This is a genomic window from Polyangium sp. y55x31, assembly GCF_029946505.1.
Taxonomy (GTDB): domain Bacteria; phylum Myxococcota_A; class Polyangia; order Polyangiales; family Polyangiaceae; genus Polyangium.
In genome coordinates, this window is sequence record NZ_JARZHG010000010.1 from 173015 (window position 1) to 288357 (window position 115343).

94 protein-coding genes (2 of these 94 running past the window's edge) are annotated in these 115343 nt (G+C 68.8%); 52 read left to right on the forward strand and 42 right to left on the reverse strand.

Translation table 11 applies throughout. The features are described from left to right. Positions 1–475 carry the 5' portion of a rhodanese-like domain-containing protein gene (locus tag QHF84_RS19895; protein ID WP_281314913.1) on the reverse strand. It extends 62 nt beyond the left edge of the window, so only the first 475 of its 537 coding nucleotides appear in the window; it begins with the start codon at positions 473–475; the stop codon falls past the left edge of the window. A gap of 141 nt (positions 476–616) precedes the next feature. Here QHF84_RS19895 and QHF84_RS19900 point away from each other — a divergent pair, with 141 nt between their 5' ends. Both QHF84_RS19900 and QHF84_RS19905 read left to right on the forward strand, forming a co-directional pair. Further along, positions 617–1882 (forward strand): PAAR domain-containing protein, encoded by a 1266-nt coding sequence (locus QHF84_RS19900; RefSeq protein WP_281314914.1) that lies wholly within the window; start codon positions 617–619, stop codon positions 1880–1882. After that, entirely contained in the window at positions 1879–2595 is a 717-nt protein-coding gene (locus QHF84_RS19905) for an ankyrin repeat domain-containing protein (protein WP_281314915.1), read from the forward strand. The genes QHF84_RS19900 and QHF84_RS19905 overlap by 4 nt, the downstream gene beginning before the upstream one ends. Here the strand turns inward: QHF84_RS19905 and QHF84_RS19910 are convergent. Further along, positions 2571–3629 (reverse strand): RNA ligase family protein, encoded by a 1059-nt coding sequence (locus QHF84_RS19910; protein WP_281314916.1) that lies wholly within the window; start codon positions 3627–3629, stop codon positions 2571–2573. The genes QHF84_RS19905 and QHF84_RS19910 overlap by 25 nt on opposite strands. A 7-nt stretch (positions 3630–3636) precedes the next feature. Further along, positions 3637–4095 carry a hypothetical protein gene (locus QHF84_RS19915; RefSeq protein ID WP_281314917.1) on the reverse strand — a complete coding sequence of 153 codons (459 nt, stop codon included), beginning with the start codon at positions 4093–4095 and terminating at the stop codon, positions 3637–3639. A gap of 226 nt (positions 4096–4321) precedes the next feature. Here QHF84_RS19915 and QHF84_RS19920 point away from each other — a divergent pair, with 226 nt between their 5' ends. Further along, entirely contained in the window at positions 4322–5122 is an 801-nt protein-coding gene (locus QHF84_RS19920) for a hypothetical protein (protein ID WP_281314918.1), read from the forward strand. A gap of 29 nt (positions 5123–5151) precedes the next feature. On the opposite strand, the gene QHF84_RS19925 is transcribed toward QHF84_RS19920, so the two are convergent. Continuing rightward, complete coding sequence (locus QHF84_RS19925) at positions 5152–6543, reverse strand: DUF2252 domain-containing protein (RefSeq protein ID WP_281314919.1); 1392 nt, start codon at positions 6541–6543, stop codon at positions 5152–5154. Positions 6544–6735: 192 nt separating this feature from the next. Then, a complete protein-coding gene (locus QHF84_RS19930) occupies positions 6736–7140 on the reverse strand; it encodes a hypothetical protein (protein ID WP_281314920.1) in 405 nt (134 codons plus the stop codon). Between the two features lie 128 nt (positions 7141–7268). On the opposite strand from QHF84_RS19930, the gene QHF84_RS19935 reads away from it, so the two are divergent. After that, positions 7269–8555: a PucR family transcriptional regulator gene (locus QHF84_RS19935; protein ID WP_281314921.1), complete on the forward strand. Its 1287-nt coding sequence runs from the start codon at positions 7269–7271 to the stop codon at positions 8553–8555. An 82-nt stretch (positions 8556–8637) separates the two neighbouring features. Here QHF84_RS19935 and QHF84_RS19940 read toward each other — a convergent pair whose 3' ends face one another. Next, on the reverse strand, positions 8638–9129 hold the full coding sequence (locus QHF84_RS19940) for a VOC family protein (protein WP_281314922.1): 492 nt from the start codon (positions 9127–9129) through the stop codon (positions 8638–8640). A gap of 205 nt (positions 9130–9334) precedes the next feature. Continuing rightward, entirely contained in the window at positions 9335–11029 is a 1695-nt protein-coding gene (locus QHF84_RS19945; RefSeq protein WP_281314923.1) for an AMP-binding protein, read from the reverse strand. Positions 11030–11311: 282 nt separating this feature from the next. Here QHF84_RS19945 and QHF84_RS19950 point away from each other — a divergent pair, with 282 nt between their 5' ends. From QHF84_RS19950 to QHF84_RS19975, 6 genes are all read left to right on the forward strand, one after another. Further along, positions 11312–12604 carry a PAS domain-containing protein gene (locus QHF84_RS19950; RefSeq protein ID WP_281314924.1) on the forward strand — a complete coding sequence of 431 codons (1293 nt, stop codon included), beginning with the start codon at positions 11312–11314 and terminating at the stop codon, positions 12602–12604. 104 nt (positions 12605–12708) lie between these two features. After that, positions 12709–13719: an alpha/beta hydrolase-fold protein gene (locus QHF84_RS19955; RefSeq protein ID WP_281314925.1), complete on the forward strand. Its 1011-nt coding sequence runs from the start codon at positions 12709–12711 to the stop codon at positions 13717–13719. 91 nt (positions 13720–13810) lie between these two features. Beyond that, positions 13811–14143, forward strand: a complete 333-nt coding sequence (locus QHF84_RS19960; RefSeq protein ID WP_281314926.1) for a GlsB/YeaQ/YmgE family stress response membrane protein — start codon at positions 13811–13813, stop codon at positions 14141–14143. A gap of 69 nt (positions 14144–14212) precedes the next feature. Then, a complete protein-coding gene (locus QHF84_RS19965; RefSeq protein WP_281314927.1) occupies positions 14213–14641 on the forward strand; it encodes a hypothetical protein in 429 nt (142 codons plus the stop codon). 61 nt (positions 14642–14702) lie between these two features. After that, positions 14703–15800: a serine/threonine-protein kinase gene (locus QHF84_RS19970; RefSeq protein ID WP_281314928.1), complete on the forward strand. Its 1098-nt coding sequence runs from the start codon at positions 14703–14705 to the stop codon at positions 15798–15800. A 167-nt stretch (positions 15801–15967) separates the two neighbouring features. Continuing rightward, entirely contained in the window at positions 15968–16942 is a 975-nt protein-coding gene (locus tag QHF84_RS19975; RefSeq protein ID WP_281314929.1) for a hypothetical protein, read from the forward strand. A 15-nt stretch (positions 16943–16957) separates the two neighbouring features. On the opposite strand, the gene QHF84_RS19980 is transcribed toward QHF84_RS19975, so the two are convergent. Beyond that, positions 16958–20125: a serine/threonine-protein kinase gene (locus tag QHF84_RS19980; RefSeq protein WP_281314930.1), complete on the reverse strand. Its 3168-nt coding sequence runs from the start codon at positions 20123–20125 to the stop codon at positions 16958–16960. 91 nt (positions 20126–20216) lie between these two features. On the opposite strand from QHF84_RS19980, the gene QHF84_RS19985 reads away from it, so the two are divergent. The 13 genes from QHF84_RS19985 (at position 20217) to QHF84_RS20045 (ending at position 36974) form a co-directional block, all read left to right on the forward strand. Then, positions 20217–20852 carry a hypothetical protein gene (locus QHF84_RS19985; protein ID WP_281314931.1) on the forward strand — a complete coding sequence of 212 codons (636 nt, stop codon included), beginning with the start codon at positions 20217–20219 and terminating at the stop codon, positions 20850–20852. Positions 20853–21003: 151 nt separating this feature from the next. Then, entirely contained in the window at positions 21004–21414 is a 411-nt protein-coding gene (locus QHF84_RS19990; protein ID WP_281314932.1) for a hypothetical protein, read from the forward strand. 185 nt (positions 21415–21599) lie between these two features. Then, positions 21600–22370 carry a LamG domain-containing protein gene (locus tag QHF84_RS19995; protein WP_281314933.1) on the forward strand — a complete coding sequence of 257 codons (771 nt, stop codon included), beginning with the start codon at positions 21600–21602 and terminating at the stop codon, positions 22368–22370. Positions 22371–22537: 167 nt separating this feature from the next. Next, complete coding sequence (locus QHF84_RS20000) at positions 22538–22939, forward strand: hypothetical protein (RefSeq protein ID WP_281314934.1); 402 nt, start codon at positions 22538–22540, stop codon at positions 22937–22939. 14 nt (positions 22940–22953) lie between these two features. Then, entirely contained in the window at positions 22954–23613 is a 660-nt protein-coding gene (locus tag QHF84_RS20005) for a hypothetical protein (protein ID WP_281314935.1), read from the forward strand. Positions 23614–23661: 48 nt separating this feature from the next. Then, positions 23662–24699 carry a hypothetical protein gene (locus QHF84_RS20010; RefSeq protein WP_281314936.1) on the forward strand — a complete coding sequence of 346 codons (1038 nt, stop codon included), beginning with the start codon at positions 23662–23664 and terminating at the stop codon, positions 24697–24699. A 2-nt stretch (positions 24700–24701) separates the two neighbouring features. Next, positions 24702–26063, forward strand: coding sequence for a hypothetical protein (locus QHF84_RS20015; protein WP_281314937.1), 1362 nt, complete (start codon positions 24702–24704; stop codon positions 26061–26063). Continuing rightward, positions 26060–26533, forward strand: coding sequence for a hypothetical protein (locus tag QHF84_RS20020; protein ID WP_281314938.1), 474 nt, complete (start codon positions 26060–26062; stop codon positions 26531–26533). The genes QHF84_RS20015 and QHF84_RS20020 overlap by 4 nt, the downstream gene beginning before the upstream one ends. Before the next feature lie 89 nt (positions 26534–26622). Then, on the forward strand, positions 26623–28077 hold the full coding sequence (locus QHF84_RS20025) for a S8 family serine peptidase (RefSeq protein WP_281314939.1): 1455 nt from the start codon (positions 26623–26625) through the stop codon (positions 28075–28077). Between the two features lie 26 nt (positions 28078–28103). Next, positions 28104–28331, forward strand: a complete 228-nt coding sequence (locus QHF84_RS20030) for a hypothetical protein (protein ID WP_281314940.1) — start codon at positions 28104–28106, stop codon at positions 28329–28331. Between the two features lie 86 nt (positions 28332–28417). Next, entirely contained in the window at positions 28418–30457 is a 2040-nt protein-coding gene (locus tag QHF84_RS20035; protein ID WP_281314941.1) for a CHAT domain-containing protein, read from the forward strand. Continuing rightward, the gene (locus tag QHF84_RS20040) at positions 30454–35619 is read left to right on the forward strand and encodes a peptidoglycan-binding protein (protein ID WP_281314942.1); all 5166 of its coding nucleotides are present in this window, start codon (positions 30454–30456) and stop codon (positions 35617–35619) included. The genes QHF84_RS20035 and QHF84_RS20040 overlap by 4 nt, the downstream gene beginning before the upstream one ends. Then, complete coding sequence (locus tag QHF84_RS20045) at positions 35616–36974, forward strand: hypothetical protein (RefSeq protein WP_281314943.1); 1359 nt, start codon at positions 35616–35618, stop codon at positions 36972–36974. The genes QHF84_RS20040 and QHF84_RS20045 overlap by 4 nt, the downstream gene beginning before the upstream one ends. 21 nt (positions 36975–36995) lie before the next feature. Here QHF84_RS20045 and QHF84_RS20050 read toward each other — a convergent pair whose 3' ends face one another. Beyond that, positions 36996–38600: a M15 family metallopeptidase gene (locus tag QHF84_RS20050; protein WP_281314944.1), complete on the reverse strand. Its 1605-nt coding sequence runs from the start codon at positions 38598–38600 to the stop codon at positions 36996–36998. A 264-nt stretch (positions 38601–38864) separates the two neighbouring features. On the opposite strand from QHF84_RS20050, the gene QHF84_RS20055 reads away from it, so the two are divergent. Further along, positions 38865–40358 (forward strand): peptidoglycan-binding protein, encoded by a 1494-nt coding sequence (locus tag QHF84_RS20055; RefSeq protein WP_281314945.1) that lies wholly within the window; start codon positions 38865–38867, stop codon positions 40356–40358. A 29-nt stretch (positions 40359–40387) separates the two neighbouring features. On the opposite strand, the gene QHF84_RS20060 is transcribed toward QHF84_RS20055, so the two are convergent. The 17 genes from QHF84_RS20060 to QHF84_RS20140 all read right to left on the reverse strand — a co-directional run bounded on the left by QHF84_RS20060 (position 40388) and on the right by QHF84_RS20140 (position 63813). Beyond that, positions 40388–40882 (reverse strand): hypothetical protein, encoded by a 495-nt coding sequence (locus QHF84_RS20060; RefSeq protein ID WP_281314946.1) that lies wholly within the window; start codon positions 40880–40882, stop codon positions 40388–40390. 11 nt (positions 40883–40893) lie between these two features. Then, complete coding sequence (locus QHF84_RS20065; protein ID WP_281314947.1) at positions 40894–44082, reverse strand: Rossmann-like fold-containing protein; 3189 nt, start codon at positions 44080–44082, stop codon at positions 40894–40896. A 36-nt stretch (positions 44083–44118) separates the two neighbouring features. Next, positions 44119–45477: an ATP-binding protein gene (locus QHF84_RS20070; RefSeq protein ID WP_281314948.1), complete on the reverse strand. Its 1359-nt coding sequence runs from the start codon at positions 45475–45477 to the stop codon at positions 44119–44121. Next, positions 45471–47798 (reverse strand): contractile injection system tape measure protein, encoded by a 2328-nt coding sequence (locus tag QHF84_RS20075; protein ID WP_281314949.1) that lies wholly within the window; start codon positions 47796–47798, stop codon positions 45471–45473. Before QHF84_RS20075 ends, QHF84_RS20070 begins: the two co-directional genes overlap by 7 nt. 3 nt (positions 47799–47801) lie before the next feature. Then, complete coding sequence (locus QHF84_RS20080) at positions 47802–50801, reverse strand: hypothetical protein (protein WP_281314950.1); 3000 nt, start codon at positions 50799–50801, stop codon at positions 47802–47804. Between the two features lie 55 nt (positions 50802–50856). Further along, positions 50857–53166: a hypothetical protein gene (locus QHF84_RS20085; protein WP_281314951.1), complete on the reverse strand. Its 2310-nt coding sequence runs from the start codon at positions 53164–53166 to the stop codon at positions 50857–50859. Positions 53167–53187: 21 nt separating this feature from the next. Next, positions 53188–56286 carry a baseplate J/gp47 family protein gene (locus QHF84_RS20090; protein ID WP_281314952.1) on the reverse strand — a complete coding sequence of 1033 codons (3099 nt, stop codon included), beginning with the start codon at positions 56284–56286 and terminating at the stop codon, positions 53188–53190. 24 nt (positions 56287–56310) lie between these two features. Beyond that, the gene (locus tag QHF84_RS20095) at positions 56311–56787 is read right to left on the reverse strand and encodes a GPW/gp25 family protein (RefSeq protein WP_281314953.1); all 477 of its coding nucleotides are present in this window, start codon (positions 56785–56787) and stop codon (positions 56311–56313) included. Between the two features lie 8 nt (positions 56788–56795). Next, on the reverse strand, positions 56796–58535 hold the full coding sequence (gene vgrG / locus QHF84_RS20100) for a type VI secretion system tip protein VgrG (protein ID WP_281314954.1): 1740 nt from the start codon (positions 58533–58535) through the stop codon (positions 56796–56798). Positions 58536–58588: 53 nt separating this feature from the next. Then, the gene (locus QHF84_RS20105) at positions 58589–59254 is read right to left on the reverse strand and encodes a hypothetical protein (RefSeq protein ID WP_281314955.1); all 666 of its coding nucleotides are present in this window, start codon (positions 59252–59254) and stop codon (positions 58589–58591) included. 3 nt (positions 59255–59257) lie between these two features. Further along, the gene (locus tag QHF84_RS20110) at positions 59258–59419 is read right to left on the reverse strand and encodes a DUF5908 family protein (RefSeq protein WP_281314956.1); all 162 of its coding nucleotides are present in this window, start codon (positions 59417–59419) and stop codon (positions 59258–59260) included. Between the two features lie 3 nt (positions 59420–59422). Beyond that, positions 59423–59869: a phage tail protein gene (locus tag QHF84_RS20115; protein WP_281314957.1), complete on the reverse strand. Its 447-nt coding sequence runs from the start codon at positions 59867–59869 to the stop codon at positions 59423–59425. After that, positions 59866–60303: a phage tail protein gene (locus QHF84_RS20120; RefSeq protein ID WP_281314958.1), complete on the reverse strand. Its 438-nt coding sequence runs from the start codon at positions 60301–60303 to the stop codon at positions 59866–59868. The genes QHF84_RS20115 and QHF84_RS20120 overlap by 4 nt, the downstream gene beginning before the upstream one ends. A 25-nt stretch (positions 60304–60328) precedes the next feature. Continuing rightward, positions 60329–61741 (reverse strand): phage tail sheath C-terminal domain-containing protein, encoded by a 1413-nt coding sequence (locus tag QHF84_RS20125; protein WP_281314959.1) that lies wholly within the window; start codon positions 61739–61741, stop codon positions 60329–60331. 11 nt (positions 61742–61752) lie between these two features. After that, positions 61753–62772, reverse strand: a complete 1020-nt coding sequence (locus QHF84_RS20130; protein ID WP_281314960.1) for a hypothetical protein — start codon at positions 62770–62772, stop codon at positions 61753–61755. Beyond that, positions 62769–63338 (reverse strand): DUF4255 domain-containing protein, encoded by a 570-nt coding sequence (locus tag QHF84_RS20135; protein ID WP_281314961.1) that lies wholly within the window; start codon positions 63336–63338, stop codon positions 62769–62771. The genes QHF84_RS20130 and QHF84_RS20135 overlap by 4 nt, the downstream gene beginning before the upstream one ends. An 88-nt stretch (positions 63339–63426) precedes the next feature. Beyond that, the gene (locus QHF84_RS20140) at positions 63427–63813 is read right to left on the reverse strand and encodes a DUF4280 domain-containing protein (protein ID WP_281314962.1); all 387 of its coding nucleotides are present in this window, start codon (positions 63811–63813) and stop codon (positions 63427–63429) included. Positions 63814–64083: 270 nt separating this feature from the next. Here QHF84_RS20140 and QHF84_RS20145 point away from each other — a divergent pair, with 270 nt between their 5' ends. Next, positions 64084–65007 carry a carbonic anhydrase family protein gene (locus QHF84_RS20145; RefSeq protein ID WP_281314963.1) on the forward strand — a complete coding sequence of 308 codons (924 nt, stop codon included), beginning with the start codon at positions 64084–64086 and terminating at the stop codon, positions 65005–65007. A gap of 283 nt (positions 65008–65290) precedes the next feature. Then, entirely contained in the window at positions 65291–67912 is a 2622-nt protein-coding gene (locus QHF84_RS20150) for a CHAT domain-containing tetratricopeptide repeat protein (RefSeq protein WP_281314964.1), read from the forward strand. A gap of 39 nt (positions 67913–67951) precedes the next feature. Here the strand turns inward: QHF84_RS20150 and QHF84_RS20155 are convergent, their stop codons facing one another. After that, on the reverse strand, positions 67952–68860 hold the full coding sequence (locus QHF84_RS20155; RefSeq protein ID WP_281314965.1) for a GAF domain-containing protein: 909 nt from the start codon (positions 68858–68860) through the stop codon (positions 67952–67954). Positions 68861–69053: 193 nt separating this feature from the next. Here QHF84_RS20155 and QHF84_RS20160 point away from each other — a divergent pair, with 193 nt between their 5' ends. The 5 genes from QHF84_RS20160 to QHF84_RS20180 all read left to right on the forward strand — a co-directional run bounded on the left by QHF84_RS20160 (position 69054) and on the right by QHF84_RS20180 (position 74559). Then, positions 69054–70958: a potassium transporter Kup gene (locus tag QHF84_RS20160; protein WP_281314966.1), complete on the forward strand. Its 1905-nt coding sequence runs from the start codon at positions 69054–69056 to the stop codon at positions 70956–70958. Between the two features lie 58 nt (positions 70959–71016). After that, a complete protein-coding gene (locus QHF84_RS20165) occupies positions 71017–71634 on the forward strand; it encodes an SIS domain-containing protein (RefSeq protein ID WP_281314967.1) in 618 nt (205 codons plus the stop codon). Beyond that, a complete protein-coding gene (locus QHF84_RS20170) occupies positions 71631–72269 on the forward strand; it encodes an HAD-IIIA family hydrolase (RefSeq protein ID WP_281314968.1) in 639 nt (212 codons plus the stop codon). The genes QHF84_RS20165 and QHF84_RS20170 overlap by 4 nt, the downstream gene beginning before the upstream one ends. Before the next feature lie 150 nt (positions 72270–72419). Then, a complete protein-coding gene (locus QHF84_RS20175) occupies positions 72420–73070 on the forward strand; it encodes a transaldolase family protein (RefSeq protein WP_281314969.1) in 651 nt (216 codons plus the stop codon). Positions 73071–73077: 7 nt separating this feature from the next. Beyond that, the gene (locus QHF84_RS20180) at positions 73078–74559 is read left to right on the forward strand and encodes a methyltransferase domain-containing protein (protein WP_281314970.1); all 1482 of its coding nucleotides are present in this window, start codon (positions 73078–73080) and stop codon (positions 74557–74559) included. A 370-nt stretch (positions 74560–74929) separates the two neighbouring features. On the opposite strand, the gene QHF84_RS20185 is transcribed toward QHF84_RS20180, so the two are convergent. From QHF84_RS20185 to QHF84_RS20205, 5 genes are all read right to left on the reverse strand, one after another. After that, positions 74930–76135, reverse strand: a complete 1206-nt coding sequence (locus tag QHF84_RS20185) for a serine/threonine-protein kinase (protein WP_281314971.1) — start codon at positions 76133–76135, stop codon at positions 74930–74932. A 127-nt stretch (positions 76136–76262) separates the two neighbouring features. Further along, the gene (locus QHF84_RS20190; RefSeq protein ID WP_281314972.1) at positions 76263–77354 is read right to left on the reverse strand and encodes a hypothetical protein; all 1092 of its coding nucleotides are present in this window, start codon (positions 77352–77354) and stop codon (positions 76263–76265) included. Between the two features lie 10 nt (positions 77355–77364). Further along, positions 77365–78744 carry a hypothetical protein gene (locus QHF84_RS20195; RefSeq protein ID WP_281314973.1) on the reverse strand — a complete coding sequence of 460 codons (1380 nt, stop codon included), beginning with the start codon at positions 78742–78744 and terminating at the stop codon, positions 77365–77367. Further along, a complete protein-coding gene (locus QHF84_RS20200; RefSeq protein ID WP_281314974.1) occupies positions 78744–80045 on the reverse strand; it encodes a hypothetical protein in 1302 nt (433 codons plus the stop codon). Before QHF84_RS20200 ends, QHF84_RS20195 begins: the two co-directional genes overlap by 1 nt. Positions 80046–80125: 80 nt before the next feature. Further along, a complete protein-coding gene (locus QHF84_RS20205; RefSeq protein ID WP_281314975.1) occupies positions 80126–81019 on the reverse strand; it encodes a hypothetical protein in 894 nt (297 codons plus the stop codon). Positions 81020–81105: 86 nt separating this feature from the next. Here QHF84_RS20205 and QHF84_RS20210 point away from each other — a divergent pair, with 86 nt between their 5' ends. The 3 genes from QHF84_RS20210 to tatC are packed head-to-tail and all read left to right on the forward strand — an operon-like array spanning position 81106 to position 83703. Beyond that, on the forward strand, positions 81106–82242 hold the full coding sequence (locus QHF84_RS20210) for a radical SAM protein (protein WP_281314976.1): 1137 nt from the start codon (positions 81106–81108) through the stop codon (positions 82240–82242). A gap of 58 nt (positions 82243–82300) precedes the next feature. After that, on the forward strand, positions 82301–82843 hold the full coding sequence (gene tatB / locus QHF84_RS20215) for a Sec-independent protein translocase protein TatB (protein ID WP_281314977.1): 543 nt from the start codon (positions 82301–82303) through the stop codon (positions 82841–82843). After that, positions 82840–83703, forward strand: a complete 864-nt coding sequence (gene tatC, locus QHF84_RS20220) for a twin-arginine translocase subunit TatC (protein WP_281314978.1) — start codon at positions 82840–82842, stop codon at positions 83701–83703. The genes tatB and tatC overlap by 4 nt, the downstream gene beginning before the upstream one ends. A 13-nt stretch (positions 83704–83716) precedes the next feature. Here the strand turns inward: tatC and QHF84_RS20225 are convergent, their stop codons facing one another. Genes QHF84_RS20225 through QHF84_RS20235 form a run of 3 tightly spaced genes read right to left on the reverse strand, consistent with a single transcriptional unit; the run spans position 83717 to position 86323 of the window. Continuing rightward, on the reverse strand, positions 83717–84154 hold the full coding sequence (locus QHF84_RS20225) for a 23S rRNA (pseudouridine(1915)-N(3))-methyltransferase RlmH (protein ID WP_281314979.1): 438 nt from the start codon (positions 84152–84154) through the stop codon (positions 83717–83719). An 11-nt stretch (positions 84155–84165) separates the two neighbouring features. Beyond that, positions 84166–85032 carry a ribosome silencing factor gene (gene rsfS / locus QHF84_RS20230; protein WP_281314980.1) on the reverse strand — a complete coding sequence of 289 codons (867 nt, stop codon included), beginning with the start codon at positions 85030–85032 and terminating at the stop codon, positions 84166–84168. Positions 85033–85051: 19 nt separating this feature from the next. After that, positions 85052–86323 carry a glutamate-5-semialdehyde dehydrogenase gene (locus QHF84_RS20235; RefSeq protein ID WP_281314981.1) on the reverse strand — a complete coding sequence of 424 codons (1272 nt, stop codon included), beginning with the start codon at positions 86321–86323 and terminating at the stop codon, positions 85052–85054. 58 nt (positions 86324–86381) lie between these two features. On the opposite strand from QHF84_RS20235, the gene QHF84_RS20240 reads away from it, so the two are divergent. Next, positions 86382–86729: a hypothetical protein gene (locus QHF84_RS20240; RefSeq protein WP_281314982.1), complete on the forward strand. Its 348-nt coding sequence runs from the start codon at positions 86382–86384 to the stop codon at positions 86727–86729. Next, positions 86726–86920, forward strand: coding sequence for a hypothetical protein (locus QHF84_RS20245; RefSeq protein WP_281314983.1), 195 nt, complete (start codon positions 86726–86728; stop codon positions 86918–86920). Before QHF84_RS20240 ends, QHF84_RS20245 begins: the two co-directional genes overlap by 4 nt. 347 nt (positions 86921–87267) lie before the next feature. Here the strand turns inward: QHF84_RS20245 and QHF84_RS20250 are convergent, their stop codons facing one another. Next, complete coding sequence (locus QHF84_RS20250; RefSeq protein ID WP_348652865.1) at positions 87268–88293, reverse strand: class II glutamine amidotransferase; 1026 nt, start codon at positions 88291–88293, stop codon at positions 87268–87270. On the opposite strand from QHF84_RS20250, the gene QHF84_RS20255 reads away from it, so the two are divergent. Continuing rightward, the gene (locus QHF84_RS20255) at positions 88177–88764 is read left to right on the forward strand and encodes a Uma2 family endonuclease (RefSeq protein WP_281314985.1); all 588 of its coding nucleotides are present in this window, start codon (positions 88177–88179) and stop codon (positions 88762–88764) included. The genes QHF84_RS20250 and QHF84_RS20255 overlap by 117 nt on opposite strands. A gap of 10 nt (positions 88765–88774) precedes the next feature. Here QHF84_RS20255 and QHF84_RS20260 read toward each other — a convergent pair whose 3' ends face one another. Beyond that, positions 88775–89542, reverse strand: a complete 768-nt coding sequence (locus tag QHF84_RS20260) for a glucose 1-dehydrogenase (RefSeq protein WP_281314986.1) — start codon at positions 89540–89542, stop codon at positions 88775–88777. Positions 89543–89617: 75 nt separating this feature from the next. Then, positions 89618–90508 (reverse strand): hypothetical protein, encoded by an 891-nt coding sequence (locus tag QHF84_RS20265; protein WP_281314987.1) that lies wholly within the window; start codon positions 90506–90508, stop codon positions 89618–89620. Positions 90509–90530: 22 nt separating this feature from the next. Between QHF84_RS20265 and QHF84_RS20270 the strand changes: the two genes are divergently transcribed. The 5 genes from QHF84_RS20270 to QHF84_RS20290 all read left to right on the forward strand — a co-directional run bounded on the left by QHF84_RS20270 (position 90531) and on the right by QHF84_RS20290 (position 95771). Continuing rightward, positions 90531–91022: a hypothetical protein gene (locus QHF84_RS20270; protein WP_281314988.1), complete on the forward strand. Its 492-nt coding sequence runs from the start codon at positions 90531–90533 to the stop codon at positions 91020–91022. 57 nt (positions 91023–91079) lie between these two features. After that, complete coding sequence (gene guaA / locus QHF84_RS20275; protein WP_281314989.1) at positions 91080–92636, forward strand: glutamine-hydrolyzing GMP synthase; 1557 nt, start codon at positions 91080–91082, stop codon at positions 92634–92636. Then, positions 92633–92953 (forward strand): PEGA domain-containing protein, encoded by a 321-nt coding sequence (locus tag QHF84_RS20280; RefSeq protein ID WP_281314990.1) that lies wholly within the window; start codon positions 92633–92635, stop codon positions 92951–92953. Before guaA ends, QHF84_RS20280 begins: the two co-directional genes overlap by 4 nt. 76 nt (positions 92954–93029) lie before the next feature. After that, a complete protein-coding gene (locus QHF84_RS20285; protein WP_272424098.1) occupies positions 93030–93200 on the forward strand; it encodes a hypothetical protein in 171 nt (56 codons plus the stop codon). A 207-nt stretch (positions 93201–93407) separates the two neighbouring features. Further along, a complete protein-coding gene (locus QHF84_RS20290) occupies positions 93408–95771 on the forward strand; it encodes a PAS domain S-box protein (protein WP_281314991.1) in 2364 nt (787 codons plus the stop codon). A 1-nt stretch (position 95772) separates the two neighbouring features. Here QHF84_RS20290 and QHF84_RS20295 read toward each other — a convergent pair whose 3' ends face one another. Continuing rightward, entirely contained in the window at positions 95773–96927 is a 1155-nt protein-coding gene (locus QHF84_RS20295) for a hypothetical protein (RefSeq protein WP_281314992.1), read from the reverse strand. 142 nt (positions 96928–97069) lie between these two features. On the opposite strand from QHF84_RS20295, the gene QHF84_RS20300 reads away from it, so the two are divergent. The 4 genes from QHF84_RS20300 (at position 97070) to QHF84_RS20315 (ending at position 101760) form a co-directional block, all read left to right on the forward strand. Further along, positions 97070–97726 (forward strand): hypothetical protein, encoded by a 657-nt coding sequence (locus QHF84_RS20300; protein WP_281314993.1) that lies wholly within the window; start codon positions 97070–97072, stop codon positions 97724–97726. A gap of 176 nt (positions 97727–97902) precedes the next feature. Continuing rightward, positions 97903–99537 carry a serine/threonine-protein kinase gene (locus tag QHF84_RS20305; RefSeq protein ID WP_281314994.1) on the forward strand — a complete coding sequence of 545 codons (1635 nt, stop codon included), beginning with the start codon at positions 97903–97905 and terminating at the stop codon, positions 99535–99537. Continuing rightward, on the forward strand, positions 99504–100538 hold the full coding sequence (locus QHF84_RS20310) for a hypothetical protein (protein ID WP_281314995.1): 1035 nt from the start codon (positions 99504–99506) through the stop codon (positions 100536–100538). The genes QHF84_RS20305 and QHF84_RS20310 overlap by 34 nt, the downstream gene beginning before the upstream one ends. A gap of 13 nt (positions 100539–100551) precedes the next feature. Further along, positions 100552–101760 carry a DHHA1 domain-containing protein gene (locus QHF84_RS20315; RefSeq protein WP_281314996.1) on the forward strand — a complete coding sequence of 403 codons (1209 nt, stop codon included), beginning with the start codon at positions 100552–100554 and terminating at the stop codon, positions 101758–101760. A gap of 12 nt (positions 101761–101772) precedes the next feature. Here QHF84_RS20315 and QHF84_RS20320 read toward each other — a convergent pair whose 3' ends face one another. Next, a complete protein-coding gene (locus QHF84_RS20320; RefSeq protein WP_281314997.1) occupies positions 101773–102888 on the reverse strand; it encodes a hypothetical protein in 1116 nt (371 codons plus the stop codon). 185 nt (positions 102889–103073) lie between these two features. On the opposite strand from QHF84_RS20320, the gene QHF84_RS20325 reads away from it, so the two are divergent. The 3 genes from QHF84_RS20325 (at position 103074) to QHF84_RS20335 (ending at position 108727) form a co-directional block, all read left to right on the forward strand. Then, positions 103074–104240, forward strand: a complete 1167-nt coding sequence (locus QHF84_RS20325) for a hypothetical protein (protein WP_281314998.1) — start codon at positions 103074–103076, stop codon at positions 104238–104240. A gap of 188 nt (positions 104241–104428) precedes the next feature. Then, complete coding sequence (gene gyrA / locus QHF84_RS20330) at positions 104429–107038, forward strand: DNA gyrase subunit A (protein ID WP_281314999.1); 2610 nt, start codon at positions 104429–104431, stop codon at positions 107036–107038. 318 nt (positions 107039–107356) lie between these two features. Next, on the forward strand, positions 107357–108727 hold the full coding sequence (locus QHF84_RS20335) for a TIGR03013 family XrtA/PEP-CTERM system glycosyltransferase (RefSeq protein WP_281315000.1): 1371 nt from the start codon (positions 107357–107359) through the stop codon (positions 108725–108727). A 374-nt stretch (positions 108728–109101) separates the two neighbouring features. Here QHF84_RS20335 and QHF84_RS20340 read toward each other — a convergent pair whose 3' ends face one another. Beyond that, complete coding sequence (locus tag QHF84_RS20340) at positions 109102–110487, reverse strand: hypothetical protein (protein WP_281315001.1); 1386 nt, start codon at positions 110485–110487, stop codon at positions 109102–109104. A 34-nt stretch (positions 110488–110521) separates the two neighbouring features. Further along, positions 110522–111598: a glycosyltransferase family 2 protein gene (locus tag QHF84_RS20345; protein WP_281315002.1), complete on the reverse strand. Its 1077-nt coding sequence runs from the start codon at positions 111596–111598 to the stop codon at positions 110522–110524. A gap of 193 nt (positions 111599–111791) precedes the next feature. On the opposite strand from QHF84_RS20345, the gene QHF84_RS20350 reads away from it, so the two are divergent. The 3 genes in view from QHF84_RS20350 to QHF84_RS20360 are tightly spaced (at most 39 nt apart) and all read left to right on the forward strand, a layout consistent with a single transcriptional unit that may run on beyond the window. Beyond that, a complete protein-coding gene (locus QHF84_RS20350; protein WP_281315003.1) occupies positions 111792–113036 on the forward strand; it encodes a glycosyltransferase family 4 protein in 1245 nt (414 codons plus the stop codon). Beyond that, positions 113033–114916, forward strand: coding sequence for a DUF4091 domain-containing protein (locus tag QHF84_RS20355; RefSeq protein WP_281315004.1), 1884 nt, complete (start codon positions 113033–113035; stop codon positions 114914–114916). Before QHF84_RS20350 ends, QHF84_RS20355 begins: the two co-directional genes overlap by 4 nt. A 39-nt stretch (positions 114917–114955) precedes the next feature. Beyond that, positions 114956–115343, forward strand: the 5' end (the start) of a protein-coding gene (locus QHF84_RS20360; protein ID WP_281315005.1) for an ABC transporter permease. Its footprint extends 431 nt past the window's final position; 388 of the gene's 819 nt are visible here — the first part of the coding sequence; the start codon lies at positions 114956–114958; the stop codon falls past the right edge of the window.

Below are 115343 nucleotides of genomic sequence, written 5' to 3' on the forward strand. Positions count from 1 at the left end.
CGAGCCCCTCCTGCTCCCAGGCCGAAAAGCCGCCGCGTAGCACGCGCACGTCCATCTTGAGCCCGCGACGACGCAGCGTCTCGGCCACCTCGTAGGCCGCTTCGGTCGACTCGCCGTAGACCACGATCGTCTGGGCGTGCCCGAGCTCCTTCATCGCCACCTCGGCGCCGCTCGCGGTCGCGTCGCATGGCAGGTGGATCGCGTCGGCCACGTGCCCGGCTGCGAAGCGCTCGGCCGTGCGTGTGTCGGCGAAGAGCGTGCCTGGCTGACCGCACAGGACCGAGGCCTCGCGTGGCGTCATCTCGATCACGGGTGTCTCGTCTGCGGCGGCTGCGGTGCACGCCGTGGGTGGCTCGAAGCCGACGAGCGCGACGCCTGCGGGCCGTGCTGCGTTGATGCCGAGGCCGAGCGCCGCGCTTCCGAGGAGCAGCGCTGCCGACCGCAGGACGAGGGGTCGATCGAGCCCGGACGACATCCTCCCGCGAAGCTAGCGCGGAAGCGGCGGGGAGGCGAGGTATGCCGCGGCGCGTGGGTGCGGGTTGCGTTCATTTCGCGCTTCCCATCCCCTCGCCTCCCGGGTGATCATGGCCGCGCTCGATCGACCCCGAGGACCCGGATGAGCGACCCCATCGCAGCACGCAAAGGCGATCATCACCTCTGTATGCAGCATGTCGGCAAGGACATCTTGCCTGCGTGCGCGACGACCATCCTCGTCGGCGGCGAGCCTGCGGCCCGCGTGACCGACCAGCTCGAGTGCCAGGGCTCGCCGCCCGACGTCATCGGCATCGGCGAGCCCACGGTCTTGCTCGAAGGCAAGATGGCGGCGCGCTTCGGCGACGGCACGCTGCACGGCGGGCTCATCGACGAGGGTTGCCCCACCGTGATCATCGGCAAGATGACCGCGGCGGACAAACGCATGCGCCTCATGGAGCGCCTGCGCCTCATCGACGCGGCCCGGCAGCGCGCGGCCTCGATGCCGAACGGGCCCGAGAAGGATCGCCTCTCGAACGCGGCCGAGCGTCTCGCTCGGAACAACCGCTCGGTCGAGGACGCGCGCCTCGTGAACGACGTCTACAGGACGAGCGGCTCGCCCGAGGGCTGGACGCGCCTCGGCCCGAACGATCTCCCGCCGGAGCTGCGCAACGCCGTCTTCCACGACGACAGCACCGGGTTTTACTCCGACCTCTACCGCTCCGACATCGACGGCAGTTACCGGCTGGTCATGCGCGGCACGGAGTTCGAGACCTGGAAGCAGTGGAACGGCAACGACTGGCTCTGGGGCAACCTCTCGCAGGGCGCGGGCCTCGAAGGGGCGCAGTACACGCAGGCCGTCGAGCTCTCGCGGCAGGTCGCCGCGGTCTACGGCAACAACGCGAGCATCGCCGGGCACTCCCTCGGCGGCGGCCTCGCCTCGGCCGGCTCCCTCGCCTCGGGCCTGCCGGCGAACACGTTCAACGCCTCGGGCATCCACGAGAACACGTACGAGCGGTACGGGCTCGATCCTTCACAGGCGAACGATCTCATCGATGCGTATCGCGTCGACGGCGAGATCCTGACCTGGGCGCAGGAGCAGTCGCCCATCGCCGGGCTGATGCCGGACGCGATCGGCCAGAAGTACGATCTGAACGCGGTGAACCAGAATCCGGATGGGAGCTTCACGGCGCGGACGTGGCCGCCGGAGCCGACGTTCCAGAAGCCGGATCACTGGACGGGGTGGCTCAATCCGTTCGGCATGGGCAAGCGCACCGGCGAGTGGGCGCGGGCGGAGGCGGAGCAGGAGCTCGCCATCTTCGGCGAGAGGACCGAGCGGCACAGCACGCACGAGGCGGGCATCGAGCAGCAAAAGAGCCAGGACATCGCGACCATTCAGGGGATGATGTGAAGGACGTCAAGCGATTCGCCGAAGGTCTCGAGGGGCTGCTGGGCGAGAGGCCCGCCATGCCGCCCGCGCAGGCGGTGTTCCCGAGCGAGCGGCTGCGCGAGGCCGCGGCCGCCGCCGAGCGCGGCGACGTGGCCACGCTGCGCGCGCTCGTCGCGCGAGGTGCGGATCTCGACGAGGTCGCCCCCTCGGACGTGACCCTGCTCATGTACGAGATCGTCGCGAAGAACGAGACCGCCGTGCGGGCCCTGCTCGCGGCGGGCGCGAATCCGAACGTGCTCACGAACATCGGTACGTCGCCGATGCTGGTGGCCGCGACGAGCCCCGATCCACGTTTCCTCGTCCTTCTGCTCGACAACGGCGGAGACCCGAACCTCGAAAACCAGAAGGGTGTTCCCCTCGCCCACCAGGCCCTCAACTTCGGGCAATGGCAAAACCTGGGCATTCTTTTCGATCATGGCGTCCCCGTGGACGTGAAGAACAAGATGGAGCAGACGCCCGCGCTGCGGCTCGCGTATCTCAATCGGTACGACGAGGTGCACAAGCTGCTCGATCGCGGCGCCGATGCGGACGCGAAGGATCAGGTCGGTTTGTCCGTGCGCAAGCTCGCGGAGAAGCCGATCCCGGCGGCGGATTCGCCGCTCGAAGGGTGGCGGCGCAAGGTCGCCGAGCGGCTCGGGATTCCGGTCGATCAGGGCGGCGCGGCGCCGAGGTAGAGCTCGATCAAGGCGCGGGCTTCGCTGTCGAGGTGGGCGGCGAGCGCGCGGGTCTCGGCCGGCGAGAGGGCACGCAGGGCTTCGCCGTGGCGCGCGCGTAGCTCCGTTTCGAGGTCCTCGCGGACGAGCGCGAGCACCTCGCCGAGCCGCGCCGTGTCCCCAGGTCGTGTCGGTCCGACCTTGGAGACGGCGGCGTTCAGGCGATTCTCGTTCACCAGGGACGAGGCCTCGTGCACGAGCCAATCGATGGGCGAGGCGGAAGGCGCGCGCGGGCCGGCCCATTTTTCCGCCTCGTGAAAACGCTCGTCCTCGGCAAACTCGGGGATCTTGCGCTTCACGACGGGCCGCACCACGCCGGCGCGCCGCGGCACGACGAGCGCCCGTGCGGGCTTCAGGACCACGCCTTCGGCCTTGTTCGAGGGCCCGAGCGAAGGCAGGCCGAGGCGCGCGGGGATCGTGGTCTCGAAGCCGAGGGGATGGGCGAACGCGTCCTCGTAACGGCCACGAAAGAGCGGCCGCGCGAACGGAATGCCGGCGTTTTCGCACGCCTCGCGGGCCTCGTCCTGATCGAGGTACACGCGCTCGGAGATACCTTCCCGGACGAACCCCACGTCGAACGCGCAGAACTCGATCCCCGGGGCATACCAGCAGCCGGTCTGCACGGGCTGCACGCCCGGGATCGGCGTGACGTCGGGGTGCGGATATCCGCCGCCGAAGAGCTCGCCGTACACGAAGACGAGCGAGGCCTTCGGCTCGCGAGCTTTTACGCGCGCGAAGACGTCACGTACGCCGCCTGCGAGTCGCCCGAGGACCGCGCCGTGGCCAAAAAAATCCTCGTCGTCCGCGAGGAACCCCTTTCGTTTGGCGCAGCGCACCTCCTCGCCGGCCGTGACGAAACAGAAGTTCGCGCCGTGGATCTTCTCGGTGACGATCCACTCGGCGCGGCTCGCGGCGCGGTGGGCGGCCTCGTCGTCGCCGAGCGCGGCCGCGAGGCTCTCGGCGATCTTTTCGTACGGGGAGAACGGAGCCGTCACCGGGACCTCATTGCGTGGGATTCCCCGTGCAGAGCCATTCGCAGCCGCAGACCTCGAGCTTGTGCCCCTTCTCGGCGCAGGCGTCCTGGAACGCGGCGCTCGCCGGGTCCGGCGTGCAATCGTCCTTCGCCGGGGCGCAGGCCTTGCCGTGGCCCTCGGCGTCGTAGTGGGGCTTCGCGCCGCCGCCGCCGGGATTGCCGGCGCAGAGCATTTCGCACCCGCACTGGATCATGCGGAAGCCGCCGAGGGAGCAGCGATCGGCGAGGTCGCGATCGGGCGAGACGGCAGGACAATCGGCACGCGGAGGCTCGCAGGCCTTCTCCTGCCCGCGCGTGTCGTACCCCTTGGCTGGCGCGACCGCGGCGCCCATCGTCTCGGGCGGATGCGGCGGGGGCGTCTGGCCACCGCAAGCAAAGAGGGAGACGGCGAGGACGAGGAAAAGCGGGCGCGGCGTGGAAAGGGTCATGGCGGGCGGGAGAGGAAACCACTCGCGGGGCGGGGCGTCAATGGGCGGGATGCGGCAAGCGGCGAGCGGAAGCCAGCCGCGGAGGCGCGCACGAGCGGACGAGCCGGCGCAGGCTCGCTCGTGCGGCAGCGCCGGTTTGGCAAGCGCGATGCAAGGCCCGCGGGGAGTCCCGTGAATGGTCCGCTACGTACCACTGGATGGGACGCGGCTTTGGGCAGGCACACCCATGCAGATCGACGTCGAACACCGGCTGAGCTGGGAGGCCGTGCTCGCGCTCACGAGCGCCATTCTCCTGCTCTCCAACGAGTTCGGGTATCGGTTCGGTCTTCGGCACTCCACGGAATCGATCGAGAGCAAAAAGGCGCAAGCGGGGGTAATCCAGGGCGCGCTCCTCGCGCTGCTCGGCCTACTCCTCGCCTTCAGCTTCCACATCGCGGAGTCGAGATTCAGCACTCGAAAGCTGCTCCTCCGTGAAGAAGCCAATGCGATCCGGACGGCCTACATGCGAGCCGAGATGCTCCCGGAGCCGGACAGAGATCGTGTCGAGCCGCTGCTGCGCGAATACGTGACGCTCCGGATCGCGCCCTCCACGCCCGAGGCGATCAGCCAGGCCATCGAGCGCTCCGAGGTGCTCCAGGGCGCTCTCTGGGACGAGGCCGTTCGGGTCGGTCGAGATCGTCCCGAATCGATGGTGATGCAGTTGTTCGTCGAATCGCTCGACGAGATCCTCGACCTGCACGAGTCCCGGGTCACCGTGGGCCTCTACCAGCGCTTGCCCAGGCCGATCCTGACGATGCTGTATACGCTGTCCATCCTGACGATCAGCTTGATCGGGTGGAGCTCCGGGCTCACCCGGCGGCGCGTCCTCACGCCGACCGTCGCGGTGATCCTGGCCATCAGCGCGGTCATCATGTTGATCATCGAGCTCGACCGCCCGACCGGCACGCTGTTCCACGTGAGCACGCGGGCCATGGAGGACGTGCAGCGGACGCTCATGCAGCACCAGGCGCCGGCCGCGAAGGATTGAGGAAAGCAGCGGGAACGGCGGCAGAAACGTCAGAGCGCGGTCTCGGCCTGGATGCGTCCGTTTTTCACCGCGGTCAAAAGCGCCTGGTGGTCGCGCTCCGTCTGGTCGGCGTAGGCGATCGCGAACGCGGCGATCGCCTCGTCGAAGGTGTCCGCTTTCCCGAGGTACGACGCGATCGCGATCCGATCGCCCGAGCGTGCGTGCGCGCGCGCGAGGGTCCAGCCGCAGAGACTGCCGTACGTCGTCAATACGACTTTGTCCAGCGCGGCGATGTCCACCGAGAACTTCCAGTCGCGTAGCTGGCGCACGTAAAAATCGCGCTCGATCCCGTCGACGCCCTTCACCCGCTGCCAGCCGAGGAAGATGTCGCTCGCGGCCTGCATCAGCCGCTGGCCCTCCACCACGCGCTGGCCGCTGTTGCGGTATTCACTCTTGCCGAGGAACGGCTCGAGGACCGAGGGTTGCGCCTCCTTCGCCTGGAGCAAGAGCGGGTCCTGGTCGTCACGGCCGAGAAACAACAGGATCCAGGCGCGCGCGCCGACACTCCCGACCCCGACGACCTTGTGGGCCATGTCCGTGAAATCGTACCCCTCCAGCAGGTGCCGCCGATCGGGCTGGAGGGTCGCGCGGTAGCCGCGCAGGATCTCGCGCACCTGCTGCTCGAGCTGCTCGCGGTCCGCGCCCTTCACGAACTCCTCCATCGGGACGATCAAGGGAGGATCGCTGATGATGCGCCGCCGGCCGCCAACCTTGTGGGTCAGGTCCTCGTAGGCGTGAATGCTGTCCTTCGTCCGAGCCTTCGCGATGTTGTGCTCGGTGACCTTCAGGCGCTTGTGACCCACCCGCGAGCCGAACTGTTCGAAGACATGCTCGATGTCGAGGCTCGCGTACCAGACGTCGAGGTTGCCGAGCGTCGCGAACTTCCGCATGGCCTCGCGATACTCGCGGACGGTCGAAAGGACGATGTCGGAGCGCGCCGATTTCGAGAAGCCATTGTCGCGCCCGGCGAGCTCCATGCTGGCCGCGAGCCGCTTCACGTCCCAGTCCCACGGCCCCGGGAGCGTCTCGTCGAAATCGTTGATGTCGAACATCATGCGTCGCTCGGGGGATCCGAACACCCCGAAATTCGAGAGGTGTGCGTCGCCGCAGAGCTGCACCCGCAGGCCCGAGCGCGTGGTGGCGGCCAGATCGGAGGCCATCACGTACGCGGCGCCCCGGTAAAACGTGAACGGCGAGACGAGCATCCGGCCATGACGGATGGGCACGAGTTCGGGCACGCGGGTCTTCGACTGTTCTTCGAGTAACGCGATCGGATCGGGCCGGTTGGGCCGCGCCTCCCAGTTCGCGTGGGCGGCGCGTGGAATCTCCGCGCGCTCCGCCTTGCCGCGAGCCGCGTGCTCCTCGGCGGAGAGATGCGGCATCACCCACTCCCGCGCCACCGTCGATGATCCGTCGGATGATCCGTCTATGATGGCCATCTCCATTTTCAGTCCCTCCCTCGGCGCCGATCATCCCACGGCCGGGCGGGACGCGCCGTAGGTCGAGATCGGCGGTCCATATCAGGGCGACCAAGGAGGCTCATGACGAGCGTCGCGACCCCTGCGAAGTTTGTCTCAATGTGAAACCGGGTCGGTCTCGCACGCCAACGTGTTGTCCACGCATGTCCCAGCGCAACATTTCCCCGCGCGAACGTCCGTCACTGGCGCGATTGGAAAGCAGTCGTTGATCTGCCCGTCCGGCGTCGTCCGATCGAAGTGCACGCAGACGGCGTGTCCGAGCGTGGCCACGTCCCGACACCATTCGGGGATCCAGGCGTCCCAATCGTCCGGGTCGCACCATGCGTCCCACGTGCACGGATTGCAGTCGTCGCAACCGTTCCAATAATACTCGCCCGAGCAGTCCTTGTCCCACGATTCACCGGGGTCGAACATCTCCCCGCGAAAGCCCTGCCCTTCCAGAGGCTCCTGCGAAGCGCAGCCGAATACGAAAAGGATCGCAAGAAGGAACATTCGCGACATGGCATTCCCGATGCTGATACCGGCCTGCGACGCGTGATGCACAGGCATCCCGGTGACCCGAACGTGGAGGACCAGGCCGCCTGCGGCAAGGTGCACAATGCACCATAGTTTGTTAAGGTTGGTGCAGCATGCACCAGCGTCATGAGAAGCACGGCACGTGGCCGTGGCCGCGCCCGTCGAAGCGTGTGCGCGAATTGATCCGGCGCGGCGCCGAGATGGCCCTGAACACGCCTCACGAGTGGCTCGAGGAGCTCGACAAGGCGACGTTATCCATCGAGACCATGAAGGTCATTGCCGAGGACCCGGTGCTCGCGGCGGCCACACGCAGAACGAGCCGCGCGTACTTCTTCCACTGGGCGGAGGCAAACCTTCATGACCCAGGAGCGCCGGTCGCGCCCCACCTCGGCGCCGAATCACTCGGCATGGCACGTGACCTCGTGCGCCGCGGGGTGACCGAGTCCGCGCTGCACGCCTATCGCACCGGGCAAAACGCGGCCTGGCTCCGGTGGATGTCGATCGGCTTCGAGCTGACCTCCGATCCGGACGAGCTGCGCGAGCTGCTCGACATCTCGGCCCGCTCCATTTCTTTCTTTCTGGACGCGACGATCGCAGGCATCTCCGCCCAGATGAATGCGGAGCGCGACGAGCTGACCCGCGGCACCCACGCCGAGCGCCGCGAGGTCGTCGCGCTCCTCCTGAATGGCGCGCCGATCAGCCCCCAAAACGCATCCCGGCGGCTCGGGTACGAGCTCGACCAGACCCACCGCGCTGCCGTCGTCTGGAGCGACGAAACCGAGTCCGACCTCGGCTCCCTCGAAAGCGCGGCCGACGCCCTGGCCCGCGCCGCCGGCGCGCAACGCCCCCTCATCGTCGTGGCGAGCGCGGCAACCCTGTGGGTCTGGGTGCCAGGAGAAGCCGAACCAGACTTCGAGCGATTGCGCACGGCGATGGTACCGCTGCAAGGCGTCCGCATCGCGCTCGGATCCAAGAGCCGCAAAATCGAGGGCTTTCGTCGTAGCCACCTCGACGCCCTCACCACCCAGCGCATGATCGCCCGCCTGGGCTCCGATCAGCGTGTCGTCAGCTTCGACATGGTCCGGCTCGTCTCCTTGGTCACCCAGGATCCCGAAGGCGCGGACCAGTTCGTCAAGCACACGCTCGGTGACCTGGAATCGGCGAGCCCCGAGCTCAGAAGCGCATTACGAGCTTTCCTCGACGAAGGGTGCAACGCCTCCCGCACGGCAGCCCGCCTCCACACCCATCGGAACACCCTGCTGCGCCGGCTCGCCCGCGCCGAAGAGCTGCTCCCGCGACCGCTCGAGCAAAACCGCGTGGAAGTCGCCGTCGCACTCGAGGTGCTCCGCTGGCAGACCACTCGTGGGGCGAGGCATCAATGGGCAGGAGAGCGGTGTTGACTCGTTTCTGGGCGCAGCCTGGTCTCGCGCGCGCACATGACGAACCGAGCTCACCGCAAGAGCTGACGGCAGGCCGCCGCCGCTACGAGCGATAGGCCGCTTCGAGCGCTGCGATGTCGAGCTTGACCATCTTCAGCATCGCGTCCGTCACCTTCTTCGACCGGGCCCGGTTCGTGTCGCGCATCATCTCGTCGAGCGCGGCGGGCACGATCTGCCACCGCAGGCCGAAGCGATCGATGAGCCAGCCGCAGGCCTGCGGCCGGCCGCCGCCTTCGAGCAGCGCGTTCCAGTAGCGGTCGAGCTCCGCCTGATCGTCGCAGGCCACGACCATGGAGACGGCGTCGTTGAACTCGTGGTGGGGCCCGGCGCTGATCGCCTGGAAACGTTGCCCGAAGAGCGTGAAGTCCACGACCTTGACGGATCCCGGCGGCCCGCTCGGGGATTCGCTCTGGAGCTCGGTGACGTGGTCGACCCGCGAATCCGGGAAGACCGCGGCGTAAAACCTCGCCGCCTCCTCCGCCTCCTTCGCGTACCAGAGATGCGTAAAAATCTTCGTGTTGTTCTTCGCGGCCATACCGTTCCTCCTTCGACCCTTGGACTCCCCGCCCGGCCCGGAGTCATCGGTCCTGTTGTGTTTTTTTTCGGAGGGAGGTGGGTCGGCCGGCGAACGGCGGGATGGCCCGTCGTGGCCACGATGGACTCCCGCGAGAGCAGGCCACGCTCGGGGCCCTTGAGAGCACGATCGAAGGGAGAAAGCGCCTGTCCCCCTCTTTACACGACTAGCCCCGGACCTCGCCGAAATCCTCGGTCGTCCACTCCAGCGCGCCGCGCTCGTTCCGCGCGCGGCGCGCGGCCTCGAGCTTGCGCAGCTCGACGCGGCGGATCTTGCCCGAAATGGTCTTCGGCAAATCGGTGAATTCGATCCGCCGCACGCGCTTGTACGGGGCGAGGCGCTCGCGCGCGAACTGCAAGATGGCCTGCGCGGTGTCGCGCGTGGGCGAAACGCCGGGCGAAAGCACCACGAATGCCTTGGGCACGCTCGTGCGCACCGGGTCGGGGCTCGGCACCACCGCGGCTTCCGCCACGGCCGGGTGCTCCAGGAGCGCGCTCTCGAGCTCGAAGGGGCTGATCCGGTAGTCCGAGCTCTTGAACACGTCGTCGCCGCGGCCGACGAAGGTGTAGAGCCCTGCCGCGTCACGCACGGCTTCGTCGCCCGTACGATAGTATCCGCCCGCGGTGACCTCTGCGGTGCGCGCCTCGTCGTCGAGGTAACCCGCCATGAGCCCCATCGGCCGCGGATCGAGCGCGAGCGCGATCTCGCCCTCGGAGCCTGTGCGGCCCTCGGCGTCGAGCAGCGCGACAGCGTATCCGGGCAGCGGCCGGCCCATCGTACCGGGCACCACGGTCATGCCGGGCGTGTTGCCGATTTGCGCCGTGGTCTCCGTCTGCCCGTAACCGTCGCGCACCGTGACGTTCCACGCGCGGCGCACCGCATCGATGATCTCGGGATTGAGCGGCTCGCCGGCGCTCACGGCCTCCCGCAGCGAGACCCGGTGCGCCGCGAGGTTTTCGAGGATGAGCATCCGCCACACCGTGGGCGGCGCGCACAACGTGTCCACCTTGCACCGCGAAAGCAGATCGAGCGTGGCGGCGGGCACGAAGCGCTTGTACGCGTGGACGAGCACCGTGGCGCCGGCGTTCCACGGCGCGAACACGCTCGACCAGGCGTGCTTGGCCCAGCCGGGCGAGCTGATGTTGAGGTGCGTGTCCCCCTCGCGCAGCCCCACCCAGTACATCGTCGACAGGTGCCCGACGGGATAACTCTGGTGCGTGTGCAGCACGAGCTTCGGTTTGGCCGTGGTGCCCGACGTGAAGTAGAGCAGCAGCGGGTCGGTCGCGCGTGTGGGCGCGGCGCTCGCAGGCAAGGCGGCGGGCGCCGCGTATGCGTCGTCGTAGCGTATCCAGCCCTCGATCGGCTCGCCCACGGCGATACGCACCACGCGCGGATCGGCAGCGCCGAAGCGGTCTGCGACCGCCGACTCGGCGATCACGCAGCGCACCTCGCCACGCGTGAGCCGATCGGCCACGTCCTCCGGGGTGAGCTGCGTCGTCGCCGGGATGATCACCGCGCCGATCTTCGCGGCGCCGAGCAGCACCTCCCACAGCGGCAGCACGTTGGGGAGCATGACCAGGATACGCGCGCCACGTTCGACGCCGAGCCCGTGGAGAAACCGCGCCACGCGCGTGGAGCGCTCGGACAGCTCGGCGAACGTGGCGGTCGTCTCGGCGCCCGACTCGTCGACGATCCAGAGCGCGCGGCGCATGTTGCCGCGGGCGTACACGTCGAACCAGTCGGTGGCCCAGTTGAAGTGCTCGAGCACGGGCCAGGAAAAGCCTGCGCACGCGCGGTCGTGGTCGTCGCGTGTCGCGAGCAGGTGGTCACGGGCGCGGAGGAAGAGGTCCGTGGCGTTCATGGCGGCGGCTCCTTGCCAGGAGTATACGACCCGCAAAACGCGCGCAAGAGCGAGTCCTTCTCGCCGCCTTCGAGGAGCTCAATGGCATCGTGCATGCGCCGGACATCTCATCCCCCAGGAGATCCACCATAGAAACGCGCGAACGAGAGACCGGAGGCTTCGCGCGTGATCGAATGTGCGCCGACGACCGCAGCGGAGATCGTCATATTTCTGGCGGTTCGTGAGAGAATGCACCGGTGCCGACGGTGATTCCAACGACGCCCGATCGTGGTAGGGTGTCCCATGGATCTCGAAACGACGGACAGCCATTCCGACGAGACGAGCGCGCTGCGGGAGCGGATCGCATCTCTCGAGGCGAGGATCGCCGAGCTCGAGCAGGAGCGGCACGAGCTTCGTATGAGCGTGGAGCAATCCCAGGCGCTGGTCGCGGCCGTGGCGAAGATGTCGTGGTCGACGAACGCGGACGGCTCGACCGGCCTCGCGTCGATGCAATGGTGCGAGTTCACAGGACAAACCGTCGACGAGCTCCAGGGCGTAGGCTGGGCCGAAGCCCTGCATCCCGAGGATCGCGCCCACGCGGCGATGGCCTGGCAAAACGCCGTCGCCACCCGCAGCGTATACAACGTCGAGTTTCGACTCCGGCGCCGCGACGGCGTCTATCATCAATTCTGGTCGGTCGGCGTTCCGCACGTGCTCGAAGACGGCAGCATTCGAAAGTGGATCGGTTGCTGCGTCGACGTCACCGAGCAGCGACACACGGAGCGCGCATTGCGCGTGAGCGAGGAGCGCTACCGCTCGATCACGATGCGCCTGCCCGTCGCGGTCTTCGAGACCGACGCCGAAGGCAAGACCAAGTTCGTCAACGACACCTGGACGACCGTCACCGGCGTGCCGGCGAGTCAGGCCGCGGGGGACGGATGGGTCCGTGGGCTCCACCGGGACGACGTGAACCGCGTCGTCGAGAGCTGGCTCGAGGTCGTGAAAACGGGGGAGCAAAAGCACCCGCTCGACTTCAGGTTCCACTTGCCCGACGGGACGATTCGCTGGGTCAGCGCGAGGGCCGAGGCGATGAGGCGCGCGGATGGCGCGATCGAGGGGTTCCTCGGCACGCTGACCGACATCAACGACCGCAAGCAAGCCGAGGAGCTCTTGCGCGAGACGATGGAGCAAAAAGAGATCATCGAGGCGCAACGCCAGCGGCTCGCGGATCTGTCCACGCCCCTCATCCCCATCACGGATCGGATCCTCACGATGCCGCTCGTCGGGGCGCTCGATCCCGAGCGAGCCGAGCAGGTCCTCACGACGCTGCTCGAAGGCGTGAGCCGCACGGGCGCGGCCGTGGCCATCCTCGACATCACCGGCGTCGCCGTGGTGGATACCCAGGTCGCGAGCGCCTTGCTCCGCGCCGCACAAGCCGTGCGGCTCCTCGGCGCCGAGGTCATTCTCAGCGGAATTCGCGCGGAGGTCGCGCAAACCCTCGTGGGCCTGGGCGCAGAGTTCGGAGGCCTCATCACGACGGGCAGCCTCAAGCTCGGTATCGATCGCGCAATGAAGGCCGTATCGCGCCGCGGGTGATCGGCGTCGAGCCCAAGGCGCCCTGTTCCCGGGACGCAAAGGAAGCAGCGGCGGCCCGCGAGGAACCTGTTTACACGCCCTGCCGACTCGCCGATAATCGGCGGATGGGTCACGCCAAAATTCAGGTCTTTTATCCCGTGACGCGGGGGCGCGTCGTGCTTCGGACGGAATTCGACTGGAATCGCTCCATCGAGCCCAGTTACGTCAGCGACGATCGCACGATCACGGAGTTCGCCATCGACTCCGACCAGAAGTACTTCTACTTCAAACCTTGCCTCGAAGGCGAAGGCACGGCCCTCACCTGGTCGCAGGGCGACAACTACCTCGCCACCACCAGCGACGCCACGATTCGCCGGTGTTATCCGCACTTCTTCTGCCCCGCGCAGGGCACGTTCTCCCCGATCGTCACCGTGCCCGAGGGCCAGGCCGAGGCGAACCACCTCGTCCGGGTCTACTTCCCCCCGGGCTACGACGAGAACACCTTGAAGCGTTATCCCGTGCTCTACATGCAAGACGGGACGAACCTCTTCTTCGGCGACGAGGCCTTCGGCGGCAACGAGTGGCGCGTCGACGAAAACGTCGAGCTGCTCCATTCGATGAACCTCATCGACAAGGTCATCGTCGTCGGCATTTACGCGAAAGACCGGATGTACGAGTACACGAAGCCCGGCTACGAGCGCTACGGCGATTGGATGGTCAACCAGCTCAAGCCGTTCATCGACGAGCGCCTGCGCACCCTGCCCGACGCGCAGAACACGGCCGTGATGGGCTCCTCGCTCGGCGGCGTGGTCTCGTTTTTCCTGGGCTGGCATTACCCGCACGTCTTCGGCAAGGCGGCCTGCCTGTCGAGCACGTTCGGCTACCAGGACGACCTCATGGATCGCGTGGCATCCGAGCCCAAGCGGAACGTGCGTTTCTACATCGACAGCGGCTGGCCGCGCGACAACTACGAGCGCACCACGGCCATGCGTGATCAGCTCCTCACGAAGGGCTACGAGTTCGGCAAGGACCTGCTCTATTTCGCCTTCCCCGGCGCCCTCCACAACGAGGACTCCTGGGCCGCGCGCAGCCACGTCCCCTTCCAGTATTTCTTCGGCAAAGCCGCGCGCGTCTGACACGCCCCGGCCCCGCTCGCTCGGTCCCGAGGGCTGACCGGCCTGCGTCTTGCTCCGGCGGATCCCCATGCCGTTCGGATTCCTATTCGTCATGTTGCTGATCGTCGCCGCGCTCGTCCTGGGCATCTGGGCGACGTTCAGCGTGCTCGGCGTGCTCGTCACCCTGGCCATTGCCGCGATCGTCGGCTGGATCGCCGATCGAATCGTGCCCGGCCGCCTGCCGTACGGCTGGGCCGGCGCGATGGTGGCAGGCCTGCTCGGGAGCTGGATCGGCTCCCTGCTCATCGGCCACGTGGGCCCCACGATCGCGCGAATCCCCATCATCCCGGCGATCCTCGGCGCAGTGATCGTGGCCTTCGCGGTGCAGCTCCTCGTGAAGCGTGGCATCGGCCCGCGCCCGCGAGGGCCGGAGACGCGCGTGTAGCCGAGCCGAGGCACAGGCGCGCTCGACGGGCGCGACATTTTTCCCGTCCGTGCCTATCGTTCCGCTCACATGATCGTCGAGCGCGCCCCCTACCCGCCTGTCGAGATGGGCCTTCACCGGGTGCAGCGTGAGGGGCCCCTCGTCCATGTCGCGATTCGTGGCAATACCTCCCTCCCCGAGATGCAGACGCTCGTCGGCGTCTACCAGGCGACCTTCGACGAGTTCGGTTACCTCCTGATCCTGCTCGACATGACGACCTCGGGGGACCTCACCACCCCGGCCCGCAAGCACGTCACCGAATTCGTCCAGGCGCACGCGATGCAGCTCGCCGCGGGCGTCTACGGCGCGTCGTTTTACCTCCGGATCACGCTCGAGCTCATCAGCCGCAGCGTCCGGGTCCTCTCCCGCCAAACCCCTTCTGTCTCCTTCCACGCCGAAGAAGCGAACGCCCGCCGCTGGCTCGCCGAGCAGGTCCCCCTCCTCCGCGCGAAGGGGTGAACGACGGAGAAACGCCGGAGCCGGTTGCCCGCACGCCGGGCGTGCGCCTATCCTTCCGGGGTTGATCGGCCGTAAGCTCCAGGAAAGGTTCGAGATCCTCCGCGCCATCGGCCACGGCGGCATGGGCACCGTCTACGAGGCGCGTTCGCTCTCCGGAGAGGAGCGGGTCGCGATCAAATGGATGCACGCGCGTCCTTTCGCCGCGAACGATCCGGATCTGCTTCGCTTCGTGCAGGAGGCGCGTATCGTGGGCGCGCTCGAATCGCCGCACGTGCCGCGCCTCTACGAGCTCGCGCAGGACCCGGACGTGCAGGTGCCCTACCAGGTGATGGAGCTCCTCGCCGGCGAGGACCTCGGCGCCCTGCTCGATCGGGTCGGCGCGTTGCGGCCCGACGCGGCGCTCCGCATCGCCGCGCAGGCGTGCAAGGGGCTCGCCGTGGCGCACGCCGCGGGCGTCGTGCATCGCGACGTCAAGCCGCAGAACCTCTTTCTGTCGCGGCAGGATGGAGGGGCGCTGGTGGTCAAGGTGCTCGATTTCGGGGTCGCCAAGATCCGCCGCGCGTCCCCGGGCGCGCCGAAGGGCCTCACGGCGCCGTCCACGTCGATGACGGACAGCGGCCAGGTCATGGGGACGCCGCTCTACATGGCGCCCGAACAGCTCGAAGGCGCCAAGCACGTCGACGCGCGGAGCGACGTGTATTCGCTGGGCGTGACGCTGTATGCATTGCTTTCGGGGAAACCGCCGCACGCGGACGCGAAGTCACTGCTCGAGCTTCTGAACCGGCTGGTCAGCGGGCCTCCGCCCTCCCTCGCGGACGCGGCGCCCTGGGTCGACGCTGCGATCCGCGCCGTCGTCGAGCGCGCGACGGCCGCGGACAAGGAGGCTCGTTATCGCGACGCCGGCGAGATGCTCCGCGCGCTCGAGCCGCTCCTGCCCGAGGGCGCGGATCTCACGGAGGAAAACCTCGTCCCGGTGGACGAGGCGTCGAAGCGAGAGGCGCTCGTGCAGCCGGCGCGGGCGCCGGACGCGGCGGGCCGAGGCCCCGCGACGGAGCTCGGTGCGCCCGGGGCGCAGCGGTGGCCGAAGGGACGAGGGATCGCCGTCGCCGTGCTCATCGCGGCGGTGATCGCCGGGATCTTGACGCTCCTCCGCAGGTGATGGCTGGCGCCTGCAGCGGTGCATGCCCGCGCCTGCAGGCCCGGGCCTGCACCTCCGAGGTCGGCTCCGGCGAGCGCGCTCGATTCGCGGGGATACGCGGTACTCGACGGGCATTTCGTGGTGGCACGGCCCCTGCTATCTCGATCGAGTCACCAAAGGAGCCTGCCATGAAAGACCCGACTTCGATCCTTCGAAACGCAGCCGGCCTCGTCCTCGTCGCGATGAGCATCTATGGAATGGGCTGCGCCGTGGAGGCGGGTGACGTCCATGCCGACCTCGACGAGGAGAACCTCGGCGAGGCCGTGCAGGGCGCGGCGGGTTATCCGGGGACGCTCAATCACCTCCGGTATCAGGTCCTCCACAACCACGGGGTCCAGCACACCACGCGGGCCCTCGGCGCCGCGGCGCTCGCCAATCAGAGCGGCCTCCTGACGTCCATGCCTTACATGCCGGCGCCGGACGCGACGGGGCCCATGGCCGGCGCCCGGGTCGAGTACCTGGAGATCCTCATCGGCTGCGCCTTGCCGGCGGGCACCAGCGTGCGGGACCCGGCCCATATCACCGGTTATCTGTACCTCTTTGGCACCTCCACTCCCCTGTACCGGGTTTACGCCGGCGAGATCGGCCTCGCCCCGGATTGGAGGACGCGAGGGCTCACCACGGTCGAGAAACAGCTCGTCACGGCCTGCGTGCTCCAGCGGACGAACCGGTTCGGCGAGGAGGTCGAGATCATGCTCGAAGGAAACCATCCTGCGATCACCCGGACGGAGGCCGACAAGCTCCTGTATCCGGGCATCGAATCGCGGGCGTGGGGCAACATGTTCGACTCGACGATCCCGCTCAGCACGACGAACTCCGAGCTCGATGCGACGGATGCCCCCTTCAACGCCTACATCTGCCACGAGACGGCGTCGTGCCCCACCGGGGTCCCCGGCATCCTCCGGCAATGCGACGCCATGGATGCATGCGGGTTCATCTACCTGGGCAATTGCACGGACCACATGAAATACTGCAACTATCGGTGGCTCCACAACCTCCCGGCCCCGCAGAGCTGTACGCAGTTCAACTACAACATCCTCGCCAGCTTGAAAGAGGCCGACACGGTCTGCCAGATCCCGCCCGGCCCCGATCCGAACCTCTGACCGCCCCCGCCCCCCTCACTCCATTCCCTTCGCCTCCTTCACCATCTCGCCTCGGGCCTGCGCGAGCCGTGGGTTTTCCCGCAATGCCTCGGCGAACGCCTCGCCCGCCGCGCGCGCCGCCGCCCGACGGTCCTCCCCGCGCGCGGCCCTGGCCCGCACGAGCAAGAGCTCCCCTTTCGTCGCGAGGGCCTTCGGATCACGCGGGTGGATCGCGAGGGCCTTCTCCACCATCCCGAGCCCCGCGCTCACCTCCGCCTCCGCGGTTTTTCCGTGCGCTTCGAGCCAGGCCGCTTTCCGGGCGTGAACATTGGAGAGCGTCTGGTAGGGCCGAGGGTCGTTCCGTACCTTTTCGACGAGGGGTCGAAGGAAGGCCGCCGCGGCCTCGAAATCCTGCTCCTCGGCCTTGCCCTGCGTGGCCTTCGCCAGCGCGCGGAAGAGATCCATCCTGGCCACGATGTCGTGGAGATCGATGTCCGAGGGGTCGGCCTCCGCGGCCTTGCGCACGGCGTCCCGGAGCGCCTGGAGATCCGGGGGCGGCCCGAGGCCCGTCGCGTGCAGATGCTCGGCCTCGACGAGCCGGAGCTCGGCGATCTCTTGCAGCAAAAACCCCGTCTCCGTGCCCGGCTTCGCGAATGCGTGGATCTTCTCCACGCCCGCGGCGATCGTGGCGCGTGGATCCCGGCCCAGCGAGAGCTCGTGCGCGGCCCGGAAACGCGACGCTCTCGCCGCGTAATAGGCGGGCAAGAACCCCCCGAGCTTTCGCTGCTCGGCGAGCGCCACGGCGCTTTCGAGGGAGCTCACGCTCTCCTGCGCGTCGAGCCCGTGCTCGGTCTCGTACTGGAGCCTCTGCAGGCTCGCGCGGATGTTGCCGAATACGGGCAACGTGAAGGCCGGATCCGCGGCGAGCGCCTGATCGAACCGTCGCGATGCGCTCGCGAGGAGCGGGCGAGGATCCTTGCCGTGGAGCCGATCGACCTCCGCCTGGATGAGATACACCTGCCCGAGCTCGTTCAGCGCCCACGTGAATCGGGGCTCGAGCCCGAGCACCGTCTCGTAGGCCCGCACCGCCTCCGCCACGTCCACGACCTCGCCGCGCGTCGATCGCACCGTCACCTGGAGGTATGCCGTCACCGCCCGCGCATACAGCGCGGCGACGTCGTGCGGTCGAAATCGAACCGCCTCCTCCACCGCTCGGAGCGCCTCCGCCTCCGCGGCCTCGACGCCGACGCCGCTCCGGATGGCCGCGAGGAACCGAAAATGCAAAAGGGCCGCCCGCTGCACCCGCGTATCCCCGTCCCGCGAGCTCGCAAGGACCGCCCGCGCGCACGCGGCCTCCGCCACGCCGACCTCCCGATCCGGCGGCTTTCCGACGGCGTCCATCGCGAGCGCCATCTTCTCCCACAGCTCGCACGCCGCGCGATGCATCTCCGGATCGCTCCGCGCGAGGTCCGCCGCCGCCGCATACGCCTGCGCCGCCGGCTCGAAATGACCTTTCATCTTCTCGTGATCGAACGCCGCGTCGTGCCGGTACTTGCTCCCCATCGCATACAGCGCGTCCGCTTCGAGCTTCTTCGCCTCGTACATCCAGGGCGCCTTCTCGAACGCCTCTTTCCCCTTCGCGAGCGCCTCCTCGAGTTTGCCCTCGTAGAGCGCGATGAGCCCCTCCGCGTACGCGGGCGCCTCCACCTTCGCGGCCACGGCCGCCCGGAGGTGCGCGAGCGCCGGATCCCGGAGCGCGCGCTCGATCTCGGCGACCTTTTGCTTTCGCTCCTCCTCGTTCGTGATCCGCCGCGTATCCGCGAGCGCCCGCCGATAAAGCTCCCCGAACGCCCGGCCGAGCGCATAACGCAGCTCCGCCGACGAATACCCCGCGCCCACAGCCCGCTCGAGGTGCGCCCGCGCCCCCTCCGCGTCCCCGAGCGCGAGCGCCCCGCGCCCGAGCGCGTAATGCCCCGGCCCCTCGCCCACCTCGCCCGCGGCCTTCATCCGCTCCCCGATCTCGTCGAGCCGCGCCCGCACCACGTCCCGCTCCCGCTCCACGTCGTGCAGCGGCATTCCGTAGGCGCTCCGCAAAAACAACTCCATCTCCTTCACGTCCTCGCCAAGCGTCTGCGCCAGCCGCTCCCGCTCCGCGGCGCGCCGCCCGGCCCGCACCCAGGCCCCGGACACCCCGAGCCCGCCGAGGAGCAAAATCGCCCCGAACGTCGCCAGGAGCTTGTGTTTCCGCGCCTTCTTCCAGGCCACGTAGCCGAACGACGCGCGCCTCGCCTGGATCGGATCGCCGTCGAGATATCGCTGCAAATCCTCGGAGAGCGCCCGCGCCGAGTCGTATCGACGCGCCGGATCCCGCTCGACGCATTTCATCACGATGGTCTCGAGATCCACGGGCACGCCCGTCGTCACCTTGCCGAGCGGCGGCGGATCCTCGAAGGCCACCATCATCAGGAGCTTCCACGGGTGCTCCGCGACGAACGGCGGCCGCCCCGCGACGATGTCGTACAGCGTCGCCCCCAGTGAATACACGTCCGCGCGCCGATCGAGCGCCCGCACGTCCCCTTTCGCCTGCTCCGGCGGCATGTACGCCGGCGTCCCCACCACGGCCCCCGTCTGCGTGTGTCCCTTCTCCTCGACCTCCCGCGCGAGGCCAAAATCCATGATGTAGGGCTTGAGCGACCCGTCCTCCCGCCGCTCCACGAGGATGTTCCCGGGCTTGATGTCCCGATGGACGAGCCCCTGCCGATGTGCCTCGTGCACCGCGGCGGAGACCTCGCGCATCACCTTCACCCGCTGCTCCAGCGAGATCGTCGGCGCCACGCTGGAGAGCGGCTCGCCGTCGATGAATTGCATCGCGATGTACGGCTCGCCGTCGACCTGACCAGCCTCGTACACACGGCAGACGTGCTCGTGCTGGATCCGCGCCTGCGAGCGCGCTTCGCCGATGAACCGGCGCCAGAGCTCCGGGTCGTCGCCTTTGAGGAGCTTCAGCGCGACCGCGCGTCCGAGCCGCGGATCCCGCGCTCGGTACACCGTGCCCATCCCGCCTTCCCCGACGAACGTGATGTCCTCGTATCGCTCCGCGAGCGAAGGCGGCACGCGCCGGCGCGGATGCGGCGCGGGGAGATCCACCGGGATCGTCGCGTCGAACGCGATGCCCCGCGGCGTGTCCCCAGGAGCCTCGTCCATAATGGAAGGATTGTCGCCCGGCTTCGCAGGCCGAGGCAAGTCATCTATCTGCCTTGCAGCACGCGCTCCGGGGCCGGTAACATCCATGCCCATGCAGGGAAACGCAGTCTCACGAATCGCCGCGCGCCTCGCGGGCCTCTCCGTTGCCGTCGTCCTCGCGCTCGCCGCGGGATGCAGCGCGACGAACGCGCCCGGCGTGCATGGCGAAGGAGGCGCGGCAGGCGGGACGACGGCGTCCACGGGCGGGGCCGGAGGCGGCGAAGACTTCGAGCCTTGGGTCGGCCCTCCCCGGGCGTTTTGCGGGTTCGAACAACCTTGCAAGGACGGGTATTTTTGCTCCTTCGGGCCCAGTTGCCAGGGCCCGGGCCATTGCATGAGCAAGACGACGTGCACGCCGATGCCCGGCGCCGTGTGCGGGTGCGATGGGAAGGTGTACGCAGACGACTGCGCAGCCCGCGCGGCCGGCGTCGACGTCACACGGGACGCCTGCGCCACCCCTCCGGGCACGTTTTCCTGCCAGCAACGATTCTGCAAAGCGGGCGAGGAGGCGTGTCTGGACGACATCTTCTTCAACGACGGCTGGTGCGCGCCGCTCCCGGAGGCGTGCAAGCTCGACCCGAACCCGACGGACTGCGCGTGTTTTGGGGTGAGTGCGCCTTGCAGCGACTGCAGCGTCGACGCGAACGGTCAATTCATCTTCACCTGTTACACCCTCGCCCCCCCCTGAGGCCGCGTCCGCTCGGCGCGCGGCCCGGCGCGCTCGCTCGTGCAGGCGCGTATCGTCCGGTCAGGACGAACGAAAAGCGTGCAGCGCGGTTTCTGTTTCCCTGGCACCGCCGTTGCTGACGTTTCGTCTGCGAGCGAAAGGAGATCGACTCATGATCCGACGCTACCTGGTTCACGCCGCGGCATTCGCTGCCTCCCTGCTGCTCTTCGGCTGCGCGGGTGAAGAAGGGGGCACGGCCGAGCGCGACACGGGTCATTTCACCGCGAAGTGGACGATCAGCAACCAGCGGGCCACGAACTACTGCGTGGCGTACAACGCGACGGGCGCGCTGATCGACATCCGCAACGAAAAGGAGGAGTTCGTCGCGAAGATCCGGGTGCCGTGCAACCAGTTCGAATCGAGCATCGAGCTGCCCGTGGACAACTACCACGCGTCGATCGTGCTCGTGAAGGAGAACGGGGACGCCGTCGGCAACAAGATCGACCTCGGCACGTTCAAGGTCGGCGCCGGCGACGACGTCACGCGCGAGGCGACCTTCGCGATGCCGCCGCCCTCGTCCTGACGCAAAACTACAGCAATGCCACCATGGGGCTCCGAGCGTCCGCCGCTCTGGAGCCCTTTTCGCGTCCGCCTGCACGGCATCGACCAGGTTCCCCTCGTCTCCGGGGGGGGAGTTCTCCTATCCTGGTCGATGCCGCGGCGCCCCTGCCTCGGCCATTTCGGACATTTTTCCAGGAGAGATCCTTCATGCAGCTTCGAAGCCTCACGCGTCTGCGTGTGTCCCTCGCGCTGTCCTTCGCTTTCCTCGCCTTCCCGTCCGCCGCCTCGGCGATCGTCGCGGCGCCCAACGCGCATCGCTGGTATTTCGACGAGGAGGACGGCACCATCGCGTACGACGACGCCGGCCTCTTCGACGGGATCCTCGGCGAACACGCGACGCGAACCGCGGGCCCCTTCGACTCGAACGTGCTCACGATCGTGCCCACGAGCATCGCCGACTACCGTGGCTACGTCGATTTCGGCGAAGTCGCAGCCTTCGGGACCACCGACTTCACGATCACCCATTGGTACCGGACGACGTTCAGCGGCAGCGGCAAAAAAGGCGAGATCCTCGGCAACCGGATGAAGGACGCGAAGGGGAACTTCATCTCCGTGTACCTGAACGGCGACGGAACGATCAGGGTCGAGCTCTGCGAGGACCCCTGGGGCAAGAACTTCGTCTCGCTGGTCTCGGACCCTTCCTTCGCCGTGAACGACGGGCAATGGCACCACCTCGCCTACGTCCGCGAGGGCGGCATGGTCTCGCTCTACATCGACGGCCTGTTCGCCGCCTGGAGCAACACGGGAGGCTGGGAGCCGACGAACCTCGACGGGCTCCAGTCGCTCCGCATCGGTCGGCGCCTCCCGGCGTTTTATACCGACTACCACACGATCCCGGCGTCCTTCGAGGACCTGCGCATCTTCCACCGCGCCCTGAACGATACCGAGATCCTCGACGTGGTCGACGGCGTGCTTTGAGCCCTCCCGGCGGCGCAGACGTGATCCCGCGCGCGACGCAAGGGGTGCGTGCCGTCGCAAAGCCTGCGCTCGCCGAACCCCTCCCCTCCCCGACTCCCAGGCCGAACGACAGGGCTGACGTCCTGGCGCAGCGCTTGCAATTGTGCTCCGAATCCTGACGGTCGCCCATGTCGAACCAACGAACCACCCTCGGAGATGCCCTCGCCGCGCTCGCGCATGACGCGGCGCTCGCGCAGGACAAACTCGACCACGCGACGCAGCAATCGCAGGCGCGCTACGAGGCGTTCGTGCGCGAGGTCGCGAAGGGCGCCGGGACGGTGGATCCGGCGTTGGCAGAGATCCTCCTCGACCTCGCGCCGCGGCGGCTGTGCGTTCGTGGGTTCGACGTGGAATGCCGCGTGCGGGTGGGCCTCCAGCGCTCGGTGCACGTCTCGCTCGAGGCCCGCCCGCTGAACCTCGCCTACCAGCGCATGTACCAGAGCTCCCGCTCCACCGACGACGTCATTCGTATCGAGGTCGAGCAGGTCCCCGCAGGTCCCCAGCGTTTTCCGCAGTCGAACAAGGATTGAATCAAGGAGAAGCCATGTCGAGCACTCTCATTCGCGATCTTCACCATGTCCCCGACATCATCGCGGCGCTCGGGCTCGGGATCGCCGAGGCGCAGCGGCGGATGGACCTCGCGTACGTCGAGAACCTCGAGCGCCTCGTCGTCCTCGCCCAGTCCATGCTGGGCGGCTACCAGGGCGTCCCGAAGGATCCGGCGGACCCCACGAAGGACATCCAGGCCAAGAAGCTCGAAGACGGGAGCAAGGAGGCCGAGCAGCTCGCGGCGTACCGCGCGCAGATCGTGGACCTGCTCCTGAAGCTCGCCCCGGCGCGGTATCAGTTCACCCGGACCACGCTCGAGGTGCGGCTCGATCTCTCGCAGTCGTTCCAGGGAGCGGCCGGGCTCGGCGTGGCGGCGGGCGTCGGCGCGGTGGCCGTCAACGCGTCGATGAGCGCGGCGTATGGCTACGATTACCGAGCGGCCGCGCGGTGCGAGACGCGGCTCGAGGCGGCCTTCCCGGATCAGGCTGCGTTCCGCGCGCTGCTCGACAGCGTGGACAAGGCCGGCAAGGGCGCAGGCGATCTCGCGTTGCCCGGAGTCCCCCAGGTGGAGAAGGACATCCAGGACAGCGCCTCGAAGGTGTTCGAGCGAATGACGGGTTTCTTGCCTGCGCCCGTGAAGACGGACGGAAAATAGAGCCGCGAGGGTCTTCGCGTCCGGCGCGAGGGAGCACCGAGGTCCGCCATGGCCAACGATATCGCACAACTCCGGAAAGACCTCCGGCAAAAACTCATCAAACTGGAGGACTGCCTGGAAGAGCTGAACACCTCGTGCGGCGACGCGAGCTCCACGGAGGCCAAGCTCGCCCAGCTGTTCCGGAAGCTCGACGATGTGCGGGGCGAGGCGGCCGCACTCCTGCCCTCGCTCCGGCGCACCGAAGCGGATTTCGCGTCCTTCTTCGCGGAGGTGGGCAGATCCGTGCTCTCGGCGCAGGAGAGCCTCGACGCAGCCTCCCGCGTGTACCTCAAGAACAACAAGAACGCCAAGCACGTGCCGCCGACCGTGTACCGGATTCCCCGGGTGACGGCGGACATGAAGTTCTCCCTCGAGAGCATCGGCTCGAAGAATGTGAACGTCGTCTTTTATTCGAAGGAGGAGAAGGTCCGCGATCTGCATCAGCAGTCCGTGCAGCTCGAAATCGTGGCGGTCCCGGCGCCCCCCGATTACGATAGGGAGAACGACGATGCCGGGGGCGAGAGCAATGGCCCCGGCGTCGCGTCTGCCGTGACGCCCGAGGGGCCGAAACCCATGGTGGCCGAGGCGCTTACCGTGCCGGCAGCCGAGGCGCTCCCCATGACGGCAGCCGAGGCCCCCGCGCTCGTGCCTTTGCACATCGTGGAGGCGGCGGCCTCCGCCCCAGCAGCGCGCCCGCTCGCCGGGCCCGCGGAGCGCGAGGGGATCTTCGCGGCCGTGGCCGCCGCCAAGGGTAAAACCGCGGCCGAGACGCGCTCCCTGCGAAAGCGCCTCCTGCTCGACCATCGCGATCACGTGCTGATCTTCGCGAACCAGCACCGGACCGCGTACTTCTTGATCCTCGCGACGGAGGGCAAGAAGCCCGAGCTCGCGCTCTGGCAGCTCGGGCCGGCGCGCGGCGAGCTCACGCTCCTCCATCGCTTTCCGACGGATGCCGCGTCGCGAAAGCGCAGCGCGACCCTGCATCGTCATCTCGCGCGGCTCGGCAAGCTCCAGGCCCACGCCCTGCAATCGCGCAAGGAGGCCTGATCTTGTCCGGCGTCGAGGCTCGACTTGCCGACCTGCACACGGCCGTTTCGGGATTCGCGCAGGTCGTGGCGGACGCGGGGAGAGGCCTCGTTCGGCTCTCGGCGCCGCCGCCCGTCCCTGCCGCCGCGCGGCGCGAACTGCTCGTGCTGCGCACGGCCCGGCTCTCGTGGGAGATGCACCTCGTCCAGAGGCAAGAGGAGGTCTTCCTCGTCTGGAAAGGCCGTCCCAAGGAGGGCGTGCTCGCGCGCGCCAAGGTCCGCGTGCGCCTCGACGCGGTCGACCCGACCGTCCCGCGTGAGACGAGCGCCGGGGCCACGCTGCAATATCGGATTTCGCGCACGCGGATCGTCGTCGATTCGATCGAAGACCTGGAGCTCGACGTGCCGCAGTTCGGTTCGTCGTTCGAGCTGGACAAGAAGAAATCGATCCTCCTGCGTGTCGGGCCGAACGGCGAGGAGAGGCTCTTCGTCCAGAACCCGGAGAACGGAGGCGGGCTCATACACGCGGCGGACGTGATGTATGGCCAGAAGGGCTTCTGGCGCTGGGTGAGACGGGAGGCCGAGGGGTGGGAGGCCGCGCCGTTCCTCGCGCTCCTCGCGGCGTTGAAATCGTGGGCGAGGAGCGATCCGAGCGCCGGCCCCGACGAGCAGCTCGACGACTGGCAGGAGAAGGCGAAGCGCTCCGTGCTGTTCCGCTTCCTTTCGAACCTCGCGGACGCGTACGTGCAGACGTCGGATCTCCTCGCGACCGGGGCCCTGCCCTCGCCCGCCGATCCGCCGTGGCTCCGGGGGCTCGTCCCCGGCTATCGGGTCGCCGAGTTCGAGGCGGAGGGCAACCTGCAAATGGGCCCGGACGGGCACCTCGCGGCCGTGAACGAGCCGAAGAGCGGGCTCGCGTTCGTCGCGCGGCTCGAGGACACGGAGCCTTCGCCTCGCCTGCGCTTCACCCTCGCGCCGCCGGATTTTCTCGTCGGAGGGGCGCGCCACGCGGCCTTCGTGGAGGCGCTGCGCGAGCAGATCGACGACGCGACGGCGCGTCGAATCGGTTTCTCCTCGGCGCGCACCTTTGGTGTTTTTCTCGACCAGGCAGAGGCCGACATCGTGTTTTTTCGGACGGAGCAGAACGGGGAGATCGACACCGACGCGGCCTTCCTCGTCGCGCCGTTCGAGGGGAGGCTCCGCCATGTCCTCCTCGGCATCGACGCGCGGGTCTCGGGAGAGGACGCCCCGGCGGTCGAGCTCCTCGAAATCCGGAGCGAATACGACGACGTCGAGGATCCCGACGCGCCCATGAGCGACGCCGCCGTCGATTACTTGTTCCGCATGATCACGGCCCTCGAAGGGTGGTCGGAGGCACGACGATGAACAGGTGGACCCGCGCGAGCGTTTCGCTCCTCTTCGCCCTGCTCGCCGCGGCTTGTTGTCACGAGCCGTGCAAGCCTCCGAAATGCGGGGGGCCTGTGCAGGCTTGCCCGAACGACTGCCCTGCCCCGAGCTGCGCGGACCTCGGTCCTCAGCAGGGGAGCCTGAACGCCATGGTGGAGCCGCTCGCCAAGAACATCACGAGCGTGCTCGCCGAGCCGAGCTTCTTGCCGCAGGAGCGGTATACGACTTGCTTCGCGGCCCGCGTCCTTCAATGGCGGGAGCGGCTCGCGACGATCTACGCGGCGGCGGAGGCCGCAGGGCGGCTCGACGTCGCGACGCGCGCGCAAAACCTCGCGTGGAGGCTGAAGCTCATCGGCGAGGAGGATGTCCGAAGGCAGGCGCTCGAGGAGACGTGGATCGAGACGCGCCTCGCGGACCTCGTGCGGGTCGTGAACCAGCCGCCTCCGTGATCGAGGGGTGCCGAGAGACGTCGATCGCGACGATTCGAATGACGTGAAGAGCATTTCTTTGTGGACAAACGGTTCGAAGGGAGAGCGTCATGAGCAAGGTACGTGTCTTGATCGAGGTCGCGCAGCCGACGGTTCGCGGCTTCGCCTTCCACTCGGCGGCCGCGGGCGCGCCGCAGTCCGCCGGGGAGAACGCGCTCGCGGGCCTCGCCGGCTTCGGGATCGACGTGGAGAACATCGCTCCGATCCCGATGTTCGACGAGCTCGCCGTGCGCGGCTTCAGCGCCATGGCGGGCGCCGCGTCGAGCTTCGACGCGGGCGCGTCGACGGTCGTCGTGCCGGCGGAGGTGCCGGAGGCGAGGCTCGCGGAGATCGCGGCGATGGACGGCTACACCGTGTGGCCGAATTCAGCGTTGACGCTCATCAACCAGGACCGGGATCGGGACGCCATCTCCGCATTCGACCCGGGTGACACGGACATGGGCGCCATCCTGGATCTCGCGCGCTCGTCCGGCACCGTCGAGGTCGAGCCCTACCGCGCGGGCGTGTCCATCCGCGCAATCCGCAAGCTCCTCGGCGTCGATCGCGTCTGGGGCGATGGGTTCCGGGGACAGAACATCGTCGTCGGCATCATCGACGAGGGCGTGAACGGCAGCGAGTATCCCGTGGTCGGCGGATACGACCGCCCCGACTGGCCGAAGCGCCCCGGCAAGGCGAAGATCACGAGCCACGGCTCGATGTGCGCGGCCGACGTGCTCGTCGCGGCGCCCGCGGCGCGCATCTACGACTACCCGTTCCTCGGCGTGCCCGACTCGCTCGGCGCGCTCAAGATGTTCCAGGCCGTCCTCGAGCAGCGCAGGCTCGACGGGACCCCTCACCTCACGAACAACAGCTACGGTTATTATGGAATCCCGACGCGCGCCCAGCAGCCGCGGCACGAGGTCTGGGACATCAACCATCCCATCCACCGCAAGGTGCGCGAGGTCATCTCGTCGGGCGTCGTCGTGCTCTTCGCCGCCGGCAACTGCGGACAGCCTTGCCCGGCCGGCAATTGCGAGAAGAGCTCCATCGGCCCCGGCTGTTCGATCCACGGCCCGGCCGCGCTGCGCGAGGTGATCACCGTCGCGGCGGTGAACGCGCGGCACGAGCGCGTCGCCTACTCGTCGCAAGGCCCCGCCCTGGAGGCAACGGGGTTCTATTGCGACAAACCGGACGTCGCCGGGTATACGCATTTCTTCGGGAATTTCGGGCCGGGCCGCCCGGGGGGCCTGGCGATGCCCTACGACAACGGCACGTCGGCCGCGACGCCGGTCGTCGCGGGCGTGGTCGCCCTTTTGCTCAGCGCATTTCCAGGGGCGACGCCGGACGACATCAAATCCGCGCTGGTGCGGACGGCCGTCGACCTGGGCAAGCCGGGGTACGACCACGAGACCGGCTACGGCGTCATCAACGCGGCGGCGGCATACGCGCACCTGCAGCGCGTCGTGGGAGGCACCGCCGGCGCCGTGTTCCCCTTGCGGGCGAACCTGATCGGCGACAAGTACTGACGCAGGCAGAGGGAGGGGTGGCTCCATTGAACCCGACGAAATGGCTGGTCACGACGCGCGCGCACGTCACGGCCGAGGAGCTCCAGGCTGCCTTGTCGCCCAACGCAACCGTCGATCGCTCGGAGCCACCGATTCCGCTCGGCGAGGACGAAAAGGTCTACGTGGTCCTCGGGCCCGCCGATCTCGATCGCAGCCTCGCGCTCACGGCCGACGTCCTCGGCATCTCGCCCGTCTCTCCCATGACGCTCTGGTAGCGGCGCCGTGAGTTCCTTGCGACGACGCGTTCGACCATGATAAGCGGACGATCCTGCTCGTTCGTGCCCGGGACAGGCGTCGCGCCATGCACACAGTGATCCTTCGCTTCGAGTCGGCCGCATCGGGGTACACCTTGTCCCTGCTCGAGGGGGACGACGACGGGAATGCGTGGCCCGACGCGCCGTCGGCCAAGGCCGACGTCCCCGCGGCCGACGTGGCGGCGCTGCTGAAGAACGCGCCTGCCCTCGACGACGACACGCGCGCCGAGACGGCGGACGAGAAGACGGGGGAAGCGCTCTTCGGCCTGCTGTGTCGCGGCGACGTCGAGCCGAAGGTCGCCGCGGTCCTCGAAGCGGATACGCCGTGCCGCTTCATCCTGGACCTCCGCGCGGACGAGCTCGAGGCGCTGCCGTGGGAGGCGCTGCGATACCGTCGTCGATTCCTCTTCGTGGATCAGACGCAGATCTGGGCGCGCGGGACCATCTCTCCCGCGCGCCCGTTCGTCGAGCGCGCCTGGCCGCTCAAGGTCATGATCGTCGTCGGCTGCGGCCCGGGGTCCCAGATCGCATACGAGGAGGAGCTCGATGCCGTACAATCGGCGCTCCGCAACATGGGGCACGCGGCCGAGTACGTCGTGCTGCACCGGCCGTCGAAGGAGCGAATCCTCGACGAATACGAGAAGATCCGCCCGCATGTCTTTCACTTCATCGGCCACGGTCGGGCCGCGGTCGACGGCATGAAGGCCCATCTCGCCGTGGAAATCCCGGAGGGCAAGCAGAAGTGGGCCTGGAACGACGACGACATCGCCGAGACGTTCCGCGGCGGAAAGGCCCCGATCGTCGCGGTGATCAATGCATGCGGCTCGGCCAGCATGGGCAACGGGGGCTTCAGCGTGGCGCGGGCGTTCCTCGACGCGGGCAGCGGCGCGGCGGTCGGGATGCAGGGAAAGGTGCCCGGAAAGTCGGCCGCCAAGTTCGCCGAGGCGCTGTACGGGGCCCTCGCCGACGGAGGCGGCGCGACGCGCTCGCTCCCGGAGATCGTGGCGCGCGCGCGCTCCAAGGTGAAGCAGCTCGATCAACGCGCGGCGTGGGCGCTGCCGGTCCTCGCGCTCCGGGTGCGGCCGGAGCGCACGCTGCCGATATCGTTCGCCCCCGCGCCACGGTATGTGCAGATCCAAGCGCGCGTCCCGGAGTTCGCCCCGAAAGAGCCGTTCGTCAACCGGCGCGACGAGCGTCGATTCCTGCGACTCTGCCTCGACGGGGAGGACCCGCGCGCCCCTTCCGTGACGAACGACGACCTCGGGCAGCAACCGAACAAGGGCCCCGCGCTCCCGCCGGTCTTCGTCCTCAAGGGGCCGGCGAGAATAGGAAAAACCAGGCTCGCGCACTGGATGCTCGAGCACGCCGAGCGGCGGGGCGTGCGCGGCGCGTATCTCGATTGGAATCGCGCGGACGCGAGGCGCGACATCGTCGCGGTCCTGCGGTTCATCCGCGACGGCGAACGCGGAGCCGCGTCGATCCTGCGCTGCGCGTTCGCGGACGAGCCAAAGGCGTTCTCCAGGTTCAATCGTGATCTGAACGAATTGCTGCAGGGCAAGGTCCCCCCGGACGAGGACCCGGCGTCCGTGGTGGCCGACGCCGGCCTCGAGCACGACACCTCGCGGGCCAAGCAGGAGGATCTGATCCAGCGGCTCTTCGATTCCTTCTGCGACGCGCTCGCCCGCGCGACCACGAGCACGCCGACGGTCCTCGCCCTCGATCAGTTCGACGCGATCAAGGACAGCCCCGCGCTCGATTACTTGCGGCCTCGCCTCTTCAACGTGATCGCCCAGAACAAGATCCCCGGGCTCCGGCTCCTCCTCGTCGTGACGGAGGACGAATACCGCAGGATGGACCTCGATAGCCTGCCCCAGCGCTCGATCGATCTGTCGATCTGGCCGTCGGACCAGTTCGGCGAGCTCTTGCGCGAATATGGCGGTCGCGTGTGGGAAAACCCGGCGAGCAAGCAGCTCTTCGAGACGCTGGTCAAGGTGTGGGTAAAGCCTTTCGGCCCGGAGCAGCTCAGGGACGTCCACAAGGTGTGCGTCATGGCCGGTGCCGGCGCCCCGCCGGGAGGGAACTCGTGAACGGCGCATCGATACCGGACATCGTCGAGCGCCTCAAAAAGGGCACGAGCCCCGAGGAGCTCCTCTTATCGGTTCTCTCGCCCGAGGAAAGGCGAATCATCGACGCATGTGTTCTCGTCCGCTCGATCGATCGAGCGGTCTACGAGGAGGTCCTCGGGTCGCGCGTCCTCGAAGGGGCCGCGAGCTTCGAGGACCTCGAACGACAGGCGTTTCTCGAGCGCGACGGACGCCGTGACGGGGCGTTCCGGGTGCGACCGTCGATACGACGATTGCGTTTTTCGCGGCTGCGCGAGGAGGCCAAGCAGGCGTGGGCCGGCTGGCACGACGCGCTGGCCCAGCATTACCGGGGGCGCGCGGAGCCGGCGGCCACGCTCGAGGAGCTGTACCATACCGCGGCATTCGATCCGGGGGCCGCCGGGAGGCGCGTCGAGGAGCTCTTCTCGGTGGCCGACGCGCGCTTCGATCTCGTGCGCTGCGGGGACGTGCTCGACGCCGTGTCGGCCGAGGAGCTGCTTCCGCTTCCGGACGAGCTCGAAAAACGCGTGACTGCGCTCCGCTCCCACCACCGGGCCCGGCTGCGGTGGGCCGACGAGTATTATCGCTCGGTATCGTACCTCGAACGGAAGGCGCTCGACGCGCACGCCGATCGGGTGCTCGACGGCGCGAAGGCGGGGGATCGGACGGAGCCGTGGATCCATCAGATCGTCGCCAAAGGGGGCATGGGAAAAACCGCATTCCTGCGGTGGCTCATCGCGCGCCGCGCCGTGCCCGAGCGCATCCCCTGCGCCAAGGTCGATTTCGATTTCGTCGAGCGGACGCACGCCGCCCGCGAGCCCGCGCGGCTCCTCGTGACGCTCGTGACCCAGCTCGACGATCAGATCGGCGGGCGCGCGTTCCGCGAGATCCTCGCGCGGTTCGCTGCGCGCGAGCGGCTCGGATCGACGGCGACGAACCCCGGGAGTGCGGACCTACCGCACGAGATCGGCGCGGCGCTCCGTGGATCGAATCCGGGCGTGGTCCTGCTCGTGCTCGACACGACGGAGGAGTCCATTCTCTACGATCGCGAGACGCTCCCCCACCTCATCGAGGCCGTCGCGCGGATCCACGACGAATACGCGGGCGTTCGGCTGATCCTGTCGGGGCGATACGATCTGCGGGAGAAGCTTGCGGACGAGCGCTTTGCCGAGCGGTTCGGCGACGCGCTCGCGCCCGTCGTCGTCGAGCCTTTCTCGAACGAAGAGGCGCGGCGTTATCTCGTCGAGAAGCGGGACGTCTCCGAGGCCGAGTTCGGCAAGGACGTGATCGACGCCGTCATCCGCAAAGCCGAGGGGATCCCGTTCAAGCTCGCGCTCCTCTGCGATTTGCTGCGGGCGGGCGAGCCGATCACCGCCGAGACGATCGACAGTTATCCCTCCGCGGATCTCCTCTATCTCATCGAACGCGTCGTCGAGCGGCTCCCGAATCCCCTGCTCCGCTGGGTGCTTCGTTATGGCGTCATCCCCGAGCCGCTGGATCGTACGTTCCTCGTCGAGGTGATGTGCGAGCACCTGAAGCGAGCGCTGGCCGGCGGCTCGGGCGACGATCCGCGCCGGGGGCTCGAGACGATTCGCGGGCGCGAGAATGTGTTTCCGACGGGGCTCCTCGACGGAGGGGCGACCATCGATCTCGACGCGTTGTGGAGCGAGCTCCTTCAATATGCGAGCTCGGTCTCGTGGGTCAGCCGCGAGGCGAACGACACGGTGTGGTTTCATCCGGAGGTGCGGCGGCCGATGCTCGATCTCCTGCGCAAGCAGGAGGTGTGCGTCGCGCTGCACCGGGACGCGGCGGCCTATTTCGAGCGCCGCGCCGCGGCCGAACCGGGCGCATGGGAATCGTGGATGTCCCGGGCCGTGCAGCACCGATTCGAGGTCGACGGGGCGAAGATCCTCGATTGGTTCGACGCGGCGCCGCGTGACGACCGAACGGAGCGCCGCCTCGCGCTCGCGCGGCTCGTGCTCGAGCCGGTGCGCAAAGCCTTCCTCGACGAAAAGGGCGCGCCCCGGGTCGGGGCCGATGGCAAACCTCTCGCGGAGCCGGCCCGGGTTTGTCGGGTGTATCGCGTGATTGCCCGGACGGCCCTCGATCTCGCCTGGTCGCCAGCGCCTGACGACTGGATGGCGAACTGGCCGGAGCTCGACAGGCCGCCGTGGAAGAAGCAGGCGGCGCTCTGGGAGGAGGCCAGGCGCGCGGCGACGGCGCGTGGCCTCCTCGCATCGACGTATTCGTTCGGCGAGACGCATGGCGCCGAGGACGCGTGGCTCGAGGGATCGCTCCTGCTCTTCGCCGGGGACGCGGCCCGCGCGATCGAGGTCCTCGCGAATGCGCCGGCATCCGACGACGGCGCGCTGCGCGTCGCGATCGAGTATGCTCTCGGAGAGGCGCGCGCCGCCTGCGCGCAGAAGACGGCGCAGAACCATTTCCGCAAGGCCGTCGAGCTCGCCGAAGCGCTCCGGCTGCCGGAGGAGCATGGCCTGCCGCTGCGCGTGCGTCTCGCGCGGGAGCTCCTCGCATGGGACGTGCCTCATGCGGCGGTCCGGGGCCTGACGAAGCCGCTGGTCGCGACCGTGCCTTCCACGAACATCGCTGGAATGGCGCGCGGGTTCGACGCGCTCGCGGAGGCGTTGATCGCGGATGGGCGTGCCGAATCGGCGCAACGGTACATCGGATGGCAGGAGGCTCGAGCGCGCGCCTTGCATTCCCGCGCTCACCTCGGCATGAGAAACCCACGCGCGGCGCTGGTCCCGGTGACCGCCTCCCAGGCGCTGCTGTCGTCCCTGGCGACGCTCGCGGACGAGGCCGAGGCGAACGGTCGCGCGCTCGCGGACCTCCTCGACATCCATCGCGCCTACCCGCAGTTCCAGGAGGCACGCAAATACTGGATCGAGCTCGGCGCGCGGGAGGCGGCGCTGCGTTGCCTCCTTCCTTGCATCGACCTCGCCCTCGAATGCGGTGACATCCGGCGCGCCACACGATTCCTGCAGGAGGCCGAGCGTGACGAAGTCGCGTCCGAGAGCGAGTTCGGCGTGCTCCGGGGCCTCGCGAGCGCCAAGGTCCTCCTCGCGAAGGGCGAGGGTGACGAGGCGCGAACCACGCTCAGGTGGCTCTTGCACATCGAGTCCTTGCCGCCCCGGCAGCTTCTCCGGATCGCATTCGTGATGCTCTCGGCCGACCAGCCGGACGATGCCTGGCGCCTCATCCGCGATGCGCTCGCGCGTGTCCCCTCGGTGACGGCGCGGCTCGCCCTGCTTGCGCCCCTCTTGCGGAGCACGCCACGATCGAAGCTCCCTGAATGGATCCTCGGGACCATCTCGAAGGCCATCCCTCCCGTGATCCCCCGCGGCTTGAAGAAGACGGAGGCCATGATGGCGGGGCTCGCCGCAGCCGAGCTTTATGCCGTGATGGGCCGCGGGCCCACGGCCCATGGCCTGCTGGAGCAGGCGGCGGACCTCGCGCGGAACAACCTCGAAATCACGTCGTTCCCGGTCGTCGATCTCGTTCGCATCGGGGCACGGCTCGGCGTCGCCCCCGATAGGCTCGACGAGATGCGGCGGGATTTCGAGCGCGAGTTCGTCGACCATCCCCTGCTCCTTGCCACCGTCCTCCTCCAGCGCGCCGAGATCCTCGTCGATCAGAGGGCGAAGCCCGACAAGATCCTCCCGCTGCTCGATCACGCCGAGCCCGCGCTTCAGGGAACGGTCACGCGCTGGAACGTGCGCCACGAATTGCTGCGCGCCCACATTGCATCCGCCCTCGGAAGAGAGCAGGAGGCGGACGAACGAATGCACGTCGTGGATGCCCTCGTCAACGAGCTGGGCGGTCCGAGCGACGAGACCGTGATGGCCCCGAAGCGAAGGCGTCGCCGGGGGGGCGTCGTCCGCGACAATGCCATCCCCCGCGAGGTAGCCGAGACCCCGTCGCCCGAGAACGTCGTCGTCCGGATCCCCGCGAACGGCGATCCCGCCTGGGAATCGATTCTGAAATCGTTGCGCCCCTACCATTCACCGTTCGCGTCCAAAGCGGCCCCCTATTTCACGAACCGCTGGCCCGAGTCAGCCACGCGAATGGGTGCGGCCCTCGCCTTTCTCAAGGCGTTTCCGGATCACCCGAGCAATGTCTGCCTGGAGATCGACGACGAGGTGATCGCCGTGCTGCCATGGGAGCTCGCCCGGATGCCCGGCGATCAGCCGCTTTCGAGGTGGGATCGTGTTCCTTGCTTGTACCGGGCCTCGGGCACGAAGCCGCCCGAGGCGCGCGCCCAGGTCGCGTGGGTCCAGCGCACCCTCTCGGCCATCACCGGCAACCTGGTCGATACGGACGGGATCGCCGGTGCGGCCACGGCGGCGGCCGTGACGTCGTTCCAGCGAACGCAAGGTCTCCCGGAGACCGGCGTCGCGGACGTGATGACGCGCCTGAAGCTCGCCGAGGCGGAGCGCGCGCAGCGGGGCATCCGGCGTCCCTTGGCGCTCGTGATGAAGCCGAGCCGCGGGCGCAGCACGGCAGCGCAGCGCAGCCTCGACAAGGGCGTCGAGGTGGAGTTGCTCTACGAGCGCGCCGGATTCGTGGTGGTCGTCGTCGAGGATCCGGAGCCGAAGAAGATCATCGAGGCATTCGGCGTCGCCTCTCCGAGCCTCCTGCACATCGGCGCGGCGTTGCTCCCGACACACGCGGAGCGAGGCGTGGCGCTCGATTTCGCGGCGGAGTGGCAGCGCGGCGCGCGTGACCTGCGTGATATCCGCTCCGAGCTCGAAGCGTACGAACTCTCGGAAGTCCTCGATCAACTCCCCCCCGGAGCCCCGCGCCCCGTCATCGTGTTGGACGTGCCGCGCCCGTCCATCGTGGAGGAGACGGTCCTCCTCGTCTTCATGCGCAATGCATTCGCCGCGTCGCTCCTCGACCTCCAATGCGTCCCCGCCGTGCTCGCCACCATGCTCGATCCGCTCGCCGCCGAGACGATGACGAAGGCGCTCGGCGCAGGCAAGACCGTGGGCGAGGTTTGTCGGGAAATCACGACGCTCGACGAGCGCGTGGCGTACACGGACCTCGCGGGGTTGTTGGGCCGCGCCGCGACGGCGCTCTTCACGCACGCTCCGGACACGAGGGCGACCTCGGGAGGGGCGAAATGACGGCGTTGTCCCTGGCAAACCGCAAACGGGAGGACATCAAGCGCAGGCTCTCGGCCCTCGGCGAGGAGCTCGACGCTTGGTGCAAGCTCAGCGAGCCCGGAGAGCCGTTCTCCACGCACCATTCGCAGATTCGACGCCTCCGCGGCCAGCTCGTCGGCTTCCGGGACGTGATCGCAGGCCGGCTCACCGCGTGCGCCGATCCGCTGGAGGCGGGCGGCGAGATCCAGCAGCGCAGCCTCGAAATGCACCGCATCTGGGAATTTTTCCGGAGCAAGCTCGCGCAGCGAACGGTCCCCTGGTACCGCAACTTTCTCCTCGCCACCGACGAGCTCGCCTGGGCCTGCTATCGCCCCGTCCGCGATCTCGCCGTGGCGGCGGGGCACGTGCCATTCGGGGACGTCGCGGAGCCGCCGCTCGTGTTCCTGAACGGCGCGTCGAGCCCGCTCACGTTCCCGAGAAATCGACGCTACGAGGCCGAGCCCTCGCTGTTCCGGGAAGGAATCGGGGCGCCCGAGCTCCAGTCCGTCCTGTCGCGCATGCCGGTCCCCGTCATCGGCTTGCCCTGGTTCGAAGTCGCTCACCTGCCGGACGCGCTGCTGATCGGGCACGAGGTCGGGCATGTCCTCGAGGATTTTCTGAACCTCTCGGCGCGCCTCGGGAGCTCGCTCGAAGACGCCTTCGCGAAGATCCCGCTGGAGCGCCGGCAGGCCTATCGCGCCTGGTGCGGGGAGATCTTCGGGGATCTCACGGGCACCCTCGCCACCGGCCCCGCGTTCCTCGACGCGATGGTGCATTACCTCGCGCAGGGAAAGACGTTCATCCAGGCGGAGGCGCAGGCCGCGCCTTTCGCCATTTACCCCACCCGATCGCTGCGCGTGGCCCTCTGCCTCGTCCTCCTCGCGCGCATGGGGTTCGCCGCGGACGCCGCGCGCCTCCGCGATGCGTGGCGCGAGACGTACGGCGACGAGCACCCCATGAAGGACTTCGAGGCCGATCTGCCGGCGGTCGTCGACGCGCTCGTCGGCACCCCCTTCCCCGAGCTCGGCAAGAAGAGCCTGGTCGACGCGCTCGCATTCTCGAGCACCCAGCATGAAAACGCGAGCCGCGAGGCCAGCAAGATCCTCGCCGGTCTGCAGCTCCAGAGCGCGGACGTTCGCGCGCTCTTCGCTGCCGCCGGGCTCGCCTATGGAAAAAACCCGAAATCGTACGACGAAAACGAGGGGGACGACGCCGTGCTCGGGAGGATCCTCGCCGTTCGCTCGGATCTCGTGCGCAGCGACGAGGAGATGCGGGATCTCGACGCCTACGACGCGGCGCAGGCGGCCAGGCTGTGGGAGCGCCTGGCCGGCCCCTGATCACGCGCGCTGCAGGCCGCGCTACGTCGGCTTGTAGGCCGTGACCCGCAGCGGTCCCTCGTCGCTCAGCAGCACGTGCAGCCGGGGATCGCGGAGCACGTCCGCCACGGGCATCTCCTTGCCGTCGACGATCATCGTGCCCTTCACGAGCCGAATCCCGTGGCTGTAATCCGCGTACGTGTCGTCGTGCGCCGTGCACAGATCCTGGATCGCCGTTCCATTCGGGTAATGCCAGCCGTAGATGGCCACCTTCCGGCCGCGCCAGATCAGGCGGTTCGTGATCACCACGTCCTTCTTGTGCCCGGCGACGAGCGTGCCGGTCCCGCGGCCCGCGCGCTGGGCCTCGACGAGATCGTCGTGCCGCTTGAAATACGGCGTGCACGTCATCTCCGGGCAAGCCGGGAGCGAGCGCGGCGTGAGGCGCAGCGCGGCCTGCGCGTGGATCCGATTGACGAGCTTCGTCGTCGGCAGGATGCAGCCGAAGGCGTCCGCGATCCGCTGCGCGGTGAGCGGCGCCATGGGGAGGCGGAAGAAGTCGGCGTCGGTCCCGACGCACAGGTAATCCGGCAGCACGTACACGACGCCCGTGTGCGTCGCGCCCTGCGCGTCGACCGCCGAGAGCTGGATCGGCTGCCACGATTGCAGGAAATCCGGCGTCGCGCCGGACGTGATGGCCTCGTGGATCGCGTCCTCGCGGGGCTGTCCCAGGAGCGAGCGGATCCGCTCGTAGAACGCCGATCCCGTGAGGCTCTCGGAGCCGGTCTTGTCGACGCCGGCGGGCACCTCGAGCGCGCGCACGCTCGGGACCGTGACCGAGACGGGATCGCCCACCTCGACGAGGCGCGCGATCTCGAAATGCATCCCGTCGAGCCGACCCGAGAAATGCCCGCCCCAGAAGAACCCGAGCTCGTTGGCGATCTGGACGAGCTCGCGCACGCTGCCGGGCTTGCCCACGCGCGCCGGCTCCGCCCCATAACCGTTCTGCGCGGCGTTGATGTCGAACGCCGACCCGAACGCGTGCTGGCTCAGGATCGTATCACTGCCGCGAATGAAGCGCGGATTGTAGCAGCCGTCCCAGGTGAGCACGCGATCGAGCAGGCGCGCGCGCTCCCAGGCCGCGAACAGGGCGCGGATCTGGTCCGCCGCGCGGCGATGGCAGGTCACCTGCCCCTTCGGAGCCGCGCCCTTCTTGCCGACGAGCTGCGGGACCTCGATCGTCACGATGTTGTCCTTCGCCCACGAGCCGAGCACGCGAATGCGCTCACGCTCCCCCGGATGCGGATCGGCCACGTATTCGAACTTGCCGAAGAGCGCCTGCCGCTCGGCGAGGCCGATGGTCGGCAGATCGTCCGGGCGCGGGGGCCAGTTCGGGCCCTTCTCCTCCAGATCCTCGGGATCGGGCAGGGAGCCGAAGCCGAGCTGGAGCGCACAGGCGAGGGTGTTGCGACCGACCTTGCCATCGGCTTCGAGGTGATGGGCCGATTGGAATGCCACCGTCGCGGCCAGCGTGTCGGCGCCGAAGATGCCGTCGGCGATACCCGGATCGAACTTTTGCCCGATGAGGAACAACTGCCATCCGGCGACGTCGTCGCCACGCAAGCCTCGTTGCAGCACGCGAGTGATCATTCCATGTCTCCAATCGTCGAAGGCCCTCGGTGCTTTTCACGAGGTGTGCCAGGACGGCGAGGCTCGACGCTCGCCAGAATAACGGGCGCGGCGAGGCGCGAGGCCGCGTCTCCGGCGCAACCTTTGCACTTCGCGAATGCACCGGATGCGCCGGCGTCATGGCAGATGGGCAGGCGTCCGACGAGGCGCAGAGGGCACGCAGGGTGCATGCCCAGGAAGCCTCATTTCGACGATACTGACGCTCGTCCACAAGGAGCCCCCGCCATGATGCGCCTCGTTCAGCCTGGATCCGGTGACCCCCGCACGCTCTTCATCTTCTACCTCGTGGGCCAGCACCTCGACGCCGAGTTACGTCGTGTGCTCGGTCCGGGGCCGTGCATCGTGGCGTACGTGCAGGGCAAACCCACGCAGAGCCTCGACGACGCGGTGGCCCAGGCCCGGGGCCTCGCGCGCTTCGAGCGCCTCGGGCGCCTCTGCCTCGTCGGTTATTCGCTCGGCTGCAGCGGCGTTCGCGCGCGGCTGCTCGAGGGGAGCAAGTCGCTCGACGCCCTCGCGGCCCTCTTGCTCGTCGACGGCACGCACGCCTCGAAGCCGCCCGCCACCTGGCAGATCGACGTCTGGCAAAAGCAGTTCGACCGCGCCCGCCGCGGCGAGATCCTCGCCATCGCGACGCACACCCTCCAGACCTACGTCGAGCACTTGAGCGGGCAGGAGACGCCGTTCCTCGCGACCGTCACGGTCCTGCGCAAGGCGACCGGGTTTCCGCTCGACGCGGCGGGGCCCGTGGACGCGCCGGTCGAGGTCGCCGACGGCAAGCTCCGCGTCTGCTCGTACCAGAGCAAGAGCATCGACGCGCAGGCGCACATCCTCCAGCAGCGCAAGGCCCTTCCGGATCTGCTGGCGCGCTACGTCCGCCCGCACCTCGACGAGCTCGACGGCAAGAAACCCGGGCCGACGGCGCTCGCGGCGAGCGACGTGCCCGTCCTCTTCGGCGCCGAGGCGCTCGACGTGGCCGAGCGCTCGCGCGCCACCTCCGCGCCGACGCGTCCGCCGCTGCAGCACCTCCTGCGCCTGGGATCGAGCGGCCCGGAGGTCGTGACCTGGCAAAACATCGTCGGCGTGGATCCGGACGGCATCTTCGGCCCGGAAACACAGGCCGTCACGAAGCGCTGGCAGCGGGACCATGGGCTCACGGACGACGGGATCGTCGGTCCGCTCACGTGGAACATGGCCATGGGCGCGGGCGAGGCGCCGAAGACGGGCGAGGTGCCGAAGGTGGCGACGTCGCTCGGCGAGGAGGAGCTCGCCTCCGTGCTGGAGCAGGGTCATCACCTCGCGCTCGACGCGTCGCCGAGCCGCAATCGTCTTGCGTGCGCGTGGGCGCAGGTGGCGCTGGAGAACGGGCGCGGCGGGGCGGTCTGGAACAACAACCTCGGCAACATCACGGCCTTCGGATCGTGGCCGGGCGCGTATTACGTGATCCGCGTGGCGGAGCGGGTGAGCCGGAATCCGGACGTGTGGAAAGAGATCGACATGCGGTTCCGGGCGCACGCAGACGCGATCGCGGGGGCGGCCGATTACTGGAAGGTGATCTCGAAGCGATATGCCGCGGTGCTCCCGTTCTTCGACGCGGGAGACGCCGAGGGCGCGGCGTTCGAGCTGTCGCGGCTTGGCTATTACACCGCGCACGCCGACCGGTACGCGCGGGCGATGCGGAGCCTGTACCAGGAGTTCTTGCGCCGGGATCTGGGCGGCTGAACGCGCGGCGAGCGTGACGCCCGCGAGGCTCAACCCGCGGGCGTCGGTTTGTCCTTCCCGGGGCGCCGCCCCGCGGCGAATGCCTCGAGCAGATCGACGATCGAACCGCAGCACGGGACGTACGCCGAGCTTTCGAAGGGCGAGACCCAGACGGCCTGGCTGTCGCTCTGGAGATCCAGGGCGAACACGTAGCGCTCCTCCGGCGGACCGGAATACAGGACCTCCCCGAACTGAAAGTAACGCTCCTGGTCGACGAAGGGGCCTTCGTCGGTCACCGAGGGGACGAGCTCCCCGGAGAACCCGTAGAGGCCGAGCGAGAGCTCGTCGTTCTCGAGGTTCACGCCGCCGGTCCGCCGCAAAAACGCGAGATACGCGGTCTGCTTCGCGAGCGCAGGCGTCTCGGCGAGGAGCTCGTCGCGGTACGCGGAGAAATCCTCGTCGGGTACGCCGCTCGGATCCTCCAGAAAGAAGTCCTCCCGCTTCTGGAGGGCGGAGAGCGCTGCTTCGAGACGTTCGTCATCCATGTCGATCGACCTCAGGTGGTGCGTTGTGCGCGAACCGTGAAGGTAATGGCGAGCTGCGGCGACTTCTTCACCGTCTCCGCGCTGTCCGAGTTCCTCGTCTTCTCGTGAACATACCCCGGGAAGTCCTCGGCGACGAAGCGCTGGACCTTGTGGTCGAGCCCGAGCTTCGCCATCGTCTCGTGGAGCTTCCATCGCCTCAAGCGGAACATGCTGGAGATGATGATGATCCGCCCGCCCTCCCGGATGCGTTGCATGGCGGCTGCGAGGAACTGGGAGATGAGAGCGATGTTCGCCTCTTCATTGCCCTGCGTGGTTTTCTTGTCCTTCTTTTTCGTCAGGACGAACGGGTGATTGAACACGATGACGTCGAACGTTCCTTGCGGGAACGTCGTCGGATCGCAGGCATCGACCTGCCTCTCGACCTCGACGTCCATGGCCTGGAGCGCCGCCACGTTCTCGGCCACGGCCGCGTCCCTTCGTTGCTCCTTCTTCGACTTCTTCTTGAGCGCCTTGCGCTCCTCGACCGTGAAATCCGTCGCGACGAGGCGCCCGCCGAGCGTCATCTTCCCGGCGATGCTCAGCGCGAACGTGAAATTGCCTTCCCCGACGAGCAGCACGCTCGTCTCCTCCGTCGGCGTGACGCTCCCCGTCGGCATCGCCTCCGTGGGCATGACGAACTGCGGGTTGATGATGGCCCGGACGTGCCACTTGCCCCCGACGGGGATCACCTCGAGCACGGTGAACCCGTAGCGGGTGCGAATGACCGCGAGCAGCGGCGTCAGCACCGCGGCGCCCACGCGGGTCCCGGCGAATCGATTCACCGCCGCGACGGCCGCTTGCGTCCCGAGCCGCAGCCGCGTGTTCGGATCCTGCGGCACCCCCGCCTGCGCGACGAACTTCCCGAGCCGCCGCGCCTGCGCCACGATCCAGTCGATCACCCGCTCGAGCGCCCCGTCGATCGGCTGCCGCACGCGGGTCACCACGTTCGTCACCGCGTCGCTCGCCTTTCCGAGCCCCGCGATGCGCGCGAGGAAGCTGATGACCAGCGTCAGCAGACGGGCCATCGTCTGCTCCACGCGGTTCGCCGCCGCCGCGATCGCGCCGCCCGCGATCGCCGCGATCGAATCGATCATCGTCGCCGCGACCTGCGCGATCTGCTGCAGGCGCTCGATGAAGAACATCACCGTGTTGTAAATCGCGAGGATCGCCTGCACGAACGCGCCCGCCGGGCTCAGCATCGAGACGAGCTTCGTCACCGCCGCCGTCACGATGCGATCCCGCACGAACGCCATGATCTGCTCGAGCACCATCTCGCGCAGGTTGCTCAGGCTCTCCTGGATCTTCTCCCACGCCGCCGCCGGCCCCTCGCGCACCAGCGTGAGCACGATGTCGAAGCCCGTTTCCATGGCCGCGACCGCGGTCTCGCCCACGGCCCGCACGAGCTTCTGCCGGATGTTTTGCCAGGTCAAACCCAGCACGCTGAGGACGAACTTCACGATCTCGCGCAGGTTGAGGGCCTGCGGGATGTAGATGTTCGCCCCGCTCATCGCGCCCGTCAGCCACCCGATCAGCGCCCCGCGCAGGTGCGAGAGGATGTTCGTCGCGAACTGGCGGAAGCCCTGGATCCCCGCGCGCACGAGGTTCCCGACGAAGCCTATCGGGTCCTTCAGGATCGTGCGGAACGCCGCGGCCGCGCGCCGCAGGTACGGCATCACGTTCGGCGCGACGACCTCGAAGACGATCTGGAGCAGGTCCCAGACGGTATTCAAGGCCCAGCCCGTGAAATCGGCGATGAAGGTCCCGAACACGCCCGCGACGCGGCTGAACGCCTGCGGCAGCGCCACGATGTCCGAGAGCTCGAGGCCGCGGAGCGCCTCGACGAACCGCGACGGGATCGAGCGCACGAGCCCCAGGAGCCCTTGCAGCGCGTTCTGGAACCATTGCCATGCCCTCGGGATGGCATTGGCGCGCTTCAAATTCTGCCAGAGCTCCTCCTGCCCGACGAGCTTCATGAAGCCGCCGATCAGGGTCTCCGCGTTGCGCGGCACCGGGTCGCCCGTGATCGGGTCCTTCCCGAGCACCGCCTTGAGCAGGTCCCAGCCGCGCGTCTGCGACGCGAGGCCCGCGAGCGGCCTCAGGATGGCGTCCTTGACGAGATCGACCATCCCCCGCAAGAGCCCGCCGAGAAATCGCGTGATCCGATCGATCGGCTCGGTGAAGATACGCTTCGCCCGTTGCCAGACCCCGCCGAGATCGAGGAGATCCGTGATGCCCAGCGAATCGAGGAAGCGGCTCACCGCGTCGCGGATCACGCCCGCCGTCATCCCGAGCGAGCGGATCTGCGCCTCGACCCAGGCCCCGGCGCGCTCGAATACGCCGTGATTGTCGAGCGCCATCCGGATCAGCCCGCCGCCGGGGAGCATCTCGATCACGCCACGCAGGATGTTCGCGGCGCTCCGCTCGACGCGGCTCATGTCGATGGGGTTCACCCCGAGGATGATCGTGAAGAGCCTGAATCCCGGGATCAGGTTTGCCTTGTCCGCGAAGTACGCGAGCGCGTCGCTCATGCCGAGGCGCTGCACCGCGGGCGCGCCCACGCGCTCGGAGACGGACGGCTCCGCGCTGCGTTGCACGGACGCGCCTTGCTGGATCGTGTGCGTCAGCTCGTGCGCGAGCAGCTCCTTGCCCTCGGACGTCTCCGGCTTCCAGCGATCGCGGCCGAAGAAGACGTGGTTGCCCACGGTGAACGCCTGCGCGCGCACCTGCCGCGCGAGCTTCGCGGCGGCGTCCCCCGCGTGCACACGCACGGCCCCGAAATCGGCGCGGAAGCGCGGCTCCATGAATCGACGCACGCCGGACGGCAAGGGGCTGCCCGCGGCCTTTTCGTTCGCGATCTCGGCCGCGATCCCGGGCGCCACCGTCCCCGGCCCCTCCGCCTTGCGATCGATCGTCCCCGGCGCGCTTTGCTGCCGCATGAGCGCCGCCGCCGCGCCGAAGCGCTCCGTCGACGGCGCCGCCATTCGCATGATCTTCTTCGCGGTCGCCTCGGCCTCTCGTTCGGCCGGGTCACGCGGCGAGGAGACACGCAGGTCGCCGGCGCACTGAATGCGCCCCTGCGCCACCGCTTGCGCGACGGGCTGCACCGTCGGCGTCGGGGGCCGATTCACCGTCTTCTGTCGCCCCCCATCCATCGAACCCATGACGCCTCGCTCTTTCGCCGTGTGCCGCCTCGCCGATCACGAGACCGTCGACAGGGTCCGCCCCTCTTTCAGAAGCTCCCGCCGGATGCCTTCCTCCAGGTCCTCTTCAAGGATCGTGCCGCCTCCCCGCCGCAAGGCCATCAGCGACGCGTGGCGGACCACGTTCATGATCACGCCGCCCGACACCTCGAATCGATCGGCCAGGCGTCGCAGATCGATGCGCGGGTCGAGCGTCGCTTTCGACGAGAACGCCTCCCGCCAGAGCCGCAATCGCTCGTGGGGGCGCGGCATCGAGAATTGCACGACCGCCTGGAACCGCCGCGCGAACGCGTCGTCGATGTTCGTCTTCATGTTCGAGGCCAGGATCACCACGCCGTCGAAATCCTCGATGCGCTGGAGCAAAAAGCTCACCTCCTGGTTCGCGTACCGATCGTGCGCGTCGTCGACGCGCGTCCGCTTGCCGAAGAGCGCGTCCGCCTCGTCGAAGAACAGGATCCAGCGCCGATGCTCGGCGAGATCGAAGACGCGCGACAGGTTCTTCTCCGTCTCGCCGACGTATTTCGACACGATCGACGCGAGATCGACCCGGTAGACCTCGCTGTTGCAATGCTTGCCGAGCAGGCAAGCCGCGAGCGTCTTGCCCGTCCCCGGCGGCCCGTGGAAGAGGCACGTGAAGCCGGGCCGCAGCTTGCTGTGCATCCCCCAGTCGTGCAGGAGCACGTGACCGTATTCGAACCAAGCCTTGATCTCTTCGAGCTCCGCGAGCGTGGAGGCCGGGAGCACGAGATCCCGCCACGCGAGGCCGGTGCGCAAGAGGCGCGCCGGGAAATCGGCGCCGAACGAGGGGCTCCGCGCGGCGCCCGACGTAAAGCGCTGGACGAACTCGCGTGACATCGAGAGCGCGCCCGAGAGCTCCGGCTCCGCGCTGCCACCGCTCGTCTCCAGCCGGACGACGTCGGTGCGCGCGAGGACCCCTTCCCCGTCGAAGAACCGCATCACGCGGAACCGCGACGCGAGGTCCTCGCCGGCGAGGAGGAACACGGCCGTCTCGCCGGTCGGCAAGAATCCCCCGTGCGTGGTCGCATGAACCCCGCCGAACTCCGTGAATCCGCGCTGGGTGGCCTCGTTTCGCACCCAGAGCACGTCGAGGAGCTGCGGGCGGACGTGCGGCACGAGCGCGAGCAGCAGGACGAGGCGCAGCTCCGGGCCGATCTGGTTTTGCCGAACGAACTCGGCGTACGGCGATCGGCTCGCGTCGAGCGACGGCGCCGGCACCTTCTCGGGGATCGGCCCGCCCGCGGGCTCCCGGCCGAAGTACGATTTGAGCCGCGCGTCGAGCACGCGGGCCAGCCAGTCGAGCTCTTGCTCGAGGTCGCGCGCGTTCTCCGTCAGCACGGCGGCCACTCCGTCACGAGCGGTTTCTTCATCCATGGCAACTTCGTGAGACCGATTCCCCAGGGTAATTGTCCGAGCAGGACGTCGAACGAAGCCGGCGACACCTGCAGCTTGAATTGCCGCTCCTCCGCGCGAAGAATGCCGCGGCGCTCCAAGAACGATCGCCGGAGCCCCTCGACCGACGTGCCTTTCAGCGCGCGAAAATACCGGATGACCGCTTCGAGCATCCCGCGCACCTCTTCGTGATCCGCCTCGGTCGTGAGCCCTGCGCCGAAGGGCAACGGGTCTCCGGGCGACAACCCGACGAGCACCTTGACGAGGCCGAGCTCGAGCTCGGGCGCCTCGTCCGAGCCCGTCGCGATCAGGCAAAGCAGCGCCGCCGCGCGCGGGAGCGCCCCCTCGTCGAGCTCCCGCCGATCCGGCCGCTTCACGCCGGCGCTCTCGAAGAAACGGGCGAGGAACGGATGCACGAGGACGAGCCCGGCGTGCCCCACGACGAGCCCATGAGGCCCCGCCGCGGGATCCACGGCCGGAGCCCACGAGGGCGAACGGGTTTGGCGCGGCATTTCGACGCCGGCGGCGAGGGGCGACCGCGCGGAGGTTTGGCGCGGCATTTCGATGTCGGCGGCGAGGGGGGACTGCGCGCGGGCCTTGGACGTCGCGGATACCGGCGGGGTTTGGCGGGGCGTAGGTCCGGGCGTGTTGCCGCGATCGGGGTCCTGCGCTGGGGGCCGCGGCGCTGCGGGCATGCTCGGGAAAGGGCCGGCGGGCGATCTGCCGATCGGGCTCGGCGTCACGCTCGAAGGGGGCACCTCGGCGGGGGTGTCGAGCACCGTTTTGGTCGTGGGCCCCTGGGCCTTTTCGGTCGCGGCCGAAGCGGTGACCGGGCTCGTCGCGCTCGTGGGCGCCCCTTCGGCTTCGTTCTGCAGGGCGCGGCTCGGCATTGTGACGGCGCGATCCGCGAGCGACTCGCGCGCCGACATGGGAGCTGCCGCGTTGGCTGCCGCCGCATTCGCGTCCGCCGCATTCGCCTCTGCCTCCGACGCTGAATCTGCCGGCGCCGGCACCGCCACCGATTCCGCAGGCGCTTCCGCTTCCGCAAGCGCTTCCGCTTCCGCAAGCGCTTCCGCTTCCGCAAGCGCTTCCGCTTCCGCAAGCGCTTCCGCTTCCGCAAGCGCTTCCGCTTCCGCCCCCGCTCCCGCTTCCGCCCCCGCTTCCGCGTGCGACGCACTCCCCTCGTCCGACAGCGCCTCCGTCGCGTGCGACGCACTCCCCTCGTCCGACAGCGCCTCCGTCGAAAGACGGCGCCTCGACTCCGCGCCCCCTTCCTCACTCGCTCGCCGCGCCGCCGCAGCCGCATCCGATTCCGCCCCCGCATCCAGAGCCGCCGACGCCTGCACGGCCGCCTCTCCGGCTCCAGCAGACGCCTCACGCGCCTCCGCCCCCGCGCTCTCCTCCCGTGGCACGCTCCCCGAAAGCACCCGCTCCAGATACGCCTGAACGCCTTCCGGCAGCGCCGCGATACGCGCCTCGATCGGGCCGGCGCTCGTCCCACCGACCACCTCGACCACGATCGCGCGCAGCTCGCCCTCCACCGCTCGTGTCGAAGCGAATCGCATGGCCGCCGTCACGCCCGCCGCGAGCCACAGCCGCGTGTTCCGCGTCAGCGCTTGGCCCGCCTCCACGAGGGACTTGATCGCGCGCAGCGCCGCCTCCTGCGAACCGGGAATGTGTCCCGCAAGCTCCCTCGCGACGTCCCTCCAGGCCTGCTCCTCCAGCAGGCCGAGCAGGCGCACGTGCCAGACGACCCGCTCCCGCTGCAGCGTCGGAGAGCCCTCGCAGGCGAGCAGCAAGAGGGCCGCCTCGGCCGCCGAGCTCGGCCGCAGCGCCGCGAGGATCGACGCCCGATCCGCGTCGATGCCCATGATCGGCCACGCCACCGATCCCGACGCGAGGTAATGGATCAACGCCTCACGCCGGCTCCGCGCGAGCGACGAACGCCGGGCCGTCACGTCCGTCCCCGGCGCGGCCGCGGCGCGCGCCGCGAGCGCCGAGAGTTGCTCCCGCACCTCGCGCTCGATGAGCTCCGGCAACCGGTCGGAGAGCGCCTCGATCGAAGGCACGCGCACCCGCACCTCGAGGCGCGGGACCTCGAGCACCTCGTCCCCCGGAAAGACCGCGTCGAAGGCGCGCTCGACCGCCGGCAGGAGTTTGTCCGGAAGATCCGCGCGCAGGCGCCTCCGCGCCTCGAAGGCCCAGGCCTGCGAGGGGGCTCGCACGCGAAAGCACTGCCGCCGGATCCGGTGCGCCTCGCTCGGCATGGTTCAGCCCCTCGCCTTGATCCGGCATGCGATCGTGCCGAGCACCGACTTCATCGCATCCGGCGCGCGCGCGCCCGTCTCGTCGAGGCCCGCCTTCGCGGCCGCCACGGCCCGCTCGCCCTGGAGCTGCTCCACGCTCTCGGCGATGACCTTCATGGCCACCATTCCATCCGTGCCCTTCGTGAGCGGCAGCGCCTTGTCGCGCAGGTACGTCGCGCAATCGGCGGCGCCCTTCGCGATGTCGCCCTCCACGCGATCGAGGAGCCTTTCGAGCGCGGCCCGCTCCACGGCCGAGACGTCCGGATCGAGCAGCTTCTCCTTGACCGACTTCGCCCTCCCCGTGTTCGTGGAGAGCTCCTCGAGGTGCAGGCCGAGCAGCTCGTCGTCCACGCCGATGTCCACCGACGAACCCGCGCGCAAAACCGCCTTCTCGATCCCCGCGCCCCCTTTGGCGATGCCCACGGCCCTGTCGAAGACGTCGATCGCGCCCTTCGAGAGGTTCACCTTCTCGTTGATGTCCCTCGTGGTCTCGCTCCGGAAATCCCTCAGCTTGAGATCGACCTCGCTCCTGTAATCACCGAGCTTGTTGAACGTCTGCGCCGTGAAGTCCTGGAGCTTCGTGTGCGTCTGGTTCGTGTATTCGAGGAGCTTGTTCGCCGTCTCCCGGCCGTAATCCAGAAGCTTCGACTGGGTCTCGGCGCGCAGCACGTCGAGCGTCTTGCCTTGCTCGCCGAGCTTCAGGTCCACCTTTTCTTCGACTTCGCGCGCCTTGAGCAGGTTCTCCTTGCGCAGCTCCTCCCGCGCCCTTTCGACGCGCGTCACGACCGGGACGTCGAGCGTGATCGCCTTCTCGTAGACGAGCCACGGACGCTCCGGCAGCGGGCGCCGCGGCTTCGGCGGCGGCTCCGGCGCGCGCTCCTCGGGCTCCGGGCAGAAATACGGGAGCATGAAATCGGCGACGACCTTGCGAGATGCGTCGTACGCGAGGACGAGCGTCCCGCCGCGCGGCGCCCCGCCCGCGTGCTCGAGCCCCGGGTGGTCCGCGAGGAAGGTCTTGAAGAGGACCTTGTCGTCGGCCTTGTCCTCGTTCTCCTTCACGAGCTCGTCGAGCCAATCCATCCATTGCACGTGCACGCTGCCGATGAGCGTGTCGATCGGCGTCACGAACTCCGTCTTCGCGATGTCGCGGAGCCCGTGCTTGAGCTCGCTCGCGGCCACCGTGATGCTGTCGACCTCCTCCTTCCACGAGGAAGACCGCGCATAATTCGAATACGTTTGCCGGAGCTTCGCGCTCGCCTTCGCGGCGCTCCCGGCCATCGTCTGCCGCTTCTCCCCGGCCACCTTCCGGAGGGTCACGCCGGCCGCGTCGTCCACGATCCGGCGCTGATCGACGACCTCCTTGACGTTCGTCTCCAGCCGCTCCCCGAAATCCGCCGCCGCCTCGATCTGCTCGGCGAGCCCGTGCCGCACCAGCCGGTGGAGTTGGTGCAGATCCGTGTAGCGCGGCAGCGGCCGCTTCCAGATCTTCGTCCGATCGCTGTCGAGCGCCACCGCCCGGACGACGAAGGGCAGATCGTAGTCCTGGATCTTCTTCTCAATATTGGCGACGGCAGCCTCGACATCCATGCCGACGTGGCCCTCCACGCGGAAGAACGAGAATCGACCAATCGGCGACTCCAGCGGGCTCGCGGCCGCGCCCTGCGCCCCGTACGTCGGGGCGTGGTACGAGTAGACCCAGGCGCTCCTCCCCTTTCGCGCGAGCTCGTGGCTCCAGAGCTCGTGCAGGCTCGCCGGGTAATAAAACGGCATCGCGCGCTCTTCCAGGCTCCGGTCCTCGCCCGCGCTCGGCGTGATGTGGATGGTGCCGGCGGGCGTCGTTCCGGAAAAACCCTTGATCATCGCGTCGAGCTTGGCCGCGAGGAAACGCGCCCGGTCGACGCGGCCCCGCAGCGCGCCCGTGGTGCACGAGGGATAAAAGCCGGTCCGCGTCGTCGAGGGATTCGCCGCAGGATCCAGCCGTCCGAGGAGGAGGTACTTGGGGAACTCCATGAAATCGATCCGGCAGGCGCTCGTCTCCCCGAGCAGCGCGTCGCGGAAGGCCTCGTAGGTCTCGACGACGTCCTTCAAGAAATCGTGGAAGTAAAGAATGCCCCCGCCCGACGACGCGCTCGCCGTCAGATACCGCCCGAGCGCCTCTTTCCAGTCCGGCGTCGGATCGCTGGGAAAGAGATCGTCGAGGATCGCCTGGCCCGGCTCGGCGCGCACCTCGGAGAGCTTCTTGAAGGCCCGGCCGAGCTTCTCGACGATCGAAGCGCAGCGCGTTTGGTACTGGGTGTAGAGCGTGGTCGGCGTGACCACCCCCGGGAGCAGCGCCCGTTCGGCGGTGATGCCGAGAAGCTTCCGCGCCGTCGCGTCGGGCGTCGCCACGGTCTCCTTGCGTTTGTCGGCCTCGTACTTGTCGACGAGGAGGATTTTCACCTCGTGCGAGGCGATCTGCCCCAGGTTATCGCAATCCGTCCCCGAGCAGAGATCCGGATCGGTGATGCGGCTCTCGACGTGGAGCACGACGGCCATGTTGGCGAGGGAGTGCTTGGTTTTCGCGCCAAACTCGGAGAGCTTCGCCCCGCGCGGGTTGTCCTCGGGACGCCGCAGCAATTCGAAGGCCTCGCTCCCGAACCAGCCCTTCGGCGCCTCGGTCCCCTCGCCTTCCGCCTGCGGCACGACGTCCCGGTACGGGGCGAACGCCGTGAGCTTCTCGGTGCCCTCCACACGCACGAGGTCGCCGTCCGTCGTCACGCCGATCCCCTTCGTCAGGGTGACGACGTCCGACGCGAGCGAGACCCGGAGCCCGCACACGATCCCCACGCCGGCGAGCTCGATCCGCGCGAGCCGCTCCTGCATGTCGAGATACCCGATCGCGTCGTTGAGCTGCCGGTGCGTGAGGACCTGATCCTCCTCGAAGACCGGATGACTCGTGGAGATCTGCGAAAGGCGCCTGCTCATTACGTACATGTCGATCGCTCCCACTACGCGCGATGGCCCGGACGGCGCCGTCGCATCAGGTGTCGTTCTTCTTCTTTGCGCTGCCGAGCCGCGTCTGCGACAGGATGAACAGCGACGGCTCGCCCTCCTCGGGCCATCGAAGCTGTTCGGCCGGGTAAACGTTCTTCACGGCGTAAAGAACCCGGATGAGCTCCCCGAGCGCCCCCGCGCGCTCCGCGGCAGGGCCGTTCGCCCGCACTTCGAGGAACTTCCGGTACGCGACCTCGACCGCGCGCATGTCGTCCTGATCCACCCAGCAAACCTTGGGGATCACGTGCGCCGGCATCTCCTCGCGAAGGACCTCCTCGGCGAAGCGCCGGAAGCCCATGTCGGCGAACCGCCCCGCGTAGGCCGGCAGCAGGACGTGGACCCGATACGAATAAGGATCGTCTTCCGCGCAATCGGTGCATGTAGGGTCGACGCATACGGGCAGGAGCGGTCCGCTGAACTCGTCCCCGCGAAGAAGGATGTTCTCGATGAGGAGCATGCCTTCCTCCGGGGTCGTGGACGCCGCGAGATCCCGTCGTGGTGCATCGCGTATGCCAAGGAGCTTCGCCACGCGCCTCTCCACCCCGGAGACGTTGCGCGTGTCCCACCGCGCCCCGGCCGCCTTCGACCAAGCGTCGTAGCCGAGCCCACGCGCCGACGCGAGCCCACGCGCGTCCCACCCGGGGCGCGCGGGATCCGTGTCGATCGCGTCGGGGTAGCTCCGCAGGAATTCGCATTTCGCGCGGATGCTCTCCTTCAACGCGGCGATCGTCTCCGCGGGGCTCGCCGAGGCCGCAGGCGCCATGATCGCGTCGAACTCGTGAAACCGCTCGGCATGACGGGCGATGAGGTGGTCGAGCAGCCGGCTGCGCCGCTCGAGCTCGACGAGCGGCTCTTCGAGGTTCTTCGCGACGTCCGTCACGGCGTAGACGCGGTCCGCGTCGGCGAACGAATCGACCTTGTGATGGAAGTAGCCGCCGAGCGCCTCGGGGTTTGTCGAAAAGAGCTCCTTCAGGTTGCCGAGGAGCGCGCAGTCGTCCGCCAGGATCTGATCGAAGTGCAGGAGAAACGCCTTGAGCTGAAGCGCGAGCGCCCCGCGCGCCTCGTCCGCGCCGGGCGGGAGGCCCTCCGGGCCGAGGCCGTAGATCGCCGGGAAATGATTCTGCAGCGAGTGATACCGCGCGACGTCGCGAAAGCGGCCGAGCGGGATCGGGAGGTCGTCCTTTCGCGGAGATTCGAGCGCCTCGCGCGCCTCCCGGACGAGCTCGTCGTGGCGCGCGAAGGCGGCCTCGCGCGGCGCCGACACGCGCATGCGCCGCTTGTGCATGACGAACCGAGAGCCCTCTCGATCCAGCACAGGGCGCATGCCCTTCGTCACGCGAACGCGCCAGCGGTCCTCGACCGGCCGGCCCGCGCGCGCGGGGAGCACGACCGCGTCGCGGACGGCCTGCACGCCCTCGATATCCATGAGAATGCAGATCACGTCGGAGAGCCGGATCTCCTCGATCGGCTTCGCCGTGCCGAGCTCCTCGTCCAGGATGAAGCCATGATCGAGCGCGGGGCCCTCGAACGCGTCCTCCACGAGGCGCCGCGCGCCGCCCGGCTTGGGCCGCGCGAGCACGCTCGCGAGGCCGTGGCTCGGCACGGGCGGCGAGAGCCATTGCTGGATCCGGAACATCGCTTGCGCCTCGATCTCGACGATGTCCGCCCCCGGGTCGACCAGGAGATCGGCGCGGACGACGAAGGGCTCCTGCCCGATGCCCACGACCTCCACGAAATCCTCGCAGAGGTTCCGGTTCTCCTGCAGGCGCGCGCGCACGAGGCCGAGGATCTTAGCGTGCTGCTTCGGCTCGACGTCATCCATGAAATCGACGCGCACCCGGTAGAGGCCTCGCACGTTGACCTCGCGGGACGCCTCGGCCGGCTTCTGCCGGGAGAGCGCGCCGGCCACGAGATCGACGTGGAGCGTGCGGGGCAGGGTCTCGATCCACGCATTCTTCACCTGCGGCAGGTCGATCACGAGCTTGCGATAATCGCTCTCCGTGAGCGGCTTTCCGGGCAAGAGCTGGCGGGCCGTCGGGAACTGCTCCTTCATGCGCGCCGCGTCGTCGGCCTCGCTCGCCAGCAGATCCTCGATCGGATAGGACGCGCGGTACGCGACGTCCGTCAGGGCATACGTCAGGATCTCGAGCATCGTGATGCCCGGATCGTGGGTATTGTGATCGGTCCACGTGCTGCCCGCGAGCGCGCGCAGCAGATCGACGCCCTTCGCGTAGAGCTTCTGGCGATCGAGCGCAGGCTCGGCCGGCGGTGTCTTGGGAATTCTCTTCTGCTCCATGGCGCCCTCGTCCCGCGGCTCCTAGCCGACCTTGGAAATGCCGTGCGTTTCGGCGGAGACCAGGATCGTGTCCGGCCGCGCCGCCCGCGCCTCGACCACGTCCCGCGCGTCGCCGCGCTCGGCGTCGAACGTGTACATGGCGAAGTTCGTCACGTAATCGACGTACGGTCGCTCCTCGACGAAATCGAGCAGCACCGATCGGTACACGCGCCCTCCGAACGAGATCGGGCGCGCGGCGTCGAAGGCCCACGGCGACATGAACTCGATGATCTCCCGCTCGAGCTTGGCCTTCTGCATGTTGAAGTCCCCGCCGCGGAACGCGACCTTGCATTCGATCTGCACCCGCTGGTACGCCGGGTTCTTCACGTGCACGACGACCTGCACGCCCGTGCGCGCCTGCAGGAAGTCGCGAATCGACTCGCGCGTGTCGAAGTCCACGCGCGGGGCGAGCGGGCTCCCCCCGACGCCGCGCCGCAGATCGGGGACCACGATCACGAGCACGTGCCCCGGCGCGAGGAAGCTCGCGTCGTTCGCGTGCGGCACGCACTTCACCTTGTGGACCGACGGGAACGCGTCGAGCACGAGCCGCTCGTAATCCCAGGGCGTCACCGCGCGATTCTTGTGGCGCAGCCGCTCGGAGGCCCGCATGCGGAGCGCCTCGGCCGGCTCGACCTCGCGGCCCCCGAAGGACGCATCCGGCTGAATCACCTTCTTCACCGTGACGACCGGCGCCTTGAACCGCGTGATCCGCCCGCTCGGGAGCGGCGCGGCGAGGCGCGTGGGGTCATTGCCGCGATCGGAGAACACGACCTCGACGCCGTTCGCCAGGATCTCGCGGAGCGCGGACACGCCGTTCGCGGCGCTGTCCACCACGGCTCGGAGCCAGATGCGCCCGGCCGGCAGCAGCGTGCCCTCCGTCGTCGCCGCGCGCGGCACGCTGACGACGACGAGACCGCTGCGCCTCGTGCCCTGCGTCGTGTCGCGCTCGATCTCGCCGGCGCCGAGCGGACACCATTGATTGTTCGACAGGACGGACCATTGCACCGCCGGCCACTGCACGTCCGGATCGGCGCTGCCCTCCGCGACACGGAAGAGCAAGCTCACGCTGTCGCCGGGCGAGACGCCCGTGAGGCCGAGGAGGAGCTCGCCCTCGTGCGGGTGCGGCGGCAGGAGCGGCACCTGCTTGTCCGCGACGAACGAGAGCCCGCTCCGGAGGTAGCCGTGCTCGCGCCGGGTGCCGAAACAATCGACGTGGAAAAACTGCACGTCGGGGCTCGCGAAGGCGTCCTCCGTGCCGAGCCCGATGTCGACGAGGCCCGTGTCGGCCGCGTAATCGAGGGAAATGGACCGGAGCTTCGGCGTGTAGGGCTCGGCGAGCGTGACGAGCGCGGTGTATTTGAGGTCGACGTTCTCGTCGTTCGCGTGATCGACGAGGTTTTGGGTCACGGCCGCCTCGTGCGCCGCGATGTTCTCCGCCATTTTCTTGCGGTAATCACCCAGGAAATATCCGCGCTCGATCGAGAACGTGACGGCGCCGGGAGAAGCCTCGGGGGCCGCTCCCGGGCCGGCGTGGAGCGTCCGCTTGATCTTGGTGATGCGGTTCGCCTCGTCACGCAGCTTCACGACGCCCGCGGTGCGCAGCGCGTGGAGCACCCTTCCCCGCGAGAGCTCGGCGCCGCCTTGCGCTGCGCCGGACCAGACCTCGATGACGCCGTCGGTCGGGAAGAGCTCGAGGCTCGTCACCGGATGCCCGCCGCCGGTCGCGTCCTGGAAGGAGGCCTTCACGCGGAAGAAGCTCGCATCGATGGCTTGGCTGCCGTAATTCGCATAATGCGTGGCGAAGCTCGCGGGCAAACCTTGCCACTCGACGTGCACGTGGAGCTTCGTGAGCTTCTTCGAGAGCGCCTCGGCGCAGCCGATGGTGAAGCGCGAGCCAATCTCGGGCTGGGGCCCGAACGGCAAGAAGGGTTTTTTCGGATCGAGCTTGCCCGCGTCGCTCTCGAGGACGAGCGAGCGGACGCGCGCGACGTCGACCACAATGCGGGCCTTCGAGAGCTGGACGGATTTCAGGTCCTCGTGCCCGAGCGCCGCCCCGGGTACGAGGAGGAGCTCCAAGATCGGAGCCTCGGCGGCCCAGGACCCGCCGTGCGTCTTCGCATCGTAATCGACGACCGCAGCCTCGCCCTCCGGCAGCTCGAAGGAGAACACCCACGACGCGCCGTTCACCTCGACCTTCGGATCGAGCGGCCCGATCCAGCCCTTCGCGCCCGTGAGGTACGCCTGGAACACGCCGGTGAGCGACGCGGCCGCGAAGCTCGCGCCCCCGACCTCCAGCGTGAGCTTCACGCCACGGCGCCCCTCGGCCATGCGGAGGATCGGGGACGCGAGCGCGAATCCGAGCTCGGCGGGCTGCAAGGACGGGCTGCCGAAGGGCCGCCACGACGCGTCCTCCGGCAGCGGCGCGCCCATCCCGTCGAGCGAGTCCGCGACGGGCGCGCAGCGGACCACGCCGTGACCGCGGCGATCGACGTAAACCGAGCGCTTCTCCGCCACCCGCGCGGCAGAGACGACCACCTCGCGCACCGGCACGTAAATCTGCTCGACGCCCGATTCGTCCTTGCCCGCCGTCAGCTCGTGCGCCGGGAGGAGGCTCGTCCTCGCAGCATTTTTCTTCAGCTCGACCACGACGTACGCCCGATCGGGCACGGCTTGCCGGGGCTCGAAGCCGAGGACGTGGCGGAAATGAAAATCGTGGTGCTCGTCGCGGAGCCGATTGACGAGCGCGCGGACATCCTCCCGCAGCGCGAGGAACGAGAGGAACAACGCGAGGTGCGGCGGCGCATTTCCGTCGGGCTTGGCGAGCAGGCGCCGCGCCTTGCCGGCCGCGCCGCGGAAGAAGGGCTCGAACGTGCGATCCGGCTCGATCGCCGCGCCGCCGCCCGCCTTCGGCAGGCCATGGAACCGGACGATCTTCGAGAGTGCCTCGGCGAACGCCGCCATTTCGACCGGCGAGCGCTCGTCGATCTCCACGAAGCCCGGCTCGAGCTCGGGGGCCTCACGATCCCCTTGGCTCTGGCCGAGCTCCGAGACCATGTTCTGAACGATGTCCTCTCTCGACATGGCAGATTCGTCCCGTCTCGGCCTTCAACGGCCCTTGAGTTCGGCGCCGGCGGAAGGGGCATTGACGGAGCCCCTCACCTCATTGCTGTCGACGACGTAGAATGGAAACACGAGGTTATATCGCGAGTTCGTCGTCCGGATCGCGTATTCGATCGAGACGAGGACGGATCCCGCGTTCGCATCGAGGGCGTCGACGCGGAGCGAGAGCAGCTCGATCCGGGGCTCGTGGATCAGGATGGCCACCTTGATCCGATCGGCGAGCAGGCTCCTCGTCGTCGTGCTCGTCGCCTCGAACACGAGCTCGCGCATGTCGAGCCCGTACGTCGGGACGAGGAATCGCTCGCCGCGCGTCGTGCCGAAGAGGATACGCAGGCTCTGCTGGATGTCCTCCTCGCCCGAGACCATCCGCGCCTCGCCGCGCTCCCAGACGAACTCGGGCGGAAAGCCGAAGCCGACGCCGAGGATCGATTCACCTTTGGGGTTTCCGTCGTCCGATGCCATGGTGCTCCCTACCCCAGCTTGATCTGGCTGCCCTTGATCGCCGTCGCGGCCGAGCTCGAGAGCTCGGCGCCGCTCGCGCCCTCGAGCTTGAGCTCGGTGCCGCCCTTGGCGCTGAGCGCCGTGCCGGCCTCGATCATGGCCTCCGTGCCCGATTTGGCCTCGAGCGACGTGCTGGCCTCCATCTTCACCTCGGCGCCCGCCTTCAAGGCGAACGCCTTCGCGCTCTCGATACGCACGCCGTCCGCGTCGAGCGCGATGACGTTGCCATTCGCATCCTCGATCTTGATCCCCTTGTCCTCGTCGCTCATCGTGATCTTGTTGCCGCCCGGTGTCTCGAGCAGCAGGATGCATTTGTCGTCGTTCAGGTAGATCCGCATCTTCGAGCGGCTCTGGTAGACCTTTTCGTGATTGTCGTCGGAGCCCGTGAGCGGGGCGGGCTTCGCGCTCGAATGCAGCATGCCGAGGATCACGGGGCGGCGGGGATCGTCGTCGAGGAACCCGACCACGACCTCGTCGTCGACCTCGGGCCGGAAGAAAAAACCCCGCTCCTCGCCGGCGTCGGGGCTCGCGACGCGCGCGTACACGCCGTCGCCCGACGGATCCACGAGCGGCAAGCGCACGCGCACGCGATGTTCGCCCGCCTCGTCCTCGTTGCTCACGACCTTGCCGATGGAAAGACCACCCGCGCTCGGCAGGAGCGCGCCGGCGCGCGGCGCCGAGAAGGAACGCTCCTCCTCCGCGGCGAAGCGCTCGACGCCGCCGAACGCGACGTGCGTCCGGAAGCCCTCGCCCGGCGTCATGTCGTGGCGAACCCCGGTCACGAGGACGTCGCCCCCATAACGATCGCCGAGGCCGGCGAGGGTCACGACGTCGCCGACGTTCACGGTCGGAAGCCCGATGCATTTCACGGTGCCGCTCACCTTGGAGAGCTTCGACTTGAGCCAGGCGGCGTCCGCCCATGCCTGCGCCTCGTCCTTGTCGAGCGACGAATGACGGAGCTCGTAGCTCGACAGGCCCGCGACGGCCGCGAGATCGTCGGTGCTCGTGTTTCCTGGCCCGGTCACGCCCGGATCGGCGGCCTCGCACTCGACAAGCGCCTGCTCGGCCGCGTCCCAGGTCACGCTCTTCACCGCGGAGAACTGGAGCCGCGCGTCGATCTGCGCGTGGAGCTCGAGGATCGTCGCGCCAAACGCGAGCGTCACGACCGACTTGCCGGACGCGGGGGCCTTCACCGTGACCTTTTCATCGTTCGTCAAGACGAGCTTGCCATTCGCCTCCGCGCGCGTGAGCAGGAAATCCCAGTCGGTCGAGCGATACTGCACGAGCTGCGGGTGCGACGTCGTCGTCGCCTCGACGTCGGCGGTCAGGCCGGCGGCCTGGAGGAGGGACTCCATCACGTCGCTGTCCTTGCGATCGAAGTGGCAGGCGTTCTTGCGGCCCACGGTGAGCTTGAAGGCGGCGTGGCGGCAATCGACGACGAGCTGCGAGCCGCCTTTTTCGCGCACCTTGATGGACTGCCGGACGACGATGCCCTTGAAGAGCGAGACGGGTTCGTCGTTCGGGCCCGCGAGGATCTCGATCTCGCTGCCGGGCGCGAACGTCTCGGCGCTCGCGAGCGCGAAATTCCCCTGCGAGGCCGAGCCGTCGCTATACACGAGGCGAGCCGAGGCGACGCGGTTCGCGGTCTTCGTCACCGTGGCCGCGACGAGGTGGTGCTCGCGGGGCACGTCCTCGCCGCCCACCTTCACGAGGAACTCGCGGTGGTCGGGAGAAACAGGGAGGGTTCGCTCGGCAGAAATGGCTACTTCTCCAGGGGGGGAAAGACGAGCCGCGTCCCGGGCACGAGGCACCGGAAATCATCGAGCCGGTTCGCGGCGGCCACGTGAATGTAATGGCGCGGGTCTCCGTAGACCTCGGTGCACAGCCCAGGCAACGTATCGCCGGCCTTCACGACCCTCGTATGGGTCAGATCCGACGATTTGTCGTTCGCCATCGCGACGCGCGTCTGGTCATCCACGCTGTCGGTGAACGTCGCGGTGATCACGGCGCGCATCGGCGTGCCGTCGGGCTTGAACATCTTGTAGGCGATGCTCGCGCTCTTCAGCACGCAGCGCTTCACCGTGAGCTTCCCCCAGGCGACCCGGAGGTAGTTCGGCCGATGAATATCGCCGTTGTACTCCGTCACGCGCTGGAATTCGGCGATCTTCTTCTGCACGTCGAGCGGTTTGCCGCTCGCGCCCGTCCCGTCGAGGAAAAATGAGAGCGTGAGATCGCCGGGCTTGATCCGCTTGAACTCCATCCGGCTGCCCGTCGTGCCCGCGCCCTGCGCGCTGTCGTACTCCAGCTCGTACGACAGCGTGATCTCGCTCGGGTTGACGTACGCCTCGAACGTGGCAACCGCGGCGTCGGTGCACGCCGGTTGTTTATGGGCCTCGATGCGGAGCTTCTCCAGCGCGCCTCGGTCCACGGCTCAGCGCTCCTCTCTCTGCTCGAGGATCTCGAGCACGCGCTCGACGCACTCGCGGACGAGCGCGCCTCGGTCCTCGGGCGACGGCGCGCGGGTCGCGCCGTCCTTCGCGGGCTCCTCGCCCACCTCGACGGTGATGACGACCTCTTCGACGAAGATCGGCATGGCTCAGGACCTGTCCAGCGTGAAGTATTGGTAAGCGAACTGCAGCGTCTCGACGACGACGGTGTTGTTCGACGCGTTCAGATCGCTCACCGACCATTTCGTGGGATACGCCTTCACCACGTGCCAGGTGAGGAGCGGTTCGTGCTCGTCGTTGAGCAGCATCACGTCGATGTTCCTCGGCGTGATCTCGAGCTTCTCCACGCATTGCTCCACCCAGTCGATGATCTCCGAGCTCGTCAGGAGGCCACGCTTCAAGACGAGCTCGGGATACTTGGCCCGAGTGGGGTATTTCTGGACGAACCGATTCTCTCCGCCCTCGGGCACCTCCTCGGAGACGAGCTCCACGGCGAGGCCGGAGACCTCCGTGAAGCGGACGTCGCTCGCATTCGCGGACAGACCGAGGACCTCGACCCGGAAGTGGAACCCGACGGGCGGATAGTAGGCGGTCATGACTCGTTCTGCAGCTCGAGGCCCTCGTGCGCGAGCTCGATCGACTCGATGGCGACCTCGTTGGCGGAGGCCTTGAGCTGCGGGCCCTCGACCTTCACGGGGAACGCGTTCATGACCTTCCAGACCATCACCGGCTGGTGCTCCTCGTTCAGCAAGCTGATGATGAGGTTGCGGCGCTCGACGGTGTTCAGCTTGATCGTGCTGAGCCACTTGAAGAACTGATTGTCCCCCTTCGTGACGCCGCGCTTCAGCGTGATGTTGTTGAACTTGCGCAGCCCCGGCATCTTGATGGAGGAGTACTCGGGGAACGAGCCGTCTCGATACTCGATCACCTGGTTCTCCTGCGTCAAACCGGTGACCTCGGAAAAGCCGACGCGGCTGCCACCCCACTCGACAGTGAAGTGGAAGACCGGAAGCGGATACGTTGCGGGCATGGCTTTGGATCCTTTTTACGGGGGATTACGACGTCTGCATCTTGTGGAAGAACCGGAGCACGATGAACTCGGCAGGACGCACGACGGCCATGCCGATCTCGACGAACATGCGCCCCTCGAGGATGTCCTGCGAGCTCATGGTGGTCCCGAGGCCGCTGCGCACGAAGAACGCGTCCTTCGGCGACGCGCCCGCGAGCGCGCCCTCGCGCCACTTGTCCGTCAGGTAATTCTCGATCATGCCGCGCACCTTGACCCAGGTATTCGCGTCATTGGGCTCGAAGACCGCCCAGTACGTGCTCTTCTTGATCGACTCCTCGACCATGTTGAAGAAGCGCCGCACCGAGACGTAGCGCCACTCGTTGTCGTTGCCCGCGAGCGTGCGCGCGCCCCAGACGAGCGTGCCCTTGCCCGCGAACGCGCGGATCGCATTGATGGATTTCCCCGTCGTCGGGTCCACGTTCAGCGCGTCCTGCTTCTCGTTCGTCAGCCGGACGACGGGCTCGATCACGTCCGCGAGGGCCACGTTCGCGGGCGCCTTCCAGACGCCGCGCGCGCGATCGGTCGCGGCGTAGACGCCGGCGATGGCGCCGCTCGGCGGCATGACCACGTAATGCTTCTGGAGCTCCGCCTTGACGAGGTTGTAGGCCGTGGTGTCGCTGTCCACGAGCGCGCCGAGCTTCGCCGTGCCCTTGTCGTCGGTCACGATCACGTTGCTCTCGTCCTTGTTGACGTGGTGATTGAAGCTCGTCTTGATGAACGGGTAATACGCGGCGCCGTACTTCAGCACGCCCGTCCAGGCATCGCGGTTTGCCTCGATGACCTTCTTCTTCACTTCCTTGCCGCCGTCCTCGCCGATGACGACGTCCTCGTCCGGGCCCACGTCGCCCTTCCAGGCGTCGAAGAGCGCGACGCGATCACGAAGGTCGTCGCATTGCTTGAGCATCGCGGCGCAGAGCGACGCGTATTTGGCGTGGACGAGTTTCGTCGCCTCGGGGATGACGAGGATCGTGGGCTCGTCCTCCTTCCGCACCGCGTTGAGGCCCGCCTCGAGGTCGTCGGGCGAAATCTTCGTGGCGTCGTGGTTGCCGACGGAGACGATGTAACATTGCCCGCCGCCGTTGTCGAAGTAGAGCTTCACCGCGTAATAGAGGAGAAACGACGGCTCCGGCGGGGTGATGTCGGCGGAGACGGCCACTCCCTTGTCGTCGCGGCCGAGCTTGACGCCGATCTCGTCCGCCTTGGGAAAACCGAAGAGCGTCTGGAACTCGACCATCGAGTAGATCTTCGTGGGCGTCTTCAGCAGATCATCTTTTTTGATCTTCGTCGCCTTCTCGGTGTAGCCGATGAAAGCAGGGATCGCCGTCCCCACCTCCGCGACGGAGGGGGGAAACATCGGGATCTCTTCGACGTAAACGTCAGGTGTACGGTACGTGGGCATGGAGCGGACCTCTATCTGGAGATGTGGATGATCTGGTTTGCGTCCGCCTTGTCGGCGCCTGGCAGGGGCAGGTTCTCGATGAGGACGTCACCATTGCGACTGAGTTCGATTTTTTTGGCAGCGCGGCGCCGCCGCGCGACGGGCGCCTGCGACCGAAAAAGGACGACCCTCGCTCCCCCGCGCGCGAGCAGCGAGAGCGGGGGCTCGCCCCGGCCGAACGCCGAGTCGAGCACCCGCGTGAACGCGATTTCGTCGCGGCCCTCCTCGGCCGCGCCGCGATCGGAGACCGACAGGTGCTCGAGCTCCGTGCTCGAGGGTTTGTCGATCACAAGATAATAATTCAACGTCTCCTTTCGCGCCCGGAAGCCAATCTCGAAGGCCGGCGCTCCACCTTCCGCATGGAAGAAATCGTGTACGTGGATGTCGACCACGACGACCACGCCGGCGCGGAGCAGCTCCGGCTCGGTCAGGTATTCGGTCGTCCGCGTCTCCGCGCCCTCGTAGGCTTCCTCGATCGAGAAAGGCCCGGGCGGCATGCGATCGAGCTCGAAGGTGACGTGCGTCGCGGAGCGCGCCGCGGTGACCTCCTCGACGCGGATCGCGGCCCCCGCGGCGTCGCGCAAGGTCACGGTGACGGGCCGCGCCGACAAGCCGAGCGCATGCGCGACGAGCGAGCCGACGAGCTTTCGCGGCTCGGCCGCATCGAGCGCGCTCGGCGACTTCCCATTGCAATGGTAGGCCACGCTCCCGGGCGGCGCTGACGGGAGCGCGGTGTAATTGAAGAAGAACGGATCCGTCGGCCGGAGGCCGATCCGCAGCGTCGTCCCGGCGGCGCCGACGAGCGGCGCGCGATCGCCGACGGCCTGGAAGTGCGCCTCGAGGACGCCGTTCGAGGCCCTCGTCAACGCGCGCGCGCCGCACAGGATCCGCGTGGTATCGGCGGGCAGCACGAAGTCGATGTCGGGGAACGTCCCGCCGTCGTACTCGTGCGTCACGCGCAGCGAGAACAGGGATTCGAATCGGACGGTCACGGCGCCCTCATGCCGAAGTCGAGGCCCGAGACGGGCGAGACGATGCCGGAGGCCGCTTCATCCTGGAGCGTCACCATTCGCACCTTGTAAAGGACCGATGGGAGCTGCTTGCTGCCGATGAAGGCCCAGATCTGGTTGAGCTGCTCGAACGAAGGGGAAAGGAGCTCGACCGTGAGCTTTTCGATGCGCGCATCGAGCCCGGGATACGCGCTCTGCGTGAAGACGGGGTTCGCCTGGAAGAACGAAAGGACGAGCGAGAGGTGGCGCAGCGCCTGATCGTATCGCTGGAAGTTCGCCGCGAACATGACGTAGAGATTCAGCCGGAGCGGCGGCTCGACCTTGAGGATCTTGCCATTCTCGCGGGTGAGCTCGGGGAGCTGCGCGCGAAAGACGCGCTCCTCCTCCACGTTGACGATCGCGACCCCGACGTGATCGACCTGGATCGCGCACTTGCCGGCCTCGTCCACGATCCGCCCGAGCTCGGCCCCGCCGAACGTCGAGCCGGTCCGCAGCGCCACCTGGGCGTTGAGGTTTTTCACGAGAAACGCGAGCGCAACGTCAAGCATGGGTCGATCCTGATCCCACCGCGGTGCGGGCCGCCGGCGAGCTCGGCGTGACGTCAAAGCAAGGCGCGGGCCAAGGCGCGCGCCTTCGTCACTTCACCTCGATGATGCTCCCGGGCGTGACGATCTCGATGCTCCCCGTCCACTGGCAGGTGCACTTCGAATCATCGGTCAATGCTTTGAGCTCAGGCAGGCCCACCACGGAGGCTCCCGGCGACCAAGGCGCCGCGATCACCGGGATGCAGGGCTGCGGCGTGAGCACGCCATTCGCGGCCGACGTGGCAGCGGCGACCTGCGGATTTGCCTGCGTCTGGCACATCCCGAAGGGCGCGATGTTCACCATGGGCTTCTGATCCATGATGGTCGCGGCTCGCATCTCGCCTGCCGTCGTGAAGACCGCAGGCAAGACGCTGAGCGTCGACGGTGACGTTCCCTGGCTGCAGCGCAGCATCGCGCCATGTACGACGAGCTTTGCCATGAAGGATGAAACGGCCGGGCTGCAAGGCCCGGGCCAGGCGCGAAGACGACCAAGCCCGCCCCCACGCCGGTGCAACGCCTGCGTGCATCACGAAAATTGTGCATCACGGCGCCGCGCCGCACGGGCGAGCGAGAAAAACCGGACGTCCCTGGAGAGCCATTCGACGTTTCTCCGACCCCAGCGACCGAGCGCCCATAGCGGGAACCTCCCTCCGCGTCGCGCCGTCTCCCCCGCGCGCTCCTCATCGGAGGCGTGCTGAATCAGGGCACCATGCTCCAGGAGAACGCGGACAAAATGCCGAAACAAGCTACCACCAAGGATCCCGCCGCACGCGGAAAACTCGTTTTTGCGGCGCTCGCCCTCCTCGGCCTCGGGGCCTGCATGGAGAGCCCGCCGGCCGATACGTCCGACGAGGCGAACGCACGAGTCGACCCCGCGATGTGCCCCGAGGCCCCGAAGCCGAACGGACATCCCTGGGAATACGACGGCCCCGAGGGACAGGACCACTGGGGCACGACCGACGGGTACCCGAATTGCACGAACGGGCGGAGCCAGTCCCCCATCGACATCGAGAATCCCGTCACCCGCGACACCACGCAATCCGGGCTCGCGGGCCGCGCTTACGGCGACGCGCCGGGGCGTTTTTACGATAACGGGCATACCCTCATGTTCCTGTTCCCGCACGAGCAGCCGGGCGGGACGCTCGAGCTCGACGGCGTCACGTACACGCTCGATCAGTTCCATTTCCACGCGCCGAGCGAGCATCGCATCGGAGGAAAGGCGCACCCCATGGAAGCGCATTTCGTCCATTCCGCGCCCCCTGCCTCCCCGGGCGGGCCTCCACGGCGCGCAGTCGTGGCCGTCATGATCGACGTCGGCCCCGAGGAAAATACGTTCCTGGCCCCGCTCTTCGCGCACCTGCCCGAAATGGAAGGCGGAGGCACGTGCCTCCAGACCGAGGGCCTCGCCGACGTGCTGCTCGGGGATCGCGGCGGCTTCTATCGATACGACGGATCCCTCACGACGCCCGATTGCAGCGAGCACGTGCAGTGGATCATCATGGAGAAGCCGATCCTCGCCTCCGCCGAGCAGATCGGCGAGTTCGTCTCCGTCTTTCCGGACAATGCGCGCCATGTGCAGCCGCTCGACGGGCGCACGATCACGTTTTATCCGGGAGGGCCGGCGGCCTTGTGACGGTTACGAACGCCGTGCCATCCTCGTCCCCCCGCGGTGGCCGATCCTTCGCCGACCCGGGGAGAGCGACGCCCACCACAACTGGCTCGCAACGGCGAGCAAGGTTGGGTAACCTCCCCCGGAAGCGAGGAACCTTCACGCATGGAGAACAAAGTTGGCGACGCGCTCTCGACGACCGACGAGCACACCCAGCGGGTGCTCGATCTGGCGGTGGTGCACTTCATGGCCAACGGGCCGCGGAAGAAGGCGTTGGCGACCTGAATGAGGGGGCGGAACTCGATCCATGACGAACGAGAGCGATGCAAGGAAGCCGGACAGCGCGCGAGGAGCGGCGAGCGCGTGGGCGGAGGCTGAACAGCTCAATCAACAAGTCAATCAACTGTATGGCGCGGGCAAGTTCGGCGAAGCCATTCCGCTCGCCGAGCGCGCGCTCGCCATCGGGGAGAACGCATTCGGGCCGAATCACCCCATCGTAGCCACCGGGCTCAACAACCTGGCGGCGATGTACGACGCCGTCGGGGATTACGCCAAGGCAGAGCCGCTCTTTCAGCGCGCGGTGGGGATCTACGAGCGATTGCAGGGGCCAGAGCACCCCAACGTGGCCACCGCGCTCAACAACCTCGCGACGCTGTACAACTCGAAGGGGGACCGGTCGAAGAGCGAGTCGCTCCACCAGCGCGCGCTTTCCATCCGTGAAAAGGCGCTCGGGCCGGACCATGTCGACGTGGGCGAATCTCTCAGCCACCTTGCAGGGCTTTACGGGAGGAAGGGGGAGTACGCCACGGCAGAGCTTTACTTTCAGCGTGCACTCTCCATCTGGCAGAAAGCGCTGGGGCCGGAGCATCCCTATGTGGCCATCGCGCACCGTGGCCTCGCCTTGGTGTACAAAACGAAGGGGGACTACGCCAAGGCAGAGCCGCTCTACGAGCGCGTGATCTCCTTCGAGGAGCGCGTGCTGGGCCCCCATCACCCTCGTCTCGCGGGCTCGCTCGGTGGTTTCGCGACGTTGCATTGCCGGAGAGGTGACCACGCCAAAGCAGAGCCGCTCTATCAGCGCGCGCTGGCGATCAGGGAAAAGGCGCTGGGGCCGAACCACCCCGACCTGACGGACTCGCTCGAGGGTCTCGCCGGTGTGTATCAGGCGCTTGGTGAACACGCGAAAGCCATGAGCTGCATGGGCCGCGCGGTCGCCATCAAGGATCACAATACTGCGATTTTGCTCGGTACCGGTTCGGATCAGCAAAAGCAGGCGTACATGCACACGCTCCGCGGCTCCACCGATCGCGCGGTCTCGCTGCACATCCATGCCGCGCCCCACGCCGAGGAGGCAAAACGACTCGCGCTCGCCGTGATCCTGAGCCGCAAGGGGCGAGTGCTCGACGCCATGACCGACAGCTTCACGGCGCTCCGCCATAGCCTCACCCCCGCGGATCGAGCGCGGCTCGAAGAGCTCAGGTCCGTCAGCACCCAGTACAGCGCGCTCGTATGGCGAAAGCCGGCTCGTATGCCGGTCCGTGAATATCGTGCGACGTTGAACTGCCTCGAGTCCGAGCGCCAAGCGCTCGAGGCCGACATCAGCCGTCGCAGCGCCGAACTCGGCGGCGATTTGCAGCCGCTCACGATCGCCAAGGTGCAGGCGGCCATCCCCGAGGAAGCTGCGCTCGTGGAGCTGTTCTTGTACGCTCCATTCGACGTCGACACGTGGAAATATCGCGTGAACGCGCCGCGCTACGCCGCATACGTATTGCATCGGAGCGGTGAAATCGCGTGGGCAGATCTCGGCGAGGCCGAACCCATCAACGCGGCGGCCATACGCTTGCGGCAGGCGCTCTCGCAGACGAGCGCCGAACGGCGCCCCACCGGCGCCCATGCGACGGCGCGCGAATTCCTCTCGCACGACGATCCGGTTGGTGATCCGCGTCGAGCCGGCCGCGATCTCGACGAGCTGGTCATGCGACCGATCCGCCGCCTGCTCGGTTCGGTCCGCCGGATCCTGCTCAGTCCGGATGCCTCGCTCAACCTGGTGCCTTTCGGCGCCCTGGTGGACGAGGAGGGGCATTACCTCGTCGAGCGATCCTCTGTGACCTATCTGGCGAGCGGTCGAGATCTCTTGCGCCGCGCGACCAACGTGCCGTCGCGTCGGGCGCCGGTCGTCGTCGCGGCGCCGGACTATGACGCCGCCCGGGCGCCCACCGCCGCGCACGCCGCCCGTACCCGCAGCGAGGTCTCGGCAGATGCGCGAGGGCTCTTGTTCAAGCCGCTCCAGTTCGCCGAACAAGAGGGCCGCGCCATTGCGAACAAGCTGCCCGGCTCCGAGTATCTGACGGGCGCGGGAGCGACCACGGATGCCGTGAGAGCGCTCGCAGGGCCGCGCGTGTTGCATATCGCGACGCACGGTTTTCTTCTCCCGGACTTGCCTGCGCTGCACGAGCATCCGTCCAGCGACCTCGACGACGCACCCAAGCAGCGTAGGCTCGAGAACGCGCTTTTGCGCTCGGGCATCGCACTGGCCGGCGCGAATCGCCTCCACGACGACCAGGCGGATGGCCTCCTCACGGCGCTGGAGGTTTCGCAGCTCGACCTGACCGGAACGAAGCTCATCGTGCTCTCCGCGTGCAGGACTGGGGTGGGCTCGATCCGCATCGGAGACGGCGTTTATGGGTTGCGGCGCGCCATGGTCATCGCAGGCGCAGAAACGCAGGTGATGAGCTTGTGGAGTGTCGACGATGCAGCTACGCGCGAGCTCATGGAGGCCTACTACGACAAACTCCAGGCTGGGTGCGGGCGGAGCGAAGCCATGCGGCTGGCGCAACTGGAGATGCTCGACCGCGCGGATCGTGCCCACCCGTATTACTGGGCGAGTTTCATCGTCTCCGGTAGCGACGCCCCACTCGGATCGACATGACACCTGCCCCAGAAGAGCGGGAACCAAAAAACCCCACGCTCAACTTGCACGCACTGCTGCTTGCCGCGCCGCGAGCGTGCGCACGATGAGCCGATCCTCGTCGGAGAGGGCCCGCGCCGTCGCGGCTCCGACGACGATCACGGCCGCGACGCGGCCCCCGATCTCGAGCGGGACCGCATACGCCGAGCGGAGTTTTTCCTTGTCGATCGCCGCGCTCACGCGTGGATCGACGCGGGTATCGACGCTGTCGATCGGCACGGCCGTGAGCACGGCGTGGCCCGCCAGGCATTCGCCGGGAGACACCCGCGTTCCCAGCGACGCCTCCAGGGCAGGGCCGACGGCCGCGCGGACCACGAGGTCCTCGCCCTCGGCCACGTAAATCGCAGCGGAATCGACGATCGGCGAGGTTTCACGCAAAGCGACGAGGAAGCTCTGGAGAAAATTCTGGATGCCCTGGCTGCTCAGCGCGGCATTGGAAATGGCGTCGAGCGCGCGCAGGGTCCGCTCGCGCGCGGCGGTGTATTTCGCGATGGCCACGCCCACCGCCTCGTCGATGGCCCGATCGAAGACCAGGATGTCGCGGATCGGCGCGAGATCCCCGGTCTCCTCCGCCCAGAGCTCGAGGATGCATCGGCGGAGCACGGCATACTCGGCGACCACCTCCCGCAGATCGAATCCCACTTCGAGGCGCACGAGGGCGTGTATGTCCGGGGCGCGATGTGTCTTGTCACAGCCCACATCCTCGCCCTGTTCGAGAGCGCAGGCGAGCGCGTCGAGGATGCGCGGAAGGTGATCCCGCAAAAGGCCGTCCGGCAGCGCCTGCGGGACCGGCAATGCGCGGACGCGGTCGGACCATGCACGGAGGATCCGCTCGCCGCTCGATCGGAGGAAGGTCCCGAGCCGCAGAGGCCCGCCCGGGGACCGATCGAGCTGTGCTTCGTCCGCCATCGCTCCCTCCGGCCGCGGAGTCGCATTCGATGCATTTGGTGCAGCGAGAACGGAGGTGGGAGCGGGCCGCAGGGTCATGCGAGGACGGCCGGCCGTCGAGGATACAGCCTTTCCGTGACGGGCGTACGCCCGCGTCGTTCCCGTCCATCGCTCGCTCGCCTCTCCGCTCGGATGGCCTTACCTAATGGCCACGATGACAGACGAACCCACGAGGGCTGCTCAGCCCGGCGCGCACGTGGCGCATGCCCCCCGCGCGGCTCTGCTCCTCGGCGCGCTCGGCGTCGTCTTCGGTGACATTGGTACGAGCCCGCTTTATGCGATCAAGGAATGCTTCAGCCCGGTCGCGCCGCACCGGGTCGACGTCACGCCGGAGAACATCCTCGGGGTTCTGTCGCTGGTTTTCTGGACCCTCCTGATGGTCGTGACGATCAAGTATCTCACGTTCATCATGAAGGCGGACAATCAAGGATCCGGCGGCATCATGGCCCTCCTCGCCCTGGTCCCGCCGCGCAAAGGCAATCCCACGGGGCCGCTCGTCCTGCTCGTGCTCTTCGGCGCGGCCCTTCTGTACGGGGACGGCGTGATCACGCCTGCGATTTCGGTCCTCTCGGCCATGGAGGGCCTCGAGGTCGCGACCCACACGCTTCGACCGCTCGTCGTGCCGCTGACGGTCGCCATTCTGGTCGCATTGTTCCTGGCGCAGAAGCATGGCACCGGGGGGATCGGCAATGTATTCGGGCCCGTGACGCTCGTCTGGTTCGTGACGATCGCCGTTCTCGGCGGGCGGTTCGTCTTCACGAATCCGACCGTCCTCGCGGCCGTGGATCCACGGCACGCGGTGCGGTTTTTCGCCGATCATGGCAGGCACGGATTCATGGTGCTCGGCTCCGTGGTCCTCTGCATCACCGGCGCCGAGGCGCTTTATGCCGACATGGGGCATTTCGGCCGCGGCCCGATCCGCGCCGCCTGGTACCTCGTGGTCTGGCCCTCCCTGCTGCTCAATTATTTCGGCCAGGGCGCGCTCCTCCTCGAAAACCCCGGCGCCGCCACGAATCCGTTTTATGCCCTCGTGCCGTCCTGGGCCCTCTTGCCGACCGTCGCGATTGCCACCGCGGCCACGATCGTCGCCTCGCAGGCGCTCATCTCCGGGGCCTACTCGCTCACCCAGCAGGCCGTGCAGCTCGGGTATTTTCCGCGCGTCAGCATCGTCCATACCTCGAAGCACACCGAGGGGCAGATCTACATCCCGGAGATCAACCGCGCCTTGCTCGTCCTGTGCGTGGTCCTGGTCCTCACGTTCCGCACGTCGAGCGCGCTCGCGGCGGCCTACGGAATCGCGGTCACGGGGACGATGGCCATCACCACGATCGTGTATTTCTTCGTGGTGCGGCAGCGCTGGGGCTGGCCGCTCTGGAAGGCCCTGCCGCCCGTCCTCACCTTCCTGGCCATCGACATCGCGTTTTTCACGGCAAACGCGGCCAAATTCCTCCACGGCGGCTGGTTCCCCGTCGTCATGGCCGCCGGCATTTTCACGGTGATGACGACCTGGAAGACGGGGCGGCGCATCCTCGGCGAGGCGTTCAAGGCCGATCTCTTGCCGCTCGATCAATTCCTGGACGACGTGGCCCGAAAGAAGCCGTTCCGCGTGCACGGGACCGCCGTCTTCATGGCCTCGAACCCGCACGGGACGCCGCCGGTCTTGCTCCACCATTTCAAGCACAACCAGGTCCTCCACGAGCAGGTCGTGCTGCTCTCGGTGACGAGCGAGCGCGTCCCCGAGATCCCGCCCGAGGAGCGCATCACCGTCCTCGACAAGGGAAACGGGTTCTACCGGGTGCGGGCGCGTTACGGCTTCATGCAGACGCCCCACGTGCCGAGCGTGCTGCTCGCCTGCAAGGCGCACGGGCTCGTGATCGAGCTGAAACGCACGAGTTATTACCTCGGCCGCGAGACGCTCCTGCCCACGGGGCGGTCGAAGATGATGCGCTGGCGAAAAGGCCTCTTCGCCTTCATTTCCCGGAACGCGCGGCCCGCGACGGCGTACTTCGGATTGCCGCCCGGACGCGTGGTGGAGTTCGGGATGCAGATCAACCTGTGAAGCCAGGACGGCTCGCCCCCTCCCCAGGGTCCGAGCTCTGCGCTAGAACGACTCCCCCATGCCGTCCACCCACGATTTCGTCGACACCTACCTGCGCGAGACGGCCGAGATCGCCCTCGGCACGAGCCGAGAAGACCTCACGGCCGTCATCGACATCCTCTTCGACGCCTGGAAAAACGACCGCACCATCTACACCTGCGGCAACGGCGGCAGCGCCGCGAACGCGAGCCACCTCGCCTGCGACATCGCGAAGTTCACCTGGGTGGAAGGGAAAAAACGCTTCAAGTGCCGCTCGCTCTGCGACAACGCGGCCTTGCTGAGCGCGCTGACGAACGACGTGGGGTTCAACCGGATTTTCCTCGAGCAGCTCGACGGCTCGATGGGCCCGGGCGACGTGCTCGTTTGCCTCAGCGTCCACGGCGGCTCGGGCGCGGACAAGGCCGGGCCGTGGTCGCAAAACCTGGTCGCCGCGGCCGATTTCGTGAAGAAGCACGGCGGCAAGGTGGTCGCGCTCGTGGGCTACGACGGCGGCGCGCTCCGGCAGATGGCCGATGCGTCGATCATCGTGCCGCGAACCTCGGGCGGGCACACGTCGACGCCGCACGTGGAGGGCTTCCACGAGGTCTACCATCACCTGATCTGCGAGCGGCTGCGGCAGATGGTGGCCGAGGCATGAACGGGCCCGCGCGGGCCGGCGTGATCCTCGACCGCGACGGGACGCTCATCGACTTCGTCCGCGACGCCGAGCTCGGCGCCGTGGTGAGCGCCTTCCACCCCGATCACATCCGCTTTCTGCCCGGCGTCGTCCCCGGGCTTTTGCTCCTGCAAGACGCAGGGTTCGTCCTTTCGATCGCCACGAACCAGCCCGGCGCGGCGAAGGGCCAGATCCCCGAGAGCGCGATCGTCCGGACGAACCAGGCGCTCCTCGACGCGCTCGCCCAGGAAGGCATCCGCATCGCGGCGCTGCGCGTCTGCTTGCATCACCCGGAAGGCGGGCCGGGCGGCGATCCCGCGCTCGCGACGGATTGCACGTGCCGCAAGCCGAAGCCGGGGATGCTGCTCTCGCTCGTGGAGGAGCTCGGGCTCGATCCAGCGCGCTCGTGGATGGTCGGCGACGCGGCGGTGGACGTGCTGGCAGCGCGCGGGGCGGGGCTTCGCGCAGGGCTGCTCTTCGAGTGGGGGCGCTGCGAGATGTGCCCGGTGCGCGGGGGCTTCGACGAGATCCCGCTGCTCCGGCCGGACGCGTCGGCGAGCCGCTTCGACGAGCTCGCCCGGCGCCTCCGAGATTCGCTCGCCATGGCGCCGGGCTGATCTATGCTCCGCGGGCTTTTGTCCCGAGGGGGACGCCTCGCGTCCCCCTCTCGTCCGGGCAAAGCCCGGACGATTCACCCCCCGAGGGGAGCTCGCTTCGCGATCTCCCGGAGCAGCGACAAGTCGCTGCTCCAGCCCCCTGGAGTGTACATGCTCTTTCTCGACAGCTCGGATCCCAAGGAGATCAAAGACATCTTCGCCTGGGGGGTGATCGCCGGCGTCACGACGAACCCGCTCATCCTCGCGCGGGAAGCCGGGGCGGTGGACCTCGAGCAACGCATCCGCGAGGTCATCGCGGCCTCGAAAGGCCCGGTCTCCGTGGAGCTCGTGAGCGAGTCCGAGGGCGCGATGATGGAAGAGGCCCACCGCTACCACACGTGGGCGCCGGGCCGGATCGTGATCAAGGTGCCGTTCGGCGAGGCCGGCCTGCGCGTGACGCACGCGCTCGCATCGCAAGGCATCGAGACGAACGTGACGTGCATCATGAGCTTCAACCAGGCCTACCTGGCGGCGCTCGCAGGCGGGACGTACGTGTCGATCTTCAGCGGCCGGGTGCGAGACATGGGCTACGACGTGCGGCCCGTCATCGCCGAGACGCGGGCGCAGCTCGATCGGGAGAAGCTCGGGGCGAAGATCATCGTGGGGTCGATCCGGCACATCCTCGACGTGAACGAGGCGCTCGCGCACGGGGCGCACGTGGTGACGGTGCCGCCCGGGATCCTGCGGAAAATGCTGCACAACCCGAAGACGGACGAGACGATCCGCGAGTTCAACGCAGCCTGGGCGAGCCGTGCTAAGTAGCCCCGCCGTGACGGCAAACGGCACTTCCCCGGCCAACGGCGAGACGAACACCAAGTACGTCGTCGAGGAGCAGAACCTGGCACTCGTGGGCGCCATCGGCCGGCCGCGGCGCGTGCTCGACGTGGGCTGCGGGGTAGGCCTGAACGGCGAGGTCGCGAAGAGGCGCGGGGCGCACGTGACCGGGATCGAGATCGTCCCAGCCTCGATCGAGCGGGCCAAGGCGCGGCTCGACGAGGTGCTCGCGATCGACGTGACCAGCGACGAGGCCGTGAAGAAGGGCCTCGCCGGCCGGACGTTCGACCTTCTGCTCTTCGCCGACATGCTGGAGCACGTGGCCGATCCGATCGCAGTGATCCAGCGGCTGCTCCCGTACCTGGAGGATGGCGGGCACGTGATCGTGTCGCTGCCGAACGTGGCGGCGTGGACGATGCGCCTGGGGCTACTCGCCGGGAAGTTCGAGTACACGCAGAGCGGGATCCTCGACGACTCGCACCTGCGCTTCTTCACGCGCGAGACAGGCCGGCAGATGCTGGAGCAGGCGGGGCTCGAAGTGCTGCGGCTCGCGCAGAACCCGATGCTCGTGCGCGCAGCGAAGGACGTGGTGCTGTCGGCGCAGAAGGCGATCGCGCCAGGCGGCAACCCCGACCCGGAGAGCCTGCGCAAGTCGCTGCCGTACAAGCTCTACCAGGGGCTCGTGCGCCCGATGGAGGACATGGTGGCAGCACGCGCGCCGGAGCTTTTGTCGTTCCAGAACGTGTACGTCGCCCGCAAGCCGCCGAAGGCCCGCAAGCTCAGCCTGACCGTCGGCATGTTGACGATGAACGAGGAAGACAGCATCGAGGCGATGATGGGCGAGATCCGGAGGGTCGCGCCCGACGCCAAGATCCTCTGCGTCGACAGCTCGACGGACCGGACGCCCGAGATCGCAGCCAGGCTCGGCGCACGCGTGCTGCGGCAGCTCCCACCGCGCGGTCACGGGCCGGCCATGGAGCTGCTCATGTACAACGCCGCAGCCGAGAGCGAGCTTCTGATCTACCTCGACTGCGACTTCACCTACCCAGCCGATTACATCCCAGTGCTGCGCAAGATCGTCGAGGAAGAGGGCGTGGACATGGTGAACTGCGCCCGCACGCGGACGCGGCCCGCAGCCATGCCGCTGCCAAACTACGTGGCGAACCGCTCATTCGCAGCCCTCGCGCACCTGATGCACGGCATCCCGACCTGCGACGTGCACAGCGGCATGCGTGCCTATCGATCGAGCATGGTGCGCGCATTCGATTTCGACGGCGAAGGCGACGCGCTGCCCATCGACACGCTGCTCTTCCCAGCCAAATGCGGCTACCGAGTGGTGGAGATGCCCATCGACTACCAGGAACGCGTAGGGCAGTCGAAGCTGCGGAAGATCGCCGGCACAGTCTGGACGATGATCCGCCTCGTAAACGCGCTGCCCGTGGGAAAACGCGGTTCGTCGCGGTACGAGCTCCGGTAAGCCCCCGGTCGCAGGCGGGCGTAGCGCCGGGGTTTCACCCCGGACCCGACCAGGGGTTGTCCACCCCTGGACCCGGACCAGCGCAAGCGCTGGACCCGGGGTCGATGAACTGCGCGATGCGCAGTTCATCGAACAGGTCAGGTCAAGACCAAGGACGACCCTGCCCACCAGGACCGGGGCGGCTGAGGGGGCATCGCTGCTGTCTCGATGGGCAACGTCGTTCGTGGTCTTGCCACGGGCCCGTCGTAGAAACTGCGCATCGCGCAGTTTCTACGCCTTCGGTCCAGGCCGTGCCTGGTCCGGGGTGCAGGGGGCGGACAGCCCCCTGCTGGGGTACGGGGCAACGCCCCGCTCCGCTCCGCGCCCCCTCTCAGCGATGTGCTGGCGCCGTCGGCGCTGCCTTCGGCGGGTGCGGGCTGTCGCCCGACAGAAGCGACAGACCGGCCACGATGGTCCCGATCCCGAGCAGGGCGAGCAGGACGATGAGCAGCGCCGAGCTCTTGCGGGATTCTTCTGGCGCGACCGTGACGGGCAGGACCTCCGGCGGGCGCATGGCCGCATCGCGCACCTCGGCTGGGATGCGATCGGAGATCTCCTTGAGCGAGGAGAGCTTCGGCCGGCGCATCGAGCCTGTGGTCGTGGTCGAACCGAGCGGCCGCGATCCGGGCGATGAGCCGCGCTGCGTGACGAGTGGGAACGAGGTGCGGCTCGTGCGCTCCTCGCCTTCGACGGCGAGCGCGCGCTCGAACTCGTCGGCGAGCTCCTTGGTTGCGGAGAATCGTGCTGTCGGGTCGCGCTGGAGGGCCTTGGCGAAGAAGGAGTCGACAGTGCTCGGCAGGCCGGGCACGAGCGAGGTGACCGGATCGAAACGGCCCTCTTCGATGGCGTTGCCGAAGCCTTCGAGGTTTGCGCCGCTGAAGGGGACGCGGCCGCTGAGCGCGTAATATGCGAGCACTGCGAGGGCCCAGAGGTCGGCGCGGAAATCCACGTCCTTCTGGCCGAAGATCTGCTCTGGGCTCATGAACTCGGGCGAGATCATGTGCGTCGCGTCGCTCGTGGTCCGGCCCATCGAGGAGATGCCTGCGCGGACCGACAGGCCGAGGTCGAGGACCTTCGCCTCGAATTCGCCGTTCTCGCCTTCGGTCAGGAAGACGTTGCCGGGCTTCAAGTTCCGGTGGACGAGGCCGAGGAGGTGCGCTTTGCCGAGGCCCTTGGCGAGCTGCGAGACGAGGCGCACGGCATCTTTCGGGGACATCGGGCCGGTCCGTGCGATGCGGCTGCCGAGGTCTTCCCCTTCGAGCAGCTCCATCACGAGGTACGGCATGCCTGTGCGCGTGAGGCCGTGCTCGAGGATCTGCGCGACGTGTGGGCTCTTGATCTGCCGCGCGGCGACGTCCGCCTCGCGCTGGAAGCGGTGGAGCGGCGAGGAGTTGCGCGACAAGGCGCGCCCCATGAGCTTGACGGCGACTTCCTTGCCGAGGCCCACGTGCTCGGCGACCCAAACCTGGGATTTGCCCTCCTGCCCGAGGTGCCTCGAGAGCCGCAGTTTGGGAGTGATCTGGTCTCCTTCCAACATCTCGCTTCCGTGGCGCGGTCCCCGCGACGTCGGGCACGCCGACGCACGGAGAGGGCTCTCTCACTCGCTCGACGTTACATCACGCAGCGGGCCCAAAGTAAAGAAGCGCGCCCGGGCGCCTTCGGTTTCAAGGGGCGGGCAAGGACACGTCGGCAGGCGCCACCCCCGCGGCGACCGCCGGATAATTGGCGCTTTTTGTGCGGCCGGCGCGTTGCGTCGTGAAAAGCAATGTGTGGCCAGGGCGCACGAGGACGCAGGGTTCGTGCGGTCCGAGTGAGCTGCCGCTGCCGAACACGGGGCTCACGGCGCGCTCGAGGGGCATGGCGCTGCCCGGGTCGAACCGCGCAGCGAGGCCCACGACGGCCCGGCCGAGCGTGTCCCGGGCGGCGTAATACACGCGCAGGATGGGGCGGCCCTCGGACGATCGGACGAGCACGGGCGCGGGCGCGCCGAGCCAGGCGCCATCGTAGGGAGGCTCGGCCCCCTCCCCGGCCGGCGCGGGCGTGAGCGCGGGGCCGTCGCCGACGCGGGTCCAGGTGATGCCGTCGTCGGAGCGCGCTTCGCCGATCCGCGCGGCGTCGCCGGGCCCCGGGACCTCGTAAAAGAGCCGGAACGAGCCGTCGTCGAGCACGACCACGCCCGGGCTGCGCGGCACGGCGCCGGCTTCCCAGCCGGACGCGTCGGGGCCGAGGACGGGACCGGGGATCCGCGCGAAGACGCCGCCGTCGAGGCTCCGCGCGAGGCCGATGCCACCGGCGGCGGCGTAGTACAGGTAGACCTCGTCGCCCACGCGGACGACCGACGGCGCGCCGACGGTACCGCCTTCCCACGGCGCTTCGGGCGTGAGGACGACGAGGGGCATGCGGTCGAAGGAGCGGCCGTCCTCGGCGCCGTAACGGACGATGGCGCGTGGCGGCGCCGTGGGATCGGGGTCCTCGCCCGGCACCTCGGGGGTCATCGAGAAGTAACCGAAGACGGCAGGCGTCGTGGGATCACCGTCGGCGTCGAGGAGGGCGGGATCGCGGGGAAAGGTCTCGTCGTCCTCGAGGGCGTTCGGCGCGGAGCGGAGGTTGCCGAGCTCGCCCGTACGCAGAGCGCGGAACGGGCCTGCGGCGGCGTTCGGCAGGTTCTCCCCGCCGGTCTCGGTGTCGGCGAGCGTGGCGCAGCCGGCCAGGAGCGCGAGGGCGAGGAGGAACGAACCAGCGTGTCCCGTGCGCATCGTTTTGCCCTCAGAACGAGGCGGTGAGCGTGGCGCCGCCCGCGATCATGGTGCCATCGGCCCGGTAGTCTCCGACGAAATCGGCGGGGTTCGCCTTCTGCGTGATGCGCTCGGGCAGCACGGAGAGGGCCACGTGTGTGTCGAGGCGGAGCGCGCCGCGGAGGACGGAGAACGGCGCGTTGAGGACGAGGCCCGCGCCGAGCGAGATCGTGTGCCTGTCGGCGTCGACGAAGTTCGTCGGGCCCTCCTGCGGCGGCACGGGCGAGCGCTCGTAGGCGTAGCCGGCGCGCAACGGGATCTCGACGGCCTTCGCAGGCGCGTCGCGCCCGGACACGCGCCGCTCGGCGCCAAACGCGAGGACGTACTCGACGCCGAGGCGCGGGACGAAGCGGTCCTGGAACGCGGGCGGGACGATCACGACGGGCTTGGGATCCTCGGGCAACTCGACACCGACGCCGGGCGGGGGCTCGGCTTCGAGGTGGGCGGAGGTCCGCGGGGTGGGACTCTCGTAGGCCGACCAGTTCACCCAGCCGAGATCGAAGTTCGCGCGGAGGCGAGGCACGGCCTGGAAGGACAAACCGAGGACGACCTGCTGCGGCTGGAAGGCGTCGAGCGTGCGGGTTTCGAGAGTGTAGCGGAGGGGGACGTCGACGCCGGCGAAGTCGACGATGCCTTCGAGGTTCGCCTGGAGCGCGAGGTCGAGCTTGGTTTGTCCGCGGTAAGCGACGCCGAGGTAGCCGAGGCGGCCGAGTTTTACGCGCGCGCCCGCGATGGGGTAGCGGATGGAGGTGAGATCGGCGTCGACCTCGTGGGAGAGCTGCGAGTCGTAGGGGCTCAAAACATCGGCCTCGCCGCGGATGCCGAATCGGCCGCGCGTGGCGGCGAGGAAGGCGAGGCCGCCGCCGAGCTCGAGCCACGGGAGCGGGCGGACGGCGAGGTGGACCGAGAGGAACAGGATGGTGGGCCGGTCGTTGTAGAGCTCCCAGCGCGGCGTCTCCTGGCGGAGGGCGCGGATGCGGGAGAGGCCGTTGTCCGGGATGTACGTGGCGATGCCGAAGGCGAACGGGAGCGAGAGGATCTTGCCGGGCGCGACGATGCCGGCCATGAGGCCGTGGACGTCGGCGACGTCGTTGTCCTTGCCGTTGATGCGGAGGCGGTTGTCCGCGTAGACGTAGCCGAGCGAGAGCTCGAGCCCGGGCGCGGAGACGAGGCCGGCGGGGTTGTAGAAGCAGCCCGAGAAGTCCGCGGCGTCGGCGGTGACGGCGCCGGAGAGCGCGCCGGCGCGCGAGCCCATGCCGTAGGTGCCGGGCGCGCTGGCTCGCGCCTCGGGAGCTACGAGGAGCCACGCCGCGGCGAGCGCGGGCAGGAGCGAGCGCGCGTGTTTCGACATCAGAACCCGACCCCCACGGTGGCCGCGCCGGCGACGACGACGCCGCTCGTGCGCACGGAAGGCGCGCCGGGATTCGTGGCCGGCACGTCCGCGGCCTTGTCGTGCGCGCGAGGATGGAGGACCTGCACCTGCCCGGCGAGATCGAAGCGCAGGTTCGGGAAAGGCGCGGTGAGCTCGAGCCCGTAGCCGAGGCCGAAGACGCTGCGCGTGTTTTCGTAGATGTTCGCGGTGGACGTCTGCGGCGGCGAGGGCGAGAGCTCGAGGAAGTAGCCGGCGCGGAGCATCATCGAGACGGACTTGTTCGGCGAGAGGACACGCTCGACGCCGAGGCGCGGGACAATCGTGTCCGTGTACCCGAGCGGCGCGGGCACGAGGGCGCCACAAGGCTCCTCGGGCGGCGCGCCGGTGGATGGGTCGATCTCCGGGCAGCGGACGGTGGCCTCGGCGGGCCCGGGATACGCCGACCAGCGCTTGTACGTCGCGCCCGCGGTGACGCGCCACGGGCCGCGAACGCGCGCGACTTCGAGCGCGATCTGCGCTGGATCGTACTGCGCGAGGCCCGAGATGTTCAGCGGTGGCACGACGATCTGGCCGAGATCCTTGACCTCGATGACGACGTTGAAGCGCCCGACGAGCTCGCCGCGGTAGGTGAGCCCGACGCGGTAGGCGCCGCGCTCGTAGCTCGCGCCGACGATGGGGCCGTAGCTCGCGACGAGCGTGTCTTCGACGACCGTGCCGATGCGGCCGGAGGCGTCGGTGGCGACGAGGACAGAGCCGGTGAGCGCCGCGAGTGCCGCGAAGCCGCCGCCGATGCGTACGCCGTAGCCGATGTCGACGCCGAGCCCGACCTGGACCGCGACGGAGGCCGTGCGATCCGCGAGCGGAAACTGCTTCGTCTCGGGGTAGAGGATGCGGCCGCGGACGATGAGGTCGAAGGGCGTGAAGAAGCCGAGGCCGATGGTGATGCGGTCCTTCAAGGCCCCGGCGAACGGCACGGGCAAGACGGCGCCGATGAAGCCGCCCGCGAGTTTGTCGTAGTTCAGGCGCTCGGGCGCGCGGAGGTCGAAGACCGAGCCGAGCAAGCCGATCGTGAGCTCGCGTCGATGCTCGAGGCTGAGGAGCGCGGGGTTCCCCCAGACGGCCTCGAAGCCACGGCCGAGCGCGGCGCCCGTGCCGCCCATCGCCATGGAGCGCGGGCCGAAGCCGTACACGTCCTCGGGCGAGCTCCACGCATCGCCGGCAGGCAGCGCCGTGAGGGCGGCCGAAGCGACGGCGAGCAGGAGGGCGCGGCAGCGGGCCATGCGGGCGCGACGGTAGACCCATGCACGGCGGGAAGGAAGAGGGCGCGGAGGCCGAGATGCGCGGGTTCGATGCTCAGCGCTCAGCGACGAACCGGTCCGCTCTCCTCTTCGGCCTCGACGAACACGTCGTCGAGCGAGCTCGCGACGTAGGAGCGTTTCGCCCACCGGGACAAGGTCGCGCCGCCCGCGGTCGCGACGCGCGCCTGCATGGCCTCCGAGAGCTCGCCGAAGCGCTCGCGCAGGATTTCGAGGAGCATCTCGCGGCGGCCCTCTTCGCGGCCTTCCTCGCGGCCCCTCTCCTCCGCGTCTTGCTTGATCGCCAGGATCTCCGGGTTCCCCTTGCGCTCGAGCGCCCGCGCGGCCTCGCGCTCCGCGACCGCGCCGTCGAGCAGCGCGCGCACCTGGATCGGCCGTATGAAACAGGGATCCTCGATCATCCCGTCGAGGTCGAGCGGCACGAACGCGGCCTTCTCGCGTGACCACTCGCAGACCTCGCCGCGCTTGACGTGGATCGCGAACACGCGGCGGACGCCTCGCAGAGCGAGGTCCTCGGCCTTCTCGCGCGCCACGCCCGGCGCCTGCTCGTTCACGATCTCGAACGAGACCTCTTCGAGGTGCCTCCTGCCCGTCGTGGGATCCGTGCCGTCGCGACGGATCGACAGGTCCGTCGCGAAGTTCGAGCCCTCCGAGACCCGCGTGAGCAGATCGATCGAGGCGCGATACCCCTCGCGGACGTGCAAACGGATCACGGCGCCGAGGTTCGCGTGCGCGTCACCGTGGGGCTCGAGCGCGGGCTGGGCGATGATCTTCCGGCCGCGTATCATCTCGTCGCGCGTTTTTTCGGGCACGACGACGTGTTGATCGACCGGCGGGAACCTGCGAGGCGGATCGGCGGGAGGGAACGAGAGCGCGGCCCCACCCCGGGCGGACGGCGCGAGTATCATCGACGGGCCATCACGCTTCGGATCCATCATCGACACAGAGGGTAGCAGGATCCGCGGAGGATGGGGAGAACGAGAGGAGTGCGTCCAGGGTCCCGCTCGACTAGAACGACGCCGCCGTGCCCATCGCCCTCCAGGCCATTCTCCCCGACGAGCTCGCCCGCGCTTGCAACATCGACGTGACGGACGCGCGGCGGATCGTCTCGATCGTGCATCGAACGGGCGGTTTGCCCGAGCGCTCGCCCGCGACGATCCGGCGCGCCGCGCTCGACGCCGCCCGGGAAGTCGGGCACGTGCCCACGATCCACATGGAGAGCCGCGCCGCGAGCGCGATCGATCCGTTCGTCAAGTACGCCTTCCGCCTGCCCGATGGGGCCGTCATCGAGACCGTACGCATCCCCCTCGAGCACCCGGGTCGCTTCTCCGTCTGCGTGTCCTCGCAGGTCGGCTGCGCGCTCGCGTGCGCGTTCTGCGCGACGGGGCGCATGGGCCTCGGCCGCAACCTCGAGCCGTGGGAGATCGTCGAGCAGGTGCGGCGCGTGCGCGAGGAGCTCGCGAAGGATCCGCCGGCAAACCTCGTCGCCGACGGGATCCGCCCCCGCGTGCACGGCGTGCTCTTCCAGGGCATGGGCGAGCCCATGGCGAACATCGAGCGCGTGATCCACGCGATCCGCGTGATGAGCGAGCCGAGCGCGCTCGCCATCGACATGCGCAACATCACGGTGTGCACCTCGGGCTTGCCGACCGGGATCCGCACGCTGCTCCGGGAGGTGCCCGCGGTGCGGCTCGGCGTCTCGCTCGGATCGGCGCGGCCGGGGCAGCGGCGCGCGCTCATGCCCATCGAGGGCGCACATCCGCTCGAAGAAGTGCTCACGGCCGCAGGAGAGCACGCGCGGGCGACGGGGCGATCGCCGATGTTCGCGTACACGCTGCTCGCCGGTCGGAACGATTCGGACGAGGATGCCGCGGCGCTCGCGGATCTCTGCTTGTCTTTCGCCGCCGCGCACGGACAGAGGCCGCGGCTCAGCTTGATCCCTTACAACGCGATCACGGACGGCACCGAGCCGGATCCGTTCCAGCCTTCGACCCGCCTCGAGGCCTTCCGCGCGGTCCTGCTCGGGCGCAGGGTGGGCACGATCGTGCGGTATTCGGGCGGGGGCGATGTGGGGGCGGCGTGTGGTCAGCTCGCGCGGCCGCTCCTGAGGGGGGTTCGGGGGCGTAGCTCGGCTCGACCGAGCGAAGCCCCCGAGCGTTGACCAGGCCGGAAGGCGTCTCCCGGTGGATTCCGAACCCACGGCGCGCTAGCTTGCTCGCGTGTTCGGATTGAGCTTCGGCGAGATGGTCGTGGTCGTGCTCGTGGCCATCGTGGTGGTGGGCCCACGGCACCTGCCGAGCATGATGCGGACGGCTGGCCAGTGGGTCACGCGCATCCGCCGCATGAGCACGGATCTCCGCGCGCAGAGCGGCATCGACCAGCTCCTCCGCGAAGAAGGCATCGACCGCAGCATCCAGGAGATCCGGGCGCTCTCGAACGTGAACGTGCTCGACGGCCTGGAGAGGCTCGCCGTCCCGACAGCCGCCAAGGCCGCCACGAGTTCGCCCGGGACAGCGGCTGCGACCACGACCGCGACGGCCGCTGCGGCGAGCGCTCCTCTGCCGAGCGAAGAGCAGGTCGAGATCCTCCGCGAGCGCGAGTATCCGCTGGTCGGCTGCGACGCGTACGACGCGCTCCCCGACGACGCGGCCCCGTACGGCAATGGAGAGCCCGAGCCCCTCGCCCACCATCCGCTGGGTGTCGTGGCGACCGACGATCCGACGAGCCGGGTCGTCACGAAGGAGCCGAGCGCGGCGTCATGAGTGATTCCAAGGCGAAGGCGGTCAAGGACGCGGCGCCCGCTCCGGTCGAGGACGAAGAGGGCGCTCCCATGACGTTCTGGGAGCACCTCGACGAGCTCCGCAAGCGCCTGGTCTATTGCTTCGTCGCGTTCCTGATCTGCTGCGTGCTCACCTGGGAGTACCGCGATCCCCTGCTCGACATCATCTCGCGGCCGTTCAAGGGCGCGTGGACGGCGCAGGGCCTGCCGAACCAGGCGACCTTGCACTTCGAGTCGCCCCAGGCCGCGTTCATCGCGTACTTCCAGCTCTCGCTGCTCGGCTCGATCGTGCTCAGCGCGCCGGTCATCTTCTACCAGCTCTGGGCCTTCGTCGCGCCCGGGCTCTACGCGCGCGAAAAACGCTTCGTGATCCCCTTCGTGCTCTCGGCGTCGGGGCTCTTCGCGGGCGGCTGTTATTTCGGCTGGCGCGTCGCCTTCCCCATCACGTTCAACTACTTCCTCGGCCTCTCCGGCACCGTCGGCGGCGGCCAGGGCGTGACGATCACGCCCACCATCATGATGGGCGAGTACATCGACTTCGTGACGCGGATGCTGCTCGCGTTCGGGATCGTCTTCGAGATCCCGCTGCTCATCTTGTTCCTGTCGCTCGCGGGCGTCGTCAATTACTTGCAGCTCATCCGATTCGGCCGCTGGTTCGTCCTGCTCTCGTTCATCATCGCGGCCGTCGTCACGCCGCCCGACATCACGAGCCAGATCGTCATGGCCGTGCCGATGCTCGTCCTCTACCTGCTCTCGATCGGCCTCGCCTTCGTCTTCGGCAAGAAGCCGACGGAGGCCCAGCGCGAGGCGTACCGGAAGAGCAAAGAGAAGAAGCCGGCCTAGAAATACCGCTCGATCAGTGGGCGTACGGCTCGCCGCGCAGGATCGTCATCGCGCGGTAGATCTGCTCCACGAGCACGAGCCGCGCGAGCCTGTGCGGGAACGTCAGCGTCGAGAGGCTCAGCCGATCGTGCGCGGCGCGCGACGTCTCCGGGGGGATGCCGTCCGCGCCGCCGATCAGGAACGAGACCACGCCCTTGCCACGGGATCCGGCGAGCTCGATCGTCCGGGCGAACGAGGGGCTGTCGAGCGCGCGTCCCATGACCTCGAGCGCGATCGTCGTCGAGCCCTCGGTCTTCTTCGCGAAGAGCGGCGCGAGGCGCGCGGGCGGCGCGTCCTCGAGCTCGATCTCGTCACAAGGCACGTACCTTCGGACACGGCCGAGGTAGTCGTCGAGCGCCGCGCGAAGCGGTTTGTCCTTCACGCGGCCCACGGCGACGACGACGATGCGCATACGATCCGGCTCTACTCTTCCTCGCTCCGATCCTCGTCTTCTTCGTCGTCCGCCGGTTCGTCGTCACCGAACCCCTCGCCCGCGTCCGCTTGCGCGCGGTTCACCGGCGATGCGGCGGGCCGCGCGCCCGGCTCGCCTTCGGGCACGGCCACGCGGCTCGCGTCCATCCAGAGGCCCTCGATGTCGTAGAGCTGCCGCGCGTCCTCCTGGAAGACGTGCACGACGACGTCGCCGTAGTCGAGCAGCACCCACGTGGCCGCGGACATGCCCTCGACCGAGATCGGCGCGATCTTCTTCTTGCCGAGCTCCTCCTCGATCCCCTGCGCGATCGAGCCGACGTGCCGATCACTGCGGCCCGTCATGAGCACCAGGAAATCCGCGTAATCGACGCGCCCTCGCACGTCGAGGATCTCCACGCCGAGCGCCTTCTTGTCGAGGCCGGCGGTCGCCACAGCGACGGCGAGCTCGCGCGCCGGCGAGGCCGTCTCGGGCACGGGCGCCTTGCGTCCGGCCGCTCGCTTCGGGGCCGCGAGCGGCGCCTTCTTCACGCCGGGCGCAGCCTTGCCGCGGAGCTCGCCTTCCGCCTTGCGCCGCGGCAGCCCCGGCCGCTTCGCCGTCTTTTCGGCCCCGGACGCGCGCACCGCCTGCCCGCTCGCATGCGAGGCGCGCAGCTTCGGCCGGGCCGACTTCTTCGCCGCCTTCACCGCCGCCTTCACCACGGAAGGCGCCACGTGCGTGTCCCGCTCGCCCGGATCCACGTCGCGCGCCGGACGCGTCGCGCCCGTCTTCGTCGTCTTCGTCGTCTTCGTCGCCGTCGTCTTGCTGCGAGCCGGCTTGGGCGACTCGCCCCCGCCGTCCGATCGCTTCTTCGTTGCCAAGTTTTACCTCACTCCGGGATTACCGAATTTGCCCCTCGCCGAAGACGATCCACTTCTTCGCGGTGAGGCTCTCGAGCCCCATCGGTCCATACGCATGGAGCTTCGTCGTCGAGATACCGATCTCCGCGCCGAGGCCGAGCTCGCCGCCGTCGTTGAAGCGCGTGGACGCGTTGACGAGCACGCAGCTCGCGTCGACGGCCCGGGAGAAACGCTGCGCCCGCTCGTAGCTCCGCGTGCAGATCGCCTCGGTGTGGTTCGAGCCGTACTGCGCGATGTGATCGAGCGCCTCGTCGAGCGAGCCGACGATCCGGACCGCGAGGATCGGGGCGAGGAACTCCTGCCCGAAATCCTCGGGAGACGCGGGCTTGGCCGACGGGATCACCGCGCGCGTCGCCTGATCGCCGCGGATCTCGAGCCCCTGCGCCCCGAGCTTTCCGACGCGCGGCAAGAACGCGAGCGCCACGCTCTCGTGCACGAGCAAGCACTCGAGCGCGTTGCAGACGCCGGGCCGGCTGAGCTTGCCGTTCTCCACGAGCCGGAGCGCCATGTTGAGATCGGCGCCCTCGTCGACGTAGAGGTGACAAACCCCCTTGTAGTGCTGGATGACCGGCACGCGGGCGTGCTCGGTCACGAAGCGGATGAGCCCCTCGCCGCCACGCGGGATCACGAGATCGATCATCCCCGCGAGCCCCACGAGCTCGCGGATCCCCTCGCGATCGCCGGGCGGCACGATCAACACGGCGTCCGCAGGCAAGCCCGTGGACGCGATCGCGTTCCGGACGAGCTCGCCGAGCGCCTCGTTCGATCGCGACGCTTCCTTGCCGCCGCGCAGGAGCACGGCGTTGCCGCTCTTCAAGCAGAGCGCGGCCGCGTCCACGGTCACGTTCGGGCGCGCCTCGTAGATCATCGCGATCACGCCGAGCGGGATGCGCACCTGGCCGACGCTGAGGCCGTTCGGGCGCTGCTTCATGCCGAGCACCTCGCCCACCGGATCGTCGAACGAGGCGATCTGCGTGACGGCCGCGGCGATGCCGAGGATGCGTTGTTCGTCGAGGATCAACCGATCGACGAGCGCGGTGGCGAGCCCCGCGATACGCGCGGCCTCGATGTCCTTGGCGTTCGCGATGCGCAGGGGCGAGCCCTCTGCGGCCTGGGCGCGCAGCGCCTCCGCGATCGCGATGAGCGCGCGATCCTTGGCCTCGCGCGACGCGGTCGAAAGCGTACGCGCGGCCTTTCGGGCGCGCTTTGCGAGCTCCACGAGCTCTTCGGTTCGGATTGCGGTGCTCTCCACGGCGTCGAAACCTAACGCGGCTGCCCGCACAAGGCCAAGGGCGTGCTAGCGTGGGCTCGTGTCGGCTCGCCCGCGCGGTGTCCCCGCCTGGTTCCTGCTCCTGCCCTTGGCCCTGCCCGCGTGGCTCGGCTGCGGCTCCCACGAAGACGAGGGGCCGGCGAGCGCCGCGCCCGCAGCGACGATGATCCCGATGGGCGCGCCGGGCGCCGAGGGCGCCCGATACGACCCGGCCCCGGAGGAGCCTCCCCCCAAACCCTCCGATCTGCGCCAGAAAATCGACGGTTCGCCCGATACGCCCGCGCCCCCGAGCCCGTTCGGCCTGCCGCCCGAGAACGAGCACGAAGGCCCTGTGACCCCGCCGCCGCCTCCTCCGCCGAGCATGAAGAGGAAGGGGACCAAAATATGAGGACCTGGTTCGTCCCCGCGCTCGCGTCGCTCGTTTTCATCGCGGGCGCCTGCAGCAGCCCGCCGAAGCCGAAGCCGCTGCCCGGAGGCCCGCCGCCCGAGTACGAGGCGCCGCGGAGCTTCGAGCTCCCCGGGACCCAAACGCCCCCGCCGGAAGCCCCTGCCCCGACGGATCCGCCGCCGCCGCCTTAGAAGGTGCTCCACAGCGTCGCGCCGGGGTTTCACCCCGGACCCGACGAGGGGCTGTCCACCCCTCGACCCGGACCAGGGCCAGCCCTGGACCTTTCGGGGAAGAACTGCGCGATGCGCAGTTCTTCCCACAGGCCGGTGCCAAGACCAGAAACACCGTTGCCCGTCAAGCCGTCTTGATGGGCAGGGTCGTGCGGGTCTTGAATCGGCCTGGTCGATGAACTGCGCATCGCGCAGTTCATCGAACCCGGGTCCAGCGCTTGCGCTGGTTCGGGTCGAGGGGCGAACAGCCCCCGCGGGGTCCGGGGCAGCGCCCCGGCGCGACGTCCCCACGATGGATGAGACCAACGCTAAGCGCGTTGCGCGTCGGCCCCGCGTCCGCGACGGCTGGGGGACGGGGACACGAGGGACGTTCCTCTGGCCTGGACCGGCGAGACCCTCGGCGCGACGCCGCCCTCGATGCAAAGGAGCGAGCGCTCGGGGATCTCCTGCCAGGCGCCCTCGTGCGGGGCTTCCGACGCAATGCGGACGACGTCCGCCTCGGAGGAGAGGTACAAGCTCCGGCCGAAGCGATGGGCATAAAGCACGTCCCCATCACTCAAAAGGAAATTGACGGCGCCGAACCGGGGCCTGTCCGTCGCGGCGTCGAGGGCCCGGGCGATCGCGCGCTGGGTCGCGCCGCTTTGCGCGTGCCTGCTTCCGTGCGTGGCGCCGACCTCGTCGAGCGTGGTCATCAGGAAGGCGAAGAATCGTTCGCTATCCGTGTCCCCCGTGATTTCCCGCCTGCGCGATTGCGAGGTGCGCCGGTCGAGCCACGCGACGTCCGAGATGGTGCCATTGTGCGCGAAGACCCAGGCGTCCCTGCGGAACGGATGGGTATTGGCGAGGTTGGTTTTTCCGACCGTGGCTTTGCGGACGTGGGCGAGGACGACACGGCCGCGGGCGTTCGAGGCCATCGTGCGGAACATCGGGTCCGCGTGGGCGCAGGTGGGGCTTTTGTGGATCGCCCAGCTTTTCCCGTCGTGGGCGGCGATCCCCCACCCGTGCGGGTGCTCAGGCGAGAGCGCCGCGAGGCTTTTGGGGGCCGTGGCGAGGGGCTCGGGGTGAGGTTCGACGTGCCTGGAAACGACGCCGAAGAGGCGACACATCGGGGCAGATGATAGCGGAGGGCGCGAGGACGGGCCAGCTTGTGCGGGAGAAACGGTTACGGACGGGCGCGCGCGGCGGGGGCTCGATCTGCTAGGATCCGCGGCGGTACCATGGACGCTGCTCGGAAGGTCGCGACGTACGAGGATCTTCTGGCTCTGCCCGAGGACCGGAAAGCCGAGATCATCGGGGGAAGCTTGGTGATGCTTCCGTCGCCGCGCCCCCGACATTCGAACGTACAGCGAGCGCTGGGAAGGTTCGTCGGCGGACCGTTCCATGACGATGACGGCTTCGGCGGCCCCGGCGGCTGGTGGATCTTCCTCGACGTGGACGTCGCACTGAGCCGGCACGACATCGTACGCCCCGACCTCGTCGGCGTCCGTCGCGAACGGCTGCCCGATCCGGATGTCCTCCCGATCCCGGTCGTCCCGGACTGGATCTGCGAAGTGCTGTCGCCCTCGAACGAGCCGCACGATCGAGTGACCAAGAAAAACCTTTACGCGCGACATGGCGTGCGCTGGTACTGGATCGTGGATCCGGCCGAGCGCATTCTGGAGGTCTTCGAACTGCGCGACGGTCTGTGGGTGAACATCGCGTCGTACGACGAACACGCGACGGCCCGAATCCCGCCCTTCGAAGCCGTCGAGCTGCCGATGCCGCGAATCTTCCTGCCGCGCTCGCCGAGCAGCGAAGCGACCTGATCCGGCCGCCTCAGACGATCGTCAACCCGCCATCGGCCACGAAGCTCGCTCCGTGGCAATAACTCGAATCGTCCGAGGCGAGAAACAGCGCGAGCTTCGCCATTTCCTCATTGGTAGCAAGACGCCTGGCGGGGATCATCTGCAGATAGCCCGCCCGCAGCGCCTCGGCGTGACCGGGGGCCATTTGCTCGGTGAACGAGAACATCATGCGGTTTTCGACGCCGCCCGGCACCATCGTATTGACCCGGATGTTCCGGGGCGCGAGCTCCACCGCCGCCGTGCGCGCGAGCGCGATCAGCGCCGCCTTGCTCGCCGAATACGCGGAGCTGCCTGGGAACGAGTTGAGGGCCCCCGTCGACGACGTCACCACGATGCTCCCGCCGCCCCGCGCAAGCATGCTCGGAACGACCTTTTGCATGCCGAGGAACGTACCCCGCACGTGAATCGCGTGGAGGTCGTCGAGCACCGAGACGTCGAGGTCCACGAGCGGCGCGACCTTCCCCTCGTACCCCGCATTCGCGAAGAGGACGTCGACCCCGCCGAACGCCTGGATCGCCGCGTCGACGTACCGCTCGGTATCTTCGGCCTTCCGGACGTCGGCCACGACAGCGCGTGTCCGCGCCGGATCACACCCCTCAGCAGCCTGCCGCAGCCGCTCCTCGTCGCGACCGACCAGCACGAGCTTGGCCCCCTCGCGTGAAAAAAGCGCGGCCGTCGCCGCCCCGATGCCCCCCGAAGCCCCCGTGATGATAGCAACTTTGTCTGTCAGCTTCCCCATGGGCGCGACACGCTACCAATTCCCTCCTCGTTTTACCAGCGCGATGAGCGGCCCACCGTTTCGTCGTGAACGCCCTCACGGCCGAGGAGCTGCGTCCTTTGTTTCGACCTCGAACCGCGAATCCCCCTCGAACACCCATTCCAGCGCGGAACGTGTCGTGTCCGCGACCGGCCCATCATATCGGTGTCCCACGTCCGCGCTTTTCGCGATCTTCGTCTCGACGCCTGCCTTTTCCAGTCGCGACGCCGCCCACCGCGCATCCGCGGCGCACCCGCTCTGCGAGCACACGAACAGCACGCGCGCGCCTTCGATCTTCGCGAACGCGCTCACGACCTCGGGCTTCCAGGCCGCGTGTCCGCCCTCGATCAACACGAGCCGCGGCGAACGCTCGGGGCGCCGTCCGGCGATGGCGACGCCCTGGATCGCGCCCAGGGAAAACCCCGCATGGACGACCGGTCCCGGATCGACGAAATCGGGATATGCCGCCGAAAGCGCCGCGAGGCCGGCGTCGATCTCGCGCTCCAGCGTGGCATTGTTTTCGTAGGTAAAACGTATGTCGTCGGGGGAAGGAGAATCGGGCCTACGCTCGCCGCGCGGGCAGAGGACGAAGACACGATTCGCGCGCGCGCCGAGGAGCGAGCGCCAGACGTCGCATTGCCACTCGGGTCGGTCGTAATTGCCGTGCGCCGCGATGATCACGGGCCTTTTGGACGTGGCGCCGAGGGGAAGCGAGACGACGGCGGTGGGATGGCCCGGAATGGGCAGATCGACGATGGCAGAGGCGGACGTGAGGGCGGGTGCGGGCGCAGAAGCGGGTGCGCAAGCGGAGGCAGGAGCGGAAGCGGAGGCGGGTGCGGGAGCGGAAGCGAGCGCGGACGCAGCAGCGGGCACGGACGCGGGTGGGCTCTCGCAGGCCGAAACGGTCGGCACGCAGAAGAGCAACGCCACGAAGTCCGCGCGATCCATACAAACCCCAGCCTACACCGCGATGATACCCTCACCCCTCGTGATCCGGCCCGGCTCGCTCGTCCTCCCCGCCCTGCTCCTCGCCCTCCCCGCTTGCTCCCGCAGCGACGCCCCGGCCGATGCCTCACCGCCCCCCATCGTCTCCTCGCGGCCCGCGCCCCCGCCCCGCCCGGCCGGTCCCGCCGAGCTCGCCCTCGTCGCCCCGCTCGCGCCCGGCAGCGCGCTCGACGGTTTTACGGTGCGCGAAATCCTCGCCGTTCAGGACGGCGTCCTCACCCTCGTTTGCGCAAAAGATCGGGCCGTCGTGCGCCTCTCCGTCGCGCTCGCCGCGGACGGCGGACCCACGCCGCCCGCCGTCGCCGGGAAATACGCGGTCTTCTACTCGGCGCGCGGCAGCGATCCGGCGGACGGCGAGCGGCTCGCCAAGGCCCTCGCTGCCATCCTGGAGAAACATCCCGACGTCGCCGTTCCGCCGGGGATGACCTCGTTCGTCCCGACGCCCATTCCCATCTAGCCCCTTCTCCCCCTCTCCGGCTCGCCGCCTCCCGCGAAAAGTGCTAGCGCGGCGACCATGCTCACTGGCCGACGGGACCTCGTCCTGATCCTGGATTTCGGTTCGCAATACACCCAGCTCATCGCCCGCCGGATCCGCGAGGCCTCGGTGTACTGCGAGGTCTACCGCTACGACCTGCCGATCGAGCGCATCCGCGAGCTCGCCCCCCGCGGCATCATCCTCTCGGGCGGACCGTCGAGCGTCTACGGCGACGGCGCCCCGCAAATCGAAGCCGAGCTCTTCTCCGTCGGCATCCCGATCCTCGGCATCTGCTACGGCATGCAGCTCCTCTCGCACCTGCTCGGCGGCAAGGTCGAGCGCGGCGCCGAGGGCGAGTACGGGCCCGCGCTCGTCCGCACGACCCGCGCTGCCGGCGTCTTCGGCCGCTTTCGCGACGGCGACGTCCTCGACGTCTGGATGAGCCACGGCGACAAGGTCGTCGAGCCCCCGCCCGGCTTCTCCACGCTCGGCACCACCGACACCACCCCGTTCGCCGCGATCGCCGACGACGAGCGCCGCATCTACGGCTTGCAGTTCCACCCCGAAGTGGCGCACACGCGCCGCGGCAAGGACCTGCTCGAAGCCTTCCTCTTCGACGTCTGCGGCCTCGAGCCCACGTGGACCCCGGCCTCGTTCGTCGAGGAGTCGGTCGAGGCGATCCGGCAGAAGGTCGGCCCCGACGCGAGCGCCGTGTGTGGCCTCTCGGGCGGCGTCGACTCCTCGGTCGCGGCGATCCTCTGCCACCGCGCGCTCGGCGACCGGCTCGTCTGCATCTTCGTCGACAACGGCCTCCTCCGAAAAGACGAGGCCCAGCAGGTCGTGAAGATGTTCGGCGACCACTACCACCTGCGGCTCGTGCACGTGGACGCGCGCAAGCGCTTCCTCGACGCGCTCTCCGGCGTCACGGATCCCGAGCAGAAGCGCAAGACGATCGGCCGCGTCTTCATCGAGGTCTTCGAGGAGGAGGCGAAGAAGATCGAGGATTGCCGCTTCCTCGTGCAGGGCACGCTCTACCCGGACGTGATCGAGAGCGTCTCGGCGAAGGGCCCGAGCGCGGTGATCAAGAGCCACCACAACGTCGGCGGTTTGCCCGAGCGCATGAAGCTCGGCCTCGTCGAGCCGCTGCGCGAGCTCTTCAAGGACGAGGTGCGCGCGGTCGGCGCGACGATGGGCATCCCGCACCACCTGCTCTGGCGACACCCCTTCCCTGGACCGGGCCTCGCCGTGCGTTGCCTCGGCCCGCTCACGGAGGAGCGCTTGCACGTCTTGCGCGAGGCCGACGCGATCTTCGAGGAGGAGATCCGCGAGGCGGGGCTCTACGACAAGATCTGGCAGAGCTTCTGCGTGCTCTTGCCCGTGCGCACCGTCGGCGTGATGGGCGACGAGCGCACGTACGACGAGGTGATCGCGCTGCGCGCCGTGGAGTCGAAGGACGGCATGACGGCCGACTGGTCGCGCATCCCGCACGAGGTGCTCGGACGAACGAGCGCGCGGATCATCAACGAGGTCCGCGGCGTGAACCGCGTCGTGTACGATGTCTCGTCGAAGCCTCCGGCCACGATCGAGTGGGAATGATGGAAACGAGCGCGAAACGCGGCTTTCTTGCGGCCCTCGTCAGCGGGTCTTTTCTCGTGGCCGCGTGCGCGCCGAGCGCGCCGGCCACGGTCTCCTTGCGGGTGAAGGGCAACGCCCCGGACGCGTCGGTGACGATCGACGACATGTACATCGGGGCACTCGCGTTCGTGGCGAAGCGCGGCGTCGCCCTGCCCCCAGGCAAGCACCGGATCACCGTGGAGAAGCCGGGCTTTTTTCCGTGGGACAAGCTCGTCGAGGCCCGCGAGGGGGATCCGCCGATCCGCCTCGAGGTGGATCTCGTGAAGATCCCGGACTGATCCTGGGCCGTTCGGGCAAGAAGGACTTGACTCTGCGGGATGTTTCGCTACCGTCCCGCGCTCCCCGAGGACAGACATGGCGAACACCCCGAAGTGGAACATCCGGTTGCGGCACGAGTGGCTCTCCACGCCGCTGAAGAAGAAGCGGATCAAGCGCGGCCAGAAGGCGCGTATTGGCCTGCTGGACGCCGAGGCGCGGAAGAAGACCAAGGCCGAGAAGGCCCCGAAGACCGAACAGGCGTCCTGACCGGACGTTCGGACCTCTCGCCGGCACGCGCGGAAGCCCCGCGCGTACGCTGACCCGAGACGAAAAGGCGTCGCCCTTCGCCCACAACGGCAGGGGTAGACGCCTTTTTCCGTCCGTAAGGCCTCGCATTTTGGCATGCTGGCGCCGGTCGCCGTCGCCCGGTTCACGGCCACGGCCCAGAACGACGCACGCGCGTCGGGGTTCTAGATGAGCGATACCAGCGAGGCCCTGCGTGAATCCGAGGAGCGTTACCGCACGCTCTTCGAACAGGCGCCCGTCGGCGTGTTCCTGTACGACCGGGACCTCCGGCTCACCACGTGGAACGCGCGCTTCGTGCAGCTCCTGCAGACGACGAACGAGCGGCTCACGTCCCTCGACATGCACGGGCTGCGCGATCGCGCCGTGCTCCCCGCGATCGAGGGCGCCCTCGCAGGCAAGTCGAGCACGTACGAGGGCCGCTACCAGGCGACCACGAGCGACGCCGTCGTATGGGTCTCGATGCGCCTTTGCCCGCTCCGGAACGCGAGCGGCGTCGTCATCGGCGGCATGGGCGTGGTCGAGGACCTCACCGAGCGACGCCGCGCGCTCGCCGCCCTGCTCGACAGCGAGCAACGCCACGCGCTCTACGTCAAGCGCAGCCCTCTCGGCGCGATCGTGTGGAACACGCGCTTCGAGGTGCTCGAGTGGAATCCGTCGGCGACGCGGATCTTCGGCTACACCGAGGAGGAAGCGCTCGGCAAACGCGAGCCGGGCTTCCTCGTACCCGCGCAGGAGTGGGCAAACGTCCGCGCCCTCTGGGAGAAGCTGCTCCGCCGTGAGGGCGGCGAACGGAGCGTCAACGAGAACCTCCGCAAAGACGGCCGCACGATCAGCTGCGAGTGGTACAATACGCCGCTCGTCGACGCGCAGGGCGAGGTGATCGGCGTCGCGGCCCTCGTCGAGGACGTGACCGAGAAGCAGGCCGCGGAGGAGGCGCTGAAGCGATCGGAGGCGCGGTTCCGCGCGCTGATCGAGCATGCGCCCGACGCGATCGGCGTGGTGCGTCAAGGCCGGTGGATCTACGCGAACCCGGCGCTCGTCACGTACCTCGGCTACGAGCGCGCCGGCGAGCTCATCGGGCGCCTCGCGCGGGACTCGGTGCACCCCGAGGATCGCCCCACGCAGGAGTCCAACCACGCCGATCTCGAGCGTGGCACGTCGGTCTCGCCGCAGGAGTACCGGCTGCTCCGTCGTGATGGCTCCATCGTGCACGCCGAGGTCGTGAGCTTGCACGTCGACTACGACGGCGCGCCGGCGATCCTCGGCGTCGCGCGTGATCTGACCGAGCGCAAGCAGATGCAAGCGCGCCTCGTGCAAGCCGAGCGCATGGCCGCGGTCGGCACGCTCGCGGCCGGGGTGGCGCACGAGATCAACAGCCCCCTCGCCTACGTGCTCACGCAGCTCACGGTGGCGACCGCAGAAGCGCTGCCCGTGTTGAAGCAACGCGTCGAAGCCCTGGAGCGCGCCGCGGATCTCACGCCCGGCGAGATCACGCAGCTCGCCCTGGAGCTCGAGGCTTCGATCGACGGCGCGCGCGAGGCGGCCGAACGCATGCGCAGCATCGTGCGCGACCTGCGAACGTTCTCCCGCGCGGACGACGGCGAGATCGCGCCGACCGACGTGCGCCGCGTGCTCGACGCCTCGCTCAACATGGTCTTCGGCGAGATCCGCCATCGCGCGCGTCTCGTGAAGCAGTACGACGAAGTGCCGCTCGTCGACGCCAACGAAGCGCGGCTCGGTCAGGTCTTCGTGAACCTGCTCGTCAACGCGGCCCAGGCGCTGCCCGAAGGAAACGCGGCTGCGAACCTGATCCGGCTGCGCACCTACGTCGGCGACGCGGGCCGCGTGGTCGTCGAGGTGATGGACTCGGGGCCAGGCATCCCCGACGACGTCAAGGCGAAGATCTTCGATCCCTTCTTCACGACGAAGCCCGCCGGCGTGGGCACGGGCCTCGGGTTGTGGATCTGCCAGGGAATCGTCACGCGCCTCGGTGGCACGATCGAGCTTGCATCGAGGCCCGGCGAGACGATCTTTCGTGTCGTGCTCCCGCCCGGCGCCGCGGCCGGAAAACCCGTCGACGGCGCGCGCGCGATCCGCGCCGACGAGCCGAACCTCGCCCAGAAGCCAGCCATGAAGCCGAAGCCCCCCGAGGCCAAGCCCCGCCGCGGCCGCGTGCTCGTGATCGACGACGAGGCGCCGCTCGCGAACGCGCTCAAGATGTTCCTCGCCGACGAGCATGACGTCGTCGTCTCGACGAGCGGCCGCGACGCGCTCGCGTTGCTCGAAAAGGACCCGTCGTTCGACGCGATCCTCTGCGACCTGATGATGCCCGACGTGACGGGCGTGGACGTGCACGAAGCGCTGCGTGAGCGCGCGCCGGACGTGGCCGCGCGCCTCGTCTTCGTGACGGGCGGCGCCTTCACACCGCGGATGCGCGCGTTCCTCGAGGAAGTGCGAAACCCTCAGCTCGAGAAGCCTTTCGACCTCCCGAAGCTCCGGGCGCTCCTGCGTCAGCTCGTTTCGGCGCGCTGACTCAGCGCGGACCGCGCGCCGCGAACCAGTCGCGGTAGTGCTGGTACAGCGTCGCGTACCGCACGTAGGTCTCGCGATCCGCTGCGAAGCGGCGCTGCCAGGCCTCGGTCTCGGTCGTGTGCGCCGTGTCCGAGAGCCCGTACTTCGCGCGGATCTCGCCGAGCGCGGCGGGGTTGACCGCGATCTCCGCGGCGAAGGCCGCGTACCGTTCGAGGCTGAGCTGCGGGCCCGAAGCGATCGCGGGGAAGCCCGCGAGCGTCATCGGCTGCGGCACCGTCGGCGGCAGCGGAACGGGCGTCGGGCGCTGCGAGTACGAGGAGCTCGACACCGGCGCCCCGGTGCTCGCGGGTCCAGCCGCGGCCGGCGATCCGGGCGCCGGCGGATATCCGTACCCCGCGGGTTGCTGCGGCTGCGGCGGCGACTGCGGCGGCGGGGTTGCGGCGAACGGCTTGGGAGGCGGCGGCGCGGGCGGCGGAAGGACCGCGGCCTGCAGGCCCGGCGACGACGGCTTGGGAGGAGGCGGCGGCGGCAGCGGCGCGGGCGGCCCGGCCTGGAACGGGAGCGCGGGCCTGCTCGGCGTCGCCGGCACCGGCTGCGTCTGCCGCGCCGGAAGTGGATCCGGAATCGTCGCGACGCGCGGCCGCATCGGCGGCGCGTGCTCGTCCGGCACCTTCACGCCCGGCGCGCTCTCTCGCGGCGGCGGCGGCGGCTTCACGGCGGGCGCGCCGATCGCCGTCGGCGCTGGCGGCGTCGGGCCCTCGCCGGCCGCTGCTGCGGCGGCGGCCCTTCGCGCGCGGAGCCTCGCGAGGAGCTGCTCCGGATCGGCCGTCGGCAACATGGGCACCGTGTCCATGAGCCCGAGCGGCACCGAGTGCGCGCGCGGCGGCGTCGGCTCGTCCTCACCGCCACCGGGGCGCGCCTTGCGGGCCTCGATGGCTCGCGACCGCGCTTCGAAGGCTGCCTTGTAGCGTGCCTCCAGCGCGTTGCGCGTCGCCTCTGGCTCACGCGACATACGCTCCATCCAGGCGTTGCGGCTCACGCCCCACGCCTCGGCGGAGAGCGCCTCGACGCGCAAAACCTCCTCGAGGGGCGTCCCAGCCTCGACCTCCGCACATAACGCGGCGAATCGTTCGAGCTCGATTTCCGGTTCCATCACGTCGGGGCGCCCGTGAGCGCTCGGCAGACCATACGCCGGCTGTGGTCCGAGGTCGAGAGCGCCGCGCGACGTTTCAGCACGTTGCCGACGACTGGTCTTGCCACCCGTCCGTCAAACCGTGGTACTAAGCGAGGTAGAAACGATGAACTCGAGTCTCCGCACCTTCCTCGGTCTTGCCCTCTTCGTCGCCCCCCTCTCGGCGGGCTGTGCCTCTCGCACGGCGCCCTTCGATCAGATGGACCAGGCGCAAATCACCGTGCTGCGCCTGACCGCGCCGCCGCCGCCCCCCACGGTGGCGGCCACGACGCCGGGCGCGTTGCCGGGCATCCCGGGCCTGCCCATCCCGCCCGAGATGCAGGCCGCGGGGCAGCAGCTCCTCCAGGGCCTGAACCAGGCGGCTCCGGGCCTCATCCCGCCGGGCCTGCTCCCGGGTGGCCAGACGCAGCAGCCGGCGCCCGCGCAGCAGCAGGTTCCGCTCTGGAACGGCCTCGCGATCGTGGCCCAGACGCCCGTGACGAACGAGGACATGAAGAACGACCTCCTCGACCTCTTCGGCGACGAGGACAGCTTCCAGGCCGGCGCGAACAATTGCACGACGGCGCCTGGCATGGGCGTCTCGTTCGTTCGTCCGGGCCAGCCGAACGTCGACCTCGTCGTGTGGTTCACCTGCTCCAAGGCCGCCGGCGTCACGCCCTTCACGCTCCCCTACGGCAAGGACATGCTCACGGGCGAGTCGCACCAGAAGCTGAGCACGATCTACCAGGCGCTCTTCGGCATGGCCGTTCCCCCCGGCTCCTGATCTCTGCGCCTCCGAGGGCCTCGCTCCTGCGGGGCCCTCCACACGCTCTCCCCCGGCAAGCCCTGATCTTCGGGAACGCCTCGAACGGCCATTCCACGCGTTCGTGGCGGAGAATGCGGCCTGGATGCTAGGATGACGCATCGGCGCCGTGTTTGCGGCGCTCGCCGGGCCTTCCGATGACCCAAACCGAAAAGCTCTCCCCAGGGATGGTGCTCGGGCGCTACGAGCTGCTCTTGCCGATCGCACAGGGGGGCATGGCCACGGTATGGGCGGCGCGGCAAAAGGGCTCGCGCGGGTTTCAGAAGACGGTGGCCATCAAGACGATGCTCCCGTCGCTCTCGGACGACCCGCAGTTCGAGCAGATGTTCCTCGACGAGGCCTCGCTCGCGGCGCGCATCCATCACCCGAACGTCGCGGAGATCCTCGACGTCGGCGAGCAGGACGAGACGATCTACATCGTCATGGAGTGGGTCGACGGCGAGGCGCTCAGCGTCGTCACGAAGACCGCCAAGCGCAGCGACGTCCCCTTCCCGCAGCGCATCGCGCTCCGCATCGTCCGCCAGGCCTGCGCGGGCCTGCACGCCGCGCACGAGCTGCGCGACGACCAGGACCAGCACCTCAACCTCGTGCACCGCGACGTCTCGCCGCAGAACATCCTCGTCTCGTACGACGGCATCGTGAAGCTCGTCGATTTCGGCGTGGCGAAGGCCCTCGGCCGCGCGGGCGGCGAGACGACGGCCGGGCAGCTCAAGGGCAAAGTGCCGTACATGTCGCCCGAGCAGGCCCTCGGGCAGAAGATCGATCGGCGTACCGACGTCTTCGCGATGGGCATCGTGCTCTACCGGCTCACGACGGGCGTCCACCCGTTCCTCGGCGAGAACGATCTCGCGACGATGAAGAACATCATCTCGCGCCCGCTCCTGCCGCCGCGCATGAAAAACCCGAGCTTCCCCGTCGAGCTCGAGCGTGTGCTGCTCACCTGCCTGAAGAAGGATCCGAACGAGCGCTACCAGACGATGCTGGAGCTCGACGCGGCGCTCGAGCGTGTGCTCGCCTTGTCCGGCGCTTCGGTCGTCGACGACGACATCGGCGCGTTCACGCGCTCGGTGATGGGCGATCGGGGCCAGAAGCGACGCGCCGCGCTGCGTGACGCGGTGCGCGCTGCCGACGAGCGCGCCGCGGGCATCGGGATGTCGCCGGGCGCCGCGCAGCCGCAGGTGCACGAGGCGGTCTCGGACATCGCGATCACGAGGATGAACTCGGCGCTCACGAGCTTCCCGACGAGCATGCCGCGGAACTCCTCGACCTCGATCATCCCGCCGTCGTCCGAATCGTACGCGGGCGGAGCAATGTCGGGTTCGCTCGTGCCGTCGATGCCGCGTCAGAACAAGCGCGCGGCGTTTTTCATGGCCGTCGGCGCGGTGACCGCGCTCTCGCTCGCGGGCACGTTCATGTTCCTGCGCACCACGATGGATTCGCGCGCGGCCGCGGGAAACGGCGCAAGCAACGTGGCGCCCACGCCGCCGAGCCCACCCGCGCCCACGCAGGCGCCGACGCCCGTGGCCGTGCAGACCGCCGCGGCCACGCCGCCCACGGTGAGCACGGGCGGAGGCACGGTCCTCGACATCAACGATCTTCCGTCCGCCGACACGAAACCCGAAACGACGACCAAGCGCGACGACAAACCCGCGACCACGACGAAAGGCACGGGCCCGACGAAGCCCGCGGCCACGGCGGTCGCGACGACCAAGCCCACCGGGGCGCCAGCGAGCACGACGTGGGTACCCAAAGTCACGGATCCCGGCTTCTGAGCAAGGGCAAGTCGCACGACTGGCCCCGCGATCTCGCGGTGGTCGGCCTCTGCGCCGCCATCGTGGTGATCGGATCCGCCGCGCGCAGCGAGGACGAGGGCGCGGCCGCGAAGAACACGGAGACGTCCGCGTCCGCCGCCCCCACGCTCACCCTGTCGCCGCTTCCGAACGGCGCGCCCGGAAAGCCCGCTGCGCTCGTCTCGGAGGCCGCGCCTCGCAGCGGCTGCGACTTCCCGGACGACGGCTTCGGCGACTACCTCGGCTGGCGACCGCTCCCGCTCGGCCGCATCCTCGTCCCTTCGAGCCTCACCGTTCCGCCCGACGGCGGCTTCGATCTGCTCGTCCACTTCCACGGCACCGAGCCCGTCCGCAAGCAGCTCGCGCCCCTCGGCCTCGGCCTCGTGATCGCCGGCCTCGACACGGGCACGCTGTCGAGCGGCTACAAGAGCGCGTTCGAATCCGAAGGCACGTTCGACGCGATGCTCTCGGCGATCAGCCGCGAGGTCGCGCTCGCCACGAAAAACCCTGCTGCTCGCCCGCGCAGCATCGTCCTCTCGTCGTGGAGCGCGGGCTACGGCGCGATCTCGCGGATCCTCGCGGGAGGCCGCGACGACGTCGACGCCGTCATCCTGCTCGACTCGCTCTACGCGAGTTACACGCCCGGCGCGAAGATGCCCGATCCCACGGAGCTCGCGCCCTTCTCGTCTTTCGCGCGCGCCGCGGCGAACGGCGGACCCCTCCTCTTCGTCACGCACACGGCCGTCCCCACGCCCGACTACGCCTCCACGCTGGAGACGGGGACGTTCCTCCTGCGCGAGATCGGCGCCGACGTCCCGGCCACGCCGCCTGCGCAGGATCCGTTCGGCCTCTCGCGCGCTCACGATCAGAACCACTTCTTCCTCCGCGGATACGCGGGCTCGGACGGCGACGCGCACTGCGGCCAGCTCCGGCTCCTGCCCGACATCCTCCGGGATCACGTCCTCTCCGCGTCCCGCCCGTAGGAGCCCATCGGCCTTGGCCACACCTCGCTCTTCGCCGCTCTACCACGACGACCCGAAGCTCTTCTCGTTCCGCGGCGTCGTCCTCGCCCACGAGACGCACGCCGGCCGCCCGAGCGTGCTGCTCGATCGCACCGCATTTTACCCCGAGTCCGGCGGGCAGATGGCCGATCGTGGCCGCCTCGACGAGGCCGCCGTCGTCGACGTGCAGGTCGACGACGAGGGCCGCATCCATCACGTGCTCGAAGGTCCGCTGCCCGCGATCGGCGCCGAGGTGCAAGGCTCGATCGACAAGCCGCGCCGCCTCATCCACATGGCGCAGCACACGGGCCAGCACATGCTCTCGCGCGCGCTCGCCGACGTCGCCCGCGCCGAGACCGTCTCCTCGCGCCTCGGCGAAAGCGCGTGCACGATCGACCTCGACGTCGTGGCCCTCGACGAGCGCGCCGTCGCCGAGGCCGAGGCCCTCGCCAACGCCGTCATCGACGACGACGCTCCGATCCGCGCGTTTTTCCCCTCCGAGGACGAGCTCCGCGCGCTGCCGCTGCGAAGGCAGCCCAAGGTGCACGAGAACGTGCGTGTCGTCGCGATCGGCGACTTCGACGTCTCGCCTTGCGGGGGCACGCACTGCACGAACACCGCGCAGGTCGGCTTCGTTCGTGTCGACGCGCTCGAGCGGTACAAGGGCAAGATGCGCGTCACGTTCTCCGCGGGCGTGCGGGCGCGGACGAAGCTCTCGCGCGAGGCCGACCTCGTGCGCGCGCTCGCCCGCGAGCTCACCTGCGGTCCGGAAGACGTGCCCGCGGGCATCGAGAAGCTGCGCCGCGAGCTCGACGAGGCGCGTCAGGCGCTCGGGCGCGTGCGGGGACGCGTGGCCGGGGCGATCGCCGAGGCGCTCGTGAAGGAAACGCGGGCACGCGGCGAACGCGCGGTGATCGGCGTCGTCGAGGATGCTTCGCTCGACCTCGTGCGCGCGGTGGCCGGGCGCATCACGGCCGAAGGGGATCTCGTCGCGCTGCTCGCGGGCGAGGCCGACGGAGGGACGATCGTGCTCGCGGCGCGCGGGCCGTCGAGCGACTTCGACTGCGGCGCCTTCCTGAAGCGCGCCGCGGCCGCGGTGGGCGGGCGCGGCGGTGGCAGGCCTGAGCGCGCAGAGGGCCGTTTGCCGGCCGGGATCGACTGGCCGGCGATCGCGGCCGCGACGCTCGCGGTACCCGCACGCTGACCACGCGCCCGGTCACAGGTTGCTGCACGTATCGGCGATGGGATCGGTCGCCGGCGGGCATCCTGCCGACGCCACCGGGGGCACCATCACCGGCCCGAGCATGGCCGCATCCGCCTCGAAGTTCATGCCGAACGAGAGCGCCTCGCAGAGCGTGTCCTTGTCGGTCGTGTCGGCCATCAGCACGTCGGCCGCGCGGCACGTGATCTGCCGCGTCGCCGGGTAGAGCGGCGAGTCCGTGCAGAGCGGGTTTCCCTTCGTGTCGCGGAAGCTCGCGAGCGTGGGGAACAGCTCCGGCACGGGCAGCTTCGCGCCGATCCTGCCCTCGCGCAGATGGAACCGACCGGCCGAGGTCGGCTCGATGCGCGCCACGAGCACCAGGTTCGACAGCGCGGCCCGTATCGACGCGAGCGCGCTGTCCGTGACCACGAACGGCGCGTCCGGGATCCGGGCGACGAGCTTGCCATCCGTCACGTACGCCGCGGCGTCGACGAACTGCGGCGCGTACGGATCCATCGGGGTCGGCGCGAGGAAGTCCTGCCGGATCGACCACGCATCCGCGCCTTGCCACTCGGGCGACGCCGACAGCCCGAGGCTCCCGTACCAGCCGACCTCGACCAGATCGTCGTCGCGCTCGCCGCTGTAGCCCCGCACGCGGACGAGCACGGTCCAGTGCCCGGACTCGGTGAGGCCGCGCAAGTAGCTCGACATGCTCTCCACGTTCATGATGTACGCAAGCGCGCCGAAGAGCGCGTAACTCGCGGCGTCGTGACCGCTGTCGTCGTCGCAGTACCCTTTGTCGTCCGACGAGCTGAGCGACTCGCACCCGCGCTTGTCCTCGGTGCACGAGCAGAGCCCGTCGAGGTTCAGTCCGGGAAGCGCGTCGTTCAGGCCTTTCTCCATGTCGATCGTGCGCAACGCGACGACGAACTCCCCCTCGCCGCCCACGCCGTCCACCATCGGCGGCTCGGGGACCTCGTCGCGCATGCACATCGCCGGCGGCGCGCCGCCCGCGCCTCCGCCGCCTGTCCCGAGCGAGAGCTCGTCCGGGATGCCGCCCACGAGCTGGCACCCGGCCGCCCCTGAAAGTACGACGAAGAGCCCGCGCGTAGCGCTCCTCCGAACCGGCATCGCTCCTCCTGAACGGCAGGGCCGCGCGCGAAGATCACGGCGCGCGCCCGCGATCGAGCAGATCACGATCGGGGCGGGCCGTCCACCCGCACCCTGCGCGTCGCGGCGGACGCCCGGGACGCGTGCGCGCCTTCGCGCGTGTGTTTTGCCTGGCATCGAGCCGTTTCATCGGCTACGCCGGCCCCATGCGCCGCCGGACCCTCGCGCTCGTGCCGCTCGTCGCCCTCGCCCTCGCGAGCACGGCGTGCGACGAGACGTCCGACACCGACACCGATCTCGAGACCACGACGACCCTGCCGACCAGCATCCTCGTCGACCCGAGCCTCTTCATGGGCGACGTGCCTTGCTCCGCCGCGAGCGGCGCCATGCAGAGCTACGTGGCCACCGTCCTCGACGTCACCGACGCGTCCGCGCCCTTCCCCCTCCCCTCGTCGCCGCCCGTCACCTGCACGGCGAGCGTCATTTTCCGGCAAGTCCTCGTCAACCACGTCTACCGCGTCCAGATCGACGGCTACGACGTCCCCGCCGCCGAGCTCGTGCCCGTCGGCGGCACCTCCTCCGGCAGCCGCAGCATGGTCCGCCGCGCCGCGCCGAACGCGGGCAACGTCACGCCGCTCTGGTCCACCTTCTGCGAGGACCTCACCGCGCAGCAAAACGTCCGCTCCACGCCGAAGACGTGCGAGGAGCTCGCGCCGCTCTCCACCGAGACCGGCGTGCTCGTCGAGCCCCGCAGCACGCTCGCGGGCACGAGCGCGATCCCCGGCCTCGAGCTCACGTGCAAGCAGAGCTCGGTCGATCCGCAGGGCAACCCCGTGATCACGGGGGACGTCGCGAGCTTCGACGTGCGCCCGGCCGACCCAGCGCTCGCCCCGCTCGTCAACCTCCCCTGCACGAGCCCTGCGCCTGCGCCCTACACGCAGAACATCGAGCCCGGCCAGAGCTACACCTTCCGCGTCGAGGCCCGCGCCGCGGCTGGCGGACCCGTCACGTGGGGCGCCTCTTGCACGGCGATCGCCGTGAAAGGCCTCGTGACCCATGCGCTCTGTGATCCGCTGAGCAAGGACGGCGCGCTCGACCTCTCCCTCGCGGATGTCCTCGCGGCCGCGGGCACCTCGTGCGCGAAGGAGAACGTCGCGACGTACGACGCCGTCCTCGGCGCGCCCGGCGATCTCGAGGCCGACGCCATCGATTGCGACAAGCCCATCCGCTTCACGCCGCTCGAGCCCGGCGCTTACACGAACATCGAGCTCATCGGCCGTGACGCTGCGGGCGCCGTGGCCGTGACCGCCACGTGCACCGCCGAGATCGCCCCCGGCGCGGTCAGCACGGCCACCTGCGCGCTCGTGCCTTGAGCGTCTCCGAGAACGGCCCAGACGGTCTGGCCGGGCCAGCGCCGCGACGCACCGATTCCTGGGCACAAAACCCTCGAACCTGATTGCAGGTTCACGGGTCGTATACTACCTGAGAACGTCCTTCGGCCGGCGTGGACGAGGCTTTTTCCGGGCCTCCTCGCGCCAAAGGCCCAGGCCCGAGCGGCGGTATGGAAGATACCTCGAACATCACGCAGAAGATCCCCGTCAGCATCCAGGACGAGCTCAGGAACAGCTACCTCGATTACGCGATGAGCGTGATCATCGGTCGCGCCATCCCCGACGTGCGCGACGGGCTCAAGCCGGTGCACCGCCGGATCCTCTTCTCGATGCACGAGCAGAAGATCGGCCCGAGCGGGTCGCACAAGAAATGCGCGCGCGTCGTCGGCGACGTGCTCGGCAAGTATCACCCGCACGGGGATATGGCCGTGTACGACGCGCTCGTCCGCATGGCGCAGCCGTTCAGCCTCCGCTACCCGCTCATCGACGGACAAGGCAACTTCGGCTCCATCGACGGCGACTCGCCTGCGGCCATGCGCTACACGGAGTCGCGCCTCGCCCGCACCGCGAACGAGCTGCTCGCCGACATCGAAAAAGAGACCGTCGATTTCACCCCGAACTACGACGACTCCGAGCTCGAGCCCACGGTCCTCCCGGCGAAGTTCCCCCAGCTCCTCGTCAATGGCTCGGGCGGCATCGCGGTCGGCATGGCGACGAACATCCCGCCGCACAACCTCGGCGAGATCATCGACGCCACGGTCCAGCTCATCCGCAACCCGGACGCGACCGTCGAAGACCTGATGCAGCACGTGAAGGGGCCCGACTTCCCCACGGGCGGCCTCATCTACGGCAAGAGCGGCATCGACCAGGCGTATCGCACGGGCCGCGGCACCATCGTCATGCGCGGCCGCTGCATCGTCGAGAAGACGTTGAAGGGCGATCGCGAGCAGATCGTCATCACCGAGATCCCCTACCAGGTCAACAAGGCCAAGCTCGTCGCCAAGATCGCCGAGTGCATCAAGGAAAAGCGCATCGAGGGCATCTCCGAGGTGCGCGACGAGAGCGACCGCGAGGGCATGCGCGTCGTCGTCGAGCTGAAGAAGGACGTCTTCCCCCAGGTCGTCCAGAACCAGCTCTACCGCCTCACGGACCTGCAATCGACGTTCGGCGTCATCAACCTCTCGATCGCGAACGGCCGCCCCGCCGTCCTCGGCCTCAAGGAGACGCTCGCGCACTTCGTCGAGCATCGCCGCGAGGTCGTCACGCGGCGCACGCGTTACGAGCTTCGCCAGGCCGAAGCGCAGCGCGAGCTCGTCGAGGGCCTCGGCATGGCGACGACCGACGTCGACGTCATCGTCTCCACCATCCGTTCCTCGCAGGATCCCGAGGAGGCGCGTGAGCGCCTGCAGAAGCTCCCCTTGCGTGGCTTCGGCGACTTCCTGCGCCGCGCGGGCCGCCCCGAGCCCGAGTGCAAGGACGCCGACGGGCGCGGCGACTACTTCCTCTCCGAGCGCCAGGCCAAGGCCATCCTCGAGATGCGCCTCTCGCGCCTCACGGGCCTCGAGCGTGAAAAGCTCGCCCGCGAGTACGGCACGCTCGTCGAGGAGATCATCCGCCTGACCGGCATCCTCGCCGACGAGCGCAAGCTCATGGACGTCATCGTGGGCGAGCTCGAGGACGTCAAGAGCCGCTACAACGACGCGCGCCGCACCGAGATCGTCCCGACCGAGGCCGAGATCCAGGTCGAGGACCTCATCCAGGAGGAGGACATGGTCGTCACCATCTCCCACCTGGGGTACGTCAAGCGCACGCCGACTTCGACGTACCGGGCCCAGCGCCGCGGCGGCAAGGGCATGGTCGGCATGGAGGCGCGGGACGAGGACTGGGTCAGCCAGCTCTTCGTCGCCTCCACGCACAGCTACGTCTTCTTCTTCAGCGACAAGGGCAAGGTCTACGTCAAGAAGGTCTACGAGATCCCGAGCGCGGCGCGTAACGCCAAGGGTCGGGCGATCGTGAACTTCGTCGGGATGGAGCAGGGCGAGAAGATCGCCGCCATCACGCCCGTCCCGCGCATCGAGACCGGCTGGTTCGTCGTCACGCTCACGCGGCGCGGCCAGATCAAGAAAACCGCGCTCGAGGAGTACGAGAACTTCCGCGACAAGGGCATCATCGGCGTGCGCATCGAGGAGGACGATCAGCTCCTCTCCGCGGCGATCACCGACGGCAGCCGCGAGTTCCTCATCGCCACGCACAAGGGCATGTCGATCCGCTTCGCCGAGGAGGAGGTCCGTCCCACGGGCCGCGCCACCATGGGCGTGAAGGGCATCGAGCTCAACGAGGGCGATTTCGTGGTCGGCCTCTGCGTCACGGACGGCGGGCGTGATCGGGTCCTCGCGGTCTGCGAGCGCGGGTATGGCAAGCGCACGCCGCTCGACGAGTTCCGCCTCCAGAGCCGCGGCGGCAAGGGCGTCATCCTCATCGACGCGAGCGAGCGCAACGGCCCGGTCGTCGGCGTCGCCATGGTGTCGCCGGCGGATCAGATCATGCTCGTGACGGATCGCGGACAAACCCTGCGCACCAAGGCCAGCGAGATCCGCGAGACCGGCCGCAATGCCCAGGGTGTGCGCCTCATGAACGTCGACGGCGACGAGCGCATCGTGGCGATCGAGGCCTTTGCCGAGGCCGAAGAAGGCACGGTCCCGCCCCCGCCGCTCGAGACGGACGGCGCGCATGGCACGAACGGCACGAGTCACGACGGGACGAACGGCGTCGCCGAGTGACAACCCGCCCCCCTGGCACCTCGCGTGACCGGGAGCTAACGTAAGCACTGTCACACAGCATCGCCGGGGCTCACCCGGTCACCCGGGGATCCCCGGGGGTTTGGGGGCGTAGCTCGGCTTGTCCGAGCGTAGCCCCCAAGCGTTGACGACCTTGGGGGTGTAGCTCGGCTCGTCCGAGCGTAGCCCCCAAGCGTTGACGGGTTTGGGGGTGCAGCTCGGCTCGTCCGAGCGTAGCCCCCAAGCGTTGACGGGAGGCGCTTGGGGGGTGCGACGCGCAGGATCGCATGCGTGTGGTCCCTCCATTGCTGGGGGGGCAACATGCTCGAGCTATTTCGGTCGCGACGCCGTGCCATCGTATGGTTCGTCGAGGCTGCCCTGCTCGTGTCGCTCGTTTGCGCGGGTGCGGCGGCGATCGAGGGGTATCGTGACGTCGCCACGCTTTCGCGCGTGCTCGACGCCGCGGCGATCACGCTCGTGGCGCAGGCGTCGCTTTATTACCATGGCCTTTACGGACCTTCGCCCATTCGCGACCTCCGTACCCTGGCCTGGAAAGTCGCGCGCGCGCTCGCCGTCTCGGTCCTCCTCCTCTGGCTCGTCTTCCAGGGTTTTTCGAATGACGCGGGCGAGCGCTTCGGCGCCGTCGCGCTCGGCCTCACGGCGGGCGCGCTCGTCTTGCCGCTTTTTCGCACCGGGCTCGCGCGGGCGGCGGCGAGCGACCGCCTTTGCAAGCGAACCTTGGTCCTCGGCTCGGGGCCGCTCGCGGACGCGGTGATCACGGGCGCGCGGACCCACGACACCGGCGGGATGCGATTCGTCGGCCGGCTCGTGCAGGAGGGCGACCCGGGCCGCGCCGCGCCCGATGTCCTCGGCACGTACGACGAATTGCCGCGCATCGCCGCGGCGCACGGCGTCCGGCACATCATCGTCTGCGCCGCGGATCGGCGGGGCAAATTGCCCATCGATGCGCTGCTCGAGCTCAAATTCCGGGGCATCGAGATCGAGGAAGGCGTGGAGTTTTACGAGCGCATCACGGGCAAAATCTTCGTCCGTGAATTGCGCCCGAGCCAGCTCGTATTCGCGCACGGCTTCCACGTGGCAAAGCGGACGCTCGTCGGAAAACGCATCCTCGACGTCGTCTGCGCCTCGGTCGGGCTCGTGCTGGCGGCGCCGCTGATGCTGCTCACGGCGATGGCGATCAAGCTCGATTCGGCGGGCCCGGTGCTTTATTCGCAGGTGCGGAGCGGGGTCTTCGGCATGCCCTTCACCATTTACAAGTTCCGGTCGATGCGCACGGACGCGGAGGCCGATGGAAAGGCTCGCTGGGCGTCGGAGGACGATCCACGCGTGACGCGGGTAGGCCGCTTCATTCGCAAGACCCGGCTCGACGAGCTGCCGCAGCTCTGGAACGTGCTCGCCGGCGACATGAGCCTCGTCGGCCCGCGGCCCGAGCGCCCGAGCTTCATCGAGGAGCTCGAAAAGGCGATTCCCTTCTTCCGGCAACGCCTTTTCGTCAAGCCGGGGCTGACCGGATACGCGCAGGTCCGCTACCATTACGGGGCCACAACCGAGGACCAGCTCGAAAAGCTGCAGCACGATCTGTTCTACATCAAGACGCTGTCGGTGTGGTTCGATCTGTCGATTTTGCTCGATACGGTGAAGGTGGTGCTGCTGCGGATTGGGGCGCGCTGAAGGCGTTGCGCTGGGGCGTCGCCCCAGGCCCCAGCAGGGGCTGTCCGCCCCTGCACCCGGACCAGCGCAAGCGCTGGACCCAAGCTGCATCGACCGCGATGCGGTCGATGCAATCGAGGTCCAGATCGGCGTCGGCGCCTCACGCGCAAGCGTCACTCGACGTCTCGATCGCACTCGTCGCGTCACGCAACCAGGTCGATCCAGACCTCGATCGCACCCAGCACCTCACGCAACCGGGTCACTCGACGCCTCGATCGCACCTCGCGCCTCACGCAACCGGGTCACTCGACACCTCGATCGCACCCGGCGCCTCACGCAACTGGGTCGATCCAGGTCTGGATCCACCCAGTTGCGCAAGCCACACTACACATCTGTCACTCGTCGTAGAACGCGTCCTCGTCCTCGTCGGCCGTCTTTGTTTCCTGGCCCCCCGCCGCGCGCGCCTCCTCCTCGTCGAGCACCGCCGGCCGCGCGTCCTGGTCCTGCAGATCCGGATCCCGCGGCACCCGCCGCATCGGATCCGTCGAGCCGATCGCCGAGATCGCCACCGTCACCATCGTCCGGAACGTCGGCGCCGACGCGCCTGTCGGGTCGGGCTCGAAGCGCATGTTGATGAGCTCGAGATCGACCCCACCTGTCACGAGAAGCCCTGTCGCGAGCGGGATTCCGAGCGAACCGCCTGCGGCCACCGCCGTCGTCACGAACTTTCCCTCGGGCAACGGCGTTCCCGTCGGCAACCCGAGCCGCGGCTGCGTCGCGAGTGGCGCCTCGCCATGGCGGAAGCGCAGGATTCCGCGGGCGATCACGCTCCGGAACTCCCGCCCGCCCCGCGGCCGACTCCACATTTCGAGCCCCGCCGCGTGCTGCGCCCCGAACCCGATCCGCGGGCCGAGCGACGAATACGAAAAACCGTACGTCCCGATAACCCCGTATCCACGCCCGGCATAACGCGCGTCGATGCGCGCGTCGGGCGCGATCACGGCCGAGGCCTCGTCCTGCAGGAACGTCGGCGGACTCGCCACCGTCATCCCGAAGGCCGCGGAGCCCCGGATCTGCCGGGAAACCTCGAAGGTCGCGGAGGCGAGGCCCGTGACGGTGGTGATGTCCGCGGGCCCGCGCGTGAGGTCCACGTCGAGCAGCGCGTGCGTGAAATGGGTGTAGCCGGCCCGCACGATGGGGCCGAGGCGGAATCGACGCCCGGCGAGCCACGAGAACGAGGCGCTCCCGAGCACCGCGTGGCTATCGAGCCCCACAGCCTCGGGGTGATCCGCGGCGACGGCGCCCGCTTGCGTGTATCCCGCCTCGAAACGCGCATACGACCGCGGCGTCGTGGTCGCCGTGAATCCGACGCGGCTCCCGAGCGTGTAAATGACCCTTCCCTGGAGAAAAGGATCCCGCGCCGTCAGATCATTCGTGGCGCGGAGCCCGAGCCGCGAGGCGAGGAGCCCGTCCGCGGAGAAAGAAAAGGCCGTGCGAGGCGAGGTCACGACATCGAGCCGCGTCACCGCCGTGCCTGCAATATCCTGCGGGGACAATGCGCCCCGCGTCGCCGCCAGCGCTCGCCCGTAACGCCCGGAGATATCGAACAAGAATGCCGTGCGCGCCCCGCGCGAGACGATCCTCGCCGCCCCGTCCACGCTCGTCAGCGCGATGCCATAACCGCCCGTGGGCGTGATGCCCGTGACCGCGCTTTGCTCGACCGTGACCGACGCCGTCGCGTCGGTGACGGCGAGCCCTCCCGCGGGAAAAAAGCCCAGCATGCGCCTCCTTCTCGTTCCGAGCCGCTCGATGCTTTCATCGGGCTGTCAGCCGCTCCGGCTCTGCGTCCCGCATCGGCTCGGTCCCATATCGCCCGAGCCCGACCGCGAAGCCGAGCCCGTGCGCGAGGTGCATCACGGGAAACATCGCCGCCACGAGGAATACCAGGCGCGCGCCGACGCGCCGCGAAGCCCACGCCGCCGCCGCGAAAATGGCCAGCGCGTACACCGTGGCGGCCGCGCGGAGGATCGGCCTCGCCGGCGGATAAAAGGCCGCGAGCGCCGTGAGCACGGTGAACGTGACCAGCGTCGCGAACGGGATCAGGGGCCGGATCGAGGGCGGCAACCCTCGCCGGAGGATCGTCCGCGCTCGCCCCGAGCCGTAATTGAAATATTGGTGAAACAAGGCGCGAAACGACGAGCGCGGATAATAATGCCCCACGATGTCGCGCGATTGATAAATGCGACCCCCACGCGCCCAGATCCGCTGGTTCAGCTCCGCGTCCTCGTTCGTCCGCGCGTCCGGGTCGAAGAGGCCCGCGAGCTCGAAGGCCTCGCGGCGGAACGCGCCGCACCACACGCTCTCGACGTATCCCTCGCGATCCGGGTCGCGTGACGCCGAGCCGCCCACGCCGAGCGGGCTCCCGAGCGCCGCGCAAAGCGCCTTCTGAAACGTGGTCTTCGCCCGCGGACGCATGGCGCCTCCGACGTTGAGCGCCCCCGTCCGCCGGAGCGCCGCGACGGACGCGGCCACGTATCCGGGCTCGTAATCGGCGTGGGCGTCCATGCGAACGATCACGTCCCCGCGGGAGCGCTTGATCGCCATGTTCATGGCCGCGGCCTGGAGGCGCTGGGGATTGTCGAGCAGGATGATGCGGGGATCCTCGGCCGCGAGCGCGCGCACGATGTCGCGCGTCCTGTCGAGCGAACGCCCGTCGACGACGAAAATCTCCAGGCGATCGGCCGGATATCGTTGCCCTGCCGCCGCCCGCACGACCCGCTCGATGTGCTCCTCTTCGTTGTAACAAGGAATCACGATCGAACAGAAGGGACGTTCGGCGAGCGTCCGAAGGATCACGCCGCCCCGCCCCGACTCGGGTCCCCAATCATCCATCCAAAGCCCCCCGAAAAGCCCCCGAAAAGCTCGGACCCGCCGAGCCCCGCCGCCACACCACGACGCGGCCAGCTTCCCACATCCTGAATCCTTTTCAATCGGGCGAAATCCGAGTCCGATTGCAGGGCGCCCCGGGCGGGCGGATCCAGCGAATCCGTGTTCACGCATATGCGAGTTGCGAACACGAATGCGCATGCAATGCTCCGGGGCGTTGCTCGGGACAACCCATTTTTCCTCTGGTGACGGCGGGCGGCTGCGTGTCCTCGCCGTGACGCGGATCTTCCCGAATCGGGTGGAGCCGCTCGCGTGCCCATTCCAGCGCAGGCAGCTCGCCGCATTGTCGCGCCTCGCGGACGTCCAGGTGCTCGGGGTCGTGCCCTGGGTGCCCGGCGCTTCGCTGATGGGCGATCGCGCCCGGGTCGGAAAGCTCTGCCGTGTGCCCGCGGAGGACACGATCGACGGCCTGCACGTGGTGCACCCGCGCGCGCCGTACCTGCCGCTCGCCGGGCCGTGGCTCTCCGCCGTGAACGGGCCGCTCTACCTCGCGGGCCTCGTCCCGCACCTCGCCGCGCTGCGCCGACGCTTCGACGTCGTGCTCGGCGCGTTCCTCTTCCCCGACGCGTGGGCCGCGCGGCACCTCGCCCGCGCCCTCGGCCTGCCGTACGCCGTGAAGGCGCACGGCACCGACGTGAACGTGATCGCGCGCTGGCCGTCCGTGCGCGCCCTCGTGCACGCGACACTGCAGCGCGCGGGCGTGGTGATCGGCGTGAGCCGTCCGATGCTCGAGGCCCTCGCCGCGCTCGGCGCGCCGCGTGATCGTGTGACGCTCGTCCCGAACGGCGTCGATCGCGCGCTCTTCCAGCCACGAAGCCGCGGCGAGGCGCGGGCGGCGCTCGGGCTCGATGCGCGTTCGAAGGTGCTCGTCTACGTCGGACGCCTCGAACCGGAGAAGGGCCTGCACGAGCTCTGCGATGCGCTCGCTTCGATCGAAGCACGCGCGCCGAAGCAGTTCACGGTCGCGCTCGTCGGTGATGGATCGATGCGCAAGACGCTGGAGGAGAAGCGTGACGCGGGGTTGCCGCTGGTCGTGACCGGCGCGCGCCCGGCCGAGGAGGTCGCGCGTTTCCTTGCCGCTTCCGATGCGCTCGTGCTCCCGAGCTGGAACGAGGGCACGCCCAACGTCGTGCTCGAAGCGCTCGCCGCGGGCCGCCCTGTCGTCGCGACGCGCGTGGGCGGCATCCCCGACGTCGTCTCGCACGAGCGCACGGGCCTGCTCGTGCCTGCGCGCGACACGGCTGCGCTTGCGAGGGCGATCGAGCAAGCGACGAGCCGATCGTGGGACGAGGACGAGCTCACGCGAGCAGCGCCGCCCGGCTGGGATCGAAGTGCGGAGGCTTTGCTCGCGGCGCTCGAGCGCGCGAGATCGGTGCACGCATGAAGCGCGGGGCGAGCGTCGCGTCGGCCCTCGCGCTCTTCTTCGTCGCGACCGCGGCGGCAGCCGAAGGGCCCCGCGTCGTCGTGGTGGACGACGGCGCGCGCGTGCGGCGCGAAGGGCCCGATCTCGATCGAGTGATCACGCGAGGGCAAACGCTCGGCGGAGCTGATCGACCGATCGAGCTCGCAGCGCTCCGCGGCGAGGTGGTCGCGATCCAGGTGATCGTCGAGGCCGGCGACACGCCGCTCGACGCCGTCCGCGTGGAGATCGCGCCGCCGCGGGCGCCGATCCGTGTCGATCGTTTCATCGAGTCGTATGTCGAGATCACCGCACGATCCCGCAACGATCGGCACGCGGGCGAATCACTCGGCTGGACGCCTTCGTCGCGTCCTCCCGACGAGGACGTGCTCGGCGCCGTGCCCGACGCGCTGGTCCCCGTGGAGCATGCGCCTTCGTGGCTCCCCTACCCTTTGCGGATCCAACCTCGATCCCGCGGCGCGATCTGGATCGACGTCGAGGTCCCCACGAGCACGCCGCCCGGCCGTTACCCGACCGAGATCGTCGTGACGCATGCAGGCGGCGCCCTCTCGCGTTTGCCTGTGGCCCTCGACGTCGCCAGCGCCGAGCTCCCGTACCGCGCCACGAGCTTCCTCGCCTACTACGAGCCACGAAACCTCGTCCAGCGCATCGGGTCACTCGAACCCGCGGAGAGACAGCTCTTCCAGCTCCTCCACCGGCACCACGTGGATGCGCTCGGCTCGATCCGCACCGAAGCCGACGTCGATCGCCTCCGCCCCGCGCTCACGGGTGATTTGTACACCAAAGAATACGGTTACGATGGCCCGGGAGAAGGCATCCCTGCGACTGCGGTCACGCTCGGCGCCTACGGCACGCTCGGCGATCCGCACCCGGACAAACTCCGCGCGATCGAGGCGCTCGTCCCGAAGATCCCGGACGCGATCGAGGACATCTTCCTCTACGCGATCGACGAGCAGTGCAAGAGCCCGCGTGGCCCGACGTGGCGCTCGCTCCTCGCGCGCTCGCCCGTGCAGAAGCGCGTGCGCGTGGCGCACTCCTGCGCCGAGGACCCACGCCACCAGAAGGTCGACCTCGTCCTCTTGCCGTCGCAGACCTTCCAGCAAGACGCGGCGCTCGGCACCCGCGATCAAGGCCGCGACGTGTGGGTCTACAACGGAAGGCTCCCGCACTCGGGTCCGCTCATGCTCGACGCACCCGCCACGAGCCTGCTCGCCGATGCCTGGATCGCGGCCACGCGGCCCACGGGTCGCTGGTTCCTCTGGGAGACGACCTTCTGGAACGACGGGAACCGCGGCGGCCGCGGCCCGATCGATCCCTTCGTCGTCGCCGAGACCTTCCACAACGACGAAGGCGACAGCGCGCTCGGCGACGGCGTCCTCGTCTACCCGGGCAAACAGATGGGCCGCTTCGCGCACCACTCGGCCGGCTTCGAGGGCGTCTTCCCTTCGATGCGGCTGAAGCTCTTGCGCCGCGGCATCCAGGACGCGGGCTACCTCGCGCTCGCGCGGAGCGCGCATCCGGCCGAGGCCGATGCGATCACCACGCGCCTCCTTCCTCGCGCGCTCGACGAGGTCGACCTCGATGAAGTCACGCCGTTTCCCACGGACGCCGCCCCGTACAAGGCCGCGCGCGAAGCTCTCCGCGCGCTCATCCCGGACGGCGGGCGCCTCGATCCCCGCCAAACGGCGGCCGTCCTCGACGCGGGTCGCGCAGCGCGTCAAATCGCGCGAGGGCCTCTCTTTCGCGGCAAAACGCGCCTCGTCGTGGCCTTCGCCACCCTCGCGCTCGTCGCCGCATCCCTCGCTGGGTGGCTCGTTCGACGCGCGCGACGCCGTGCTTCGTGATCCGCGGACGGGCAGCCTGGGGTAAGCTCGCCCTCGCGAATGCCCCCGAAGAAAGCACCGTCCGCGGCCTCGCCTCCGCCTTCCGACGTGGGGCTCCTCGAGGAGATCGGCGGCGGTTTTCTCGGCGCCGCGGCCACCGTCGGCGGCATGGGCATGCTCGGCTACCAGATCCTGCGGAGGCTCGTCACCTTCCGCATCGATCGCGCCGAGACCCTCCGAAACCTCTATCGGATGGGCGTGAAATCGATCCCGATCGTGATCGTCACGGCCCTCTTCACGGGCGCGATCATGGTCATCCAGGCCGCGCCGCTCGTCGTGCGCCTCGGGGCGCAGGGCCTGCTCGGCTGGGGCGCGGGCTTCGGCATCCTGCGCGAGATCGCGCCGCTGCTCACCGCGCTCATGATCAACGGCCGCGTCGGCGCGAACA

What these genes read in the sequence shown, in the direction of transcription:
- QHF84_RS20255 (WP_281314985.1), top strand. Translation starts at nt 88,177, where the DNA reads ATGGACGCTGCTCGGAAGGTCGCGACGTACGAGGATCTTCTGGCTCTG.
- QHF84_RS20085 (WP_281314951.1), bottom strand. Translation starts at nt 53,166, where the DNA reads ATGGAGCAGAAGAGAATTCCCAAGACACCGCCGGCCGAGCCTGCGCTC.
- QHF84_RS19930 (WP_281314920.1), bottom strand. Translation starts at nt 7,140, where the DNA reads ATGTCGCGAATGTTCCTTCTTGCGATCCTTTTCGTATTCGGCTGCGCT.
- QHF84_RS20035 (WP_281314941.1), top strand. Translation starts at nt 28,418, where the DNA reads ATGCACACAGTGATCCTTCGCTTCGAGTCGGCCGCATCGGGGTACACC.
- QHF84_RS20335 (WP_281315000.1), top strand. Translation starts at nt 107,357, where the DNA reads ATGCTCGAGCTATTTCGGTCGCGACGCCGTGCCATCGTATGGTTCGTC.
- QHF84_RS20080 (WP_281314950.1), bottom strand. Translation starts at nt 50,801, where the DNA reads ATGAGCAGGCGCCTTTCGCAGATCTCCACGAGTCATCCGGTCTTCGAG.
- QHF84_RS19940 (WP_281314922.1), bottom strand. Translation starts at nt 9,129, where the DNA reads ATGGCCGCGAAGAACAACACGAAGATTTTTACGCATCTCTGGTACGCG.
- QHF84_RS20270 (WP_281314988.1), top strand. Translation starts at nt 90,531, where the DNA reads ATGATACCCTCACCCCTCGTGATCCGGCCCGGCTCGCTCGTCCTCCCC.
- QHF84_RS20290 (WP_281314991.1), top strand. Translation starts at nt 93,408, where the DNA reads ATGAGCGATACCAGCGAGGCCCTGCGTGAATCCGAGGAGCGTTACCGC.
- QHF84_RS20160 (WP_281314966.1), top strand. Translation starts at nt 69,054, where the DNA reads ATGACAGACGAACCCACGAGGGCTGCTCAGCCCGGCGCGCACGTGGCG.
- QHF84_RS20120 (WP_281314958.1), bottom strand. Translation starts at nt 60,303, where the DNA reads ATGCCCGCAACGTATCCGCTTCCGGTCTTCCACTTCACTGTCGAGTGG.
- QHF84_RS20060 (WP_281314946.1), bottom strand. Translation starts at nt 40,882, where the DNA reads ATGGATGACGAACGTCTCGAAGCAGCGCTCTCCGCCCTCCAGAAGCGG.
- QHF84_RS20025 (WP_281314939.1), top strand. Translation starts at nt 26,623, where the DNA reads ATGAGCAAGGTACGTGTCTTGATCGAGGTCGCGCAGCCGACGGTTCGC.
- QHF84_RS20005 (WP_281314935.1), top strand. Translation starts at nt 22,954, where the DNA reads ATGTCGAGCACTCTCATTCGCGATCTTCACCATGTCCCCGACATCATC.
- QHF84_RS20205 (WP_281314975.1), bottom strand. Translation starts at nt 81,019, where the DNA reads ATGATGGATCCGAAGCGTGATGGCCCGTCGATGATACTCGCGCCGTCC.
- QHF84_RS20185 (WP_281314971.1), bottom strand. Translation starts at nt 76,135, where the DNA reads ATGTTGGAAGGAGACCAGATCACTCCCAAACTGCGGCTCTCGAGGCAC.
- QHF84_RS19925 (WP_281314919.1), bottom strand. Translation starts at nt 6,543, where the DNA reads ATGCCGCATCTCTCCGCCGAGGAGCACGCGGCTCGCGGCAAGGCGGAG.
- QHF84_RS20150 (WP_281314964.1), top strand. Translation starts at nt 65,291, where the DNA reads ATGACGAACGAGAGCGATGCAAGGAAGCCGGACAGCGCGCGAGGAGCG.
- QHF84_RS19915 (WP_281314917.1), bottom strand. Translation starts at nt 4,095, where the DNA reads ATGACCCTTTCCACGCCGCGCCCGCTTTTCCTCGTCCTCGCCGTCTCC.
- QHF84_RS20305 (WP_281314994.1), top strand. Translation starts at nt 97,903, where the DNA reads ATGACCCAAACCGAAAAGCTCTCCCCAGGGATGGTGCTCGGGCGCTAC.
- QHF84_RS20065 (WP_281314947.1), bottom strand. Translation starts at nt 44,082, where the DNA reads ATGGGTTCGATGGATGGGGGGCGACAGAAGACGGTGAATCGGCCCCCG.
- QHF84_RS20155 (WP_281314965.1), bottom strand. Translation starts at nt 68,860, where the DNA reads ATGGCGGACGAAGCACAGCTCGATCGGTCCCCGGGCGGGCCTCTGCGG.
- QHF84_RS19975 (WP_281314929.1), top strand. Translation starts at nt 15,968, where the DNA reads ATGAAAGACCCGACTTCGATCCTTCGAAACGCAGCCGGCCTCGTCCTC.
- QHF84_RS20135 (WP_281314961.1), bottom strand. Translation starts at nt 63,338, where the DNA reads ATGCTTGACGTTGCGCTCGCGTTTCTCGTGAAAAACCTCAACGCCCAG.
- QHF84_RS20175 (WP_281314969.1), top strand. Translation starts at nt 72,420, where the DNA reads ATGCTCTTTCTCGACAGCTCGGATCCCAAGGAGATCAAAGACATCTTC.
- QHF84_RS20300 (WP_281314993.1), top strand. Translation starts at nt 97,070, where the DNA reads ATGAACTCGAGTCTCCGCACCTTCCTCGGTCTTGCCCTCTTCGTCGCC.
- QHF84_RS20265 (WP_281314987.1), bottom strand. Translation starts at nt 90,508, where the DNA reads ATGGATCGCGCGGACTTCGTGGCGTTGCTCTTCTGCGTGCCGACCGTT.
- QHF84_RS20110 (WP_281314956.1), bottom strand. Translation starts at nt 59,419, where the DNA reads ATGCCGATCTTCGTCGAAGAGGTCGTCATCACCGTCGAGGTGGGCGAG.
- QHF84_RS20200 (WP_281314974.1), bottom strand. Translation starts at nt 80,045, where the DNA reads ATGGCCCGCTGCCGCGCCCTCCTGCTCGCCGTCGCTTCGGCCGCCCTC.
- tatC (WP_281314978.1), top strand. Translation starts at nt 82,840, where the DNA reads ATGAGTGATTCCAAGGCGAAGGCGGTCAAGGACGCGGCGCCCGCTCCG.
- QHF84_RS19955 (WP_281314925.1), top strand. Translation starts at nt 12,709, where the DNA reads ATGGGTCACGCCAAAATTCAGGTCTTTTATCCCGTGACGCGGGGGCGC.
- QHF84_RS20340 (WP_281315001.1), bottom strand. Translation starts at nt 110,487, where the DNA reads ATGCTGGGCTTTTTTCCCGCGGGAGGGCTCGCCGTCACCGACGCGACG.
- QHF84_RS19985 (WP_281314931.1), top strand. Translation starts at nt 20,217, where the DNA reads ATGCAGGGAAACGCAGTCTCACGAATCGCCGCGCGCCTCGCGGGCCTC.
- QHF84_RS20355 (WP_281315004.1), top strand. Translation starts at nt 113,033, where the DNA reads ATGAAGCGCGGGGCGAGCGTCGCGTCGGCCCTCGCGCTCTTCTTCGTC.
- QHF84_RS20095 (WP_281314953.1), bottom strand. Translation starts at nt 56,787, where the DNA reads ATGGCATCGGACGACGGAAACCCCAAAGGTGAATCGATCCTCGGCGTC.
- QHF84_RS20125 (WP_281314959.1), bottom strand. Translation starts at nt 61,741, where the DNA reads ATGCCCACGTACCGTACACCTGACGTTTACGTCGAAGAGATCCCGATG.
- QHF84_RS20195 (WP_281314973.1), bottom strand. Translation starts at nt 78,744, where the DNA reads ATGTCGAAACACGCGCGCTCGCTCCTGCCCGCGCTCGCCGCGGCGTGG.
- QHF84_RS19935 (WP_281314921.1), top strand. Translation starts at nt 7,269, where the DNA reads ATGCACCAGCGTCATGAGAAGCACGGCACGTGGCCGTGGCCGCGCCCG.
- QHF84_RS20090 (WP_281314952.1), bottom strand. Translation starts at nt 56,286, where the DNA reads ATGTCGAGAGAGGACATCGTTCAGAACATGGTCTCGGAGCTCGGCCAG.
- QHF84_RS19950 (WP_281314924.1), top strand. Translation starts at nt 11,312, where the DNA reads ATGGATCTCGAAACGACGGACAGCCATTCCGACGAGACGAGCGCGCTG.
- QHF84_RS19965 (WP_281314927.1), top strand. Translation starts at nt 14,213, where the DNA reads ATGATCGTCGAGCGCGCCCCCTACCCGCCTGTCGAGATGGGCCTTCAC.
- QHF84_RS20050 (WP_281314944.1), bottom strand. Translation starts at nt 38,600, where the DNA reads ATGATCACTCGCGTGCTGCAACGAGGCTTGCGTGGCGACGACGTCGCC.
- QHF84_RS20250 (WP_348652865.1), bottom strand. Translation starts at nt 88,293, where the DNA reads ATGTCGGGGGCGCGGCGACGGAAGCATCACCAAGCTTCCCCCGATGAT.
- QHF84_RS20165 (WP_281314967.1), top strand. Translation starts at nt 71,017, where the DNA reads ATGCCGTCCACCCACGATTTCGTCGACACCTACCTGCGCGAGACGGCC.
- guaA (WP_281314989.1), top strand. Translation starts at nt 91,080, where the DNA reads ATGCTCACTGGCCGACGGGACCTCGTCCTGATCCTGGATTTCGGTTCG.
- QHF84_RS20020 (WP_281314938.1), top strand. Translation starts at nt 26,060, where the DNA reads ATGAACAGGTGGACCCGCGCGAGCGTTTCGCTCCTCTTCGCCCTGCTC.
- QHF84_RS20075 (WP_281314949.1), bottom strand. Translation starts at nt 47,798, where the DNA reads ATGCCGAGCGAGGCGCACCGGATCCGGCGGCAGTGCTTTCGCGTGCGA.
- QHF84_RS20145 (WP_281314963.1), top strand. Translation starts at nt 64,084, where the DNA reads ATGCTCCAGGAGAACGCGGACAAAATGCCGAAACAAGCTACCACCAAG.
- QHF84_RS19900 (WP_281314914.1), top strand. Translation starts at nt 617, where the DNA reads ATGAGCGACCCCATCGCAGCACGCAAAGGCGATCATCACCTCTGTATG.
- QHF84_RS20285 (WP_272424098.1), top strand. Translation starts at nt 93,030, where the DNA reads ATGGCGAACACCCCGAAGTGGAACATCCGGTTGCGGCACGAGTGGCTC.
- QHF84_RS20055 (WP_281314945.1), top strand. Translation starts at nt 38,865, where the DNA reads ATGATGCGCCTCGTTCAGCCTGGATCCGGTGACCCCCGCACGCTCTTC.
- QHF84_RS19995 (WP_281314933.1), top strand. Translation starts at nt 21,600, where the DNA reads ATGCAGCTTCGAAGCCTCACGCGTCTGCGTGTGTCCCTCGCGCTGTCC.
- QHF84_RS20225 (WP_281314979.1), bottom strand. Translation starts at nt 84,154, where the DNA reads ATGCGCATCGTCGTCGTCGCCGTGGGCCGCGTGAAGGACAAACCGCTT.
- QHF84_RS19920 (WP_281314918.1), top strand. Translation starts at nt 4,322, where the DNA reads ATGCAGATCGACGTCGAACACCGGCTGAGCTGGGAGGCCGTGCTCGCG.
- QHF84_RS20170 (WP_281314968.1), top strand. Translation starts at nt 71,631, where the DNA reads ATGAACGGGCCCGCGCGGGCCGGCGTGATCCTCGACCGCGACGGGACG.
- QHF84_RS20325 (WP_281314998.1), top strand. Translation starts at nt 103,074, where the DNA reads ATGCGCCGCCGGACCCTCGCGCTCGTGCCGCTCGTCGCCCTCGCCCTC.
- gyrA (WP_281314999.1), top strand. Translation starts at nt 104,429, where the DNA reads ATGGAAGATACCTCGAACATCACGCAGAAGATCCCCGTCAGCATCCAG.
- QHF84_RS20280 (WP_281314990.1), top strand. Translation starts at nt 92,633, where the DNA reads ATGATGGAAACGAGCGCGAAACGCGGCTTTCTTGCGGCCCTCGTCAGC.
- QHF84_RS19990 (WP_281314932.1), top strand. Translation starts at nt 21,004, where the DNA reads ATGATCCGACGCTACCTGGTTCACGCCGCGGCATTCGCTGCCTCCCTG.
- QHF84_RS20260 (WP_281314986.1), bottom strand. Translation starts at nt 89,542, where the DNA reads ATGGGGAAGCTGACAGACAAAGTTGCTATCATCACGGGGGCTTCGGGG.
- QHF84_RS20190 (WP_281314972.1), bottom strand. Translation starts at nt 77,354, where the DNA reads ATGCGCACGGGACACGCTGGTTCGTTCCTCCTCGCCCTCGCGCTCCTG.
- QHF84_RS20010 (WP_281314936.1), top strand. Translation starts at nt 23,662, where the DNA reads ATGGCCAACGATATCGCACAACTCCGGAAAGACCTCCGGCAAAAACTC.
- QHF84_RS20245 (WP_281314983.1), top strand. Translation starts at nt 86,726, where the DNA reads ATGAGGACCTGGTTCGTCCCCGCGCTCGCGTCGCTCGTTTTCATCGCG.
- QHF84_RS20345 (WP_281315002.1), bottom strand. Translation starts at nt 111,598, where the DNA reads ATGGATGATTGGGGACCCGAGTCGGGGCGGGGCGGCGTGATCCTTCGG.
- QHF84_RS20115 (WP_281314957.1), bottom strand. Translation starts at nt 59,869, where the DNA reads ATGACCGCCTACTATCCGCCCGTCGGGTTCCACTTCCGGGTCGAGGTC.
- QHF84_RS20045 (WP_281314943.1), top strand. Translation starts at nt 35,616, where the DNA reads ATGACGGCGTTGTCCCTGGCAAACCGCAAACGGGAGGACATCAAGCGC.
- QHF84_RS19980 (WP_281314930.1), bottom strand. Translation starts at nt 20,125, where the DNA reads ATGGACGAGGCTCCTGGGGACACGCCGCGGGGCATCGCGTTCGACGCG.
- QHF84_RS19960 (WP_281314926.1), top strand. Translation starts at nt 13,811, where the DNA reads ATGTTGCTGATCGTCGCCGCGCTCGTCCTGGGCATCTGGGCGACGTTC.
- QHF84_RS19945 (WP_281314923.1), bottom strand. Translation starts at nt 11,029, where the DNA reads ATGAACGCCACGGACCTCTTCCTCCGCGCCCGTGACCACCTGCTCGCG.
- QHF84_RS20320 (WP_281314997.1), bottom strand. Translation starts at nt 102,888, where the DNA reads ATGCCGGTTCGGAGGAGCGCTACGCGCGGGCTCTTCGTCGTACTTTCA.
- QHF84_RS20350 (WP_281315003.1), top strand. Translation starts at nt 111,792, where the DNA reads ATGCAATGCTCCGGGGCGTTGCTCGGGACAACCCATTTTTCCTCTGGT.
- QHF84_RS20140 (WP_281314962.1), bottom strand. Translation starts at nt 63,813, where the DNA reads ATGGCAAAGCTCGTCGTACATGGCGCGATGCTGCGCTGCAGCCAGGGA.
- QHF84_RS20000 (WP_281314934.1), top strand. Translation starts at nt 22,538, where the DNA reads ATGTCGAACCAACGAACCACCCTCGGAGATGCCCTCGCCGCGCTCGCG.